This window comes from Tardiphaga sp. (genome assembly GCF_041424195.1).
Classification (GTDB): domain Bacteria; phylum Pseudomonadota; class Alphaproteobacteria; order Rhizobiales; family Xanthobacteraceae; genus Tardiphaga.
The window spans coordinates 1-112,634 of sequence record NZ_JBGMOE010000228.1; the positions used below are offsets into that span (position 1 = coordinate 1).

The window sequence follows — 112,634 nt, forward strand, 5'->3', positions numbered from 1 at the left end:
GGTGCATCGGGCACCCGGCGTTCCGCACGCCCTCTCGCCAGGGGGCGGGAATGCAAGCGACGACGGCGCCCCCGCGCCGCCAACAACAGGGGCGATGACGCATGTCTGAAGGGCAAGCGTCTGAAGCGCAGTGGCTGTTTGACAGTTGAATCCGATGAGGCCGTAGCGTCAGGCCGTAGGATGGGGTGAGCGTCTTCGCGAAACCCATCAATCAAACAAGCTCAGAAAGCGATGGGTTTCGCTTCGCTCTACCCATCGTACATTCTGCATTTCGGCGGTCGACTAATTCAGCACGCGCTTCCCGTCCGGCCCGTCCAGCGAGAACAGCGGCACGTCGATCTCGAACGGCTCGCCGGTATCGGTCACCATCTGATAGGTGCCTTCCATGAAGCCGGACGCCGTCGGCAGCGGTACGCCCGACGTGTATTCGAAGCGCTCGCCGGGGCCGAGCACGGGCTGTTCGCCGACCACGCCTTCGCCGCGCACTTCCTGCATGCGGCCGGACGCATCGGTGATGATCCAGTGGCGGGTCTTCAGCTGCACGGTCTCTTGACCGGCATTGGTGATGACGACCGTATAGGACCAGAAGAACTGTCGTTTTTCCTGCGACGAGCGTTCCGGCATGAAATTCGGTTCGACGGTGACTTCAATCTGTCGTGTGATGGCGCGGTACATGGCGGTGTCATCGTCCAAAATGTGTTGCAAGCATAGCGAAAAACACATCGCCGGCCAAATCCGGGGAATTTAGGCGGGGAGTTGGGCGCCAAACGGCGGCGGCCCATCGCGGTTTCAACATAGTTCCCGCATAATCGATCCGTGATTTGGTTATGACGTGACGGATCGCCCCATGCAAATTGCCTGCAGACTATGGGACGGTCGATTTTTCCATGATGCGATGCCTTCCGTTGAACGGTGCTGAATGACCTCTGTTGCCGATCCGATCGCTGGCCAGCCGCACGCAGATGCGCCTTCGCACGTGTCCGCGGCGCGCGCCTCCACGCGTACGGACGCCGCGTCGTTTCCCGTTGCCGGCACCGAGCGCGAATTGCGTCTCGACCTGTTTCGCGGACTGGCCCTGTGGCTGATCTTCATCGATCACCTGCCGCCGAATATCCTGACCTGGCTCACGATCCGTAATTATGGCTTCAGCGACGCCACCGAGATCTTCATCTTCATCTCCGGGTACACTGCTGCCTTCGTCTATGGCCGCGCGATGCTGGAGCAGGGCACGCTGGTGGCCAGCGCGCGCATCTTCAAGCGGGTCTGGCAGATCTATGTCGCCCACGTCTTCCTGTTCACGATCTTCCTCGCGGAAATCTCCTATGTGGCAACGCGCTTCGAGAACCCGCTTTATTCCGAGGAAATGGGAATCCTCGATTTTCTCAAACAGCCCGATGTGACCATCGTCCAGGCGCTGCTGCTGAAATTTCGCCCGGTGAACATGGACGTGTTGCCGCTCTATATCGTTCTCATGCTGTTCCTGCCGCTGATCCTCTGGCTGATGCAGCGCCGCGCCGATCTCACGCTGGCGCTGTCGGTCGGTCTCTATGTGCTGACCTGGGAATTCGACCTGCATCTGACGGCCTATCCGAATGGCGTCTGGGCCTTCAACCCGTTCGCGTGGCAATTGCTGTTCGTGTTCGGCGCCTGGTGCGCGCTGGGCGGCGCCAGACGGATGTCGCGCATTCTGTCCTCGAACATCACGCTGTGGCTCTGCGTGGCCTATCTGCTGGCGGCGTTCTGGGTGACGCTGACCTGGTACATTCCGCAGATTCACCATCTGCTGCCGAAGATCATCGAGCAGTGGATGTATCCGATCAACAAGACCGATCTCGATGTGCTGCGCTTCGCCCACTTCCTGGCGCTGGCGGCGCTCACCGTCCGGTTCCTGCCGAAAGACTGGCCGGGGCTGAAATCGATCTGGCTGCGGCCGATGGTGCTGTGCGGCCAGCACTCCCTCGAAATCTTCTGTATCGGGGTATTCCTGGCCTTTGCCGGTCATTTCGTGCTGGCTGAGGTCGCCGGCGGAGCCGGCATGCACGCCCTGATCAGCTTTCTCGGCATTGTTGTCATGTCAACTGCCGCATGGGTATTTTCGTGGTACAAGGGTGTCGCTGTCAAAAGCGGGTCCCGCGCCAAACGATCTGACGCGGATCTCGCAGGAGGGGAAGCATGAAGGCCGTTCTTCGGCTCACGATGCTGGCTTGCCTGCTGGTGGCGGTTCCTGTCCGGGCCGAACCGCCTGCGCAGACCTGTGAGGTTCCGGCTTATCTCCTGACATCCGAAAGCCCGCTGCCCAAGGTCGAGGCTGCGGCCATACCGGGCGGAAAGCTCGATATTCTGGTCATTGGCAGCCGATCCTCGGTAATCGGGGTCTCCGACCAGTCCGCGGCCTATCCGAGCCGGCTACAGACCTATCTCAAGGAGAAGTTGCCGGGCGTCGAGGTGAACGTGGCGCTGGAGCTGCAGGTCAAGAAGACCGCTGAAGAAATGGTCCCGACCCTGGACCAGCTGGTGGCGGACAAGAAGCCGAGCCTGGTGATCTGGCAGACCGGAACCGTGGATGCCATGAGACAGGCCGACGCCGAGGACTTCCGGAACGCCCTGGATGAGGGCGTTGCAGCTATGCAAAAGGCGGGAACTGACGTCATTTTAATGAATCTGCAGTACAGTCCGCGGACGGAGACGATGATTTCGGGCTCCGCCTACCTAGATAATATGCGTGTGGTGGCGCAGCAGCACGACGTCCCGCTGTTCGACCGTTTCGCCATTATGCGGCACTGGAATGAGAGCGGTGATTTCGACCTGTTCAGTCCCTCGCCCGGCATGGATCTGGCCAAGCGGGTGCATGATTGTCTTGGCCGGGCGCTTTCGACCTTTGTCGTCGATGCGGCCAAGATCAAAGCCGCGGATTTGAGGATTCAGCGTTAATGAGTTTCGTTGGTTATTTGTCTCGCCTTGCCGTCGTCGCTGCCTGTGTTGCCTCTACGACCTTCGCACTCCCCCTCTCGTCGTCCGTCGCTCGCGCGGATACGGCGCAGGCAGCGCCATTTGATGGCAAGACCGCCGAACAGACCGCCGTTGCGACCGATCCCGCAGATGCCGCAAAGAAGGGCGTCGCTGCGAAGGCTATCGACAAGGTCAAGGAAGTCGCGAAGTCCGCCACTGATATTCTGAGCCGCGTGCCGTGCCGCGCGCCGAAGGGCGGTATGAAGGCGATGGGCGCATTGCCGCATGTCGCCAGCAAGCTCGCCGCCGGCAAGCCGGTCGTCATCGTTGCCTTCGGCTCATCCTCCACTCAGGGCTGGGGATCGACCGCGCCCGAGTTCACCTATCCGAACCGTCTCGCTGCGCAGCTCCATCGTGCCTATCCCGGTGCCGACATTGCTGTGCTCAATCGTGGCAAGGGCGGTGAGGATGCGCCGGAAATGATGGCGCGGCTGCAGAACGAAGTGATCAATGCCAAGCCGGATCTCGTGATCTGGCAGGTCGGTACCAATGCCGTGCTGCGCAATCTCGATCCGGCCGAGACCGGCAAGATGATCGAGGACGGCGTCGGCCGGATTCAGGCCGCGGGCTCCGACGTGGTGCTGGTCGATCCGCAATATTCGCCAGCGACGACATCCAAGCCGGAAGGCACCGGCAAGATGTTATCGCTGATGCACAAGGTCGCCGAGTTGCGCAAAGTTGGAATCTTTCCGCGCTTTGAAGTGATGAAGGAATGGCACGAGAGCCAGCAGATGGCGTTCGACAGTTTCGTTATTTCCGACGGCCTGCACATGAACGACTGGGGCTATGCGTGCTTCGCGCAACTGCTGGGCGATAACATCATCAAGTCGGTCGGTCAGGTGAAGCTCGGCATCAACGAGCCGCAGATACAGCAGGCGCAGAAGCCGCTGTAATACTGCGGCCGACATTTCGCCGGCCGCAGCTTTCAATACTGGTCGATCAAGCCTTGGCCAGCGCCGCTTCGAGATCCTCGATCAGATCGTCGCGATGCTCGAGCCCGGCCGAAAAGCGTACGAAGCCTTCGGTGATCCCCAGTTCGAGACGCGCCTCCAGCGGCAGACGCTGATGCGTCGTCGTCGCCGGATGCGTCACCAGGCTCTTGGCATCGCCGAGATTGTTGGAGATGCGCGCGACCTTGAGTTCGTTGAGGAAGCGGAACGCGCCGGCCTTGCCGCCCTTCACTTCGAAGCCGATCAGCGTTGAGCCCGCACGCATCTGCTTCTTCACCGTCGCCGCTTGCGGATGATCCTCGCGGCCCGGATAGATCAGCCGCGAAATCTTCGGATGCTGCGCCAGCACGTCGGCAATCGCCGCCGCAGTCTGCGTCTGCCGCTCGACGCGGATCGCCAGCGTCTCCAGTCCCTTCACCAGTGTCCACGCATTGAACGGCGAGATCGAGGGGCCGGTCTGGCGCAGATAGTTGTGAATGTGCTCGTCGATAAAGTCCTTCGACGACAGGATGATGCCGCCGAGGCAGCGTCCCTGACCATCGATATGCTTGGTCGCCGAATACACCACGACATCTGCACCGAGCGCCAGCGGGCTCTGCCAGAGCGGGGTCGCGAACACGTTGTCGACGATCAGTCGCGCGCCGCCCGTATGGGCGATCTTGGCGATGGCCGATATGTCGAGCACGTCGAGCGTCGGATTGGTCGGGCTCTCCAGGAAGAGCGACTTGGTGTTCGGCCGCATCGCCTTCTGCCACTGGTCGAGGTCGAGGCCGTCGACCAGGGTGAATTCGATGCCATAACGCGGCAACAGTTCCTCGATGACGTAGCGACACGATCCGAACAGCGCCTTGGCGGCGACGACGTGATCACCCTTGCGCAGCGGCGCCAGGATGGCGGTGGTCACGGCGGCCATGCCGGTGGCGGTGGCGCGCGCGGCCTCCGCACCTTCGAGATCGATCATGCGGTTCTCGAACATCGATGTGTTCGGGTTCGAGAAGCGCGAATAGATGAAGCCGGGGTCTTCGCCCTTGAACCGCGCCTCGCAGGCCTCAGCGGTCTCGTAGATGAAGCCCTGCGTCAGGAAGAGGGCTTCGGAGGTTTCGTTATATTGCGAGCGCAGTGCACTGGAATGAACGAGGCGGGTTTCGGGGCGATAGGACTTCTCAGACATGTGACCTCCAACGTACCCGCGTGACACGGGCACAAAAAAACCGGCCTGGACGGACGTCCTCAGGCCGGGATCGCATGCTGGAAGGACATGTGTCCCCGGCCTGTTTAGCGACTTATTTTACGTGGCTGCAAGCCGGCCGGCTCAAATCACCACGGGATAACGATGTGCATATTCCCGCTTGCCCTTTTCGTCAAGGCGGGGCTGAGATAACCGGTAAAGTCGCGATTTTTCAGTGTATTCTCGCTGAAAGACGACCGAAGGACGAGACCAGTGCCGTTTACGCTTGCCCCCGATGCCGATGGAATTCTGCCCGACCGCATGATTGCGGCGATGGCCGATGCCGGCCTGATCCTGCCGGAATATCCCTTCGTCGAGAGCCAGATTCAGCCCGCCAGCCTCGATCTGCGGCTCGGCTCCGTCGCCTATCGCGTGCGCGCAAGCTTCCTGCCGGGACCGAATTCGACGGTCGCCGAGCGCATTGATGAGCTGAAGCTGCACGAGATCGACCTGTCGGATGGCGCGGTGCTGGAAACCAACTGCGTCTACATCGTCCCGTTGATCGAAAGCCTGGCGCTGCCGGCGAATATCTTCGCCGCCGCCAATCCGAAGAGCTCCACGGGGCGCCTCGACGTGTTCACCCGCGTCATCGCCGATGGCACGCGCCGCTTCGACGTCATCGGCGCCGGTTATCACGGCCCGCTCTATGCCGAGATCAGCCCAAAGACATTTCCGGTCCTGCTGCGCGAAGGCTCGCGTCTGTCGCAGGTTCGCTTCCGCGTCGGCGATGCGGTGCTCGATACCGAAGCGCTGGAAGAACTCCACGCGCAGGAGCCGCTGGTCGACAGCGAGACGGCCGACCTCAACAACGGCCTCGCGCTCTCGGTTGATCTCTCAGGCGAAAACGCCTCCGGCTTCGTCGGCTACCGCGCCAAGCGTCATACCGGTGTGGTCGATATCGATCGCCGCGGTGGCTACAGCGTCGATGAATTCTGGGAGCCGATCTCGGCGCGCAAGGATGGCACGCTGATCCTCGATCCCGGCGAGTTCTACATTCTCGCCTCCAAGGAAGCGGTGCAGGTACCACCGGATTACGCCGCGGAAATGGTGCCGTTCGATCCGCTGGTCGGCGAATTCCGCGTGCATTATGCCGGCTTTTTCGATCCGGGCTTCGGCCATGACGGCGCCGGCGGCAAGGGCTCGCGCGCCGTGCTCGAAGTGCGCTCGCGCGAAGTGCCGTTCATTCTCGAACACGGCCAGATCGTCGGCCGTCTCGTCTATGAGCGCATGCTGGACCGGCCGGACTCGCTCTACGGCCAGCGCATCGGCTCGAACTATCAGGGCCAGAGCCTGAAGCTCTCGAAGCACTTCAAGGTCTGATCGCTCGCCGCCTGAGCAGGCAAGAAAAAGGCCCGCATCGCTGCGGGCCTAAGTTTTTTCTGGAGACTAAGTAGACGATAGATCGTCAGGCTTACTGAACGAAGCCTGCGCCGAAGTTGCCCAGGTTGAAGCGGTAGTTCAGACCAGCCTTGATCGTGTGCTCGTCGTTCTTGAAGCCGCCGACAGCGAGAGCTGGCGTGAGGAAGGTGACGTTGCCGAAGTCGTAATACTGATATTCGACCTTGCCCGACCAATTCTGGGTGAACAGGTATTCGAGACCGCCACCGACAGTGTAGCCATCGCGACCGCCGTTGCCGCCGAAGCCATTGGTGAAGCGCGAGTCAGCCCAGGCGTAACCGCCCTTGGCGTACAGCAGGGCCGGACCCCAGGTGTAGCCGAGACGGCCGGTGACCGAACCGAGGCCACGATTGTCGAAGTTGCTGTTGGTGTCCTTGAAGCTGTAATTGGCTTCCAGACCGAATACCCAGTTCGGCGCGAACTGGTAGTCGTAACCACCCTGCACACCGCCCATGAACGTGCCGTCGCGGTTGCCGATCAGCGCGTTGTCTTCACCCGGGAACGCGCCGCCGACGTGACCACCGATGTAGAAACCGGTCCAGTTGTAGATCGGAGCAACCGGAGCATAGGCCGGGGCCTTGGTGTAGGGACGCGCAGCCAGGTCAGCAGCGGATGCCGGAGCAGCCAATGCGACGAGAGCGAGAGCTGCGGTGGAGAGTAGAATCTTCTTCATTACGTGTTCCTTCTCAATCCCAACGGGGATGACGAAGGTAACCTAGACTATTGCGCGGTGATTGCTGTCACACGCATGCAACAGCGCCTCAAACGAAAAAGGCAAATTCGGAGGCGATGTCGTGCTTATGACACAGCATTGCCTTTTTTGTTTTTGGAACCTTTCTGCATCGACATTTTCGTGTGCACAAAGATAATGAACGCAATTTTCATAAATTGATGTCAGCCGCGAAAACGCAACGCCGCAACCAGCGCTGTGAGGCCTTCGCGATAGGTCGGGAACGCGAGCTTCACGCCGAGCTCGCGTTTCAGCCGTGCATTCGAGATGCGGTTATTGCTGGCATAGAAGCTGCGGGCCATCGGGCTCATCTCGGCTGTTGCGAAGTCCTGCTCGGGCGGCGGCGCGATACCCATCAGTGCGGCGGCATAGGTGACGACGTCCTGCGGCGGCGCAGGCTCGTCGTCGCAGAGATTGAAGATGCCGGTCTGCGGATGTTTGAATGCTATCGCGATTGCCGTCGCGATGTCGTCCACATGAATGCGGTTGAACACCTGGCCCGGCTTGACGATGCGATGGGCCTTGCCGGCCTTGAGATTTTCCAGCGCATTGCGGCCGGGGCCGTAGATGCCGGCGATGCGCAGGATCGTGGTGCGATGGCCGGCAGCGGCAAGCCAGGCGTCTTCGGCATCGATCCGCGCCTTGCGCCGGCCTTCGCCGGCGACCGGGGCAGTCTCGTCGATCCAGGCACCCTGATGATCGCCGTAAACCCCGACACTGGAGAGATAGATGATGCGCTGGATGCCGCTGGCGGCGATCTGCGAGCCGAACGCTTGCAGCACGGGATCGCCATCCGCGCCGGGCGGGATCGAGACGAGCAGTGCATCGGCATTTGCGAGACGATCGGCAATGGTCGGATCGGTGACCTCCGGGTTAAAGACGAGCGTCTCTACATTGCGGGCTGGCGCCAAGGCAGCCGTCTTTCCGGTTGCGCGGACCGTGCCGGCAAGCGCGGTGAACTGATCGCCATGGCTAGCGATGAACCGGTTTGCGCTGTAGCCGAGCCCGAATACGAAAAGACGCACGTTCATTCCATTTCTGCATGGATCGGGCGCAAAGCCCCTTCGAATGGCATCATTCGGGGCGCAGCGCGCGCCGGTCAAGTGCGCGACTTCGTCATCTTTTGTGCTAGTGCTTTCTGTGAGACCGGGACAATACCGGCAGATTTGGGAAGGACGAAGCGATGGCGACCACGCTGGCAGCAGACACATATGCGCCGCGCTACATCAAATTGAATGCGCGCGACAATGTCGCCATCATCGTCAATGATTTCGGCCTGCCCGCGGGCACCATGATGACCGGTGGTCTGCAACTGCGCCATTTCGTGCCGCAGGGCCACAAGGTGGCACTGGAAGATATCTCCAGGGACGCGCCGATCATCCGTTACGGTGAAATCATTGGTTATGCCGTGGATGCGATTTCCGCCGGCGAGTGGGTCGAGGAGGCGCGCATCCACATGCCGGATGCGCCGGATCTCGACAACCTCGAGATCGCCAATGCGGTTCCGGCACCGCAGCCGCCGCTGAACGATTACACATTCGAAGGTTTTCGCAATCGCGACGGCTCCGTCGGCGTGAAAAACATTCTCGCCATCAGCACGTCGGTGCAATGCGTCGCCGGCACACTCGAATTCGCGCTCAAGAAGATCAAGGCCGAGCTGCTGCCGCGCTATCCCAATGTCGATGACGTTGTGGCTGTCACGCACGGCTACGGGTGTGGTGTCGCCATCAATGCGCCCGATGCCTATATCCCGATCCGCACATTGCAGAATATCGCGCGCAATCCGAATTTCGGCGGCGAGGTGATGGTGGTCGGCCTCGGCTGTGAGAAGCTTGCGCCGGAGCGCTTGCTGCCGAAGGAGGATCCCGCCAGCATGATGCGCCTGCAGGATGAGGGCAATCAGAGCTTTGGCGACATGGTGGATACCATTACCACCATGGCCGAGGCGCGGCTGAAGATTCTCAATCAGCGCAAGCGCGAAACCTGTCCGGCCTCCGATCTCGTGATCGGACTGCAATGCGGCGGCAGCGACGCGTTTTCCGGCGTGACCGCCAATCCGGCGCTCGGCTTCGCCAGCGATCTGCTGGTACGCGCCGGCGCAACGGTAATGTTCTCCGAAGTCACCGAAGTGCGTGATGCCATCGAGCTGTTGACCCGCCGTGCCGTCAACGAGGATGTCGGCCGCGCGCTGATCCGCGAGATGGACTGGTACGATTCATATCTGGCGCGGGGCGGCGCCGATCGCAGCGCCAATACAACGCCCGGCAACAAGAAGGGCGGTCTTGCCAATATCGTCGAGAAGTCATTGGGCTCGATCGTCAAGTCAGGCTCAAGTGCGATCACCGGCGTCATCGGCCCCGGCGAACGCGCAGCGACCAAGGGACTGCTGTTCGCGGCAACACCGGCGAGCGATTTCGTCTGCGGCACGCTGCAGCTCGCCGCCGGCATGCAGATGCAGATCTTCACTACGGGCCGTGGCACGCCCTACGGGCTGGCACAGGCGCCGGTGATCAAGGTCTCGACGCGCACCGAACTCGCAAAACGCTGGTCCGATCTGATCGATTTCGACGCCGGCCGCATTGCGTCAGGCGAGATGACCATCGAGGAAGCCGGCTGGGAGCTGTTCCAGCTGATCCTCGATGTCGCCAGCGGCCGCAAGCAGGTCTGGGCCGATAAATGGGGCCTGCACAACGATCTCGTGCTGTTCAACCCTGCGCCGGTGACGTGAGATTTGGTTCGCGTAGAGTGAACGTCGTTGTAGTTGCAACTCCGTCATGCCCGGCCATGACGGAGTTCTATTTGGCTTGCACCAGAACGATGAGACAGACGGAAAGCAGGAATTTCTGGCGCATGGAATGTCCTTGTGATTGACGGAATTCAATGCGGTCAATGCAGGAACGTTCGACCGCCCTGCACGAATTTCATGTGAAGCCGGAGTGATGCGCGGCTATGGTCCTTCCCAACAATCAGGGAAGAAACGATGACCAGACCAAGCACGGGCGACGAAACCACCTGGACGCGCTGGCGCAGCGTCGCCGATCTCTATCACGCCTATTTCACCGGCTTGATCCTGACAACGGTCACGCGCCGTGGCACCGCAGACGCCGCGGAGTTCATGTTTCGCATCTTCCGCCGGCAGCAGCAGGAGCGCTTTCTCCCCGGCCTCGAGAAACTCGGCCTGTCGGGCCTGCCGCCTGCGGTCGCAGCGGCCCAGTATCACTATCTCTCGAACTGGATCGGCGGCGTGTCGGTCGAGTACATGTATGAGAGTGATCGCAAGGCCTGGATCCGCTATCCGCCGCCGCGCTGGATCTGGCGCGGCACCGCGATCTGCGGCGTGCCCGGCGAGGTCTCCCGCGCGATGCTGCGTGGCTGGCACGCCAATAACGGCGTTTCGCTTGGCAATCCGCGCATGGGCTTCGTCTGCACCAAGCAGAGCGTCGACGGCCAGGACGGGCTCGAAGGCTATTACTGCGAATATGACCACGACCTCGATATCGATCAGCGGCTGGTGTTCGCGCGGCACCTTGAAGCGCCGCTGTTCGATCCCGCCAGGGCGCCCGCGCTGCCGGTGGATAGCTGGCCGAAGGCGCGGCTCGAAAAGGCCTATCGCAATTACGCCATGGAATATGTGCGGACCGCAGCGCCCGTGGCGGTTCAACTGTTCGGTCCGGTCGATGCCGGTTATCTGCTGCATCTCACCGGCAAGCTGATCGGCATGCAGTATTTCGACGAGGTCTCCGCGGGCTTTGGCCCGCAGCGTGGCGACGCCAGGGTCTTCGCAGAATTTCTGAGCGCTTTGTTCGCGGCGCAGGATGATGTCGTGGAGATCGGCGCATCCGAAGGCGGGTTCGAAATCCGGCAGCGGAGCTGGAAGCTGATGGACGGCCTTGCCGACAACAATGCGGCCTGCGCGAAGGCATTGCAGGGGCTGGTTGAGGGCCTGGCGGCGGGCTGCGGCCGCAATATACCCGTCACGATGACGCCGGGGGCTGGCGGTGCGCTGCCGTTCATCTGGTCGATCGGCTAACGTCGACGCTCGCTGATACTGCAGTGCAAATCGAGCATCCCCCATGCGTGCGCCGCGCATGGCATTGTCCGTGATCGGTGCTAGGAACAGGGTTGTCCGGCAGGCAAGACCGGAAGCTCAGGGAGAATGCATGTCCGACGCCGTCGTCGCCGAACCCCGATTGGTCGATGCCGACAAGCAGCCGCTCCCGAGCCTGAAGGCACCCGCCAGGAATCCCCTGCTGGATCATCCCATTCTGCCGACCATCCTGCGGCTGGCTTGGCCCAATGTCGTTGCACTGACAGCCGGCACAGTCGTCGTCATTGCGGAGACCTCCTATATCGGCCGGCTCGGCACCGAAGCTCTCGCGGCGATGGCGCTGGTGTTTCCCTTCGTGATGCTGACCATGACCATGTCCGGCGGCGCCATGGGCGGTGGTGTGTCCTCGGCGATCGCGCGGGCGCTCGGTGCGGGCGACCGCGAGCGGGCCTCGACACTGGCCGGGCATGCACTGCTGATCGGCATCTGCCTCGGACTGGTCTTCACCGTTGGCATGCTGACATTCGGCCCGACATTGCTGGAAACCCTGGGCGGTCGCGGCAGCGTGCTGTCGCAGGCGGTCGGCTACATCACCATATTCTTTGCCGGCGGCGTGATCCCGTGGCTGATGAACACCTTCGCGGCGATCCTGCGCGGTACCGGCAATATGAAGCTGCCGTCGGCGATCACGCTGAACTCGGCCGTGTTGCAGATTATCCTCGGCGGCACTCTCGGTCTCGGACTGGGTCCCTTCCCGCAATTTGGCATGGCCGGCGTTGCGGCCGGCTCGCTGATCGCCTTCAGTGTCGGTGCCGCGATCATGGGCTGGTACGTCTTCTCCGGCCGCGCGCGGGTGCGGCCGACGCTCAACGGTTTCAAGATTCAGCGCGGCATGTTCTTCGACATTCTGAAAGTGGGCGCGATTGCCTGCTTCTCTCCGCTGCAGGGCGTGCTGACGCTGACGATCTTCACCCATATGCTGGCGCGATTCGGCACCGAGGTACTGGCCGGTTACGGTGTCGGCGCGCGTCTCGAATTCATGCTGACGACGCTGGCCTTCGCCGTTGGCGTCGCCTCGGTTCCTATTGTCGGCATGGCGATCGGCGCCGGCCGCGTTGCACGGGCCCGGCGCGTGATGTGGACGGGAAGCCTGATCTCGTTCAGTGTCGTCGGTCTGCTCGGTACGCTGATTGCGTTTTTCCCGGATGCCTGGGTCAACCTGTTCACCAATGACGTGGGCGTCCGGCTGGCCAGCCAGCAATATCTCGCCACCTGTGCGCCGATGTATGCCTTTCTCGGTCTGGCGACGGTCACCTACTTCTCGTCGCAAGGTGCGGCGAAAGTGATCGGCCCGGTGCTGGCGCAAACCGCGCGGCTGGTCTTCGTTAGCGTCGGCGGCTGGTATCTGCTGTCGATCGATGCGTCGGCCATGAGCTTCTTCTGGCTGGCGGCGGCATCCATGGTGTTGCTGGGCTTGTTGTCGGCGCTGAGCGTACTGCTGACGTCATGGGCACCGAAAGCGGGACCCGTGCCGGAGATCCGGCCGGAGCTCGTCTGAGCAGCCACTCGCCGACGCGCTGCGGTGAATTCCACATCGCGCCGCCGCGTCGTGCCGTTGTCACGCCGCCGCTTTCCCGAACTGCTCCTGCATCGCTGCGAAGCCTAGATCCATCTGACTGCTCATATAAGGCGCGATCTCGTCCGGCAGCACGTCGGCCGTCCAGACGAACCGGCAGCGCGCCGGGCCCTCGGCAAACACCTGCGCGGATGCGCTATGCTGGCTGATGCGTTCGCTGACGATGGCATAGACGAGGCGCCGTCGGTCGTGATCGCAGGTCACCAGTCTTTCGCGGGCGACGCTGCCGTTGGCGAAGGTCACGATACGGGCGTCGCCGTCGAGTTTGGTGTCGGTGACGAAGCCCGGTACCAGTCGCGTGGGCAGCGCGCCGAAATCGGCCAGCGCCGACCAGACCTCGTCGGCCGGTGCGTCGAGGAAAATCTCTTTGTGAATTGAAGCCATGATATTCGTCCCGGTTGATCAGGACCGCAGGCTACTCAATGCACGGCCAGCCGTTCTTGGAAAATCTTGCGGTCGCCGCGCGAGGCCTGCCGAAATGCGCGGGGCGAGACGCCCGCGGCGCGGTGGAAGCTGCGGACGAAATTCGAGAGGTCGCCGAAGCCGACATCGAATGCGATGTCGGTGATGGCGCGGTCGTTCTCGGCCAGCAGGTTTGCGGCCCGCCGCAGTCGCGCGCGCACCAGATACTGGTGCGGCGTCACGCCCAGCACGTTCCTGAACAGCCGCAGGAAATGAAACGGGCTCAGTCCGGCCTGACGGGCGGCGGCATCGAGGTCGATCTCGTCGCTCGCATGCGCATCGATCCACAGCGCGGTCTCGACCGCGCGCCGTCGGTCCCGTGCGTTACCGCTCACTTGCTTGCGCGGTTTGCCCGCGACGACATCGACGAAACGTGCGGCAAAGGCATAACCGATCTCATCAAGCCCGAGGTCGCCATGCGCCCCGGCGCTGGCCTGCGCGAGTTCGCCAAGCACCATCAGTTCGGGGCGTGGTGCGATGGCGCCCTGCTGCCAGATGGCCCGGGCATCACCGATGGTCTCGACCAGTTCGGGCGCGAAGGCGAAGGACAGGCATTCGTCGCCGCAGCCATGATGCTCGTGGTGGCAGATATATTCGTCGCCGGGGTGCCCGATCAGCAGCGCGCCGGCGATCAGTTCGTGCGATTGCCCGCGGCAGCGGCAGCCGAAACTGCCCTTGCGGACATAGGAGATCGAATGGCTGGCGTGCTGTTCGGAAAACGGCTGGTCGCCCGGACCCGCCGTACAGCGATAGTCCGTGACGGTGATCCCGTTGCCCTGGAACAGCGTCGTCGCCTGCATCAGCCCAATTTAGCCCTGCGGACGCGGTGGGGCAACGGGCAGCAGGGCGTCGAACAGGGTGGTCGTCCGGCCGGCCAGCGCGCCCTCGATCGAGAGCAACCGCGATTTGGTGACGATGCCGCCATTGCCGGCAAAGCCGCTGGTCTGACCCGCAACGGCCAGTGCACGGTGGCATGGTACGAGGATCGCAAACGGATTGCGCGCGATGGCCTGGCCGACTGAATAGACTGCGCCGCTGGCACCGAGCTCTGCTGCGATCTCGGCAAAGGTGCGGGTTTCGCCGCGCGGGATCGTCCGGATCGCCTCATAGACGCGGCAATTGAATAGCGGCAGGCCGTCCATATCCACGGCGACGTCGAGGAGGTCGATGGCTTGGCCGCGCAGCAGCGCAACGATGCCCTCGATGGCGCAGTCGACATCAGCTGGTGGCCGCAACTCCCGGGCATCGGGAAATTGGTGCAGCAGGCGGCGCCGGGTCTCGATCTCGCGCGCTTCCGGCAACTGCACGCCGACAATACCGGCATCGCCCCATGCGATACCGCATCGGCCCACTGTCGTGTCGAAGGTTGTGTATCCGTGCCCTGCCATCCCGCCGGCGATGTTAACACCGGAGGTCAGGCCGTCATCTGGAATCTGCCGCGCCGTTGCATCTGGGCGGCCGCCTCAGCGCGTGCAGCGCGACGAAACTGTAGCCGGCTGCCATCAAGCCGCTTGGCGGATCGCCCGGTCTCGGCTAGATCAGAGGCACGCGACGATGCGGGCGTAGTTCAATGGTAGAACGGCAGCTTCCCAAGCTGCATACGAGGGTTCGATTCCCTCCGCCCGCTCCAACCTTTTAACGACATAATATCATAGTCTTGCTGGATACTGGCTGGATGGATTGGTCGCTCCGGCGAATTTTCCGTACAACGTCTGTACAAACCTAAAGCCAAATCCTTTGCAGATGCGACGCTATGGCATGGCAAGCGATGCATCGGGCGCTTGCAGAACCGTCTGCCGCAGCAGGTCGGCGCTTTCCGACAGCATCGATCGATGCAAGCCGGTCTCGGCTAGTTGGGCGACGCGCTTGGCAGGCAGGAACCGTTTCATCTCGTCGAGGAAGGCCTTTTCAGTCGCTCCAGTCGCGAGGTCGGCGAGGCGTTGCCCCGCCTTCGCTTCCAGGTCTGATGTGCCATAGTCGGCGAACTTCTTGCTGACGGTCTCGCGGTCGGCAACCGCATCGAGCTTCTTCTGCAGAAACCAGACGTCCCACACATCGCGGAATTTCAGCACATCGCGCGCCGTGAGCGCGACGGCCTTGTCTGCAAGGATTTCGTTCTCGGATTCGACCGAGAGGATGACATCCTGGATCTGAACGAGGCCGGGCGTCGCACGCACGGACATTGGCTTGGTGTCGTAGGCGGGTACGTTCGCGAATTCGATCTTGATGCGCGACTTCGGCGCCCGCGGCGTCGCTTCTATCGGCACGATGATCTGCCAGGCGGCCACGGTCACGGGGACCTGCTTCACCAGATCGGGATGCGGCGGCTTTGCGAGCGAAAGCTGATCCGGCGCGATCCCGAAATCGCGGCTGAGCGTCTTCTTCGCCGTTTCCAGTGCGGTCTCTATGAGCTCCTTGAACTCGACGTCGGTGAAGTAGGATCCGGCCTTGCCACAGACGAAGTCCAGATCCTCGCTGTACCGGTCTCCGCCGTAGCAGAGGCGAAGCGCGGTCCCGCCCTGGAATACGGCGTGCCGAAGGATGCCGGCGTCCGACATCGCTGAAAGAAGATGGAGGTGGATCGCCTCCTTGATCAGGTTCTGGTCCATTTCGGCGTCGATGCCCTGGCGGCGCGCGAATGCCTCGATGGAGCTTTTAAGGCTGGTTGCTTTGGTCATGCATGTCCTCCTCCCTGATGACTTCCGCCAGCGTAGCGGGGTCGATGAGACCCAGGTTCCTCCCCACTCTCCGGAGATCGCGGGCGGCTCTGGTGGTCGTTGCTTCCAACGTTCCATCGTCGGCCACGTATACGTCTCGCTCCGCATCGATCTCCCGCTCGGTATGCGTGAACTCGACGAAGCCCCAGGGCGTCCGGAAGGTGCCCGGAGACCCCGTAGTCATGCAAGTGAGCGCCGTCGCGACCTGCGAGATCACGCCGGCTTCCGACAGCTTCGTTTCCAGGCTGACGTAGCTAACCTCCCTCGGGCGGAAAAAGCGGATGAGGCCGCGGCGTACGTCCCGGGGCATCGATCGGGCTAGTGGATTGACGTAGATACCCTTGGATGCGCGCATCAGAACCCTCTGATCAGCCAATCGCTTCATCATCAACTTAAGATAGTTGGGATCGACTCCGCCCAATAGCATGTCGAAAGACGGGCAAGTGAAAGCCCACAACGATCGCTGATCGGCATCGAGCAAGCGGGATGACACTTCGGCGCGTTTCATAAATGGCATACTAGTTATCAAAAATGATAACTGCAATGCCATTTGGCGCAGATTTGAGCTTTTTGACGTGCATCTAGCTAGTTAGCACAACTGCGAATTGCGCGACGCCCGCTGCAGCGACTAGTGTCGCCGCAATAGGCGGAAACCGCGCTAGTGGGGGATTAACGTGTCTACGGTAGTGTCCAGCGGCATCGCCGGGGGTTTAAAATATGAGTTTCCGTATCTGCAGGGAAGCTGCTTGCGAGATCAGGTTCTGGCCAACGCACCAGTTGAAGGATCCATCTGGCCTAGCAATGGCAGACGTGCTTTTCCGCGGTTCGGCGGGCAGCTCATGAACTTCCGCGTAACTGCGCGGACGATACTCCATCTAGGCTCCGAACTGATCAGCACTGATGGCGTCGCGTTCTACGAACTAATCAAGAATTCGCTGGATGCACGCTCGCCGGAAATTCGAGTGGATGTGATCGTGCGCCTGCCGTTCGAGATCTACGACCAGGTCTTGCGGGAGCTGGGCGAGCGCCGCGATCCCCCGGACCGAAGTGGCGGCGCCCGCCCCCGGTCATGGCGGGACCTCCGGCAGCTTGCCGTCAGTCACATCGACGAGGAGGCGATCGAGGCGGATGAGCTGCGGACCGAGTTGGAAGCGGCGACTTCACGCGACGAATTCGTTGCCGCAATGCGCTCGGCCAACAGGATCGACGTCGATGACGACGGGGACGGAATGTCCGCACGCATGCTGCGCGACGTTTATCTCACCATCGGAACCAGCCACAGAGCGCGCGAACGTGAGGCGGAGGATGAAGATGACACGCGCCTCATACTCGGAGAGAAAGGTCTTGGCCGTCTTTCGGCGATGCGCTTGGGCGATGGCATGGAAGTCATCACGGGCACCCTGGGTACGGGCCATTGGAATGTGCTCGAGATCGACTGGAACGAGTTCGCGAACGCGGCGGATGACGACATCGGCAGCATTGCCGTCGCTCCGACGATCGGTGCGGAGAAGGATCGCAACGTCAAAGGGACTCTGATCCGCATAACGTCGCTCACCGCTCCTTGGTCGCAGACCAAATTGGACGATCTTGCGAGAGAAACGTTCGCACGGCTGGTTGACCCCTTCGCCGAAGCTGCGCTTCCCCTCAAGTTGACCTTCAATGGTGTTTCCGTTTCCGTTCCGTCGTTTGCTTCGTTCTTGATCGGGCAGGCGCACGGAGTTTTTACCGCGGAATATTCCGTGCCGGAGCGCGGCGAGCCGCGCTTATCCGGTCGTATGAACTACCGCCTCCGCAACCGCAGACGAACCTTCACCTTTCAGGGAGCGGAGATCGCAGAGATGGCCGGTGGTGTCTCTCGCAACCTGCTGAGGCGTGTTGGGCCGTTTTCGCTTGAGGTGCATTGGTTCAACCGTCGCCTCCTCACAAAGCTGGAGGGTATCGGCACGCTCGCACAGGTCAGAAAAATGCTTGCCGAATGGGCTGGCGGGGTCGCACTGTACCGCGACGGCTACCGGGTTAATCCGTACGCCGGGCCGAAAGACGATTGGCTCGATCTCGACAGGGACGCGTTTTCGACGAGTGGTTTCAAGTTGAATCGCGGGCAGATCGTCGGACGTGCGCGGATCAGCAAGGCGCTCAACCCTTACCTGACCGACCAGACGAACCGAGAAGGCTTAACCGACAGCCCCGAAAAGGCGGCCTTTGTGCGGTTGCTCTCGGCCACTATGGAGTTCTTCCGAGGTTTCTTGGTGGAGGTTGACCAGGAATTGACTCGAGCGAACCGGATCGGAGCCCGGGACGCCATTGACCGCTTCCGAGCCGAAGACGCGCGGATAGAAGACATTTTGCCTGAGCTGCTTGAGGCGTTGTCCGAAACGTCCGGCGGAGTTCAGCTTTCACGGCAGGTGAAGGAATCGCTTGGCTCATTGCGGGAAGCCGCTGCGGAGGTGGAAGCGGCCGCGACTGCACAGGAGCAGGAGCGGGGGCGCGTGATGCATCTGGCGAGCATCGGATTGATGATTGAGATTCTCGCTCATGAGCTCTATCGCGCGACTTCTGGCGGACTCAAGACGATCGCCGCCGCGCGCGTTTCTCGGAACCCGAACTCAGCGGGCACATCCCTTCGCGTGCTCGAAGCACAGCTGAAGACGATTCAGAAACGGCTGAAGGTACTTGACCCGCTTAGCACGAACGCGCGCCAGACAAAGGAGGAGTTCGATCTCGTCGAATGGGTCAAGGAGATCGTCGAGAGCTACTCCTCACATAGCGGACGGAACAGAATCGAGTTCAGAATAACTGTTCTTCCGCGAGGGGCAACCCGTCGAGTTCGCGCGGTCAAGGGCATGTTTGTTCAGATCATCGAGAACTTGCTTTCGAACTCCGTTCACTGGATCTCGCAGCAAGACAAATACGACAACGGACCGCGCGGCGATCGCGCGGAGGGCGATACAATCGGCACTGTCACCGTTCGGATTGAACCGCAAGCCAACAGAGTTTCAGTCATCGACGACGGACCTGGCATTCCCGAGGACCGGCGCGAACAGGTATTCCAACCGTTTTTCACGACGAAACGGCAGAAGGAAGGACGCGGACTGGGACTTTATATCGCTCGAGAAATCGCGGAGTATCACGGTGGCACGCTTACGCTCGGAACTGCGGACGAGGATGGAATGATTAATACCGTTACGCTGGATCTGGGTGAAGGTGATGAGTGATATGACTGATGTCGCGGACTTGCTGCACGTCGCAACGGTCGCAGTGATAGACGATGCCTTTCTGGCCGTTGACTGGGATAACGTAGATCGGGGGCAGCGCGATGCGATCTCAAAGCTTCTGCTCGATGACGATGTCTCCGCCGAGATAGAGGAGAGAGGCTTCTTCCGAAAAGATATAGCGGCGGCGCCAGCGGAGGCCCTTGACGCGCTCACTTCACCCGATGCGGAGCTCGGTATTGGTTTTGCGAAGATAACGGACGTTTCGTCAGATCTCGGTCGCATTCTCGAACGACGGCATACAATGCGGCAGGTAGCGGCGGCGATGCGCAAGACGACAAACTGCGAAGTCGTTGAGATGGACCCAAACGCCGCTCTCGACGACATCTCTCGTTTCGACGTCATCTTTCTCGACTACTATCTGGACGATACCCAGAACAACGGCGAGCGAGCGCAGGCTATTGCCGCGCAGATTCAGAGCCGGAGGGATAAGGAACGCAACCAGCAGATCGTCCTCATGTCGTCCGTGGACAGTGTGAAGGACTTCCGAGCTGTCTTTCGGAAGCAAGCGGGAATCGAGGGAGCGTCTTTTGCCTTCGTTGCGAAGAAAGACCTCGACGAGCCTTGGAAGGTGCGCGCCCACCTCGAGATGCTCTCGCGAGCCATGCCGCATGCCGACGCCTTGGGAAAATATATCGATGGTGTAAAAGCCAACGTTGAATTGGCGCGCAATCGCCTATCTGAAGCGATAGACGATCTCGATATTGGCGACTTCGCCTATATACAGCGCGTTGCCCTCCATGCGGACGGTCATCCACTTGGTGACTATCTTTCTTGGCTCCTATCCACCCATCTAATGGCGCTGGCTTTCGAGGGCGGGCTCCGAGAGCAACAGCGGGCTGTGGATCGGATGGAATTTCAAGACGGCCCGCTTAGCCCGGCAGTGCCATCCATCGGCGTCGCAAATCTCTATCATGACGCATTGTTCGCGCGTAATCTGGGGGCGCTCGAAGCTCACCCGAGGGCAACGCCGGGCTCCAAATACATAGATGTCCCGCTGGTTCAGTTGGGCGACGTCTTTCTCGACGCCGAACGGACAAAAGCGGTCGTGGTGTTGAGCGCAGACTGCGACCTCGCATTTTCGACCGTCGAAGCACGCGCGCCTGATCGGAATCGTGCCGTCATTCTGGTGGACGGCCGACCAACGTCCATTCGATCCGAAGCAGGCCAGAAGGGCAGCGCACATATCGAGGGCATGGTCTCGGGTGCCGATGTGTATCGAATCGACTGGGATTTCGACACCTTCCGGACAGTAAAACTAGGCGAACTCTCGAAATACTTCGCCGATCTGGGTCTCGACACCTTGCAGCGTGACCGACTGCGACCTCTTTATGGCCTAAAGTTGCAGCAGCAATTCGGCGCCAATCTAATGCGGGTTGGCCCGCCAGTCATGCCGCCGTTCGCTCGGCCCATGCGAGCTCACATCCAAAGGGAGCGGCCCGACGGAACCGTGAAGGTGAAGTTGGATGCGAGCGAAGTCGTCGCGGCACGCTTCGGTGACGAACTCGCCTTACGCATGACCCCATCGCTCGTCGGAAAGCTGCAGGCTGAGTGTCGTCAACTACTGTCTGACGAAGAGGACCGTCTGGCCGCGATGCCTTCCGCCGGCGATGGAGCGGTCATGAAGGCCCACAGCGAAATGACCAAAAAGGTCGAAGCGCTTCGTAGTCAGATCGCGAACGATGCTCTTTGGATCTCACTTGTGACCGATCATCTAGTGCCTGCTCAAGGGAAGACGCATAGATTAAAGGGAGGTATCTGGCTCGCCAGAGGAACTGGTTGGTCCTTTCCCTCGAACCCTGCGATCGTGCTTGCGCTCGCAGAGCATGACGATCCCGATGCCGATCAAGCTGTCTTAAGCTCACGCCCAGATTTGCCGACTAAGACCGCTGATGCAGCGAACGGTTCTGAAGCGATGATCCGAGACCCAGCCGATATCAGTGTGATAGAAAGCGGCGCCATTCCAGATGGGCCGCAGCCTAAGACCAAAGGTAACCCGCGTCGTCCTGGTGCGTAGCGCAGACGGCCCCTCCTGAGCTTCAGCCGGATTGGAATAGGGAGTCAGGATGGGGCAATAGGCTTCTTGAGCCTGACGAAGTCCGTTATGCCGGAAGCCTAAGGCGAAGCGGAATATCCAATTCCGGCGTGGGTGGATGGAGCTCCATCGGGGCGCAACGGATCAAATCGATGCGGCCTCGGATGCGATTGATCTCGAGGTCTATGATTTCGTCCAACTGCTTCGGATAGACGTGATGGATGAACCGTTGCGGATCGTTTTCAAGCTTGCCGTCGAACGCCATCTTGATGATCCGGAAGTGACTAGCCGCCCTCCAGAGATGTTCCTGGATGACGCTGCTGGTAAGCCCGGATTTGTCCTGGATGAGTTCCAGCAGTTTTCCGTCGATCGCGAGTATCTCCTCGATGAACGCCTTGTCGCCCGATTTGAAGCTCTGTTTCCATGTAGGATCGAGCAGCAGCAGCAGAATCCGCATATGTTCTGGTGACGAGTGTCGGCTCTTGAGATCGGTGGCGATCAGGCGGTTCGTGCTCGATAGCTGTAGATACGGCCCGTAGAAGTTGTCCAACTTCGATTGAAGCGACTCGAGCTCCTTCTCGTTGGCCTTCTGTATCGTGGTCGCCCTGCTGCTTCGGCCGTTCGACCAGATGGCCAGAGCGGCGACGCAGACGCCGAGTAGGCCGCCGAGTCCAGTCAGGAGGGTTGCCCAATCCTTGCCTGTCCAATGGCCGTCGTCCTTGCTGGAGATGCAGTTGCACGGCAGGACCGGCGGTTGCGACGTCTCAAGCGCGGTTCCGGTCACGGGCCCGGAATTCGCCCGCCCCGCGAAGGGCGGTTGCGTGGACTGGCCGCCGGCCGTGTTCGTCTGCGCGCCAGCTCCGGAGCAAGGCAACGCCACTACCGCGAGAGAGGCCAGAACTATTGCAAACCGACGAAAATCGCTCTGGTTCGTCATGACGACACAGACAACGAAGTCATCCACTCTTCGACGACGCTTTTAGCCCCCGTTGGAAGTCCGCCGTTAAAGCCGGTCGAGATGGGTTTGAAGTCCGCCTGCATGAGTGCGTCCTGAAAAGTGCGTTCGTCGTAAAACGTGAAAAGCCTGCCATCGGCGTCGTAGACGTCCCCCGTACCGGTCTTGACGGACGCGAACAATAGGCCATCGGACCGCAGGATCCTATTGATCTCGCGGAGTGCGACCGCCAGGTCGCCTCTCGGCAGATGGAGCAAGGATGCGGATGCCCAAACACCATCGAAACTCGCATTCGCGAATGGAATAGCTCTCATATCGGCGACGACCACTGGCGCCTGCGAAGTGGCGTGCGCTATCGTCGCGATCTGCGCCGCGTAATCCAGCCCGAACGCCGTGCGGCCCTGCTGGTGGAAGGATGCGAGATCATGTCCGGCGCCGCAGCCCAGGTCCAGGACGACTCCGTCGGATGGAAGGCGGACCATAAATTCGTAGAGCTCACGCTTCAAGGCGCGACCGCGGGTGGCGTCGGCGTATTCCTGCGAACGCGATTGGTAGAAGTGGCGTGTCCGATCCTCGTTCTTGCCTGTACGGATGGCTTTCATAGTGATGTTCCCCGGCGGCGATCCGCAGGACGATGGACGAACCCCGGTGGGTCGTGAGGGCCCGAACGGCAACAAAGCGGTTGAAACACTCGTCGACGGCGTGTGTTCGCGCCGCGATTCACGCTAGATGTAGCGAAGCTGTTCATTCAACGCCAGAGTCGGCAACAACCCATTGATTTATCTCGACCATCAAGCGACCGCACCGACCGACGATCGGGTCATCGACGCCATGCTGCCCTGGTGGCGGGAACGTGCGGCGAACGCCCATTCCCCGCACGCCCTGGGCCGTGCCGCGCGCGACGCCGTCGAGGAGGCGCGCGGCATGGTGGCGGCGCTTATCGGCGCGGATGCGTCGGAGATCGTCTTCACATCGGGCGCCACCGAGGCCTCCAACCTCGCATTGCGTGGCATGTTGCGTCCCGGGCAGCATGCCGTGACGACGACCATCGAGCACAGTTGCGTGCGGGAAACGCTCGGCTCCCTCTCGGACGCCGGTTTGATCGTCACGGAAGTGAAGGTCAGCGCGGAGGGTCTGGTCGATGCCGATGCGATCGAAGAGGCGATCCGGCGGGAGACCCGGCTCGTTTCCGTGATGGCCGTCAATAACGAGGTCGGGACCATCCAGCCAATCGCCGACATCGGAGCGGTCTGCCGGAGCAGCGGAGTCGTCTTCCATACCGACGCGGCGCAGGCTGTCGGCAAGATCCCCGTCGACGTAGCCGGCATTAACATCGACCTGCTGAGCATATCGGCCCACAAGCTCTACGGACCCCAGGGAATAGGCGCGCTTTATTGCCGGAAGGCCCTGCACTCCCAGCTTTCTCCCATCCTGACAGGAGGCGGCCAGGAGCGCGGCCTTCGTTCCGGAACGCTGCCGACGGCGCTTTGCGTCGGTTTCGGCGAAGCATGCCGGATCGCCGCTGCGGAGATGAGTGCCGAGGCTGGCCGGCTCGCCGCGCTGCGGTCGGTGTTTCTCGACCGCCTGCTGGCCATGCTCGACGGAGTCCGGGTCAACGGCTCGCTGGACGAGCGCATTCCAGGCAACCTGAACCTGACGTTCGCCGGCATCGACGCCGAGTCGCTGCTGTATCGGCTGGAGGATGTGGCGCTTTCCACCGGATCTGCCTGTTCCTCCGCCGCGATCACGCCCTCTCACGTGTTGCTCGCGATGGGATTGGAGCAGGAGGCGGCGGAGGCGTCGGTCCGGATCGGGTTCGGGCGTAGGACGACGCGGACCGAGGTCGAGACCGCGGCGGGGCGGATTTCGGACGAAGTGAAGTCCTTGCGTCTTTCATCCGGCTCGCCCAGGGTCGCCGCGTCGGGCGGAACCCGCAAGCGTAGCGGCCTTTAGCCTATCGGTGTATGCATGTCTGATCGCGAATACGAAGTCTTTTCCGGGCACGAATCCTTTGCCTGCCGCTACGGCTGGCTGCCGAAGCTTCATGAGGCCCTGCTGGCGAATCCCGAGCTGTTCGCGGACGACGACGCGGCCATCGTGTCGCTCGGCATCGGCAAGAACATGGTCAAGTCGATCCGGTTCTGGGGAGACGCGTTCGGCCTGACCCGGACGGTGGGCCGTCAGGTCGTGCCGACGGCTTTCGGTATCGCGCTTCTAGACCAGAAGAACGGGCGCGATCCCTATCTCGAGGACAACGCGTCGCTGTGGCGGCTGCATTGGACGATTACCACCAACGCCAATCTGGGAGCCTGGAGCGCGGCCTTCATGGATCTTCCGGATACCGAGGTGCTGAAGGACACGTTCGTGAAGTCGGTCCAGGGCAAAGCCGTGTCGGCCCGCGGCGCCATCACCTCCGGCACCGTGGCCCAGCACGTCGACATTTTCCTGCGGACCTACGACGGCGGACGGACGACCGCGGCCGGCGTCGTCGAGGAGGGGCTGGGATGCCCGCTGCAGGAACTGGGGTTGCTGGACGTGGTCGACGCCGGCGCAAGTCCCGTCCTGAGATTCAGGCGAGGGCCGAAGCCGGACATCGACGTCGCGACGATGGCCTTCGCGGTCTGCGGCTTCTGGCAGTCCGTCGCTCCCAACAGCCGTTCCATCTCCCTTCGGTCCCTCATGGTCGACCGCCGGTCTCCCGGAGCGGTGTTCAGGCTGGACGAATCCTCGATGCATGGCGCGTTGCAGAAAATGACCGATGTGTCGGGCGGCTTCTCGCTCAGGGACGATGGGGCCGGCGGGGTGGACCTCGTCAGATCTGCCAACGCGCCGCTCAGCAAGCTGGAGGATGTCGCGTGGCATTGAAGAACACGAAGATTTCTGACCGCATCTCGATCGGACGCAGATATGTCCGTTCGGTAGACATGGGGCGGGATCTGGCCGATCCGAACGCTCTCGCCGGCTACGTGATCACGCCGTCGGTCCGCGACGCGCTGCATCGGATCCTCAGCGGCCTGCGCGGCGACTCGACCCAGCGGGCCTTCCGGGTGACCGGTCCCTACGGCGTCGGCAAGTCGGCGTTCGGACTGCTGCTCGCAAAGTTGTTCCTCGACCGCAAGGTCGGCAAGACCGGCGCCGCTCGGAAACTCCTGAGGGCGGAGGAGGTCGCGCTTCCGGAAACGCCACAGTACCTGCCGCTGGTCGTGATGGGGCGCCGGGCGAACTTCGCCGATTGCCTGCTCGCGGAGATAAGAAAGGCGCTCACCGGAGTGCGTGGCGCGAAGGCGTCCGCCCTCTCCAAGGACTGCGCGTCGCTCGAGGGGCAGCGCGCCAAGGGCGTCCGCAACGATACTGATGTGCTCGACATGCTCGGGCGTCTGTCGAGCGACATCAATCCCGGCGGCGTCCTGCTGCTCGTCGACGAAATGGGGCGCTTCCTCGAATACGCGGCGCTCCACCGACGCGAGTCCGACCCGTCCTTCTTCCAGCAGCTCGCCGAGCGCGCCGGAGGCCTGCAGGACAATCCCCTCGCCGTCGTCGCGTTTCTGCACCATCGGTTTGCCGACTATGCCGCGGGTCTGGGAGAATGGGCGGAGGCGGAGTGGGTTCGCTCCGCCGAAAGGTACGAAGACGTCGTGCTGCACGATTCCACGGAGCAGACGGCCTTTTTGTTGGCGGAGGCGATCGTTCATCGCCCCGCCGAGACGGGTGACGTGGCGGCGAAGGCGCAGAAGCTCTACGGCGAAGCCTCGGTCCGCGGCGTCTTCACGACCCGAAAGAGCGAGCTCGCCAAGATAGGGCCTCAACTCTATCCGCTCCATCCGGCGAGCGTCGCATGCATCGCGAACATCGCGGGGCGCTTCGGACAGAACGAGCGGTCCGTGTTCAGCTTCCTGCAGTCCCTGGAGCCCCACGGCTTCCAACGCTTCATCCACGACGCGAGACACGGTGCGGACGTCTGGTACACGCTTGCGGAGCTCTACGACTACGTCGCGGCCCTGGGCGACGTGCGTTTCAGGTCCGCCGACCGCGATCGCCGCTGGGATTTGCTGCGGAACGCCGTCGCGGAAGGCGGCGACCTGCCTGAACTCTCTCTCCGCGCCCTAAAATGCGTCGGTCTGCTCGCCGTCCTCGAACCCACGCCGGGACTTCGGGCCGATCCGGCGACCGTGGCCTGGTGCCTCGGCGCCTCCGTCAAGGAAGCCGAACGAGCTCTCGGCGAGCTCGTCGAGCGAAAGCTGCTGTATGTCCGCTCCCACCGCGAAGACTACAGCCTCTGGGCCAGCACCAGCGTCGATCTCGACGGCTGGCTGCAGCAGGCCCGCATCAAGACGCCGCAGATCCGGCGTCTCGACACCGTCCTGTCGGCGCTGCCCCCTTCCCGGCCGCTCGTCGCGCACAAGCACTATCATCGGACAGGCACGCTGCGGGCATTCACGGTCGTGCACTGGAACGGCGACGGAAAGCCGGGCGTCAAGCTCGCCCCCGACACTGACGGCGCCATCGTCGTCGTTCCAGTCTATCCCGATCAGGACATGCAAGAGGTGAGTGACGCGGTCGCCGCCTCGACCGACGCGGCAGACGGTCTCACCGTCTATTGTCTTCGCCAGCTCACGGCGGCGACCTTGGTCGTCGCATGGGACTTGGCACTCTGGCGATGGATCGAACAGAATTGCGGCGACCTGCGCGTCGACGATCTGGCCCGACGCGAGGTCCGAGGCCGAATCTCGAGCGCGTCGGAAACGCTCCACGCCGCGCTCGAACCCTTCGGCCGGCCGTCGTCCGACGGTGCGGAGGAGGTCTGGGTGCACCGCGGCGCGCCGCTCGACGTTCCCAGCCGCAGCCATTTGAACCGCAAGCTGAGCGACATATGCGACGAGGTGTTCGCCGAGGGTCCCGTGCTGCGGAACGAGCTGATCAACCGGGCACGGCTATCGTCAGCGGCCGCGAGCGCCAGGATGCGTCTGCTGGAGGCCATGGTGTCCAATGCGGATCAGCCCTTTCTCGGGTTCTCCGGCGCTCCTCCGGAGCGGACGGTCTACCTATCACTCTTCCTCTCCTCGAACATCCACCGGATCGAAGACGGGCACTGGATGTTCTCGCCCCCCGATCCGGACGACAAGAACTGGAGCCCGGTCTGGGCGCGGATCGAGACGTTCCTGAGCGGGCGCGGATCCTGTTCGTTCGAGGAGATCGCGGCCGATCTCGCCAGGCCGCCGATCGGGCTGCGGGCCGGACCGGCGCTTCCGATGATCGTCGCTTTCATGCTTCACCATCGCCGCGAGGTGGCTTTCTTCGAGCGCAACACCTTCCAACCCGAAGTGACCGGCGCACACTTCATGCGGCTGGCCAAGAGCCCAGCGAACTTCGCGTTGAAGCATCTCGGACGGTCGTCGTCCACGGCGGCGGTTCTGGAGAAGCTGTCCGCCGGCCTCGACATCTGGCGGGATGTGCCGCGGCCGGAGGCATCGCTGAAGCCGGTCGTCGAAGCCGTGTACCGGTGGTGGCAGGCGGTACCCGCCTACGGCAAGGAGACCACCACCATCTCCAAGCCTGCACAGGCCGTCCGGTTGGCGTTGAAGAAGGCGCATGAGCCGATCGATTTCGTCTACGGGCAGTTGCCGCGGGCCTGCGGTCTGGCACCCGTGGATCCGGAATTGCACGATGCGGCGCAGTCGGACGCCCTCATCGAGCATCTGAACGCGTCCTTCCAGGAGATATCGGACGCCGGGCCTCGCGTCCGCAGCGAGGCGCAGGCCGCCCTGCTGGAGGCGTTCGGCGCCCGGACGCTCGAAAAGCTGAGGACCCAGATCGGCAGCGACTACGGCCGTCACGTCTTGAGGCTGACCGACTATCGTCTGCGGGCGTTCATCGACCGGGCCTCGGACGCCGGGATGGAGGACGAGACCTGGCTGGACGGCGTCACCAGCCTTCTGACCGGGAAGCGGATCGACGCGTGGAAGGACGACACGATCGGCACGTTTGTGTTCGAGGTCCAGACCATCGCAGCGCGCCTGGCCAGATGGCTCGCCCATATGAAACTGCAGGACGCCGATGCCGCGCCTATGGTCAGCGTCCATGTCGTCGACACGGCGGGGCAGGAGAACATGGTCGTGATCCGGAAGGGGACGCTCACCAAGGAGTCCTCCGACAAGGTCGCGCAGATCAAGAAGCTGCTCGCGAGCGCCAAGGACCCGTCGTCGGTGCTCGCGCACGTGATGGCGGACGAACTCAAGCACCACGTCGCGAAAGAACCCACCGATGGCTGATACTCAGCGCCCACGCCACATTCTGAGCCTTTCGGGCGGCAAGGACAGCGCCGCCCTGGCGATCTACATGCGCGACCGCGTCCCTGACATGGAGTACATCTTCAGCGACACCCGCAAGGAGTTGCCCGAGACCTACCAATACTTGGAGCGGATCGAGGACTATCTCGGCAAGCGGGTCCACCGCCTCAACGCGGAGCTGGGGTTCGACCACTGGTACGAAGTCTACGGCGGCATGATCCCTTCGAACCATCGCCGCTGGTGCACCAAGATGCTGAAGCTGAAGCCGTTCGAGCAGTTCGTCGGCGACGAACCCGTGCTGAACTACGTCGGCCTGAGGGCCGACGAGGACCGCAGCGGCTACATCAGCCACAAGGCGAACATCACGCCAGTCTATCCGTTCAAGGACGACGGACTAAAGCTCTTGGACATCCAGGACATCCTGATGTCCAGCGGCGTCGGGATGCCGCCGTACACGGACTGGGGCAGGACGCGATCGGGTTGCTACTTCTGCTTCTACCAGCAGAAGATCGAATGGGTCCGTCTCAAGGATGCCCATCCCGCTCTGTTCGAAGAGGCCAAGAAGTACGAACGGCCCTATGAAGCCAGCGGCAACGTCTTCACCTGGACCTCCGGAGAGAGCCTCGCCGAGCTGGAAAAGCCCGAGCGCGTGCAGCGCATCCGCGACGAGCATGAAAAACGCAAGCAGCAGGCCATCGTGCGCGGCGCCAATCTGACGCTCGAGCAGGTCTTTGCAGGAACGGCCGAAGAAGACGATGTCGAGGGTGGCGACGCCTGCGCGATCTGCACCATTTAATATCCCCATTAACTTGGGGCAATTTGTCCATTCGCCCGTCGTTGCACGCTTATCGAGCCGAAGAACGTCTCCGGGCGCCGCGTCACGTCCGGAGCCAGCAGGACTTGCCATTCGGCTGCACGTTCCTGATGCAGCCCGGAAGTATGTGCTCCTGGAATTTGTGCACCGAGATTGGAGCTAAACGGGCGTCGGCTCTCGTCAGGGTTTGAAAGGCGGCGCGGTGTCGCGATCGTGCACTTCATCGTTTGAGCTGAAGCCCGGCTCATCGTCCACGCCGGAGTCCATTGCCTCCTCCGGATTATGGGCGTCCGATTGAGCCGAGTGCCTCAACCCGACGATTTGAACGCTCCCGTTTCGCTCGCGAAGTATCAGGACATATGGTGCAACGATCCACCGGCGAGTTCCGGGAATAAGGCCGGGCTGCGCCATCCGGGGATTGGCGGCCAGTAATTGGCGGGCCTCCCTCATCCGCGCAGAAAGTTTCTTAGCTGCCGCGGGGCTTTTTAGAACGAGATTCTGGATTTCCGTCAGAAACCATTCGCGAGCTGCCGCCGACATCCCTGCGAGTCGCTGCGAGGTCATCTTTCGCTGGTCCCAAGCCGTCTCGATTCTGCCCGGGCAATGATCTCATCGGCTTCATCCATTACGGCATCGAAGTCGAAAATTTCACCTCGGTCGAGGGCAGCCATGCTTTCGGCATCCCGAAGAATGTCCGCGCCTTCCTCGTCCAGATATCGTTTCAAGGCGCGCAGCATCACCCAAGTCCTGTCGCGTTCGAGCGTCTTGGCGATCTTTTCGTAGGCATCGATTGTTGCAGCGGGGACGCGAAGGGAGATCTGTAGTTTTTCCGAATGGGCTGACATCGGCGCTCCTGTGATGCAATGAACCCCACCGTATCCCATTGAGATGCAGATAGCGAGAATGGCTTTCCGAGCTCGAAAACGAGGTTAAGGAGCTGACTAAAAAGTACTGATATTTCAACGGAATACCCATCACCCAACGATCTCGCCGTCTCGGAGACACGACGAAGCCGAGCCCCGGTCAACGAAACGAAAGATGCGAAGACATTTCTTGCTCGAGACACAAGGTGAATTACGCAGGCGACAGTCAGCCTTCTAACTGCATGCAGTCGCTACCCACGATGGCCGTGACCACCCGCACTCGGGGCTGCTCGACGTCATTTGAGGTACGTCCGCAGGACCTCGATCAGTTCGCTCGCGCCTTGAGCACCGCCAGATTTCGGATCCTTGGCCGGATCGACGATGTGGTTGCGGATATGATCTTCCATCACCTCGGCCGTCAGGCCGTTGATGGCGCCGCGCATTGAGGCGACGAGCATGAGGATGTCGGCGCAGCCGAGCTCGGCTTCCAGCGCCCGCTCAACGGCTTCCGCCTGGCCTTTGATGCGCCGGACCCGGGCCATCAGTTTGGTCTTGTTCTTGATCGTGTGCATCGGCTTCGTCTCGACTTCGCCAAGGTCTTCGTACCGGAAGATAGCACACATGTTTCGAACGGTGTCCAACGACCCTGTATAGGGTAGGGGGTTATATTACACACCAAACCTGTAGCGGCCCGACACCGGAGAACGACATGGCGACGATCCATCATTCGCAGTCCACCTTGGCGGATGCCGCCGAAGCACGCACGACCGTGCCGGCGGCGGCGCCCGGGGCCGGTAACCGTGAAAATGGACATGACCATGAAGGTCCGGGTCACGACCATGACGACCATGGTCATGAGGATCACGACCACGCCTTCGAATGGCCCGAGATCGTCCGGATCGCCGTCGTGGCGGTCGCGGCAGTCGCGGTGTGGTTTCGCATCTGGGAGCCTGTCCCGGCCGTCAGCGTGATCGGAGTCGCCGGTCTGCTCCTCGGCGGATGGCCGATCCTGAAGGAGGCGTTCGAGAACCTGCTCGAGCGCCGCATGACCATGGAGCTGTCCATGACCATCGCGATCGCCGCCGCCGCGGCGATCGGCGAGTTCTTCACGGCGTTGGTGATCACGCTGTTCGTGCTCGTCGCCGAGGTGCTGGAAGGGCTGACGGTCGGACGCGGGCGCAAGGCGATCCGCGACCTGCTAGAATTCCTGCCGCGGGACGTGTCGGTGCGGCGCGCCGGCGCGATACGGACGGTCGCCTCCGAGACCCTCGCCGTCGGCGATGCCGTCCTCGTCGATCCAGGCGGCCGGATTCCGGTGGACGGCACGGTCGTCTCCGGAAACTCGTTCGTCGACGAGTCCGGGATCACCGGGGAGTCGATGCCGGCCGAAAAGGTCGCGGGTGCCCGCGTCTTCGCCGGTACCGTCAATCAGTCCGGAGCCCTGGAAATGGTGGCGGAACGCATCGGCCGCGACACCAGCTACGGAAAGATCATCGAAGCCGTCGAGCGTGCCGAAAAATCCCGCGCGCCCGTGCAGCGGCTTGCGGACCGGCTTGCCGGCTATCTCGTCTATTTCGCTCTCGGCTCAGCCGTTCTGACCTATTTGCTGACGCGAGACACCTACGCGACCATCTCGGTGGTCATCGTCGCCGGCGCCTGCGGCATCGCCGCGGGCACGCCGCTTGCGATCCTGGGCGGCATCGGCCGGTCGGCCAGGCTCGGCGCCATCGTGAAGGGAGGCGTCCATCTGGAGACGCTCGGCAAGGTGGACACGGTCGTTTTCGACAAGACGGGCACGCTCACCCTCGGGCGTCCGGAGGTGCAACGGCTCGATGCGGCGAGCGGCATCACCGAAACCGAACTGCTGGATGCCGCCGCATCCGCCGAGGCGCGTTCGGAGCATCCGCTGGGCAAGGCCATCGTCGAGTACGCCGTGAAGACGGGACGGACCGTCGTCGAGCCGCTGGACTTCGCCTACACGCCGGGGCGCGGCATCCGGACCGGCGTCAAAGGGCTCCTGACGTTCGTGGGAAACCGCACGTGGCTGGAAGAGAACGGCATCGTTCTGCCTGTGGCGTCCGCCCGCCATGGCCCGACCTCGGAGATCTACGTTTCACAGGACGGCCGCTTCCTGGGGCGGATCGAGGTGGCGGACACTGTGCGCCCGGAGGCCAAGCGGGCTATCGATGCCCTTCGCGCCATGGGAATCCGGACGGTCCTACTGTCGGGAGACGCGGCGGCGGTGGCGAACGGCGTCGGCCAGACGCTCTGTATCGCCGAAGTGAAGGCCGAAATGCTTCCAGAGCAGAAGCTGGCCTTCGTTCGCACTCTCGTCTCGTCGGGAAGAACGGTCGCCATGGTGGGGGACGGGGTCAATGACGCTCCGGCACTCGCGGAAGCCAGCGTGGGCGTCGCCATGGGGTCCGGTACCGACGTGGCGCAGGAAAGCGCGGACGTCGTGCTGTTGGGCAACGATCTCGTCCGGTTCGTCGAAACCGTCGCGGTCGCCCGCCGCACCCGCGGCATCATCTGGCAGAATTTCGTCGGCACCATCGGCGTGGACGCATTCGGCATCCTGCTGGCCGCCCTCGGCTTCCTCAACCCGCTCCTCGCGACGGGCATTCACGTGACCTCCGAACTTGCTTTCATCCTGAATTCGGCGCGGCTGCTCCCGGCACCTCGCAAATCCGAGGAGCGAGCCGCGGCACGCAGGATCGACCCGTGAGCGCCCCGTCGCCGTGCGTCGACATCTGCCAGTTCGACCGTAGGAGGGACATGTGCACCGGCTGCTTCCGCACCACGGACGAAATCCGTCGCTGGCGGAAGATGACCGACCATCGCCGGCGCGAGATCCTGTCGGACCGTCGGCGGCGCGAGGCGAAGCTGTCGGAACGCGCGGCAAAGCGCGTGGAGCGGCTATGACGGCGCGCTGAGGCACTTAACGGAAGACACATCCCGGTCCACGCGTCGCCGAAGCAAGTGATGTCTCGGGTTCGTGGTGCTTGCACCCGTCCGGAACGCATATACCGCTTTGGCCCGGTTAGCCCGGTCGAGGCCATTCGGGGTGATGGCTGTCGATCACGAAGGCATGGGCATGCTGGTAGCCGGCGTCGGAGCGTCCCGCGCCGGCTAGGTGGGGGTGGTCGGGTGGAAGCTGGTCGTGGACGTGGGCGAGCTTCTCCGGATCGGTGGCCGGCCAGAGAGCGAGGGCGGCGATGACGGCAGCCGCGGCGATCGTCGCGAGGAGCAGGAAGGCGACCGGCATGCCGGCCTTGGCGCCGACCCATCCCGCGACGGGATAGGTGACGAGCCAGCATGCATGGGAAAGGGCGAACTGAGCCGCGAACAGCGCCGGCCGGTCCTCCGCCTGGCTCGACCGGCGCAGCAGGCGTCCGGACGGCGTCTGGGTGAGCGAGTATCCGAGACCCAGGACGAACCATAGGGGGAGCAACAGCGCGTAGCTGGGAAGAATGCTGCCGGCAAAGAGGCAAAGGACGAGCGTTACGGCGCCGGTCGTCATCGCCCGGCGATCAGAGATGCTGTCCAGCAGCCGGGGCAGCAGGAAGGCAGCGACCATCGAGCCACCTCCGAAGGCTGCGAGGGCGAAAGCCGTCTCCCGCTGCCCGAGGCCGAATCCGGCCTGGACGAGTACGACCGTGTTGACGATGACCATCGCGCTCGCGGAGGCCGCGGCGAGGTTGAGCGCCAGCAGCCCGCGCAGGCGCGGCGTGGCGAGGTAGATGCGCATGCCGCGCGTGGTGCGGTCGTAGATGCCGCGCCGCTCGGTCGGCTTCGGACTGGGCAGTACGACGGATACGACAAGGGCGGCGGATGCCAGGAAGCCGACGACGGTGCCAGCGAACAGCGTATGGAAGCCGATCACGGTCAGCAGCGCCGCTGCGAGCATCGGACTGACGACGCTCTCCAGATCGTAGGCGAGACGCGAAAGGGAGAGCGCTCGCGTGTAGTCTCCCTCTTCCGGGAGCACGTCCGGAATCGTGGCCTGGAACGTCGGCGTGAAGGAAGCCGAGGCGGACTGCAGAACAAAGATGAGGACATAGACCTGCCAGATCTGGTCGACGAACGGCAGCGCGAGCGCCACGACGGCCCGGACTAGGTCGAGTGCGACGAGCATGCCGCGGCGGGGAAACCGTTCGGCGAAGGCGGCGGCGATCGGCGACACGCCGACATAGGCCACCATCTTGATGGCCAGCGCGGTCCCGAGCACGGCGCCGGCTTCGGCGCCGGCGAGATCGTAGGCCAGCAGTCCCAGCGCGACCGTGGCGAGCCCGGTGCCGATGAGAGCGACGACTTGCGCGGCAAACAGATGACGGTACGTCCGGTTAGCGAACACGCGCAGCATTGGCGTCATCCATCCTGATTTGGACTCCGGCCTCCGCAGCTATGCCGGCCGGGCCGCGTCGTGTTGTCGCTATACGCGATAGAGCACGCACTTGCTTTGACTCGGCCGTTCCCGCGTGCGAATGAAAGCTATATAGGGTATCCCCCTATAGAGGTCAAACCGACGAGCGCCCGGACCGAGTGGGCGTCGTGCGCAGAGGAGCCTCCCGCGGAGGTCTGTCATCATGGGCGAAAAGCATCTGCACGACAGCCACCCGGACATCGTCAAGCGGCTGAAGCGCGCCGAAGGGCATCTGCGGCGCGTCATCGAGATGTTCGATGAGGGACGGTCCTGCGTCGATCTTGCGCAGCAGCTTCATGCCGTCGAGAAGGCGGTAGAAGAGGCCAAGCGCACCCTGATCCACGACCACATCGATCACTGTCTGGACGCGGCGACGAACGGGAAGGGGCGGCCGACCGACGTTTCCCTCGCCGAATTCAAGTCGATCTCGCGATACCTCTGACGCCGGATCCAGGAACAGCCAATGGCGCTCAACATCTACAGGCTCGGCTTCACCGTCGTCGTATTCGCGGCGGGCGTCGCGTTCGCGACGCTGGTGCTGCGTGTTCCGGTAAGCACGGGAAAGACCGACGCCCCCGTCGCATCGAAGGCCGAAACCAGGACATCGGCGTCCGACAAGGGCGAAATCCCTGTGGATGACGAGCGTATCCAAGCCGCGGAGATCGTGCTGAGCGACGCCGGTCCGGGGACCGTCGCGAAGAGATTGGTGGTGCCGGGGGCCATCATTCCCGATACCGATCGCATCGCGCGCGTGACCGTCAAGCTGGCCGGCACGGTCTCGGAGCTCCGCAAGAACATCGGCGACGAGGTGGCGCGCGGCGAAATCCTCGGCATGGTCGAAAGCCGGGAGGTGGCCGAGGCGAGGAGCGAATATCTGGCTGCGAAACTTTCCGACGACCTCCAGCAGGAGCTGACGGGCCGCGACAAGGGACTTGCCGAGGGACGCGCCATTCCGGAGCAGCAATATCTCAAATCGCGCAGCGCGGCCGCTCAGAGCCGCATGCGTTTCGACATCGCGCGTCAGAAACTCCTCGCCCTCGGTCTCAACGAAGCCGAGGTCGCCGCCACCCCCACGGCGCCGGAGGGAACATTGCGGCTGCAGGCCGTGCGTTCGCCGATCGCGGGACGCGTCATCGAGCGCAAGGTCGAGATCGGCACGGCCGTCGGGCGGGACAGCCAGTCGCCTGAATTGTTCGTCATCGTGGATCTGGGAAAGGTCTGGATCGAAATGACCGTCGCTGCGAACGATCTTGCCAGCGTCCATGAAGGCCAGACCGTCCGCATTTCCGTCGCCGGCGATTCCGTCGTGGGGACGGCGAAGGTCAGGTTCGTGAATCCGGTGCTGGACAAGGAAACCCGGTCTGCGCGGGTCGTGGCGGAAATCGACAACCCGGACCGGATCTGGCGGCCCGGCGCGTTCGTGACGGCGGCGATCGCCGTCGAGGAGCGAGCGGTGCCGGTGGTGGTGCCGATGACTGCCGTCCAGAGCGTGGCGGGCCGCAACGCCGTCTTCGTTCGGACCGCTGACGGCTTCCGGAAGCGGGACGTCGTACTCGGCCAGCGCGATGGCGCGTCGGTCGAGGTGGCGTCCGGCCTGAAGTCCGGCGAGCGGGTCGCTACCTCCAACTCGTTTTCGCTCAAGGCGGAGCTTTCCAAGCCGACGGACGAAGACTGATGATCGAACGCATCGTCGAATTCTCAGTCCGCCGACGTTGGCTGGTCCTGTTTTTGGTGCTCGCAGCCACGCTGTCGGGAATCTGGTCCCTGTCGCGCCTGCCTATCGATGCCGTGCCGGACGTCACCAACGTCCAGGTCCAGGTGAACGCGGTGGCGCCCGCACTGACGCCGCTCGAGATCGAAAAGCAAGTGACGGTCGCGCTGGAGACGGCGCTCGCCGGAATCCCCGGCATGGAAGCAACGCGATCGTTCTCGCGCAACGGCTTCGCCCAGATCACCGTGGTCTTCGCGGACCGCACCAACATCTATTTCGCCCGCCAGATGGTGACCGAGCGCATCAACGATGCGAGGTCGCTTCTGCCGCCCAACGTGGACGTCCGCCTCGGGCCCATCTCGACGGGCCTCGGCGAGATCTACTGGTGGGCGGTGGAGTACGAAAAGCCGGGGGCGAGTTCGCCGGTGCGCGACGGCCAGCCGGGATGGCAGAGCGACGGCAGCTATCTCACGCCGGAGGGTGAGCGTCTGGCCAACGACTTCAATCGGACGGTCTACCTGCGCACCGTGCAGGACTGGATCATCCGACCGCAGATGAGGAGCGTGCGCGGCGTCGCCGGCGCGGACGCCATAGGCGGCTTCGTCAAGCAGTTCCAAGTCCAGCCGGATCCGCAGAAGCTGATAGGGCTGGGCATCACGCTGGACCAGATCATCACCGCCATCGAGAAGAACAACGCGAGCCGCGGCGCGAACTACATCGAGCAGAACGGCGAAGGCCTTGTAGTGCGCGCTGCGGGGCGGGTCGAGAATGCCGACGACATCGCGCGGATCGTCGTCAGCACGCGCGGCGGAGTGCCGGTGCGCGTCCGGGACGTCGCCGAAGTGGTCATCGGTCGCGAATTGCGCACGGGCAGCGCGAGTGCGAACGGGCGCGAAATCGTCCTGGGAACGGCCCTGATGCTCGTCGGTGAGAACAGCAGGACAGTCGCGGCGGCCGCCGCCGCGAAGATAGACGAGATCAACAAGACGCTGCCATCCGGCATCCGGGCGCGGACCGTGTTGAACCGCACCGAACTGGTCGATGCGACGATCCGGACCGTGGCGACCAATCTGGCGGAAGGCGCCTTGCTGGTCGTGGCCGTGCTGTTTCTGATGCTGGGCAACTTCCGGGCCGCACTGGTGACGGCGTGCGTCATCCCGATCACCATGATGATCACGGCCACCGGCATGCTGGGCGGGCGCATCAGCGCGAACCTCATGAGCCTGGGCGCCCTCGATTTCGGCCTCATCGTCGACGGCGCGGTGATCATCGCGGAGAACAGCCTGCGGCACTTCGCGGAGCGTCAGACCGCGCTTCGGCGGACGCTGACCCGGGAGGAAAGACTGGAGACCGTCTCGGCCTCCACGATCGAGATGATCCGCCCCACGGTCTACGGACAGGCCATCATCATCCTCGTCTACGCACCGCTTCTCGCCTTCACGGGCGTCGAAGGCAAGACCTTCGAGCCCATGGCGCTCACCGTCATGATCGCGCTGGCCGTGGCGTTCGTCGTGTCCCTGACCTTCGTTCCGGCCGCCATCGCGATTACCATCACGAAGCCGGTGCGCGAGGAGGAGAACTTCATCGTCCATGGCCTGAAATCGGCCTACGTCCCGCTGCTTTCGCGGGTCATGGCCCGCCCCGCGCCGGTCGGGGTCGCGGCGGTGCTCCTGTTCGCCGGTGCGCTGATGCTGTTCACGACTCTCGGCCAGGAATTCACCCCGACGCTGGACGAGAAGAACATCGTGATGGAGGTGAAGCGCATTCCCAGCACCTCGATCACGCAATCGCAGGCGATGCAGCTCCAGATCGAGAAGCTCGTCAGCAGGATTCCCGAAGTGGCGTTCACGTTCTCGCGGACGGGCACTCCCGATCTCGCCGCCGATCCCATGCCGCCCAATGCGTCGGACACCTACATCATCGTGAAACCGCAGAAGGAGTGGTCGGATCCCTCCATGACGAAACAGGACCTGATCGCGAAGATCGAGGCCGAGGCGGGCAAGCTGCCCGGCAACAAGCTCGGCTTCTCCCAGCCGATCCAGATGCGCTTCAACGAACTGATCGCCGGCGTCCGCGAGGATCTCGGGGTCAAGGTGTTCGGCGACGACTTCGGCGCGATGCAGACGGCCGCGGCCCGCATTTCCGACGTGCTCCGGACGGTGGACGGCGCGGAGAGCGTGAAGGTCGAAGAGACCGCCGGCCTGCCGTTCCTCGAGATCCGGATCGACAAGGCGGAGATCGCCCGGCGCGGGCTGAATCTAGCGGACGTCCAGGACGTCATCGAGACCGCGGTCGGCGGCCGACCCGCCGGCCTCGTCTTCGAGGGAGACCGGCGGTTTCAGATCCTCGTCCGTCTGAACGACGTGCTCCGCAACGACGTCGATGCGATCCGAAATCTGCCGGTACCGTTGCCTCGCACCCGCGACGGCGCCACGACGGCATCGGTCCCGCTCAGCGCCATCGCGACGTTGGAGCAGACGGACGGCGTCAACCAGATCAGCCGCGAGAACGGCAAGCGGCGCGTGGTGGCGACGGCCGAGGTGCGGGGCCGCGACATCGGATCGCTGGTTGGCGAGGTGCAGGCCAAGGTGGCGGAGCAGGTGAAGCTGCCGCCGGGAAGCTATCTGGCATGGGGCGGCCAGTTCGAGAATTTCGCCGTCGCGCGGCAGCGGCTGATGCTGGTCGTGCCGGGCTGCTTCGCGCTGATCTATCTGCTTCTGTTCGGTGCGCTCGGGTCGTTAAGGGATGCCCTCCTTGTCTTCAGCGCGGTGCCGCTGGCGCTCACGGGAGGCATCGCCGCGCTGTGGCTTCGGGGAATGCCATTCTCCATCTCGGCCGCCGTCGGATTCATCGCTCTATCGGGCGTCGCGGTGCTCAACGGTCTCGTCATGCTGACCCGCATCAGGCAGCTGATCGGCGACGGAATGCAGGTCGACCAGGCCGTGCGTGACGGCGCCCTGACACGCTTCCGGCCCGTCGTCATGACCGCGCTCGTCGCGTCGCTCGGCTTCGTGCCGATGGCGCTGGCGACCGGCACGGGTGCGGAGGTCCAGCGGCCCCTCGCGACCGTCGTCATCGGCGGACTGATCACGGCGACGCTGCTGACGCTCGTCGTCCTGCCGGCGCTCTATGGCCGGTTCGGTGGCGCGAAGCACTGACCGGTAGGATTAAAGGGCATCGCATCATTCGTCGGTCTCGCCGCCCGGCGGTGCGATCCCCATGAGAGCCTCGAGCACGTCGTCCGGCAGGTCCTCGACCGCCATCGCGAATACCACGTCGGGCGAACCGCAAAGCGGGCAGGCGTGACCGAGGTGGTCGTATTCGTGCTCGCCTGAGTCGGCGCAGGCGGTGCATCTGAAGCGCGCCATGCTCACTCTCCCTTGCGGGGCTGACTATCCGCTTCGACGAACCGGTCGCCGGCGCGGTCGTATTGAAGGAACAGCGTGTGCCAACGCCCGTCGACGAGCCTCCGCTCGACGTGAAGGTCCGGGACTTCTCCCTCGGCCGGAGGCCGTTGCTCCGCATGCGCGTCGCATCGCGTCGCGACCCAATCGCCGGCGCGGAGCACGCCGGCATCGCCGCACACCTCGCAGGTCGTCGCGCTGCGGGCCTCGGCCAGGTCCACGGCCTCTTCTACGCGCGCGGCAGCCTCCGGCGACAACGATCCCTCCCAGCGGATGCGCACGGTGCCGTACTTCTCGCTGATCTGCATCACCCGAAACGAGCCGCCGTGCAGGCGGACGGCCGCGCGGATGCGGGCGCACGCGCGCTCCAGCAGGTCGCGCCAGCCGTCGTCGACGGCGGGCAAGCCCGGCGCCGCCAGCGAAGCGCCGACGGGATGGAAGATGTCGGCGTAGGATTCGACGAGCTCGAGACGCCAATCGGGATGCGACCGGGTTGCCAATTCAGGTTCCCCCACGCTCGAGCTGTTGCCACTCGTCAAGAAGGTTTCGAAGTTCCGCAGCACCGTCAATCATGCCGATAAAACCTTGTAGTCGGCCGTGCGATCCGGAAGCGGTCCGGCCGTTGGCTCGACCCTCGTCTCGACCCGGCCGTCGGGGACGACCCGCAGGACGCCGATCGAGTTCGCGCCGAAGAGGGCGAGCAAGTCGACCGCGCGAGCGACCGACGGATCGGGCGTCGAGGGGGAGAACAGGAAGTAGAACCTCGGATAGAAGGTCGCGAGCGTGAGATAGGCCGGAAATACGCCCTCCAGATATCTCAGTTCGGACTCTTCGTGCCCGTCCAGGATGAACATCTCCAGGCCAGCACGACGCTCGGCGTCGGGCGTCAGGATTTCGAATCCTTGATCCGAGGTGAAGAAGCGCGAGGTTGGCCGGCGCTTCACCGTCGTCCCGGAGCCCCATATCGGAGCGGCGTGCTCGTTGAGCGCGTGAAGCATGAAACCCCTCTTCAGCTCCCGAGCCCGCAGGACCGCCATTCCCCGGGCCGAGCTTTCGGGACTGGGCCGCACGGGCTTGGACTGCCGCGCTTCCGCGGCGGCGGAAAGCACGCCGAGCCGTTCCCGAAGCTGGACGAGAGTGATCTCGCCAGCCTTGAGCTCCGTCAAAGATTTCACTCCCAAGGCGCGATCCAGATCGTAGATTCTCGCCGCGACCTCGGCTGCGTTGAATACCCGCGATACCAGAGCGTCCCGCGGCATGCCTTCCGCTTCTGCGATCGCCCTCAACCGGTCCAGCAGAACGACGTAGCGGCGAAGGACGCCCGCCGAAAGCTTCGTCGCCTCGCTCGCCGCCTTGCGCAGGCCTGCCAAGTCCGCGTCCGCACCCGCGGCCAGAGCCTTCGCAAACGTCTCGCCGAGGACGAACCACGGCTGCCCTCCATCCCTAGCCGCAGACAAGCCGCGGCGTAAGTCCACGAAATCGTTAACGGAAATTAACGACGATTCCTGTGCCACCGCATCCTCCATTGACAAATTAGCATATAACATGATTTCTCTTCTAAATCAGCAGATCAAAATTTCAATTTGCTAAATCAGTAGGAGACTCTAGTGAAGCATCCAAGCCAGCATAAATCAAACCTCATCACGGCGCCGTCCGAAGGCGAGAGGGGCGCGATCGCGTCGGAGTCTTCCTTCTTGCAGCTCAGCGAGATGTTGAAACTGTACGGGGCCGCCATCGCTTTTTCCCAAGAGTTCGGCCCCATCAGTTTCCCGAAAATCCGTCCAATTGAGCGGTTGCGCGGAGACACTTCGAGGCTTGGCCGGCGCGTCCGCAGCCACGCCCCTTCGCATGAAACCGACTCCGAACGCCGCAGGCACCGCCGGTGCGCGGATCGCGCGACGCCTCACGGTTTCCGCCGGTCGGCGGCAACTCTGTTCCATCACGGAGCGCATGCCGGCGACAGCGTCGGCCGCAAGGACTCCGGATCCGAGGACCAGAAGTCATGATGGGCAAAGCGAGCATGTCCGCGATCGATGAACGCACGGCGACCTACCGGTCCCCTGCCTTCCACCGCGCCGTCGCCGACGCGCTCGCGCGCAGCGCGGCCGATGTCGCCATCGTCTCCAATGCCTTGGTCGATGCGGGACGCATGTCTGCCACCGCCGCGGCGACGCACGCCGTGGCCCGCGATGCGGCATACCTGATCGCCGGAATGGCCGGTCGGCAGCGCTACCCCGCATCGGTGATCCGGGTCACGGCACGCATCATGGCGATGGAGCTGCAGTCCGAGGTCGGGCAGCGTCCCGGGGGCCGCAAGCATGGGCGCCAGCCCTGTCCGGCGGCGACGTTCGGCGACGAACTGGCGAACGTCTTCACCCATTCGCGATCTGCGGCAGACGACGGTCGCGATCGCACCTTCCCGTTCATGACGGTGACCTGGACCGAGAACGGAAGCGTGCTGTTCGGTACAACCGAATACGGCGGACCGAATGCACCGAAGCGCTTGTACTGCAGCACGCCGCTACCGGCCCCTCCCGGTGAGGGCAACTGGGACTTCGTGCAGGTCCCCAAGGTCGGCGGTTCCCTGATCTCGCCGCCGTCGATGGCCGCCTTGGCCCGGATCATGGGTGCCGTCGCGGATGGCGCCGACGATACCGCGGACAAGCCATAAGATGAACCTCCGCCGCCACAACGCACCGACGATCTCGGCCGATGCTCCCGATGCGCGCCAGCGCGGTCGGAGGGCGTGCCGATGACGCGTAGGCGCGCGGATCCCAAGACGGCCCATCTGCCATTGATCGGTTTCCGGGAAATCGAAGCGGGCAAGATCGAGCTCGCGCGCGCCATCCTGGCGGTCGGTGAAGACGAAGCGTTGCCCGCTTTGCAGGTGCTGACGGCGATGAACCGCGCCAAGGTGATTGCGGAGCCGCTGCCCTATCTCGCGGTGCGCGAAGATCCCACGGAGGACGGCGCGATCAGGCGCGTCATCGTGATCAGGCACAACCTGCCCCGCCGCGTCGAGAAAAGCACGGAATTGGATGCAGGCAAGCTGACCACCGAAATGCTGGAGGACCAAGAGAACTGGCCGCCGGCAGCGTCGAAGAAGATCGACGAGTACGCTGAAGACCGCCGCTTCCGCCGACAAGCCGCCACGGCGCCTCAGGACATCCGGATCGCGACCGTGCTCAAGATGTACGTCAAATTGCGGGACCCGAAAAATATCAGTCCCGAAGCGCAGGAGCTGCGCGAATTCGAGGCCCGGCTGGGAGGCGAGACCAGCCCGTGGACCGGCTTCGTCAACGCGACCAACTTCAGCGCGCAGTTGATCGAATATTTCCAGGACGGGACACTCGGGCAGATCAACAAGAACACCGGCAAAAACTACAAGACCCATGTCCAGGCCAGACCGAAGAAGCGCGGCGGCGTCGACGACGAAGGCAAGACAATCGCCGTGCCGCAGGACAGCAGCGTCGATGCCCATCTATCGCTGTTCAACGTCTCGCTGACCTGGTTCATCCGGGAATACCAGCCGCCGATCCGGATCGAGTTCGACAAGCCGGTCGTCGAAGTGGGCGACCCGATCTGCGTGTCATGGGAGGAGATCCGGCGGGCCATCATGTTCTGCCTAGGGTACATCTGGAGCGGCACCGGATACGTCACAGAGAGCAACTTCCGCGACGGAAAATGGCAGGAGGTGCTCGCCCGACGGCCGTTGGAGGAATACGCGAAGTACCTGCCTCTGATCCGCTTCCTGATCATCTACTTCCTAACCGGAACGCGGTTCAAGACGATCCTCAAGCTCGGCTTCCACCCGATGAACTTTCGCGGCTGGATCGACCTCGATCGCGGCTGGATCAATCGCAACGGGCGAAAGAGCAAGCGGCATCGCGCGAAACCCCGGGAAGCCTCCCAGCTCATTCCGCTGCTTCTGAGCATCTTCAGCGCCTGGCATACGCACGACGAACAGCAGCGCCTCGACGGCAAATGGAAGATCCGGCCCCGCCGCCGCCGTAAGAACGCTCGTCCGGAGGAGATCCCCGAGGACGGCTTCTTCGTAGTCCACGACGGGATGGGCAACCCGATGCCCCTCAAAACGGTCCAGACGCTGGTCACCGAGGTGTTCGAGAAGGTCGGCATCGAGACGACCGGACACAAGCTGAAGGCGGGAGGCGTCACGGCATTCCACGACGCCGGTTTCAGCCTCGCCCAGATCTCGTTCTGGTTCGGGACCACCGAGCGGGTCCTGGAGAAGCGCTACCGTAAGCTCAAGCAGGCGGAGGCGACGTTCGGCATCAGGCCGCCGCCGCCGGAGCCCGCCACGATCACCTTGTCCCAGCTTCTGGACCCGCACAACAGACTCGGAAGCTGCCCCATCCCCGATGCCCGCCTGCTGGAGGATACCGCGCCATGCCGAGAAACCGTCACCGTCCCCGCCGCGACAACTCGCAGCCCCGCCCGGCACCGCTCCTCCGTGATCCCCGCGTGACGACGGGCGACGTGGTCTTCTTCCTCCAGCGGGAAACCTGGGCCGGGATCGTCGGGAGACACTTCGGGGCGATGGGTGCCTCGATCGTCGTTCTGGCGGCGACCGCCCGGATAGGTCCGGTCGCCGCCAGGAACATCCTGCTCGACGACTGGGAGACCGGGCAGATCTCCGTGCCCACTCGGACCGGACAGCGGACGCCCATCCTCCTCCCCATCGCACGGGAGATCGTGAGGCGGTACCTCCCCCTCCGCCCCGAAAACGCCGGTCCGTGGTTGTTCGTCAACGGCGAGGGCAACCAACTCTTCCATACGGACGTCGATCGGGTCTTCGAGGCGCTGGGACGGCAATGCGGCATCCCCGGCACGGTGTTGCCGCGCAGATGCCTCCAGTATTTCGACCGTTGCTTCGACAACGAGGACGACGACCGCGCAGCCGTGGTCGCGCTGTCGGGATGGCGCAACCGCGCCGTCGATTCGGAGGTCACGAAACAGGAGGTGGTCGACGCCGCCGCCGACGAAGACCGTCTTCGCGGCGTGCTGGACGACAATCACCCGTTCGCCGGCGCCGCCGCACAGTTTCTCGGCGCCGAAGGAACGGCGCTGGCGGCCGAGACTCAGGCCATCTTCAGGTCGCAGGACCGGGTGCCGAAGGTCTTCTCGCCGGTGGTGCTGACCGACCCGGTCTGCATCGCCCTGCACCGGACCGCATGGCCGCGCCTGGGCAAGAAGACCCTCCGCCTCGAACTGAAGGCCGCCTACTTCGACCACATCGCCGAGTTGCGGAAGGCCGGCCTGATCAGGATCCAGGACATCGCCTACCTTTTCAGTTGTGCTGCCCGCACCGTCGAAAGCTGGATCCAAAAGAGCAAGGCGAGGATGGAGGCCGACCTCGAGGAGGAGCGCCGCTGGATCGCCGAGGCGCCGCAGATGTATCTCGAACGCCGCCGCGGCGAGAAGCCGGCTCAGTTCCACAAACGCCTGACGGCCGACCACGACTGCAACCTCAGCTTCATCCGCCTCATGAACATCCTTACGATCGCCGACGTGCTGAAGCCGAGGAAGCGGTCGAAGCCGGCCGCCGCCGCCCCCGCTCCCCACCCGTAACGACCGGCGCCGCCACCGACCGATGGCGGTGATCACGCGCCCGGCAAAGGTCGTTCTCTTCCCAGTCCAGAAAACGTGCGGTCGCCCCATGCGGGCGGCCGCGGGCCGCGGGACGTACGGATGGCGGGCGGCGCCAGCGCATTGCGTCATTTTCCTTTGCCACAAAGCGGCCACATTTAAAAATTTTTACATAGACGAGTGGCGAAACCGTCGATCCGAGTGAAGAAATCGGACGCGAAATAAAGACGTCGGACAGGATCGGACGACATCGGACCGGTCGAAAGCGGTATCATGATGGCGAAAAAAGGCTTAAAAGGGTCAAACCAGTTCCTGAGTCCGAAACTTCTTTTTTCTAGTAAGTTATTGATATTAAAGTATTTTATTGTTATTCATCCGCCGAAAGTGAAGGCCCGAATCGAGCGGTCTTCCTTATCGGACGGGATCGACTGCGGTCCGGTCCGATCGGTCGATCATGGTCGTCAGGCGAAGACCGGAACAACGGCCGGTCGTCGAACGGCACCGGTCGAGACCCTTCCCGAAAAGCGCCTCCGTCACCGCAACAGCCGTCGACGCTTTTCCGAAAACCCAAGATATCTTCACAGATGGCTGCCGAAGAGTACGACGACCGGCCACCACGGTCGTCCGGGTGGCCGGCGCGCGATGCACGACAAGACACAGGCCTTCCGGACCCGCGGCGTGGCCGCATCTGAACGGCCACCGACGCCAGCGACGGACACGCCTGCGCGCCGACCCGAGGCCGGCGGTGCCAGCCTCACGGTCGGCAGGATGGCGCTTTCCGGAGAACGGGTCGGAAATGATGCGTGGAGCTCAACGGCTCCCGTCGATGCCCGCTCGGCGTCGCATGGCGGCGATGTCGGCGAGGTCCGCCAGATACTTTTTCCCCGCCGGCGGCGCGGGCGCCATCGATGTCGGCACCGCGCCATGCAGCGGCTCGCAGACGGTCAGGCTGCGGAGAGCCAATCTAGTAACAAAAAATTTACCAGCGATTTGGGAAATAGGGAGGCGCCCATCGCGCGCCGCCGTCCGCAATGACGTCTCGGTTAAAAATCCATCAGGCCAGTAGAGCGCGGCAGCCTCGGCCAGCGACATAAGTTCATCTTCCTGCCACATTTGGGGAGATGGCCTAGCCTTCACCCTGTCGAGCCTAGGAGGCGTGCCCATGTCATTAGGTCCTATGCCGGAAGGTCGGAACCGAGGAGAGTCCTGCTAGGAGACAGGTAAGCCGCGGGCCCGGCACGGATGGCACGACAAAAGCCGCCGCCGGCAACGGAAGGGCAACAACACGTGTCGACGTCAACGATTCCGTCGCCGCCCCTTCTCCACCTTCCGGCGGTGACGGCAAGTCGATGCGGAACATGCGGTCGAGCCGGCCCGACCCGACGATCGCGGGTCCGCATGAGGCGACAACGCCGGTTGCTCCGACGACGATCGCGCTCTTCCGCGCGTGAGAGCCATGGTCTCTGTCGGGCCGCAGTTGCAGGTCGGATCCTTGTCCCACACCCTCCGTCACGGCACGTTCTCCCCATGCGGCGGAAGCCGGCCTTCTCCGGACACGGGTGTCGTGCCGCTCTTCGGGGATGCGCCGGGCGCGGACGAGGTCCGGCGATCCGCCAGCGGCTTTCTTGGAATACCACCCGGTCGGTTGGACTCCGCCATGAGCATCGCGACTGCATGGCCGTCGATCCGTCCCTCTGCCAGAAGGACCTCCGTCACCGCCTCCAGCGCGCCCCGGTGCCGCTGCAGGAGCGCTCTGCAGGAGTCGGCCGCCTTGGTCAGCTCCTCGTTGGCCGCCAGGCGGACCTCGGGATAGGAGAGCAGCTCCGGAGTGTTCTCGCGGGCGGCGAGGAACAGCAGCGGTCGCGTCCCGGCGAGACCGACCGAGCCCGCCATTGCGGCCGCCATGCTGCCTGCGATTTCCATGTCGGAGCCGGCGACGCCGCCGGATCCGTGGCCGCAATTTCCGCACATGAGGATCTCCGCCGTCCGTCCCGCCAGCAGGACCTGGATGCGGCGCGAATAGTCGTCGTAGGTGCCGGCGGTCTCCTTCGATTCGGTTCGGACCACCCGCCCGCCGACACCGCGCGAGGGCGAGATGGTGGCGTGGATCCCGGCGGCGCCGTTGAACAGGACGTCGATGATAATGTGCCCGGATTCATGGATAGCCGTGCGCCGGCGCAGCGCCTCCGGCCGGTTGTCTTCGCCCTTCACGATCGTCAGGAGATCCTGCATGGCCAGCGGCCGGGCGCCGTCGTGCCTGGCGAGCCGCCGGCCGTCGTTGACGATGCGCTCCACTTCGGCACCGGAGCCGCCGAGCGCGCGCTCGCAGACTTCGCGGAGGTCGGCGTCGACCAGGTCCGGACCCAGGCGAACCCTGAACATCTTTTCCAGGTCCGCGAGGCCCGGCAAACCGATCTCGATCACGGGGTTGAAGCGGCCGGGGCGGACCAGCGCCGGATCGCAGCGGCGGACGTCGTTGCAGGCCGCGACGAAGAAGATCTTCTCGTTTCCTGCAAGACCGTCGATTAGTTCCAACAGACCCGACACCACCTCGATGACGTAGTCGGCGTGATCGTGTCGGATTTTATTCCTATCAGGAAACGTATCGACCTCGTCAATGAACAGCACGCAGCCGGAACCGGAGCCGCCACCTTGAGATGTGTTCGCCAAATCCCTCGCTTTCTGGAAGTCTTGCCGCATCGCCTTTAGTAGGTCTCCGAGATGCCCTTGGGATTGCCAGCCGGCTAGAGAGGCGGTGACGATCGGAAGGCCGGCGGCGCGGGCGAATACCAACGCGAAGGTCGTCTTTCCGGTGCCCGGCGGTCCGTTCAACAACACCTTCGACGAGACCGCGGACCAAATTCCTACGTCTCCGCGCCTCCAAGAATTCAGATCCGCGATGGCCGAACGCGCCCAACTTACCGCGGAGTCCATGCCGTGGAGCTCGTCGAGGGACAGATCGCGCGAGTCCCGTTTGACCGATTTGTCCGCGGCGAGCCGGCGCAGGCGTGCGACGCAGTCCGAAGGCGACCGGTCGAACCGGACGGCGAGCGAAAGAGAGGCCGGGTCCGTCGCGGAAACGGTGGCGTCGTCGAGCGCCGTCCGGCACGTCCGGCCCGTCACGGCCTCGATGGTGCGCACGATGGTGGCCGCGTCGAGGGGCGGAATCACGACCTTCTCCGCGAAAGCCAGTCCAAGGCCAGAGGGCAGATAGGAGGCGGCGCGCGGGGAGAACACGAACACCGGCACCGCCAGCGACATCGCCTCGAGCACGATGCGCCGGTGGCCGTCGGCATCCTTCGCCTTGACGGGCTCCTTGGCGACCAGATAGATGGCGTCGCATTCGCCGTGGCGCAGCCCGCCGGCGCCAGAGATCTTCACGCAACGCGCCGACCCCGGCAGGACGACGTCGCTCCACTTGCGCCCGATCCGGTCGAGGATGTCGCTATCGGCGACGTCGACCGTCACGACGGGAGAACCGTTCCGGATGGATTCCGCGAGCCCCGGGTGCGCGTCGATCTGCCGGGCGAACATGAGACGCGCGGCGACGTCGACGGCTGCCACTGCCTCGATCTTCTGCCCGCGCGGTGAATCCGGAAAGTCGTCGTCTTCGGCGGGGGGTCTTCGCAGCGCCGCGAGGGGATCCCGCGCGCCGGCCTTCTTGCCCATCGATTTGCTCTTGGTCGGCCGGGCATCGAGCTCCTCGATGTCGGTCGTGCCGAGACGGCGCGCCGCGGCGGCGGCCATCTTCTTGCGGTAGACGGCACAGGCCGCGGCGTCGCGGCGATGGACCGCTTCCTCGAGCGGGCCCATCGCCGGCATCGGGTCGGCGGTGGTCACGGCCGTGCCCGGGGTCGCCTTCGTGCGGCGGCCTGCCGCCGCATCCTTGGTCTTCTTCCGTCTTCCGATGTTTTTCAGCCTGGTCATCTCGGTCTGTCCTGCGTGATGGTGTGGAAGGCCCGCTAGGGCGGATGCACCTGCGGGTAGGAGGCTATGGCGGAGGGCTTCGTGGGTCGGGGCATCGGTCTCTCCATGGTGGCGGTGGTGGTGGCGTTCACGTCGTCGGTGCTGGCCCGCTAGGGCGGATGCACCTGGAACGAGAGGAGTATGGCGAGGCGGTTCGTGAAGTCAGTCATCGGCGATCTCCATGACGAATGCGGGGTCGAACGAGCTGCACTCGCCCGGGTATCCGCGCGGATTGCTGACCAACCTGGTCGCGTTGCGCCGCAGCCGCATCGGGTGATGGGTGTGTCCCGAAACCCAGGCTGCCGGACGGTGACGGTCGACAAGCGGCAACAGCTCCGAGGCATATGCGGCGCTCAGAAGGGACCGCTGATTCACCGGCGAAACGGCTTCGAGCGTCATGCCGTGATGGGATGCCACGATGACCGGCCCCGGATGGACCTTCGCAAGTTCGGCCTCCAGGAAATTGCGGGACCGCAGATGCAGCGCCGCCGCTTCCTGCGGCCGGAAACGCTGCCATGGATCTTTGCGCCAGCGGATACGCCTGTGGTCCATCATGCCGTCGCGCGCGCTGCGCATCGCAGCCTCACGTAGAGCGGGACCGAATAGGCAGTAGTCTGTCCAGAGCGTGGCGCCCACGACGCGCGCCTTGCCGATGGTGACGGCGTCGTCGGAAAGCAGGTGCACTCCCAACTGGCGGGCGCGCTCGCGTCCTGCCTCCAGTTCGACCGGCAGCTCGGTCCCGTAATATTCGTGGTTGCCAGCCACGGTGACCACTTCGGTGCGGGGAAAGGCGTCGCGCAGCGTCTCGACGGCGCGGGAAAGGCCTTGGCAGGTGTCGCCGGCGACGATCACGAAGTCGGCGCCGTCAACCGCGCGCGGCATCGCCGCGGAGCCGTAGAACTCGATGTGGAGGTCCGACATCATCTGCACCCTCACGTCAGGTCCTCCCCGGCGTCGCCGTGACGGTGCGCGGTGCTGGCCTTCATGAGGCGGACGCGTTCGTCGAGCTCCGGCCAGGCCTCGCGGAAATTGTGCGCCAGCCAGGACGTGGCGAAGCGGCGACGGTCGACCCTGTCGATGGGCATCCGCCGGATGAGGTTGGACATCACCAGCGCGGCGCCGGCGCTTCCGCGCAGCACGTTGTGCAGGAGCACCGTCATCGTAAGGTCGGTGCGGATCGTGACCTGCTCGGGGATGGTCATGCTAAGCGCCAAGCCGATCGCGCTGGCGGCATCGCCGGCGATCGCCAGGCGCCAGACGTCCATGGTCGACGACGTTCGGCGCATGCACTCGCTCACGGCCGCGCGGTGGTCGCGGTGGAAGCGGTGCGCCGGCACGGAGCGCCACAGCAGGTGCGCGTGCTCCCAGTCGGCCGCGGTCTCGCCGAACAGGTGGGCGGCGATCGATTTCGGCCTCGAGAATTCGAGGGCGCGACCGGCATCGCGGCGAGGCTTCTTCTTGTCTTCCGTACGCATGACATGGCTCTCCCGTTCGCACCGAAGGGCGCGTTGCAGCCCCATCGGGCCGAGGTTCAGTTCAGAGTTTTGGGTGGAAGGGAGCGCCTCCTCAGAGGCGCTCCCCGTGCCTCGCCAAGCCGGGCCATGCCCTGCCTCGCCGGGCCACGCCCCGCCGAGCTGCGAATTTCATTCCTTGCGCTCCTCGGCGAGATAGGTGCCGAAGGTCGGCCTCCAGTCGCCGAGCCCGCGCGTGAACCCGGCCGTCATGAAGGTGTCGATCACCTCCGCCCTGTTCAGGAGGGTGGGGAGGAACATGACGTCGAATTCGACGGCCCAGCTATCGAAGCGGGCACGCGTCCGGATGGTCCGGGCGCGTCCGACGCGCACGGTGGTGCGGAACACGAAGCGCTCGTCGGCGCCGAGTTGGTCCAGATCGCGCGGTCCGTCGAATTCCAGCAGCGCGGGCCGGTCGATCTGGATGCCGGCCGTCGCTTCCTGACCGCGGGAACGCGCCTTCGCGGCGGTCTTGAAGGAACTCATGAGCGCCTCCTGCGGGATGCAGAGAAGGCCTTCGTGGGTCCAGAGCCCCCCGTGCCACTCGATGCGCGAGATCTCGAGGTGGTCCGCGGTCGTCTTGCTGCGTTTGGACGTGATCTTCGTCAGGCGCGCGCGGATGGGATCCAGCGGATCTGCCAATCGCGAACTGTGCATCAGGAGCGGCCGCGTGCCGGTCAGACGCATGGTGATCTTCTCGGCGGCCATCACACCATCTCCGCGCGGGTCGGATCGATCAGCGGGGAGTCGACGCGAACGGACTTCACGTCGGCGCGCAGCGGCGTCGTCAGGGCGTAGCGACGGGCGCGGAGGAAGGACGTCACCTCGCGGTGGCAGGCCGAGCAGAGCGACGTCAGGTCGCCATCGATTTCGCATCCGAAGCGGTCGTAGACGCGATGGTGAGACTCCAGCGTAGCACCGTCGGCTGCGGTCGCCGGGCACAGGCGGCATTCGAAGCGAGCCGCTTCGAATTCGCGAAGCCTGGCCGGATTGGTGCGCCATGCGTTGGATTGAATGTAGTCGGTGTAGGTCATCGGCCCGCTCCCTTTTCGTTGGGAACACCATGCCTCGCCAAGCCGCCGTCGTCAACTTATTCTTCTCAAAATGGGAATGATAAAGCTTGCTAACCTTAACGATCCCTCCTAGAACAGTCGCATGACAGACACCACGCCACCTCCCGAACCACTTATATCCGCGGCCATGATCCGCGCCGCGCGGGGACTTTTGAATATTTCGCAGACAGGGCTAGGGGAAAGTCTGACGCCGAAGGTTTCGCGGCGCACCATGTCCAAGATCGAGACAGATGCACCCGGGAGACCGGATCAGCGACGCCGCGATGTCTTGCAGGCGATCCGCCAATATCTGGAGAGCGAACGGATCGAATTCCTGTTCGGAAACGATGAGATCGAAGAGGGCGTGCTCAGGAGAAAGCTACCAATCGCGTAGGGCGGGCAAACTGAGAATGCCGGAACGCCTACTCGTCACCGTCTCGTCGAGCCCGGCATCTTTGATCGGTGACGACCCCGACGCCTCACCGTCTCAATTGCCGCGCAAGCCTGTCCGCGGTTAATGTCGGTGCAGCGGATCGATCAGCCATGGACCGGCCGAGCAACATCATTCCCTTTCCCCGAAAGCCGGCGCCGGTGCCGGCGAGCGACGACGACCACGCGCGCAGGATGATGTTGAACGCCGCCGCGTTCGCCTGGATCCTCATCGTCGTCGGCGGCGCGGCCTGGACCTTCGAGCTGCTCGCGACCATCCCGAAGCGCGAATGCAATTTTTCGGTGCGGCGGCCCTGCTCGTCGACGGCCCAGCGTGGGGTCGCCGCTTCCTTGGACGCATCCGGTGGGTTCGCCGACTGAGTTCGACCGCCGAGCCTCTGCGTTGGTTCACGCGAGAAGACGCGTGCCCCGGCGCGCTTTCCGGATCGCCGGCTTCTCGCAGCAGGATGCCGCGGGTGGGAGGGAAGCCGGAAGACAGCAACCGGCCTGTCGCGAACGCTCCGTCGAACACTCAGGCGGGATGCCGCCCCGCGCGCTTGGGGAGCAGCGCGATGCACGCGACCATGAACGCGGCCAACACCGCGGTCGCCGCATATCGGCTGAGGGCGAGGCCGCCGTCGGCGAGGGGCTTGTCCAGGAAGTCGCCGACCGTCGCGCCGAGCGGACGCGTCAGGATGAACGCTGCCCAGAACAGCATCGTGCGCGAGACGTTCGTCCTGTAGTAGGCCGCCACGACCGCGACCAGCGCCGCTCCGAAGACCAATGCTCCGCCGCCGTATCCCAGTCCCGTGGAGTCGGCCATCCAGTCGCCTAGCGCGGTGCCGAGGGTCTGCGAGAACATGATGGTCGTCCAATAGAACGCCTCGGCCTTCGGCGTGACGACGCTTTCCACCGACACCGTGCCGAGGGTCCTGTACCAGACCGCGAGCGATAGGAGCAGGAGTGCAAGGAGCAGCGAGCTGCCGCCGAGATAGCCGATGCCCAGCGAGCGGTCGACGTAGTCGGCCAGCGTCGTGCCCGCCGTCGTGGTGGCCACGATAACCGCCCAATAGAGGAACGGGTGGTACCTCTTGACGCCGATCTGGGCCGCCACGGCGGCGATGAACAAGCTCGCAAAGATAGCGGTGCCGACGAGGTAGCCGAGGTTCATCGACATCGTGACCGCGTCGCCGCCGGTCTCCCCGAGCGTCGTCGCCGCGATCTTGATGATCCAGAAGCCCAGCGTGACGGCCGGAAGCTTGCTGGAGGCGTCGTCGTATCGGTCTTGCATGATGTGCTTCTTCCTTCAATGAGGTCTCGAGGCCGGGTCGCTCAGGTTTTGCCGGCCAAGCGATCGATCGTCGCGACCACTTCGTCGACGGCGGACCTGCATGCGCCGGAGTCCGGCGACTCGGCCCTGACCGCGGTGAGGGCTCGGTCGATCGCCTTGTCGAGCACGTGCCAGTCCGCGGCGGCGCGGGGCTTCAACCCCGCTTCGGCCTCGTCCCAAGCCGTTTCGAGATCCTTGAGGCGCGCCTTCGCGCCGGCGAGATCGGCCTTGTCCAGCAGAGCCCTGCCGTCGGCCGCGATGATCCGGAACGGTGCCAGGTTTCCGAGCTTCGAGGGCTGCTCCGGCGTCTGCGCCCGAGCGGGACCGGCAACGAACGGCGCGACGAGCGCGCCGGCCGGCGCGCTCGTCGCGAGTAGAAGTACTGCTACAGAGCGATGGAAAGACTTTCTGATCGACATGTCGGGTCTCCGTCTGGAAGGATCGTGTGAAGGGCTCATGCCCGGAGGTTCGTCTTCGTGCGGTCGCGCACGGTGAGCAGCGCGACGAGTGCGATGATCACGGTCAGGAATCCGAGGCTGGTGTAGATCGAACCGAAGCCCAGGCCGCCGTATTCGCGCGATTGGGAAAGCAGGTCGCCGAGCGAAGCTCCGAGAGGTCTCGTCAGGACGTAGCCGATCCAGAAGCACGCCACCGCGTTCGCGCCGAGGTAGTATGTCGCCGTGACGACGGCGATCAACGCGCCGAAGACCACCACGCCTAGGTTGAAACCGAGCCCCACGGCCTCCGTCGCGAGATCGCCCGCCGCCGTGCCCAGGGCGAACGTGAAAAGAATGGCGGTCCAGTAGAAGACCTCGCGCCGCGACGTGACGATCGAATGGATCGAGAGCGTCCGTTCCGAGGCGAACCACGCCGCGAACGTCGCGGCCAACGCCGCCGCGAACACCGACGTGCTGACGTAGAGACTAACGCCCAGCCCGTCCGTGAGTGCGTCGGTGATCTGAGTGCCCACGACGCTGATCAGCACGACCGTCAGCCAGTATATCCATGGGACGTAGCGCGGGACCCGCATCTGAAGCGTCAAGGCAGCGGCCAGGAACGCGAGCGTGACGCCGTCGGTCAGGGCGGTGCCGAGGCCGGCATGGACCGCCAGATAGTCGGCACCGGTCTCGCCGACCGTCGTCGACATGATCTTGATCACCCAGAAGGCGAGCGTGACCTCCGGGACCTTGCTGCGGCAAAGTACGGTGTGTTCTCCGAGGAAATCCATGTCGTGCCCTTTTGCGGCGCCGTCGGTGTCCGTGCGCTCTGCCTTGCTTTTGGGGCCGCCGACTTAGCTACGACTTAGAGGAAGATCCGAATGTGCAGGGCCGTGCGCCCTCTGCGGGCCCAAGGCTAAGGTGTCGCTAAGTCGAGTGGGTCAGATGGAGCGCGGGGCTTTTTGGAGAAGACAGATGAACAAGCTGAAGATGATCGTTTGCGTCGCCGCCGTCATGACTTCCGCGGCCGCTCTCGCCGAAGACGCCCGAAAGGCGTCCAACGACGCTTCCAATGCGCCTCAAGCCAGGACATCGATGGGAGCGGCGGTAGCGGCCGCCGAAAAACATGCGGGCGGAAAGGCGATCCGCGCGGAATTCGAAAAGGGCAAGGACGGCCGGTGGACCTACGACGTCGAGGTCGCCGCCGACCGTGGCGTCTTCGACGTGAAGATCGATGCGGACGCCGGTACCGTGGTCGCATCGACGAAGGATGTCGCGGATTCCGACGACGAAGGTGACAAGGCCGATTGAGGCCCGATAGGTTGCAACCCAGACCGGCGGCGGATCGCCGTCGGTCGCCTCGAAGGCTCGACATGCGCATTCTATTGATCGAAGACGACCGGATGATCGGTGCGGCCGTCGCGCAGGCGCTCAGAGACGCCTCATACGCCGTGGATTGGGTCACGGACGGCGAGAGCGGTCTCGAAGCGGCGGACGCCGAGACCTACGATCTCGCGCTGCTCGATCTGGGACTTCCACCTCCCGAAGGCACCGAGGTCCTGCGGCGTTTCCGAAAGACGGGACGTCGTCTGCCGGTGATCATCGTGACGGCGCGGGACGCGATCGACGACCGCATCATGGGGCTCGACCTCGGGGCGGACGACTACATCGTGAAGCCGTTCGAGATGAGGGAGCTGCTCGCCCGCATGCGGGCGATACTTCGACGGCAGGGGAGCGGAGCAACCGCAGTTCTGAGCAACGGCGCGATCAGCCTCGATCCCTCCACTCACGAAGTGGTGCACGCGGGCGAGACGTCCCGACTGACGGCGAGGGAGTTCGCGCTGTTGCAGGCGCTGCTGCTGCGGCCCGGAACGATCCTGTCGCGCGTCGACCTGGAACGCCACATCTACGGTTGGAACGAGGAGGTCGAAAGCAACGCCGTCGAATTCCTGATCCACGCGATCCGCAAGAAATTGGGTGCCGCCGCGATCCGCAACGTCAGGGGCGTCGGCTGGATGGTGGACCGGGCATGTTGATCTCATCGCTGCGGGGGCGACTTTTCGCGGGACTGACCGTCTTCATCGTCGGTACCGGCCTTGCGGCGGGCTACCTCGCCTTCCGATGGGCCTTCGACGAAGCGATCGAACTGCAAGACTCCGTGCTGCTGCAGGTCGCTTCGCTGGCGGCTAAGAACCGTCTGACCGACCACCCCGGCGATACGGGCGTCGACGAAGAGGCGAGGCTCGTCGTCGACGAACTAACGCCGCGTCCGGACGAAGCAGCGCCCGGTGCAAGGCATCCCCGCCTGCCGTCCGATCTCCCCGAAGGTCTACAGACCGTCGCACGGGCGGGCGAACAGTGGCGCATCTTCGTCCGGACGCGGAGCGACGGCACCCGCGTGGCCGTCGGCCAACCGACGGCCAACCGCGACGAAGTCGCCCAAGACAGCGCGCTCCGGACGATCGTGCCCCTGGGGATTCTGATCCCCGCACTGATGCTGCTGATCGGCATCGTGGTCGACCGGAGCCTGCGCCCACTTTCGCGCCTGGCGGAGACGCTCGATGCCAAGCAGACCGACCATCTCGAACGGCTGCCGACCGCGGGAATTCCGAAGGAGCTGCTTCCGTTCGTCGAATCCATCAACCGCCTGCTCGACCGCATCGCGACCATGTTCGACCGGCAAGGACGGTTCATAGCGGACGCGGCCCACGAACTGCGCAGTCCGATCACCGCTTTGTCGGTGCAGGCCGACAACCTCGACCGGTCCATGCTGTCCGACGACGGCCGGCAAAGGATGGACACGCTGCGGTCGGGGATCCGCCGGACGGCTCATCTGCTCGAACAGCTCCTAGCGTTCGCCAGATACGACCAGGCGCGGTCCGCCGCGCTGCCGGAGCAGTCGTTGGATCGCATCGTCAAGGAGGTGGTCGCCGATCTCCTTCCGGAGGCTAGGCGGTCAGGCATCGACCTGGGTTTCACGCACGTCGATGCAGCCACGCTACGGGCCGAACCGCTCGCGCTGGCCATGCTGGCGCGCAATCTGCTCGACAACGCCATCAGGTACACGCCCGAGGGCGGCACCATCGACGTGAGCCTGCAGAGCGGAAACGGCGTCGCGGTGCTGCGGATCGTGGATAGCGGGCCAGGCATTTCGAGACAGGACATGGAACGCATATTCGAGCCGTTCTTCCGCGGGGGCCGGCCCAGCGGCGACGGCACCGGACTTGGTCTGTCGATCGTCCGCCGTATCGTGGAAAGTCACGGCGGCACAATCGAACTCGACAATGCGGTCGATCGAACGGGAAGCGGCCTCACGGTCCGCGTGACATTGCCGCTCGCCGACCGGCGCCCCGGACCTGCCGGTCCAGGCAGGGCTTGAAGGGCGTGCGACCGTCGCTTCAGGACCGTCCGTCGCCGTCGTCGAACTTCACGCCAATGCGCAGCTGATTTCGCCACACGATGCGGCTCGCCCGTTTGATGCCGTCCGAATCGACGAGGAGGGAGAACCTCGGCGGTATGCCGACCGGTGTTTCGACGGCCAGCGCGGCGCCGGTCTCCGAAAGGTTCCGCACGACGCAATCGATCGCTGCACCATCGGAAAGTAGGCTATCCTGCGGAGCCAGCTGGCCGCGGCGAGAAGGCGCGTCGACGACCCGCGCATCTGTTTCGGGACGAGAAAGCGCTTCAACGCCCAACATCACCTCGAAGCCAACGGCTTCGACGACCACAAGGACTGGCTAAGAGAGTGGCGGGCGGTCCGGAGCGCGCAATTCTTCATCGAGGGTGATGCTCGGGCGTTGGCGGGTAACCAGTTCGCGCGCATCACCACGCGCGACGACGGCAGGTTCGATCTCGAGCTTCGCCTGCCCGAGACGCTCGGAATCTGGCCGAAGATGAAGTTAGCAAAAGCGGTCATATTATTCGCTCGGCATTTTTCAGCGGCCTCTGGTTCGAACACGGCGGAGCAGAGATCCGCGAGGCGCTGCGCAGGAAGAAACCGCTGTCGTACCGCTTCCTCCGGCATGCGGACGGGGCGTGGTTTGTATCTGTGATGCTGCGACAGGAGTTCGCCGATCCTTCCGGGACGGACTTCTCAGGCGGATGCCTGGGCGTCGATCTCAATGCCGACCACGTCGCGCTGTCGCTGACCGACGCCACCGGCAATCCGCTGACGACGCTGAAGGACGCGCCGGGCAGGCCGGTCTTGAAGCGGCGCATCGATCTCGTCACCTACGGCAAGACCAAGGCCCAGCGGCTGGATATGATCCGCAAGGCAGCCTCCGATATCGCGGCGCTCGCGCTCCAATTGGGCGTCCCGGTGGCCGCAGAGAAGCTCGACTTCAAGCGCAAGCGCGCCGAACTGGAGACTGCGACGGGCAAGAAGGGCGCACGCATGCTGTCCTCGTTCGCCTATACAAGTTTCCTGCAGGCGCTGTCGCGCGTCTGCGTCCGCAGGTCGGTCAAGCTCGTCCTGGTCGATCCCGCCTATACCTCTCTCATCGGTCTTGTGAAGTTCGCTCCCCGCTACGGGTCGAGCGTCCACGCGGCCGCGGCCTTGGCGATCGCCCGTCGGGCGATGGTCCTTTCCGAACGACTGCCGGCTTCCGGTGAGCGCATCTCGGTGCTTCTCGCCTCCGGCGACCGCGTCACCCTCCCGCGACCTGCAAGGATCGCGCGGAGGCATGTGTGGTCGTCGTGGAGCCAGTTGTCGCGAGGACTGTCAGCGGTCCATGCAGGACATCGGGGGGCGCGCCGCTGGGCGCGATCGGACGGAACCGGAGGTTTCGCGACCTCACGCGCCGCCGCGACGGGACGGGCTCACGCCACCCCTTCTCCGATCAGGGGTGAGATTCCCCTGCGTAGCGAGGTCCCTGGTTTCGGCTTGGCCTCGCCGCTTTCGGACCGGTCTTCAAGGACTGGCGCGGAGGTGCGGATTCCACACGGAAATTCGGATAGCCGAAAAGGATCTTGCCGGTCTTGAGAACCCGTCGCCGTCGCGCGCGCCTTAAGTCGCCCATCCGCCCGACCTTCGGATCGATGTCAGATCCGGACGTCATGACGGCTCGCGATTGCTCGCGATCGACCAGCCGAAGAGATGCTCGCCCCATAGCGTGAGGTGGTCGCAGACGCTTCGCACCGCCGGCACGGCCATCACGCACGACGATGCGGCCGCCACGACGGCGGCTCCCACGATGTCCGAAGGATAATGCGCCGCCAGGAAGATGCGCGACCAGCCCACCGCGACTCCGAGAGCGAGCGCAGAGAGGCCCGCGCGCCGCCCCGCCACCGACGGCAGGATGCAGAGCCCGAAGCCGAGCGCGAACAGCACGGCGCCATGGTCGCTCGGGAAGGAGCTGTCCGGTGCGTGATCGAGGATGTTCGGCATCCCGAACGCCACGAACGGGCGGGCATGCATCCACAGAGTCGAGATCGCTCCGGCGACCGAGACGGCCAGGAGCGCGGACGCTCCCGCCAGCACGGTGGCGCGCCGCTCGATGCGCGATCCGAATATCCAGAGCGCGGCGAGCGCCAACGGTCCGAACGAGATGGCCCACCGAGCCACGAAGATCGCAAAGCCCAAGGCTCGTTGGCTCGTCGCCGACGAAGCCGCGAGCGCGAAAAACAGTCGGTCATCCACGCCTTGAAACATCGTCGCTCCGAATTGGATGTCGCTATCGATGACGGGACCTTCTTAGCCGCGACTTAGCGTCGGCCGCGCGCGCCGGCTCGGATCAGGCGGCGCCGATCAAGATCCCGACGGCGAGGACGATCGCGCCGCCGAGCACGATCTGGAAGACCGCCTGCAGGAACGGCGTGTCCATGTAGCGCGCACGAATGTAGGCGATCGCCCACAGCTCGATGAAGACGACCACGCCGGCGATCGCCGTCGCGATCCAGAAGGCGTTCTGCCAAGAGTCCGGCACGAGATAGGGAATGGTATGCCCCAGGCCGCCCAGCGTGGTCATCAGCCCGCAGATGCCGCCCCGGAGCCATGGCGATCCCCGCCCGGTGAGCGAGCCGTCATCGGAAAGCGCTTCCGCGAATCCCATGCTGATTCCGGCCCCGATAGACGCTGCGAGACCTACCAGGAACGTCTGCCAGTTCTGATGAGTGGCGAACGCGGCGGCGAACAACGGCGCCAACGTCGAGACCGAGCCGTCCATAAGCCCTGCCAAACCCGGCTGGACGTATTGCAGGACGAACATGCGCTGGCGAGTCTTGTCTTCCTCGTCCCGTGCGTCCGTCGTGAGCAGCGTGTCGGAAAGTCTTGTCGCCAGATCGCCGTGCGCCCTTTCGGCCTCCGCCAGATCGCCGAGAAGCTTGCGGACGCCGACGTTCGTCGCCTGCTCCGCGGCTTTCGAATAGAAGCGTTGCGCTTCGAACTCCATGATTTCCGCTTCCTTGCGGATCGTGTCGAGCGTCAGATTCTTCGTCAGCCACACGGGTCGCCGCCGCAGAAATCCTTTGACGTCGCTGCGCCGGATGGGCGGAAGATTTTCGCCGAAATTCCGTTCGTAGGTTTCGAGAAGCAAATGCCGGTGGGTCTTTTCCTCATTCGCCATCTTTTGGAACAGCTTGGCTGAATCCGGATAACGCTCGCCCAGATCCTCGGCAAAGCTCATGTAGATGCGACCGTCCTCCTCCTCGGCTGAGATGGCCACGGCCAGGATTTCGCGCTCCGACAAATCGTTGAAATTTTTCAAAGGGACACCGATTTCAGTTTAGAACTATTCTAAACAGTGTATAAGGTCCGCTCCGCGCCGGATCAACCCGGTCGACGCTACGGAGATGAAAAGATGGCCACCCAGCAATACCATGAGCCCGCCGCCGAACTTTCCCCGAAGACGCACACCTTTGCGCGCATGATCACCGGGCTCGTCGAGGAGGCCGAGGCGATCGGTTGGTATGAGCAGCGGATCTCGCTCGAGCAGGACAAGGAGGCGCGCGCCATCATGGAGAATGCCCAGAAGGAGGAGTTCAAGCACTTCGGAATGGATCTCGAGTTTCTGCTGAGACGAAAGCCGGTGTGGCGGAAGATGCTGATGGGCATCCTTTTTACCGACGGCGACATCGTCGAAGCCGCGGAAGCCGCCGAAAAGAAGGGGACTTGAAATCCGTCGTCGCCACGTCGATCCGTCCATCACAGTCCGGAAACGAGATGCCGAAATCGCCTTTCTTCAAAGCCACTATTTCCGCCTATGGAACCACGGCCAAAGTCTTCCACTGGGCCATCGTGCTCCTGCTCATGGTGCAGTTTCCGATAGGGTGGTTGATGCCCGACATCCGGCAGGGCGAAAGGCCAGGTGCGGCGATGGGCATCCATCTTTCCATCGGACTGTCGATACTGCTGCTGATCGTTCTGCGGTTCGCGTGGCGACTGTCGCACCCGGTCTCGGCGGCAGTCGGGCTTCCCCGGTGGCAACGCGTGGCGTCGGAATGCGTGCACTGGCTGCTCTACGCATCGGTCTTCGTCACGACCATGACGGGGTGGTTCTTCGCGTCGTTTCGCGGATGGCCGATCTCGTTGTTTGCCTCGATGCCATTGCCGGCGCTCACCGCTCCTGGGTCGCCGATCGGCCGGCTGGTCGGCGGGTGGCACTCGGCCGCCGGATGGGCGTTGCTGATCGCCATCGGGGTCCACGTCGGTGCCGCAATGTTCCATGCGATCGTCCGTCGGGACGATGTCTTGCGACGCATGCTACCGGTGTCGTACGTCGACCGTGACTTCCCGAAGTAATCGGCGGGCCGAGCGTTCGAGGCGTTCGACCGCAGTTTTCGGTTCGGGCGCACACCGGCCACTTGCCCCCGACGACATCGATGGTTGCGTCCAGGCTGGGATCGATGGGCCGCCGAGATTCGTCTCACAAGTTGGTAGTTCGAATGAAGTCTACGACGCTATCGATCCTATTATTATTAGTGGGCATCTGTTCCTGCCGTTCGGAGGCGCTGGAAAAGCGGTTCGGGCCCGACCTCGAGCGCGGCTATCGTGACGACCGCGAGTACGGCAAGCGTTCCGGCGGATTCAAGAACCGGGATCGCTCCACTTTTCTCGGCGCCAGGAGGCAAGTCGCGCCGGCTCCCGCATTGCCGAAGCCGGATCTTCAGGGTGCGCCGGCACTGGGCATGCAACGGTGACCATGGGTCCGCATCAGCGCTGCCGGTCCGATCCGGTCGCTGATAGTGCTTCTGGAAATGATGGCTCCGCGGCATCCCATGCACCGGCAGAGAATCGCAGCCGCTGCGGTCGGTCGGCTTCAAGGGGCCATTTTGGACTTGCCGTCCCAGACGGTATGCCTAAGCCAGGAGAGCACGATGGGCAGGTACGACATCTCGCTGAAGGCGGTGCTGAAGCGCGGCAACTCGCGCATTCTCGGCGCGCTGGGCATGCCCGGCGCCTATCGCGAACTCTCGCCCGAATTTCCAAGCATGCGGAAGAGGACGGCGGATTTCCTCGCCGTGGTGAAGCAGCCCCGTAAGCGACCGCTCCTGGCTCATGTCGAGCTTCAGACCAGCCCAGACACGACGATGACGGACCGCATGCTGAGATATTCGGCGGACATCCGCATCTGGGCCAGCTCCCAAAACGACCTCATGGGATTGAGCGTCCACCAAACAATCCTCTACGTCGGAACCAGATCGTGGAAGCCCCGCGGCCCGATCGACGAACAGAACCTCTGGTTCAAACCAGATTTTGTGGACGCCCGCGACATCGATCCCGAACCGCTGCTCGCCAGCGAGAACCTCGGCGACGTAACCTTCGCGGTGTTGTGCCGTGACGGGAACCGACCGCACGTGATAAAGAAGGTCCTGGAAAGGATCGTGGCGGCCCCGGCCGCCGATCGTCCGGACGGCGTCGCCATGTTGAGCGTGTTCTCGGACCTGCGCCACATAGGCGCGTTCGTTCAAGCGGAGATGGATAAAATGGGTATCTCGGTCGATCTCGAAGACAGCACCCTCGTTCGCCCGATCATCGATCGAGCGCGACGGGAGACCGCCGTCGAACTCATCATCCGCTCGCTGCGAGCGAGGTTCGCCGGCCAGGTCCCGGACGATCTGCCGCAGCAGCTCGAACAGCTGTCGATGGAGGCGCTCCAAGAAGCGTTCGACCGAAGCACGATGGCGACTTCCGTAGTCGACATCCTGGCCGCGATCGCGCCGCGGTCAATCGGCCCCAAACTCTAGTCATCCGAACAACCCAGCATCCCGGCAGCTAACCGGTGAAGCAGATGCTGGCCTCTTGCGAGACCACGATTCAGGATGGTGGAGACCTGGAAACCGGAAGGAAGCTGCACTTCTAGCGTATGGCCGATGATGAGATGCTCACGGACCCAGTGACCCAAAGGAGGTCGTGGCTACAAGCCGCCGGCCAGCGGCGCTCGTCGACCTGACCGAATTGCCCTTCAGGATGACCAATTCGCCCTACGATGCGATTGATGTCGGTGTGCTCGGCCATCGAGGCGGGTTTTTGGGGCCGATGATAGAGACGGTCGGTACGGCGCGCAGGGGATACTTTGCGGAGCACGCATGGCTTCAAGACATAACTTTCGGCGCCTGGACTGCGGCCCTATCGGCGTCTGGCAGCGTGCACGACCTGCTCGAGTGCGGTCATGCAGGTGTAGCAAACAGCAGACTAACGTCGTGCTTGCCAGCCGGAACGTCACGAAAATCCGCCGTTTTGTGATAGTGTTCGGTTTTGCGATCTGCTATGCAGCCAAAATGGGACGTTCGATCGATCAAGCATCCAAGGTTAAGCAACCGCGCGGTATACGCCGCTCGTTGCTGGCGATGCTTGCGTTCGTCTACCTTTTCGTAGGGATCGCACACAACATCGCGTGCTTCGATCAGGCGGTCGCTTCGAGCTTCGCGATCGAGAACGTCTCCGACACTACTGACAACGGGGAAAAAAGCAGCATCGCAATGTGCGATCATTGCCCGACTTGCGTTTCCGCCGTGATGCCGGCGCCCTCCGTCGCCGCCGTACCGTCCGCCCTGCCTGCCGAACCAGTCGTTGCGGTCGCATCCGTGTTGATCGCGGGCCGATCGCGACTGGACACCCCGCCACCCAGGATCCTGACCTGAACGCATTCGCCGGGCGCGCGAGCGCCTAGACTCGGCCGTTCTTCAGGTTCCATTTCATGTCCATTAGAAGCGCCGCCACGCTCATCGCGTGCGCGTCGGCATTGCTGATCAGCCCTTGGCTGACGAGCGTGTCGCATTCGCAGACCATCACGCTGAAGACCGCGCTGCAGCGTGCGCTGGCCACCAGCCCACGGCTGACCGCCGCCGAGCGAGACGTGGGCATCGCCTCCGGCCAACGTATCCAGGCCGGCGCGCTCATCAATCCGGAACTGTCCTATGAACAGGACAACTCGTTCGGTTCCGGTCATTTCACCGGGACGCGTTCTGCCGAGACGACGTTGCAGATCAGCCAGCTTTTCGAGCTGTTCGGCAAGCGCGACGCTCGCATCGCAGCCGGGCAGGCGGGCGTCGAGACGGCATCGATCCAGCGCAAGGCCATCCGACTGGAAGTGCTCGCGGAAACCGCCGGCGCGTTCCTCAACGTGCTCGGCGCGCAGCGCCGGATCCAGATCCTCGACGAGCAGATAGCCGAAATCGACCGGATTACGCCCCTTCTGCAGCGGCGTGTGGACGCGGGGGCCTCGTCGGTCGCCGAGATCGGTCGTGCCGAAGTGGCGTCGGCACTGGTCAAAGCTGACCGCGAACGCGTTCGGTCGCTTCTCGCCACTTTGCGACGGGAACTGGCCGTCTTGATGGGTGATGCGGCGCCGAAATTTTCGGCCGTCTCCGGCCGTCTCGATGCCACAGGGCGCCCGCCGTCCTTCGGCGCCGTGATTGCGGCGATCGACGCCAATCCGCAATTGGTGCGCTGGACGGCCGTGTATGCCCAGCGCAACGCCGAACTTCTGATCGCCAGGCTTCGTCCATATCCGGACGTCCGCGTCAACGCAGGGTGGCGGCATTTCAATGACACCGGCGACGATGCCGTCCGGCTGGGCGTCACGGTCGCGATCCCGGTGTTCGATCAGAACCAGGGCAACATCCTTTCGGCGCAGGAAAGTCTCGCGAAGACGCGTGCCGAACGGGAGACCAACCGCAACACGCTGATTGTGCTGGCGGGGCGGGCCTACGACACCCTGCAGGGATCGCTGCGCGAACTGGCCATCCTCAGGGAGTCGGCGATTCCGAAGTCGCGTCAGGCGTCCGACGCCATCTTCGAAGGATACGGCCAGGGCCGTTTCACGCTGCTTGAGGTCCTCGACGCCCAGGCCAGCGTCGCCCAGGCACGCCTGCGCGAGCAGGAGGCCCAGCAGAACTTCCACGTCGCCGTCGCGATCATCGAAGGTCTCGTCGGCAATCCATTCGCACTGGCGCGGGAGAGCGCACGATGAAGAAGCCTGTCGTCATGATCGTCGGCGCACTCGCCGCCTTCGCCGTCGGAGCCGGCGTATATGCCGCCTCGCCGCAAAAACCGTCCGAGCCGGCGGCGAAGGAATCCAAGCAAGAAGAGAAGGGACATGAGGAGGAAGGCGTCGTCGAAATGGCGGACGCGAAGGTCGCGTCTTCAAACATCGAGATACTTTCCGCTTCGCAGGCGACGCTGAACGACTCGATCGTTCTCAACGGCATCATCCAGCCCAATCAGGAAATGCTGGTACACGTCACGCCGCGCTTTCCCGGCGTCGTCCGGGAGATCAAGAAGCGCATCGGCGATCCGGTCGAGAAAGGCGAACTTCTCGCCAAGATCGAGAGCAACCAGAGCCTTACGACGTACGAAATGCGCGCTCCGATCTCCGGAACGGTGATCGACCGCCAGATTTCGCTCGGAGAGTACGCTTCCGAGCAGAAGCCTTCCTTCATCGTCGCGGACATCTCGACCGTCTGGGTCGACTTGTCCGTCTACCGCCGCGACCTGTCGCGCGTGAAGCTGGGCGATCCCGTCGTCATCGACGTCGGCGACGGGGGAAAGCCGATCGAGTCCAAGATCTCCTACGTCTCGCCGGTCGGAAGCAGCGACACCCAGAGCGCGCTGGTGCGTGCAGTCGTGCAGAACGAAGGCCTCCGTCTGCGTACGGGATTGTTCGTGTCGGCCCGACTGATCTTGTCCGCAAAGAAGGTCCCGGTGGCCGTGAAGGCGGCTGCGATCCAGTCGGTGGAGAGTCGGAACGTCGTTTTCGTCCGGAACGGTAACAAGTTCGAAGCTCGGGACGTCGAGATCGGCGCCCGCGATCCTGAAAACGTGGAGATCGTGTTCGGCCTTCTGGAGGGCGACAAGTACGCCGCCAAGAACAGCTTCATCGTGAAGGCGGAACTCGGAAAGGGCAGCGCCGGTCATGAGCACTAAGCCCCGCCTCAGCGCGTCGACGCAGCGCGACCTCGCATTTCAGCCTCTGCTCTCCGCCGGCGGGGACCGGCGGCATTTCGTTTCCGGAGCCCCGCTATGATCGATGCCATCCTAGCCTTTTCGGTCCGTCAGCGGTGGCTGGTGATGATCTGCGTCCTGCTCATGGCCGCGTTCGGCGCCTGGAATTTCAGCAGGCTTCCGATCGACGCCGTCCCCGACATCACGAACGTCCAGGTGCAGATCAACACCAACGCGCCGGGCTATTCGCCGCTCGAAGTCGAGCAGCGCATCACCTTCCCCATCGAGACGGCGATGGGCGGCCTGCCGAATCTGGTCAACACCCGCTCGCTGTCCCGCTACGGCCTCAGTCAGGTGACGATCGTCTTCAAGGACGGAATCGACATCTACTTCGCGCGGCAGCTCGTCAACGAGCGGGTGCAGCGGGTGAAAGACGTTCTTCCGACCGGAATCGAGACGGCGATGGGGCCGGTTTCGACGGGCCTAGGCGAGATCTATCTCTACAGGGTCGAAGCCAAGCCGGGCACGAAGAATGCCGAGGGCCAGCCGTTCAGCCCGACGGATTTGCGGACGGTGCAGGACTGGATCATCAAACCGCAGCTCCGGAACGTCACCGGCGTGAACGAGGTGAACACGATCGGCGGCTTCGAGAAGCAATTCCACGTGCTTCCGGACACCAGCAAGCTGATGGCATACCGCCTCAGCTTCCGCGACGTGATGGCGGCGCTGGCGGCGAACAACGCCAACGTCGGCGCGGGCTACATCGAGAAGAACGGCGAACAATACCTCGTCCGCACCCCGGGTCAGGTCGCGAACCTCGACGATATCAGGCAGATCGTGATCGGCTCCCGCAGCGGCGTGCCCGTCCGGATCGTCGACGTGGCCGAGGTCAAGGAAGGCAAGGATCTGCGTACCGGGGCGGCCACGCTGAACGGCAGCGAAATGGTCATGGGAACCGCGATGCTCCTGATCGGCGAGAACAGCCGGACGGTTGCGCAGCGCGTCGCCGCCAAGCTGGAGCAGATCGCGAAGTCGCTGCCCGAGGGCGTCTCCGTGCGGGCGATCTACGACCGGACGCATCTCGTCGACGCCACCATCGCGACCGTCGAGAAGAACCTCGTCGAAGGCGCCCTGCTGGTCGTCGTCATCCTGTTTCTCATCCTCGGCAACTTCAAGGCGGCGATCGCGACGGCGTTGGTCATTCCCTTGGCCATGCTTTTCACGATCACCGGGATGTTCGAGAACAAGGTCAGCGCCAACCTGATGAGCCTGGGCGCCATCGACTTCGGCATCATCATCGACGGCGCCGTCATCATCGTCGAGAACTGCCTGCGCCTGCTCGCCCACGAACAGGCGAAACGCGGGCGGATTCTCACGCGCGAAGAACGCTTCGAGACGATCATCGCCGGCTCGCGCGAGGTGATCAAACCGAGCCTGTTCGGCACTCTGATCATAGCGGTTGTCTACCTCCCGGTCCTGACGCTGACGGGCGTCGAGGGCAAGATGTTCACGCCGATGGCGCTGACGGTCCTGATCGCGCTTCTGGGCGCGAGCATACTTTCGATGACCTTCGTTCCTGCCGCCGTCGCTCTGATGGTAACGGGCAAGGTGTCGGAGAAAGAGAATTGGTTCATGCGGCTGGCGCATCGGTCCTACGTGCCGATGCTTGACCTCGCCATCCGCTTCCGTGCCGTGGTGGCCGTGGTGGCCGTCGTGCTGATGGTCGCAAGCGGGTATGCGGCGTCGCGCATGGGCGGTGAGTTCATTCCCAGCCTGGACGAGGGCGACGTCGCCATCCAAGCGATCCGCATCCCCGGAACGAGCCTCACCCAGTCGCTGGAGATGCAGCAGGCCCTCGAGAAGCGCCTGCTTCAGATACCGGAGGTGAAGGAGAGCTTCGCTCGCACCGGCACCGCGGAGGTCGCCACCGATCCGATGCCTCCGTCGATCTCGGACGGTTACGTGATGCTGAAGCCGCGTGACCAGTGGCCGGACCCGAAGAAGCCGAAGTCGGACGTCGTGAAGTCGATCGAGGAGGCCTCCGAAGAGGTCGCCGGCAGCAGCTACGAACTATCGCAGCCCATCCAGCTGCGCTTCAACGAACTGATCTCGGGCGTTCGGAGCGACGTCGGCGTGAAGATCTTCGGAGACGATCTGGAGGTGCTGGCGCAAGTGGCTGGCCAGGTGCAGACGGTGCTCCAGGCCGTTCCGGGGGCCGCCGACGTGAAGACCGAACAGGTCGCCGGCCTGCCGGTGCTGACCGTGAAGCTCGACCGCAAGGCTCTGGCCCGCCTTGGCATCAGCGTCACGGACGTGCAGAGCCTCGTCGAGATCGCGGTCGGCGGTAAGAGCGCCGGTCTCGTCTTCGAAGGCGATCGTCGCTTCGATCTCGTCGTCCGTCTTCCGGAGGACAGGCGCTCCGACATCGAGGCTATGAAGTCGCTTCCGATCCCGCTGCCGCCCGTCGATGGTCAAGCGAAGGTCCAGCCAGCCGTTCTCGGTACTTCGCCGCTCAACCAGATGCGCTACGCGCCGTTGTCGGAGCTCGCGGAGATTTCCGTGTCGCCGGGTCCGAACCAGATCAGCCGCGAGGACGGCAAGCGGCGTATCGTCGTGTCCGCCAACGTTCGTGGCAGGGATCTCGGATCGTTCGTGACGGATGCCCAGAGCCAGATCGCTCAGAAGGTGAAGCTGCCTGCGGGTTATTGGATCGGCTGGGGTGGCCAGTTCGAGCAGCTCGTCTCGGCGACGCAGCGGCTCACGATCGTGGTCCCGATCGCGCTGCTTCTGATCCTGCTGCTGTTGTTCATCAGCCTAGGATCGGCCGCAGACGCGTTCCTCGTCTTCAGCGGAGTGCCGCTCGCGCTGACCGGCGGCATTTTCGCGCTGGTCCTGCGGGGAATCCCTCTGTCGATCAGCGCGGGTATCGGCTTCATCGCGCTCTCGGGCGTCGCCGTGCTCAACGGTCTGGTGATCATCACCTTCATCGAGCGGCTGCGCCATGAAGGCAAGACCATCATGGAGGCTGTCCATGAAGGGGCGCTGACCCGGCTGCGGCCGGTCCTGATGACGGCGCTCGTCGCCTCGCTCGGCTTCGTTCCGATGGCCATCGCCACCGGTGCCGGCGCGGAGGTGCAACGTCCGTTGGCGACCGTCGTTATCGGCGGGATCATCTCATCGACCATCCTGACGCTTCTCGTTCTTCCGGCGCTCTACATCCTGTTCCGCCGGGAATCTTCGCCTGCCGAAGTCGAGGCGGTGCCTGTCACGCCACAGAAGGAGACCACTACATGAAGAGGATACTGCTCGTCGCGACCGCGCTGCTGTTCGCCGCCCCTGCAATCGCGCAGCACGCACATGAAAAGGGCCCGAACGGCGGACCGATGGAGGACGTCGCCGGCGTCGAAGTCGAAATGGTCGCCAAGGGCAGGACGGTCACGTTCAACGTGTTCGACGAAGCCAAGAAGCCGGTATCGACGGCGGGGTTCTCGGGAACGGCGCTGCTGACCGCCGGCAGCGACCGCGAGACCCTTCCGCTCGTCGCCGAAGGCAACGCGCTTAAAGGCGACGCTAAGAAGGACATCGCGACCGGGTCCGCCGTCACCGTCACCCTGAAGACCGCCGACGGCAAGTCCGGCCAGGCGAAGTTCAAGAACTGAGACGGAAACTCGACAACCGAGGGAGCGGCGGCATCGACGGCGCTCCGGATGGACATCATGAACGACGCAACGAAATCAGGCGGCACGGGACGGGATCTGCGTCTCGATCTGTTCCGCGGCATGGCCAATTGGGCGATCTTCCTGGATCACGTGCCAAACAACGTGGTCGCGTGGCTCACCATGCGGAACTACGGGTTCAGCGACGCGGCGGAGTTGTTCGTCTTCGTATCGGGGTTCACGGTCGCGTTCGTGTATTCGAAGACGTTGCGAGCAAAGGGGCCGCTTGCAGCAGCGGCAGGTATCCTCGGCCGGGTCTGGCAGATCTACGTCGCGTACGTGCTTCTCTTCGTCTTCTACGTGGTGGCGGTCGGCTACGTCGCGCAACGCTACGGCCACGCCCATCTGCTCGACGAATACAACATCCGCAGCCTGATCGCCGATCCGGTCGAATTTCTGAAGCACGGTCTGCTGCTCGAATACCGCCCCCTCAACCTGGACGTCCTGCCGCTGTACATCGCTCTGATGGCCCCTTTTCCCCTTGTGCTCTGGCTGCTGACCAAGGCACCGGGCGTCACCTTGGCGGGCTCGGTCGTCCTCTACGCGGTGGCCCGGTCATTCGGCTGGAATCTTCCGGGGTACCCGTCCGGATACTGGTATTTCAATCCGTTCGCCTGGCAACTTCTGTTCGTGATCGGAGCATGGTGTGCGGTGGTCGATCGCGGCACATTGGATCGGACGCTGCGCTCGGGCATCGTGCTGCCACTAGCTCTTGTCGTCGTCGTTCTCTCGGCGATCGTGATGCTTGCGCCACTCACCGGAAATGGTTGGCTGCTGCCGGAGAAGCTGCACCTCCTTTTCCCGACGAACGACAAGACCAACCTCGCACCTTACCGCATCGCCCATTTCCTGGCCTTGGCGATCATCGTCGCGCGCATCGTTCCAGAAAACGCGCCGGCGCTGGCCTGGCCTGTCTGGCGGCCGTTGATCGTCAGCGGCCAGCATTCCCTTGAAGTCTTCTGCGCGGGAACGTTCTTCGCGGCCGTCGCGTATTTCGCGCTCGACCTCGTCGATGGATCCGTCAGATCCCAATTCGTCGTGAGCGCGGCGGGCATCTGCGCGATGGTCGCCGTGGCCTACCTTCGGAAGTGGTCGAAAGAAAACAAGGCGCGTCCCGCGATCGCGAGATGACGGATATGGCGATCTCAACCGCGGATCGATGCTCCGCTCAAGCAGCGGCGACTGCTGCGAGCCGGCGAGCGGCGGAACGGCAAGAGGTTCCAGATCACGCGTACGAAATGAGAAATTATGGGAGAGACCGATGACTGAAGCCGCACACGACGACCAGATCAAGATGCGCGTCGAAGGAATGGACTGCGCATCGTGCGCGGTGAAGATCGAGAACGCGCTGCGCCGCGTGCCGAGAGTCACCGATGTAGCCGTCTCCGTGGCGGCCGGAAACGTGACCGTCAGACACGATGGCGTCGATGTCGGGACATTGGCCGCTCGGATAACCGCTCTGGGCTACAACGTCGCGCCTGCCGACGAGAAGGGCGTCCATGCGCCCCACGGGAACGGCGGTGCATCTCACGACCATGACGATGCGGGCTTGCACGGTCACGATCACGGCCCTACCGACGGGTCTTGGTGGCGGACCTCCAAAGGCATCTTGACGATCGCCTCCGGAGCGGCGCTGGGAGCGGCTTTCCTGATCGGGAAGCTGGCTCCGGCTACGGAAAAATGGGCGTTTCTCGTCGCCATGATGGTCGGATTGATCCCGATTGGTCGGCGCGCTTTCGCCGCGGCAATATCAGGGACGCCGTTCTCGATCGAGATGCTCATGACGATCGCGGCCGTTGGCGCGGTCTTCATTGGAGCGACCGAGGAGGCCGCGACCGTGGTCTTTCTGTTTTTAATCGGCGAACTCCTGGAAGGTGTCGCGGCCAGCCGCGCGCGCGCGAGCATCCAGGACCTCACGAAGCTGGTCCCCAAGACGGCGATGCTCGAGGAGAACGGATCCGTCCGGGAAGTCCAGGCGGACACGCTCATAGTCGGTTCGATGATTCAGGTCCGGCCGGGCGACCGCATCCCTGCGGACGGCCTCATCGTCTCCGGAGAGAGCTTCGTCGACGAGGCGCCCGTGACTGGCGAAAGCACGCCTACTAGGAAGGGTCCCGAGGAGAGCCTATTCGCGGGCACCATCAACGGCGATGGGTTGCTGACCGTGCGCGTGACTGCCGCGGCGGCGGACAACACCATCGCGCGCGTCGTCCGGTTGGTCGAGGAGGCGCAGGAATCCAAGGCTCCCACGGAGCGCTTCATCGACCGTTTTTCCCGGTACTACACGCCCGGCGTCGTGGTGGTAGCCTTCCTGGTCGCCGTCATCCCGCCGCTGCTGTTCGGCGGCGTCTGGAGCGAGTGGGTCTACAAGGGCTTGGCGATCCTCCTGATCGGGTGCCCGTGCGCCCTGGTGATCTCGACGCCTGCGGCGATCGCCGCCAGCCTGTCGGCCGGTGCGCGCCGTGGACTGCTGCTCAAGGGCGGCGTCGTCCTCGAGCAGATGGGCAAGATCACCCTCGCATGCTTCGACAAGACCGGGACGCTGACGGCCGGAAAACCGGTCGTGACCGACGTGCTGTCGTTCGGCACTCCGGAGGACGAGGTGCTGCGGCTCGCGGCGGCGTTGGAGACAGGGTCCAGCCACCCGCTGGCGACGGCGATCCTCGCCGAAGCCTCAAAACGGGGGATCATTTCGCCGTCCGCCTCGGGATCTCAGGCGCTCGGAGGCAAGGGCGTCAGCGCGACCATCGACAGCCGGCAGATCTTCCTCGGGTCGCCCAAGGCCGCCGGCGAAATCGGTATCCTGGATATCGAGCATCAAGGCCGTGTCGCGGCGCTCAACGACGAGGGCAAGACGGTTTCGATCGTGGTGATCGGAACTTCGATAGCGGGGGCGATCGCAATGCGCGACGAGCCCCGCCCCGACGCCGCGAAGGGATTGAAACTCCTGACCGACGCCGGCATCCGGACGGTCATGCTGACCGGAGATAATCGCCGAACCGCCACGGCGATCGGCAAGTCGCTCGGGATCGAGGTGCAAGCGGGGTTGCTCCCGCAGGACAAGCAGCGGATCGTCGCGGAATTCCAGGCGCAGGGCTTCGTCGTCGCGAAAATCGGCGACGGCATCAACGACGCGCCGGCGCTCGCGGCGGCCGATGTCGGGGTCGCGATGGGCGGCGGCACCGACGTCGCCCTGGAGACCGCCGATGCCGCCGTGCTTCACGGTAGGGTCTCCGACGTCGCCGCGATGATCGATCTCTCGAAACGCACGATGCTCAACATCAAGCAGAACATCACGGTCGCGCTCGGGTTGAAGGCGGTTTTCCTCGTCACGACGGTCATCGGCCTTACCGGCCTCTGGCCGGCGATCCTCGCCGACACCGGCGCCACGGTCCTGGTTACGATAAACGCGCTCCGGCTGCTGAAGCCGCCGAGGACGCAGCCATGAGCCTGGAGGACATTTCGAGAGGGAAAAGTGCCCCGGTCTTCTTTGCCGCAGCGCTTCATATCTGTGCCGCAAACTTCGGCCTGCTGATTCCCGCCCGGGCCGCCGCGAGCTTCGCGACGGAAAACCCATGGGCGGCCGAGCACCTAGAGAAACTCCCGCCGGACATTCGTCGTCAAGTTTCGCGCCGCGAGCGCGCCTGCGGAAGCGGCGCTCTCGCGGGTCACTATTTCGCGGTCTCGATCGAGGGCGGCGGGCAGCGCTTCGTATCGTTGCATTTCGAGGACATCTCCTGCGCCAACCGAGAATCCTTGTGCCGCGGCAATGCCTGTCTCCATGAGGTGTTCGCGGAGTCGGGGGGGCGGCATCGGGTCGTGTTCAGCGGTTATGCGGAAGACGTCAGGATGAACAACGATCGAGGCACGGTCGTCCTAGAGGTCTCGCTCGGAGGGAGGCGGCAAGCTCTGGTGTGGGACGGGCGAAGGTTCGTTCCGGCAAGAAGAAGCAACGGATACTGAAATGCATACTTTGATCCTGAAGCATCTCCATCTCGGGGGCGCGAACCTGAGCTACCGCAAGAAATTCGGCCTGTTCTTCACCGTCGCGTGCGTCGTCACGGTGCTCGGCGGCGTCAAGACCGCCGTGCATTACTTCGGGCTGGAGTTTCTCGAACTGAACCGGCTCCTGACGAGCGGCATCGGCGGCGCGATTTTCATCATCGGCTTCCTGCTGTCGAGCATCCTGGCCGACTACAAGGAGGCGGAGCGCATCCCTGCGGACGTCCGCAATTCGGTCGAAGCGATCGATGGCGACCTCGAATGCTTCGCCTCGGACAATTCGGAGTTCGATCTCGCGACCTGTCGCGGCATACTGCTCTCGATCCTGGATCGGCTCCGTTCCGGCCTCGAACATTCCAACGGGCACAAGAACATTCCTCCGGTGCTGGAAGAGATAGCCAAGCTGACTCCGATCTTCGGGCGGCTCGAAGGCATGGGATTGGCGGCCAACTTCGTCGTCCGGCTGCGCACGTCGCAGGATGTGCTGCGCAGGTCCATGCTGCGCATCTATCAGATCCAGCGCGTGGAGTTCGTTCCGTCGGTCCACGTCCTCGTTCAGACGCTGGTGTTCGCGATCGTCATCATGATGCTCTTCCTCAAGACTGAGGGCGATCCGGCGTCGGCGATGATGTTCGGCTTCATAAGCTACATGTTCGTCTACGCGCTGTACCTGGTCCGGCTTCTCGAACAGCCGTTCGCGCAGGGGCACGGATCGCTGGACGACGTCAGCCTCTTCCTCTTGGACGAGCTCCGCGAAAGTCTGCGTAAGTCCCTTGCCGAGGTCACGTCGGCGGCGCCCCACTCACTTCAGGAGATTTGACATGCACGGCGGTGGAACCACTGGAACGGCGGCCGCAAAGCACGCCACGCGGCTCGCTTGGGCTTTGGGCCTCACGGCGACCTACATGTTGGCCGAGGTGGTCGGAGGGCTTATTACCGGTAGCCTCGCTCTTCTGGCGGACGCCGCCCACATGTTGACCGACGTGGGCGGACTGGCCCTTGCGCTTGTCGCCATCCGCTTCGCGGCGAAGGAAGCGACCCCGCAACGAACCTACGGGTATCTTCGGATGGAGGTGCTATCGGCGCTGGCCAACGCCGTCGTGCTGCTTCTGCTGACGGTCTACATTCTTTACGAAGCCTATCGGAGGTTTTTGGCGCCGCCCGAAGTCCTCGGCGGACCTATGCTGATCGTGGCGACGGGCGGACTAATCGTGAATCTGATCAGCATGAGACTTCTGATGGGCGGATCGTCGGAAAGCCTCAACGTGCGAGGCGCCTATCTCGAAGTGCTCGGTGATATGCTTGGCTCCATCGGGGTCATCGTGGCCGCCCTCCTCATGATTTGGAAAGGATGGGTTCTGGCCGATCCGATCATCGGAGCGGGGATCGGACTGTTCATCGTGCCCCGGACGCTCGGGTTGCTCAGACAGGTGACGCACATCCTCATGGAGGGCACTCCGGCGAATGTCGACGTAGGTACGCTCGAAGCGAAGCTGAAGCTTATCGCCGGCGTCGTCGCCGTGCATGACCTCCACGTATGGACCGTCACGTCCGGCTTCGATGCGATGAGCTGTCACCTGGTGGTGGAGGATCTGTCGAAAGGAAGGGAAGCTTTGCAGGAGGCGCGCCGTCTGATGAAGGACGACTTCAAGATCGATCACGTCACGATCCAGGTCGACGACGAGGCGATCAGAAACGAGGAGCCGGTTTTGCACGTTTGATGGATCAAAGACTCCCAAAGGGTTCACACCGCCTTTCGTCAGATCGACGACAGACGGTGCATTTTGCCAAGGCCACGTCGCTCGCGTTCCGGTGTGGCGGTCTGGGAAGACCGACCTCCGGCGCTTCGTAGGAATCCTCTTCTCCCGTACCGATGTGCGTGGCTGTCGCCTAGAGGCGGGTCGCCCGTAGACGCAGCGCGTTCCCCACCACCGTCACGGAGGACAACGCCATCGCTGCCGCCGCGATGATCGGAGAGAGCAGCAGCCCGAAAGTCGGATACAGGACCCCCGCGGCGATCGGAATGCCCGCCGCGTTGTAGATGAACGCGAAGAAAAGGTTCTGCCGGATGTTGCTCATCGTCGCCTCCGAGAGGCGGCGGGCCCGGATGATGCCGCCGAGATCGCCCTTGAGCAGCGTCACGCCGGCGCTCTCCATGGCCACGTCGGTGCCGGTGCCCATGGCGATGCCGACGTCGGCTGCGGCCAGGGCCGGCGCGTCGTTGACGCCGTCCCCCGCCATCGCGACGATCCGCCCGGCCTTCTGCAGCTTCTTCACTACCGCGCTCTTCTGGTCCGGCAGGACTTCCGCCTCGACCTCTGCGATGCCAAGGCGCTTCGCGACCGCCATGGCCGTGGTGCGGTTGTCGCCCGTCAGCATGATGACCCTGATGCCTTCGGCCGCCAGCGCCTTCAGCGCGTCCGGCGTGGTGGCCTTCACTGGATCTGCGATGGCGAGGATGCCGGCGAGTGCTCCGTCGATCGCAATATTCACGACCGTCGCGCCATCGCCGCGAAGCGTTTCGGCACGGCCTTCCAGCGACGAGGTGTCTACCCCGGACGCGTTCATGAATTTGGCGTTGCCCAACGTCACGACCTTGCCGTCGATCCTGCCTGTCACGCCCTTTCCGGTCGGAGAATCGAAGTCCGTGACGGCCGCGAGATTGAGGTTGCGCTCCTTCGCCTCGCGGACGATGGCGTCGGCCAGCGGATGCTCGCTCGACCGCTCGACGCTGGCTGCGAGCCTGAGCACCTCGCTTTGGTCGAAGCCCGGTGCGGGAATGATGGAAACGACCTTCGGCTTCCCCTCTGTGAGCGTTCCGGTCTTGTCGACGACCAGCGTGTCGACCCTCTCCATGCGCTCCAGGGCTTCTGCGTTCTTGATCAGCACGCCGGCCTGCGCGCCGCGACCGACCCCGACCATGATCGACATCGGGGTCGCGAGGCCGAGCGCGCACGGGCAGGCGATGATCAGCACGCTCACCGCCGCGACGAGGCCATAGGCAAGGCGCGGCTCTGGGCCGAACCAGACCCAGGCGGTGAAGGCCGCAACGGCCACGACGATGACCGCGGGCACGAACCACCCGGCGACCTGGTCAGCCAATCGCTGGATCGGCGCGCGGGACCGCTGCGCCTGAGCGACCATCTGCACGATCTGGGAAAGCAGGGTGTCGCGGCCGACCTTTTCGGCCTGCATGACGAAGCCGCCGGATTGGTTGAGCGTCCCGGCGATGATCTTCGCGCCGACCTCCTTGGTGACCGGCATGGATTCGCCCGTTACCAGCGATTCGTCGAGCGAAGAGCGACCTTCGGTCATGACGCCGTCCACCGGCACCTTTTCGCCGGGGCGAACGCGAAGCCTGTCACCGACGTTCAGGCTGTCCAGCGCCACTTCGTGGTCCTCGCCCGTATCGTCCACCAGCCGCGCGGTCTTGGGAGCGAGATCGAGCAGCGCCTTGATGGCGCCCGACGTCGCCTCACGCGCCCGCAGTTCGAGCACCTGCCCGAGCAGGACGAGGACGGTGATGACGGCGGCGGCCTCAAAGTAGACCGCCACGGCGCCGCCATGGCCGCGGAACGCGGGCGGGAAGACCCCCGGCGCCGCCGTCGCGACCACGCTATAGGCATAGGCCACGCCCGTGCCCATCGCGACGAGCGTGAACATGTTCAGGTTGCGGGTGACGAGCGATTGCCAGCCGCGGACGAAAAACGGCCAGCCTGCCCACAGCACGACCGGCGTGGCGAAGAAGAACTGGATCCAGTTCGATAGCGACGGCTCGACGAGACCATGTCCGCCGACGAGGTGGCCACCCATCTCCAGAACGACGGCCGGCGCTGCCAATGCTATGCCGATCCAGAACCGGCGCGACATGTCCGCGAGTTCCGGGTTGGGCTGGTCGTCTAGGCCGACCAGTTCGGGCTCGAGCGCCATACCGCAGATCGGACAGCTTCCCGGGCCGACCTGTCGGATCTCCGGATGCATCGGACAGGTGTAGATGGTGCCCTCAGCCACCGGAACCGCAAGCGCGTCCGGCTTCGACTTCTGCAGGTATCGCTGCGGGTCGGCGGCGAACTTGCTGCGGCAGTCGGCCGAGCAGAAATGATGGGTCTCGCCGGCGAGTGCGAACTTGTGCGGGGTCGTGTCCGGATCGACGGTCATTCCGCAGACGGGATCGATCGTGCCGGCGGCTGCCTCGTCATGAGCGTGGACATGTCCTTCATGGGAGCGACCGCCGTGATCGGCTCCGCCGCAGCAGCCGCCGGTTCCCTGCACGGTGTCCGCCTTGGCCGAATAAGCGTCGGGTGAGGCTGCGAACTTTGCGCGGCAGCCAGCGGAGCAGAAGTGGTAGCGCTGTCCGCCATGGTCGAAGCTGTGCTTGGCCGTGTCCGGATCGACGGTCATTCCGCAGACCGCATCGGTCGCCTTGCCCGTATCGGCGTGGTCCTTGCGTTGGCTTCCGTGCGACGCGTGCCCGGGCGCGTCATGCGCCGCACCGCCGCAGCAGGCGGAAGCAGCGGACTTCGTCGCTACGCTCTGCGGTCTGGAGCCACAGCCGCAACCACCCGAACCATCTTTTTTCGCCTCCGACATCTTCTTTCTCCAGGTCAAGAACTAATACCCTGTAGGGGTATATGCGCCCAATGCGCTAGGATATCAAGATGCTTCGTCGAAATGCGTGCGCGGCCGACGTCCAAGGCGAGGATGAAACAAGGGATGCCGTAATGAGTCCGTCGCGGACCTCGGAGACGCAGCGCGAACAACCCCTCTCCATCCGGAAACCCGATTGAGCGCCGCGGAGTCAGGCGCGCGAACCTGTCGCTCACCGGAGCCAAGCGGGGCAGCCGCGGACGGACCTGCCGCACGGCAACAACCTTGCCCGGCAACACCTGCGCGTTCCGAATCCGGACCGATGACCGGAGATCGCTCATACCTGTCCGGTACCGTTGCTTCGCCCCCTTGCAACCTGTACCCAGTAGGGGTACATCTCCCGCATGCGCGACGACATCAAGACATCGGTGAAGAAACGCCTCGGAAGGATCGAGGGGCAGGTCCGTGGCCTGTCGAAGATGGTCGAAGAGGACCGATACTGCATCGACGTTGTGACGCAGATCTCCGCGGTCCGTGCCGCGCTGCGCCGCGTGGAGGAAGAAGTGCTCAAAGACCACGTTTCTCATTGCGTGGAGCACGCCATCGCGAGCGGCGACAAGGCCGACCAGCGCCAGAAGATCGCCGAACTGATGGCCGTCGTCGGAAGGGCCGAACGATGACACGTTTGCAATTCGCCTTGGCGTTCTGGAATTTCGCGGATAGGCTCCGCCGATCGACGCGAACACCCGAAGGCATCTGAACCGTATGCTCGTCAGGCTCACCAGGAAACGTAGGCTGAAGGCAGGGTGGATCGTCGCCCTCGTCTATATGCTTTGCATCCTGGCGCCGACCCTGTCCTACGCCCTGCCGGGCGAACACGCCTCTGCCCACTGCCTGACCATGGAGGGCATGTCCGGCTCGATGCACATGCACGACGAAGCCGTCCAGCCGATGCACGCCCATCTCGACGGGCAGCAGCACGACCATGCTTCCGCGCAGCCGGCGTCGATGTCCGACGCGGCAGACATGATGACGATGTCCGACGATATGGACGGCGATGGCATGCCGGCGAAGAAGGCTCCTCACACCACCAGCGGCCAATGCTGCGCCCTGATGTGCGTCACGGCGATGCCTGCTTCGCTGGTCGATTTCGCGATGCCTCCGATGCCGACCTTGGTCCGCATCGCGACCAGCTATCGCGCCACCGCCGACAATGCGCCGGCCGTGCAGTACCGTCCCCCCATCGGCTGATCTGAACGTCTAGACTCGGTGCGTGCCCTGCAGAGGGATGACGCGCCTGTTGTCCACCGTCATTTCAGGAAACGAACATGTTCACGCAGTTTGGGGCGAAGCTCGCCGCCGTTCGCTCGGTGGCCGCTGGTGTATTCCGTTCACGACCGGCGATGCTCGCCGCCGTATCCCTCGGCACCCTCACTCTAGGAGGCTGTCTGCCGACGACAGTGCCCTTGGTGGGCGCCGACCCGGCCGATCCTTCGGCCAGGGTAGCGGGGGTAGGCTACCGCTCGACCGTCGCTCCCTACAGCAGCCTCCGGCCGGCGGCGCCGGCGCCTTGGCGCGAACAGAACGACCGCGCCGCTCCGGCGCCGAAATCCGACCGGTAGGAGCGAGACATGTCCAGCACGCGTCACGCCCACCGTCCGTTCGTCGCCCGCCGCGGTTCCAAGCCCGCAGCGGTGGCGGTCCTGTTCTCCTCGCTCCTCCTCTCCGGATGCGCCACCTTTTCGCCGGACGCCGGTATGGGCGTGGTCGCCGGGGTCGCCGGCGAGACCATCAAGAAGGACGTCATCTCGATCAGGACGCAGGACGACGCGGTACGCGCCGACGGCGCCGTCAAGGGCCTGCTACGACGAACGCTCACCGTGGATAGCGCCGTCCAGATAGCACTGCTCAGCAACCGCGGCCTTCAGGCGGCATACAACGAACTGGCGCTTGCCGAAACGGATCTGGTGGCGGAAAGCCTGCCGCCGAATCCCACCTTCTCCGTTTCACGCATCGCGGGCTCCGGGGTTGTCGAATTGGAACGCAGGATCGTGGCGGACATTCTTGCGTTGGCAACGCTTCCGGTACGTTCCGAGATCGCGCGACAGCGTTTCCGTCAGGCGCAGCTCCGGGCAGCGGAGGAAACGCTCCGACTGGCTGCCGATGTGCGGCTCGCGTACTTCCGCGCGGTCGCCGCCAACGAGCTTGTTCTACTCCTCACAGATGCCAAGTCCACGGCCGAATCCACGGCCCAGCTCGCATCGAAGCTCGGTCGGACCGGAGCGTTGAACAAGCTCGACCAGGCGCGAGAACAGGTCTTTTACGCCGAGATAACGGCGGAGCTCGCACTGGTACGGCAGGAGGCGGCGAGTTCGCGCGAGCGTCTGATCCGGCTTGCTGGACTGTGGGACGGAGACCTGGGATTCCGCATCCCGATGAAGCTTCCGGCGCTGCCACGTCGGCCACAACCGCTTCCCGGCATCGAGGTCGATGCCGTCGAGCGTCGCGTCGACCTGCAGATCGCACGTCTCGAACTGGTCGCTCTCGCCAATAGTCTGAAGCTCAGTGAGGCAAGCCGGTTCGTGACACTGCTGGATATTGCCGGGATCAACAAGAAGACGTCCGATGCCGGCGGCGCCGCCACGGAGCGCGGAGTCGATCTCCAGTTCCAGATCCCTCTCTTCGATGGTGGAGAAGTCCGAGTCCGGCAAGCCGTCGAGACCTACAATCAGGCCTTCAACCTCTTGACGGAAAGAGCGGTGAACGTCCGTTCGGAGGCGCGCGACGCCTACAAGACCTATCGGTCGGCGTACGACATCGCGGGCCACTATCAACGCGAGGTCCTTCCGCTGCGAGAGATCATCTCCAACGAGATGCAGCTTCGCTTCAGCAGCATGCAGGACGACGTGTTCGCATTGTTGACGGAGGCCAGGCAGCGCATAGCCGCCCTGCGCGCCGCAATCGAGGCGAAGCGCGATTTCTGGACGGCGCAATCAGAGCTGCAGACCGTCGTCAACGGCGGCGGTCGATCGGACGCACCGCAGCAGACCCGGACCGCGAAGACCGCCAGAGCCGGCGGCTGAATAGAAGGACTTGAACATGCTTTCCCGTAGAGGCTTTCTAAACACTGCCGCCCTGGCCGGTACCGTCGTCGTCGGCGGCCGGGTGCACGCCGCTAACATTCCCGAGGCGCCCACCATGGAGAAGGCGACGATGCAGCCGCCGCTGCACCCGTCGAGCGGTCCCGACTATAATCCAGTCGTCACCTTGAACGGCTGGACATTGCCGTGGCGGATGAACGGCGACTGGAAGGAATTTCATCTGGTCGCCGAACCGGTCGAACGCGAATTCGCCGAAGGCATGAAGGCGCATCTGTGGGGCTACAACGGTCAGTCACCGGGGCCGACGATCGAGTGCGTAGAAGGCGACAAGATCCGCATCTTCGTCACGAACAGGCTTCCCGAACCGACCACGGTGCATTGGCATGGCGTTATCCTGCCGAGCGGAATGGATGGCGTCGGTGGCTTGAGTCAGCCTCACATTCCGGTCGGAAAGACCTTCGTCTACGAATTCGAGATGAAATATAGCGGAACGTTCATGTACCACCCTCATTCGGACGAAATGGTCCAGATGGCGATGGGAATGATGGGCATGATCGTCGTGCATCCGCGCGACCGCTCCTTCCGGCCCGTCGATCGTGATTTTGTCTTCATCATGAGCACCTACGACATCGATCCCGGCACCTATCTCCCCAAGGTGTCGGAGATGACGAACTTCAACATGTGGACGTTCAACAGCAGGGTCTTTCCCGGCATCGATCCGATGATTGTCCGACTGGGCGATCGGGTGCGCGTCCGCATCGGCAATCTTACGATGACCAATCATCCCATCCATCTGCACGGCCACAAATTCGCCGTCACGTGCACTGACGGCGGCTGGGTGCCCGAAAGCGCCCAGTATCCGGAGACCACCACCGACGTGCCTGTCGGTGCGGTTCGGGTTTTCGACTTCATCGCCGACAATCCAGGGGACTGGGCGTTCCATTGCCACAAGTCGCATCACACCATGAACGCGATGGGTCACAATGTTCGGAACATGATCGGCGTTTCGAAGAAGGATCTTGCGAAGGCCGTTGGAAAGCTGGCGCCGGACGCGATGGCGATGGGAACGACGGGAATGGCGATGGGCGAGATGGAGATGCCGATGCCGGACAACACGCTGCCGATGATGACGGGCTCAGGGCAGTTCGGACCGATCGAGATGGGTGGCATGTTCACCGTCATGAAGATCCGCGAGGGCCTCGCCCGCGACGATTACCGGGACCCCGGCCCGTACAAGCACCCGCAGGGCACCGTCGCCTACGAAGTCGAGGCGCCGCAGAAGGATGCGCCGCGCCAGACCAACGAGAAGGCAAAGGCGAAGTCCGCCGCCCCGCAGCAGACGAAGGGCATGGACATGAAGGGGATGAAAGGAATGAAGGGGATGTGACTTCCCGCCCGACACCAGCAAACCGGAACACGGAAGCAACCGATGAAATCTATGTCATTCGCAGGAGCCGCAACGCTGGCGCTCCTGCTGCACACGGCGCCCGTCCTCGCCGAGAGCGATCATGCCGGACACGCGAAGCACGACGAGGTCTTCACGACCGGCGAGCCCGGCGACGCGAAGAAGCCGGCCAAGATCGTGCAGATCACGATGACGGAGGCGAACGGAAAAATGCTGTTCACGCCCGCGAAGATCGAGGTCCGCAAGGGCGATCAGGTCAAGTTCGTGCTGCGCAACGGCGGAGAGCTCGAACACGAATTCGTCCTCGGGACGACCGAGGAGAATCTGAAGCATGCCGTTTCCATGTCGAAGAATCCCGACATGGAGCACGACGATCCGAACGCCGCGAAGCTGGCTCCGAAGATGACGGGTGAAATCGTCTGGAAGTTCAGCAAGGCGGGCGAGTTCGAATACGCGTGCCTGATACCCGGCTACCGCGAAGCGGGCATGGTCGGCAACGTCGTCGTCAAGTAGCAACCCACGAAAGGAAAACAAAATGACCACCAACAGACTCGCAGCCGCCACCCTCGCGTTCTCGCTTCTGTTTTCGTCGGCAATCTTCGCGCAGGACGCGATGGTCAACGGCGAAGTGAAGAAGGTCGACGAGACCGCCAAGAAGATCACGCTCAAGCACGGCGCGATCAAGAACCTCGGCATGGAAGAGGACGGCATGACGATGGTTTTCAAGGTCCAGGATCCGGCGATGCTCAAGCAGGTGAAGGTCGGAGACAAGGTCCAGTTCACGGCCGAGCGCGGCAGCGACGGCATCGCCATTACCAAGATCCAGAAAAGCAAGTAGGGCACGAACGGTTTGCGCGCGCCGGCGAGCCCGCCGGCGCCGCAGCTCCGGGTCGAAGCGCTGAAGGACACGGCATGGATGCATCTCCGCGCAACGAAGGACCGGCCTCCGCAGGACGGACGCTTGCGTACGATCGCGAAACCGGACGGCTGAGCGGCGCGCGCCTCGTCGAGCGACTGGCGGTGGCCGCGCTGCAGGCGGGATCGGCGGCAACGGCGCGGTTCGGGCACCGCGGGTATCGGCTCGGCTGCAACGTCGTGTCCTCGGCCGTCGCACCCGGCGACATCGCAATCCGGCTTAATTCCGACGCCGTCTTCTCCATGCCCTTCGCGGACGGCTACTGGAGCCGCCTGCTCAACAGACGGTACGTCTACGAAGCTGAGATCGAGACCTTTCTGCGCGGCGTGTCAGACGTCGACTACGTATTCGTCGATGGCGGCGCCAACTTCGGATACTGGTCCGTGCTCGCGTCCAGCAGACCTTTCGGCGCGCACGATGCTCTGGCGATCGAGGCCTCCGCGCCGAACGTGTCGCGTCTCGAATTCAACTCCAGGCTCAACGGCTGCCGCTTCCGCTGCATCCACGCCGCGATCGGCGGCGCGCCCGGCGGCTTCGTCCGCATCACCGGCGACCGTCACGAAGCCTTTGGCACGGCGCGCGCCGGCGCCGGCGATCCCGACGCCGTCCGGACCGTCTCGCTCGACGGCCTCATGACGGAAGGTGCGATCGAACCCGCCCGACCGGTGGTCGTGAAGCTCGACGTGGAGGGCGTCGAGATTGAAGCGCTCCGGGGCGCCGAGCTGCTCTCGGCGGGAGATGCTGTGTTCATCTGCGAGGAGCACGGCGCGGACCGCCGGCATCTCGTTTCGCGGCATCTGATGAGCAAAACGTCGCTTCGCCTGTACGTCTTCGATGCCGCGACGGCAAGTTTCGTCCGGCTGCGGGACCTGTTCGTTCTCGACCGCATCAAGCGCCACGCATGGGTGGGATACAACGTTTTCGCGACCGCGAGCCCGTTTTGGAAAGAGAAACTCGAACGCATCGGATGGCGGTCATGAACGCGCCAAAGCGAATCCTTGCTGCGCCGCGCGTCTGGATGGACCTGCGTGCCGCGATCCGCGAGGTGCGCCCGCCTCGTTCCGTCGCCGAACCCGAATTCGATTGCTTGAGATATTGAGCGCTGGCCCTGTTTTTCCGACGATCCGAGAGCACGCGCGCCGCGCCGCGCGACGTATTTCTGCGTTCTGAAGCGGCGAAATCGACGGTGGAGTTTGCTGGTCGCGGCGCGGAACAAACCATTTGCTGCTGCCGTTTCGGCAGGCGTCGTTTCAACAATGGAGAAATGTCATGACGAGTACCGCACGAACTATACTTCGCAACTACGTTTCCGCCGCAGCCCTTCTGTTCGTTCTGGCCGCCCCCGGCCTGGCCCGGGCCCAGGGTGCCGAGAAGGAATACAAGGCGTCCATGGAGAAGATGGACGCGGCGATGATGAAGGGGATGGACCCCGACCCGACCAAGGCCTGGGCCAAGATGATGGTGGCGCATCACCAGGGCGCGATCGACATGTCCAAGACGGTCCTGAAGGAGACCAAGGATCCGATGATCCGCCAGATGGCCGAGAAGGGCATCAAGGAACAGAGCGAGGAGCAGAAGATGCTCGAGGAGTGGATCAGCAAGCACTGACCCGTAGCCGACCCTAACCGCAATCCGCGAGGACGCCATGATCGCACTGCCCTACGACTACTATCTGATCGCATGGTTCGTCCTCGCGGCCGGGTCGACGGCGTACGTCGCCTACGACCAGTTCAACGGCAACCCCGAGCCGACCGTCATGAAATGGGGATTCATTTTGGTCACGCTCTACATGGGGCCGTTCGGGCTGCTACTCTACGTCCTCGCGGACAAGGAGCCGACGCCGGGTGAGCACGAAGAATTCACGTCGCCGCTGTGGAAGCAGGGCGTCGGCAGCACGATCCACTGCGTCGCCGGCGACGCGACCGGCATCATTCTCGCGGCCGTCGTCACGGCCTCGCTCGGGTTGCCGATGTGGATCGACCTGATCGTCGAATACGTCGCCGGCTTCTCGTTCGGACTGTTCGTCTTCCAGTCCCTGTTCATGAAGAAGATGATGGGCGGGACCTACTGGGAGAACGTCCGCAAGAGCTTCGTCCCCGAGTTTATCAGCATGAACGCGATGATGGCCGGCATGGCGCCGGCCATGAGCTTCCTGATGATGGGTCGCGACATGCGCGCGATGGATCCGCTCGAGCTGGTGTTCTGGGGCGTGATGTCCCTCGGCGTGATGGTCGGCTTCACTACCGCGTACCCCTTCAACGTCTGGATGGTGAAGAAGAAGATCAAGCATGGCCTGATGACGGTACGCGCCGGCAAGGCATCGAAAGCCCACGCAAGTCATGCAGCGATGCCCGCTATGGAGGGAATGGACCACGGCAAGATGAAAGAAGGCGGCGGCCATGCGATGGGCGGCGATGCCACGCGCCCTCAGCTGGCCGCGCTCGCGGGCGTCACGGGATTTCTGCTCATATCCGGGATGATCGTTCCGGGGTTTTCGGTGAATCTGGGCCTGAGCGCCCGCGATGTCGATGGCGCGATCATGCCGCCCGGAATGATCAACACGTTCGACCTGCCCGGCGAGGCCATGAAGGACATGGCCGCGGTGAAGCCCAGGCAGGTAACGTACACGGCTCCGCCCGACGCGAAGGGCGACCAGGTCCTCCAGCCCCGCGTCGAGAACGGCATCAAGGTCTTCGACATCGAGGCTTCGATCATCCGTTGGAACATCCTGCCGAACGTCGCGGTCGACGCATACGCGTACAACCGCCAGGTGCCCGGGCCGCGGCTCCAGCTCACCGAGGGCGAGCACGTCCGGATCAATTTCCACAATGCTCTTCCGGAAAGCACGACGGTGCATTGGCACGGTCTGATCGTTCCCAACGAAATGGACGGACCGGCGAAGGTCACGCAGGATCCCGTCCCCCCGGGCGGTTCCTACACCTACGAATTCGACGTCGCCCAGAGCGGGACCTACTTCTACCACAGCCACGACCATCCGGACCGACAGCAGGCGCTCGGGCTCTACGGCGCGCTGCTGATCTCGCCAAAGGATCCGTCGGCGGAGGCCAAGGCCGACATCGACTACACGGTCCAGCTTCAGGAATGGCTGAAGCGGGAGTGGCGGACGTTTCCCGCCATGCTGATGGAAGGTGCGCTGCCCAACTACTTCACAATCAACGGCAAGGCGTATCCCTCGACCGATACCGTTCCGATGAAGGTCGGCCAGACCATCAAGATCCGCTTCATCGGCACCAACAACAACTTCGTGCATCCGATGCACGTCCACGGCGGCCCGTTCCAAGTCGTGGCCGTGGACGGAGTGACGCTGAACGAGAGCGCGAAATACCAGGCGGACACCGTCAACGTCGGGCCGGGCCAGCGCTACGACGTCGTCTGGACCGCGCGAAGGCCAGGCAAGTGGCTGGTGCACTGCCATATCCCCCACCACACCGCCAACAACAACGTCGAAGAGAAGGGCGGCGGAGGCCTCATGCTCGTTCTGGACGTCCACTGAAATCCGCACACCAACTCTGCATCACCGAAGGAATACCAATGTTCAAGAAGACCTCGTTAGCCGCCGTCACGCTGATCGTCACAACCTTCGGCACCGGCGTCGCGTACGCCCACCCCGAATTCCAATCGGCGGAACCCGCCGCAGGGAAGTCGTCTCCTTCGCCGAAGCAGATCCGAATCCTGTTCAACGAGAGCGTCATCCCGCAATTCTCCGGGATCGAACTGAAGGACCAGGCCGGAAAGGCGGTCGCGACCGGAAAGGCGACGACCGATCCCACCAACAAGAAGCTGATGATCGTGCCCCTGAAGGATGAGCTGGCGCCCGGCGACTACAAGGTCGAATGGCACGCGGTGTCCGACGACACACACAAGGTGAAGGGCAGCTACTCCTTCGGCGTGACGCGCTGATGATCGATCTCGGGCTCGTCGTCGCACGTTTCCTGCACTATGCGGCATCGACCACGCTGGCCGGGGCGGCGTTTTTTCCGCTCTACGCCTATGCCTACGCGGGCGCCGAGCCTGAGATGCTCGGCCGCTGGAGGGGCAAGGTCCTGTCGTGGTCGGCGCTCCTCGCTCTGATCAGCGGTCTCGCATGGTTCTGCTTCTCCGTGGCCAACATGAGCGGCGCTCTCGCGGACGTCGCGGATCCGGAGGTTCTCTCGTCCGTGCTGCATGATACCGGCTTCGGCGTCGTTTGGACGGCGCGGATGGTTCTCGCGGTCGTCATCGTCGCAGCCGCGCTTCTGCTGCCGTCGCGGTCGACGGTGTGGCGTGATCTCCTGATGTCCTCCCTCGCGGCGGGGCTGCTTGCCTCGCTCGCCGGTGCGGGCCATGCCCAGATCGAAGAGGGATGGCAGAGCGTGCTGCACATCGCAGCCGACGCGGCGCATCTCCTCGCCGCGGGCGCGTGGCTCGGGGGACTGGCGCCGCTGGGGTTCATACTGCTCGGCTATGCGGGGATTAAACCCGCTCCATGTGCCGTTGACGTCGACGGGGTGCTGATGCGTTTCTCCGGCATGGGCTACGCCGCCGTGGCGACGCTCGTCGGCACCGGCTTGGTGAACAGCTGGCTCCTCGTCGGATCGGTGTCGAGCCTGATGAACAGCGCCTACGGGCAGATACTCATGGCCAAGCTGGCCTTCTTCGCGGGAATGCTCGCGCTTGCGGCGGCCAACCGGTTCTGGCTGGTGCCGGCGCTGGAGGCCGCCGGACGCGGCGGCACGGGCGGCATCGATGTCTGGCGTGGTAAATTGCGGACGCACGTCCTCAGCGAACAGGGGCTCGGCCTCCTGGTCCTGCTGTGCGTGAGCGTACTGGGAACGATCCGGCCGGCGATCGGACAATGACCGGCGAGAGCGGTCGCCATCCCGGCGACCGGCAAGACTGGAGAACTGCCATGAAGATGGACGCACACATGCAGAAATGCATCGACGATTGCCTGCGCTGCTACCAAACCTGCTTTGGCATGGCGATGAATCATTGTCTGGAGAGCGGAGGAAAGCACCTTGAGCCCGCGCATTTCAGGCTCATGACGGCGTGCTCCGAGATCTGCCGCACGTCCGCGCATTTCATGCTCATGAGTTCTCCGCATCACAAGCATCTATGCCGCGAATGCGCGGAGATCTGCACCGAATGCGCCACTGATTGCGAACGCGTCGGCGGCATGGAGGACTGCGTGAAGGCCTGCCGGGCATGCGCCGAAAGCTGCCGCGCGATGGCGGCCTGAGCCGAGGGGAGGCCCCCGGGCCTCCCCTCCCAATGACCCATGGATGATGGAGAAACCGGATGAAGATGAGCTACGCCCGCTTCGGCGCTATGATCGCTACCTCGACGGTCGTAATGTTCGGCCTGATGTACCTCAACACCTACGCCTTGGACCACGTATTCTACAGCCAGACCCGCACTTGGATGGCGCTGCTGATGGGAGCGGTCATGGCCATCATCATGCTCGCCTTCATGCTCGCGATGTATCCCAGCCGAAAAGCCAATGCGGGAATCGTAATCGCGGGCGTCATCGTCTTCGCTGCTTCGCTCTGGCTCGTCCGGAGCCAGCAGACCGTGGACGACGTTTCCTACATGAAGGCGATGATTCCTCATCATTCGATCGCCATCATGACCAGCGAGCGCGCCCACATCCGGGATCCCCGCGTGCGTAAGCTCGCCGACGGCATCATCGAAGCGCAGGTCCGCGAGATCGCCGAGATGAAGCGGCTCATCCAAGACCTCGACGCCAATCCTCCCGCCGCCGGCGCGCCCGACCTGCCAGCCCGCCCACCACAATAGGCGGATGGTCCCTTGCACGAACCACTCAAATCCATGACCTCGATGCGCAACGGCGAGACGAATCGGCCAGGCCGTGATCTCCGTCTAGACCTGTTCCGGGGACTCGCGAACTGGGCGATCTTCCTCGACCACATTCCGAACAACGCCGTCGCATGGCTTACGACCCGGAACTACGGCTTCAGCGATGCCGCCGACATCTTCGTTTTCATCTCCGGCTACACGGCGGCCTTCGTGTACGAACGGCGGATGGCGATTCAGGGCATCTTGGCCGGCACGGCGCTTCTGCTTCGTCGGGTCTGGCAGCTGTACGTGGCGCACATCCTTCTGTTCGTTTTCTATGCGGTGGCTATCGGCTACGTCGCGCAGCGCGGCCACTCCCATCTTCTGGACGAATTCAACGTGGCCGGACTGATCGAGCAGCCGGTCGCCACGCTTTCTCAGGGGCTATTGCTGAAGTTCAAACCGCTGAATCTGGACGTACTGCCGCTGTATATCGTGATCATGGCCGGCTTTCCGCCGCTGCTGATCCTCATGCGGCGCGCGCCGGACTTGGCATTGGGGGCTTCCTTCATCGTCTACTTGTCGGCGCGTTTCTTCGGTTGGAACTTTTCGGCATACCCGTCCGGCGGCTGGTACTTCAATCCTTTCGCATGGCAGCTTCTTTTCGCAATGGGTGCATGGGCGGCGCTGGGCGGTCGGACGCGGGTGCAGGCCCTTGCACGGTCGCGGGCGGTCCTTGTCGCGAGCATCGCCTTCGTGGCCTTCGCTTTCGTGGTCACGTTCGCCGTCCGTTTCGGCATCACCGGATTTCTGCCCGCTGGATTAATCGACGTGTTCGATCCGAACGACAAGACCAATTTGGCGCCGTACCGCGTCGTCCATCTGCTGGCTCTTGCGGTCATCGTGGTGCGGCTTCTCCCCAAAGACTCGTCCATCCTGCACTCTGCGTTGCTGAAGCCGGCGATCGTCTGCGGTAAACGGTCGCTCGAGGTCTTTTGCGTCGGGATATTCCTTTCGTTCATCGGCCACTTCATCCTCGACATGTACTCGAACGGCCTCGTCACGCAGATCGCCCTGAGTGCGGTCGGCATCTCCCTGATGACCGCCGTGGCGTTCTACCGGACCTGGTCGCGGACGCTGGATGCGCCCTCGGCGAACGCAACACGGCCAGCCGGTCACCAGGCGGAGCAGGAGGCGGTCACATGACTAGACGCTGGGTCGCAGGCATCTTCGCAATATCGATCGGTCTAGGTGCCGTGGCGCTGTACTTCGGCGCCGGTGCCTATGACATGGGAGCCGACGCGCCGCATTGGGAAGTCACCCGGCGGGCCATCGAACTGGTCCGCGACCGCTCGATCGCCGCACATGCGAAGAACATCGATCTTCCCGAACTTCAGGACGAGAAGCTTGTGTCGAAAGGAGCCGGCCAATATGCGGCGATGTGCGTGAACTGTCATCTCGCGCCCGGCATGGCGGATTCCGAGATTCGGCCGGGCCTCTACCCGCAACCTCCGAACCTGTCCGAACAGCGCATCGATCCGAAACGGGCGTTCTGGGTAGTGAAACACGGACTGAAGATGAGCGGCATGCCGGCCTGGGGCATCGGTCATGACGACGACACCATCTGGTCCATCGTCGCGTTCGTGACGCGGCTGCCGGGTCTGTCTGCCGACCACTACAAAGAAATGGTGACCAACGCCCCTCCGGACGAGGAGATGGGCAATATGAAGATGGACGGTGACAAGAGTTCGCCGGGCAAAGCCAAGGACCGCGCCGACGAGGGCGGGTCCAAGCCCGTCCATCCGCATTGACGATCGACGGCTGGATGCAAGCATCCGCTTGTGGGAGAACGGAGCCGCACAGCGGAGGGGCGATGCCTTCCCGGCAAGAAGAAAGATTGGGCGGGATGGCGTACGACGGGGCCTCCGGGCGGCTGAGATACTCGATCGAGGCCTGGCGGACCGATCCGGGCGCCACGTACCGGACTTGGTTTCTGTGGGAGGAGCGGCTGAAGAATTTCCGGTCCATCCGCCGCGGCATCGAGCAGGTCGTGCGTCAAATCGAGGACGGCACCTTTGGCAACGTCTACAAGGGATCTTCCCTTGAAGTCGCCGTGAAGTCCGTCGCAGAGCAGCGACAGATATTCAAGGGCGCCGACCATGCGTTTCTCTGGAAACCGAAGCTGCGGATCCCCGACATCTACGAAGATGCCGACAACCAGCGCGCCTTTGGGCGCTTTCTCGACACGTGCGCCTGCTGCTCGACCGAAGAACAGGTGCTGGACGCCGTGTTGGCGCTCGACGGCCGCAAGATCAAAGGTCTGGGTCCCGCGGCGGCGAACCTGCTCTATTTTCTGCACCCCACGATCGCGTCGCCATTCAATACGGCGATCGTGAAGGGTTACAATGCCGTCACCGGTTCGAAGGTGAAGCTCGGCAGCTGGCCCGACTACCTGGCAATGCGGGCCGGCGTGCTGCGGCTCAACGCCCAGCATCGCGATCTTCTTTCCAACGATCTGGGCGCGATTGCGGGCTTCCTGTTCGACGTCGGGACGGGGCGCTACCCGGCGCCGCCGCTCGAGGGGGCCGACGGCGTCGCAGCTTGGGAACGCGACTTAGCAAAGGTCCGCGAACGAGCGGCTGCCCAGGCACCGGGCCGCGAGATGGAGACCGACCGGACCCACACAGAGATGCAGGGCCTGCTGCGCGACATCGGCTTTGGCCTCGGATACGACGTCTGGATCGCCGCCAACGACCGCAACCGCGCCTACGGCGGCGGACGGCTGTCGGACGGTTGCGCCGGCGACCTCAGCCCCTTCGACGGTTCGGCCGGAATAGATGCCGTCAGGCTCATCGATGTGCTCTGGTTGGACAAGCGGGACGGAGCCATCCATGCCGCCTTCGAGGTCGAGCATACGACGTCGATCTATTCAGGCATCGTCAGGATGCTCGATCTCGCGCTTGGGCCTTGCGGCCCGCTCTTGAAGGGGATCTTCCTCGTCGCGCCGGACAGCCGCGAAGCCGATGTCCGGGCGCAAATGGCGAGGCCGGCGTTCGCGGCCGTTGTGGACCTGGACGTCCGGTATCTCGCCTACGGCGAGCTGGAACGACATCGGGAGTCGATCATCCGTTTCGGAGAAGGCCTGAAGGCGGTCAGGTCGATTTCCAAGAGTTTGCCATGAGGCCGTCGCGTCAACGCCACCTTGAACGGCGCACCATCGCCATACCGACCATTTTAACGAGAGGATTGTTCCATGCATGAGATCGCTCTTCCGACACGCCGAAACGTGCTGGCGCTGCTGGCCGCTGGCCTTGTCATGCCGATGTCGGCACGCGCTGAGGCGCCGGCCATGCTTGTCCACAAGGATCCCAACTGTGGCTGCTGCGGGGGATGGGTGGAACATCTCCAGGCCGAAGGATTCGTCGTGACGGTCGAGGAAGCCGTCGATCTGCGGCCGATCCGCGCGCGCCTCCGCGTCCCGCAGTCGCTGTCATCCTGCCACACGGCGGAGGTCTCCGGCTACGTCGTCGAGGGACACGTGCCTGCGGCGGCCATCCGACGGTTGCTCGAGGCGCGTCCCACTGCGCTGGGACTGGCCGTCCCCGGTATGCCGGCTGGGTCGCCGGGAATGGAGAGCGGAACGCCCAAACCGTACGACGTCGTCCTCTTCACCTCGGACGGTCAGCGGCCTTTCATGCGCTTCGTCGGCTCGAAAAGCGTCATTTGACGTCATCCGTTGAAAGAAGCGACAAATACGACGGCCCTGGTGTGCAGCGCGGTCGACTCCGGCATTGAAGCGTCGTTGCACCGGATGTGCCGTCGTCAGGTGGTTGAGACCCTGAGTCGAAGATTCCATTAAGCCCGTTGTGACAGATTGCGCGCCCGGAGATGATCATGTCCAATGCGCGCGGCCACCCCAATAGACGGCTATCCGTAGCGACGGGCTTCTTCGTCGCGATGGTCTGCCTCACGATCGTCGGAGTGAGCGCCTGGCGAGAATTGGGTTCGCGGGCAGCCGACCTGAAGAACGCCGAGGTCGAAACTAGCAACCTCGCGCGTTCGCTGACGCAATACGCGGACGACACGTTCGAATTGGCCGACAATTTCCTGATGTCGACGGTAAGCCGCCTGGAGATGGACGGCGGATCGCCTTCCGCGGTCGCACGGCTTCGAAAGGTGCTGGAATCGCGCAGACCCGGGCTTGGACGCATCCGGGGCCTTTTCGTATACGACAGCGCCGGCCGATGGCTTGCCACGTCGGAGGATATCGATATCGGAGGACTCAACAACAGCGACCGGGAGTACTTCGAATTCCACCGGAGATCCTCCGACCGCGGAACACATCTCGGGAACCCGGTGAAAAGCCGGTCGGGCGGCCAATGGGTCGTCACCGCGTCCCGGCGCTTCGACAACGCCGACGGATCCTTCGCTGGAGTCGTCCTTGCGACCGTGGACGTCGCCCATTTCTCACAGTTCTTCGGTAGTTTCGACATCGGACCGAACGGCTCGGTCTCCATGCTGAGCACGTCCGGCATCATGTTGGCCAGAATGCCGCAAGACGAGTCCTACATCGGCCGCGACATGTCGGCGACGGAACTCATCAAGGGCCTTCGTGCGCGTTCGCGAGAAGGTGTCTACTACTTCCGGTCGCCGTTGGACGGGCGTGAGCGACTGAGTTCATACATGGTGAGCTCCCGCTATCCGTTGGTTCTTTTGGCGACCAAGGCAAAGGACGACGTTCTCGCCGGCTGGCGGCAGGAAGCGACGAGCAGGATGATCTTCATGGTCTGTCTGACGTCGGTGATCGCGATTATCGGCCTGTTTCTTGTGCGCCAATTGGCTCAACGCCAACGCATGGTAGCCGCCCTTCGCGCCCGGGAAGCTGACTTCCGCCTGTTGGCGGAGGAATCCAGCGACATGGTGATGCGGGTCGCGTTAGACGAGCGGGTTGTGTACGTTTCTCCATCATGCTCGCGCGTACTTGGTTGGGATGCGACGTCGCTTCTAGGCACGCCCGCGTTGGGCGGGGTAAATGCGGAGGATCTGCCCCGGGTCGAGCAAGCTGTCGCCGACCTTAAGCGGGGCGTCATCGAAGAGACCAAGATCGTCTACCGCACCCGGCATCGCGAAAAAAAGGAAATCTGGCTGGAAACGGCGCTGCGAGCGACAAGGAGCCCTGAAACTGGCGAGATCGACGGTGTCGTCGCGATATCGCGCGACATGACGGAGCATAAGGACCTGGAACGGAAACTTGCCGCCCTCGCGACGACCGATAGCCTGACGGGGCTCGCCAATCGGCGGCAATTCGACGAAAGGCTTCAGGAGGAGTGGGCGCGCGCGACAAGGGACGGCACGCCTTTGTCGTTGCTCATGATCGATGTGGACCATTTCAAACGCTTCAACGATCACTACGGACATCAATCCGGCGATGGGGCACTGAGGGCGCTGGCGGCCATTCTTGTTTCAGAAGCCCTCCGGCCGGCCGATCTTCCGGCAAGATACGGCGGCGAGGAGTTCGTGATGCTGCTGCCCAACACGGATCTGCAAGGCTGCGAACGTGTCGGTGACCGCGTCCGCAGCGGCTTGCACGAACTTTCGCTACCCCATGTGCAGAACGCGCCGTCCGGAATAGTGACCGCGAGCGTCGGCGCCGCGACGGCTTGGCCGGGCCTGGCCGGAGCAGGCCAAGCGATGCTCGTTGCAGCCGCGGACGAGGCCATGTATTCGGCCAAGGAGGCGGGGCGGGACCGGCTGGTCAGCGCCCGGCAACCGAGGAAGTCGTCGAGAGTCGCAGAAGAAGCGGGCGCGCCCGTGAATTGAGGGCAATGCAATGGTAGAGGTCGAGAATGCGGAGCATGTGATCGCAAACGCGATCTATGGTGCCTTCAGAAATCATCCCGCGAAAGACGAAAGACAAGCCAGGCTGGACGTTCTCAGTCCGGACACCTGCGTGAAGCTTGCAAAGGCAGTTCTGCTCGACCTGAAGGCTAAAAGGTTGAAGATCTTACCCGACAACGACTGAGCCTAACAATCGACCAAATCCATTCGGATTAATTCGTATAGACGGATCGCCGCCGTCGGCTGGCGAACTTGTGAATTGTCGCCTCTTCACATGCGACCCCTTCCATGTGATCGTTCCCTCATGAATCTGCGCCGTATCATCGGACGTATGCTCGCGGTCTTCGTGATCGCAGGGCTGGCGTTTGCGCCCTTGGCCAGCCCAGCGGCGGCAAAACGCGTGGCTGCGGCGGGGATGACCGATATGTCGGCCACGTCGGCAGACATGCCGTGCTGCCCGGACGAACAGAAGTCCGACGGCTGCAAGGACTGCCCCTTGCTCGCGATGTGCATGCTCACGATCGCACAGGCCGAGCCTGCGACGGTGAACGGCATCGGAATCTTCTTCGGGATCCGGCGGCTGGCTTTCGCGTTTGTGGACGTCGCGGCCGATCAGCTTGTCGGCGATCCTCCGGACCATCCTCCCCGAACCTTGTCCTGATCGGCGTTTAGACGCCGTCTGCCACCGCTGCGGCCCGAAGCCGCGCGGATAGAAGCATGCCGCCTTGGCGGTAAATCGGGACAACGAGGATTTCACAATGAAGAACTACAACGCTACGCGCGCCCTACGGGCCGCGGCTATCGGCATTGCCGTGGTCGCTGCCGGCACGTCCGCCCGCGCCGACGTCAAGGACTACGAATTCCAGCTGGTAGACAAGACCGTCAAGAAAGGCGAGGCGGTCATCTCGGTGCGCCTCGTCCACAAGCCGGACGGCAAACCGGTGCCGGACGCCGTGATCTTCGCCAAGCGGCTGGACATGGCTCCGGATGGCATGGAGTCGATGAAGACCACCATCGATGCGATGCCGAGCACGGAGCCGGGGGTCTACAAGTTCAAGGCCGCCGTGACGATGGAGGGCGGCTGGCAGTTGTCGCTGGGGGCCAAGGTCCAGGGAGAGACCGGGACGGTCGAGAGCAAGCTCGTCCTCAAGGCGACGCCGTGACACGGACGGTCTTCGTCGCGCGACTTGCAGCAGTCGGAGCGGCCACGGCATTGCTGTGGTCGTCTCCTGCCGCGGCTGCCGACAGGAACGAACTCGGAGCGACGGTGGAGAGCGTCGTCGCGTTCGCGCGGCGTCTCAATCCGACCGTCGCCGCCGCGTCGCTCGATTTCGACGCGGCGACGCACCGCATCGGGACGGCGGGTGTCATGGCCGACCCGACACTGATCCTGGAGGCATGGGACGTCGGTCGTCAGGGCGTCGGACAGCGCCGCATCGGCTTCGACCAGGAGATCAAGCTCTGGGGCAAATACGGCCTGGAGCGTGAGATCGCGCGCTCGGACGCCGACGCGGCGAAATTCCAGGGACGCGCGACCGTCGTCGAACTGGTCGCGCAGGTCGTGGCCGCGCACGGCGACTACAATGCCGCCTATGAGGCGATCGGAATCGCGACCGACATCAAGCGCCGCTACGACGAGATCCTCGGCCTGCTGCGCTCGCGGTACGGCACCACGTCGGTCGATCAGCAGGATGTCATCAAGGCCGACATCGAGGCGGCCACCGCCGAGGGAGATCTCGTTCGGCGGCAGGGCGAACTGAAGTCGGCCGCCGCACGCCTCAACGCCCTGATCGGCCGCCCGTCGATGGCGCCCTTGGCGGCGCCGACCGGCTTCCGGACCTTGAAGGCGATCGGCCTCCCGCAGGCGCAGGCGCTCGGGCGGTCGGCTAACCCGATGCTGGCGCTCGCCGGCGCCCAGAGCAGTTCGGCGGCCCAGACGAAATCTTTGACCGATCTGAACTACTACCCGGACGTCAACGTCGGCGCGAAGTACGTGCAGCGTCCAGGCACGGAGGACACCGGCGAGTTCACGCTCGGGGTCAAGCTGCCGCTGCACTACGACGTCAAGGATGCCGAGCAGCGCGCGGCTGGCGCGCGTCTCGGCGCCGCACAGGCCCGCAGCGAGGCGCTGCGGCTCCGGATCGACGGGCAGATCGCAGATGTCTGGTTCGGCGTCGACGCGCTGCGCAAGGTCGTCCAGATCTACGCGTCCCGCCAACTGCCGCCGGCGCGTTCCTCGGTAGACAACTCCAGGAACGGCTTCCAGGCCGGCTCGTCCGATCTCTCATCGGTCTTCGAGTCCGAGCGGAGGTACCGCGCGGTCCAACTCGACCTGCTCAAGCTCAAGGTCGATCTGCAATCGAAATACGCCGAACTCGAGCGCCTGGCGGGAGGTTCGCTATGAGGCGTTCATCGAGCATATTTCTGGTCGCTGCAGCGGCATTGGTCGCCGGCGCTGCAGGGCTTGCCGTCGGGCGGTCGAACCATCCGCTGCCGGCGTGGCTGTCCGCCGTGCTCCCCGCGGCGGCCGACCCGGGCCCCGTGCGACCGGCGCCGACCGGACCGATCATCTACTACCGCGCTCCGGACGGTGCGCCGAAGTATTCGCCGGCGCCCGCGAAGACCACTTCGGGCAAGGAATATCTGGCCGTCAAAAGCAGCGAGGACGTGAGCTTCGAGGAGGCGCCGCAGGAGGCGCCGCCGGAGGCGATGGAGGCAAAAGGCGGTCAGCCGGGCCGCATTCGTTTCTACCGAAATCCGATGGGTCTGCCCGATACGTCGCCCACGCCGAAGAAGGATTCGATGGGGATGGACTACCTTCCGGTCTACGAAGGCGAGCAGGACGACGACGCGTCGATCAAGGTCAGCGCGGGAAAGCTGCAGAAAGCGGGCGTCCAGACCGAAACCGCCGAGCTCCGCACCCTCAACACGATGGTCAGGGCACCCGGAACGGTCCAGCAGGACGAGCGGCGCGTGTCGGTCGTGTCGCTCCGGTTCGAAGGCTTCATCGACACTGTCGGAGACGTTACCACCGGCTCGCACGTGCGGAAGGGCCAGCCACTGATGCGCGTCTACGGGCCCAATCTGTCCAGCGCCGCCGCCGAATATCTATCGGCGCTGAACGCCCGCTCCGATGTGGGCATCAACGGCCAGGCATTGAAGGGCGCGCGCCGGCGCCTGGAAAATCTTGGCGCGCCCGATGGCTTCATCGCGGACATCGAGCGCACTCGCGAGATTCCCGTCTATCTGAACTGGCCCGCGCCGCAGGACGGCGAGATCGTTGAGCGGACCGCCGTCAACGGGATGCGGGCCGCCCCGGGCGACATCCTGTTCCGGATCGTCGACCGAGGCGTGGTCTGGGTGATGGTCGACGTCGCGGAGCGCGATCTGGCGCTGCTGGAGGTCGGTCAGAAAGTCGTCGTTCGGCCCCGGGCGTATCCGGACCGCCCGTTCACGGGAAAGATCGCGGTGATCTATCCAAACCTCAGAGCCGAGACCCGTACCGCGCGGATCAGGGTCGAACTTCCCAATCCGGACGACGTTTTGCGGCCGGACATGTACGCGGACGTCGAGATCGCCACGGGGACCGAAGCTCCCGTCGTGACGGTTTCGAGCAGCGCCGTGATCGACAGCGGCGAGCGACAGCTGGTGCTTCTGGACAAAGGCGACGGCCGGTTCGAACCGCGCGCGGTCAAGCTCGGACGTCGCGGAGACGGCCGGGTCGAGATCAAGGAGGGGCTCGCCGGGAACGACAAGGTCGTCGTCTCCGCGAACTTCCTGATCGACGCCGAAAGCAACCTGAAGGCCGCGCTCAAGGGCCTCGATACCGGGGAGAAACCCCAATGATCGCGCGCCTCATCGACTGGTCGGCCCGCAACCTGATGCTGATCCTGATCGGAACGGTCTTCGTCGTCGCCGGCGGTCTCTATGCCGTGCAGCACTCCGCGCTGGACGCCATCCCCGACCTCTCCGACACCCAGGTGATCGTCTATACCGAGTACAAGGGCCAGGCGCCGCAGGTGATCGAGGACCAGGTGACCTATCCTTTGACGACGGCCATGCTGACGGTGCCGAAATCGAAGGTCGTTCGCGGCTTCTCGTTCTTCGGCGTCTCGTTCGTCTACATCATCTTCGAAGACGGCACCGACATCTATTGGGCGCGCTCGCGTGTCTTGGAATACCTAAATGCCGCGGCACGCAAGCTTCCCGCCGGCGTCACGCCGACATTGGGCCCCGACGCCACCGGGGTCGGCTGGGTCTATCAATACGCGCTGCAGTCCAAGGACAAGTCGCTGGCGGACCTGCGGTCCATCCAGGACTGGACCATCCGCTACGGCATCTCCAAGGCGGAGGGCGTGGCCGAGGTCGCCAGCGTCGGCGGCTTCGTCAAGCAGTACAACATCGTGGTCGATCCGAACCGGCTGAGGTCGCTCGACATCCCGCTGGCCAAGGTGCGGGACGCGGTGCGCGGCAGCAACATGGACGTCGGTGGGCGCACCGTGGAGCTCTCGGAATTCGAGTTCATCGTGCGGGGCAGAGGCTACGTCAAAAGCCTGTCCGATCTGTCGAACATCGTGCTCAAGGTCGACAAGGGCGCCCCTGTGCTGTTGAAGGACGTCGCGCGGATCGAGCTTGGTCCTGACGAGCGGCGGGGAATCACCGAACTCAACGGGGAAGGCGAGGTCGCCAGCGGTATTGCCTTGCAGAGGTTCGGGCAGAACGCGCTCGACGTCATCGACAACGTGAAGTCGCGGCTGGCCGAGATGGCGTCGGCGCTGCCCAAGGGCGTCGAGATCATACCAGTCTACGACCGCTCCGACCTGATCCATAGCGCCATCGAGACGTTGAAGCGCACGTTGACCGAGGAGAGCATCGTCGTCGCCCTGGTTTGCATCGTCTTCCTGCTGCATGTGCGCAGCGCGCTCGTCGCCATCGTCATGCTGCCGGTCGGGATCCTGATGGCGTTCGGCGCCATGAAGCTGCTCGGGATCGGCTCCAACATCATGAGCCTGGGCGGCATCGCGATCGCGATCGGCGCGATGATCGACGGCGCAATCGTCATGATCGAGAACGCCCATAAGCATCTCGAGAGGGCTCCGCCGGACAAGCCGCGTCTCGAGGTCCTGATCGAGGCCGCGAGCGAGGTCGGCCCGGCGTTGTTCTTCAGCCTGCTGATCATCACGGTGTCGTTCCTGCCGATCTTCACGATGGAGTCTCAGGAAGGGCGTCTGTTCAGCCCGCTGGCGTTCACCAAGACATTCTCCATGGCGGCGGCGGCGATCCTGTCGATCACCTTGGTGCCGGCGCTGATGGTGCTGTTCGTGCGCGGCCGGATCGTTCCGGAGCACAGGAATCCTATCAACCGCTTCCTGATCTGGGTCTACCGTCCCCTCATTCGCGGCGTACTGAAGGCCAAGACCTTGACGATCCTGCTGGCGATCGCCGCCTTGGCCGTCAGCCTTTGGCCGGCGCGCCAGCTAGGGACGGAGTTCATGCCGAGCCTGAATGAAGGCACGCTGATGTACATGCCGACGACGTTGCCGGGCCTGTCCGTGACCAAGGCGGCCGAGATCCTGCAGACGCAGAACAGGATCATCAAGACGTTTCCCGAAGTGGCGTCGGTGTACGGCAAAGCCGGCCGCGCCGAGACCGCGACCGATCCGGCGCCGACCGAGATGTTCGAGACGATCGTCAATCTCAAGCCCAAGGAGCAGTGGCGGGCAAGGATGACCGTCGACGGCCTGATCGCCGATCTCGACAAGGCGTTGCAGTTTCCAGGCGTCTCGAACGCCTGGACCATGCCGATCAAGGCCCGTACCGACATGCTCGCGACCGGCATCCGCACGCCGATCGGCATCAAGGTGCTGGGGACCGACCTGGTGGAAATGGAGAAGCTGGCCCGTCAGATCGAGACCGTGGTCAAGGCCGTCCCCGGCACGTCGAGCGCCTACGCGGAGCGCGTCATCGGCGGCTACTACCTGGACGTCGTACCCGACCGGGAAGCTCTCGCACGCTACGGCCTGATGGTCAGCGACGTGCAGGACACGGTGTCGTCGGCCCTGGGCGGTGAGACGATCACCACGACCGTCGAAGGTCGGGAGCGCTACGGCGTCAATCTGCGCTACCCGCGCGATCTGCGCAGCGACCCGCAGTCGATCGCCCGGGATGTGTTGGTCGGGCTACCGGGCGGGGGCACCGTCCCCCTGGGCGAGGTCGCCGCGATCAAGCTGACGCGGGGACCCACGTCGATCCGGACCGAAAACGGCCAACTCGCTGTCTATATCTTCGTCGACATCCGGGACCGCGATCTCGGCGGCTATGTCGCCGACGCCAAGGCTGCCGTGGCCGCCAGCGTGCAGTTTCCGCCAGGAAACTACGTCGTCTGGAGCGGCCAGTTCGAATATCTGGAACGTGCGACCGCGCGGCTGAAGATCGTCGTGCCCGTCACGCTGCTGATCATCTTCCTGCTGCTGTATTTGAACTTCCGACGCCTGACCGAGACGTTGATCGTGATGCTATCGCTGCCGTTTGCCCTCGTCGGCGGACTGTGGCTGATGTGGTTGCTCGGCTTCAATTTCTCCGTCGCCGTGGCCGTCGGCTTCATCGCGCTGGCCGGCGTGGCCGCGGAGACCGGCGTCATCATGCTGATCTATCTCGATCACGCAATGAAGGAGATCCAGGCTGCCCGTGCGGCGGAAGATAGGCCGTTCACGCGTTCCGACCTGAACGCGGCCATCATGCTGGGCGCGGTCGAACGGGTCCGTCCGAAGATGATGACCGTCGTGGCCATCATGGCCGGCCTGATCCCGATCCTGTGGAGCACCGGCACGGGGTCGGAAGTCATGCAGCGCATCGCGGTGCCGATGATCGGTGGCATGATCTCATCGACGATCCTGACGCTGATCGTCATTCCGGCCGTCTACGCGCTGATCAAAGGATTCAGGCTGCCCCGAGGCCCGGGAGCCGAGGTCCCGGAGGCGCTGCCCAACGGCGCGGCCAGCGAAGATAATCGGTCCGACCGGCCACAGGCGGCCGAATGATGCTTCGCCGGCCCACCGTCCGCTTTCTCCGGATTCAGTATTTTGGCGGCCGCCTGTAACCGGTTTACCAGCGGCCTAGCGTTGCTGGGGCGCATATTCGGAGACCAGGCTCGCCGACCGGTCACCGGCATAACTCTTCTTGTAGGATTCGCCAGCACGATCGGGTGTCCTCTGATCACCGTGGCGTCGCTACGATCGGTTGGCGTGGCTAATGCCTCGCATGGGCCGCCGCGCACATCGTGATCGGCCTGTCCCTCAACCTGGCACGAAAGGTTAGGTGCCGTATCCAGGAATCTCGATACTTTTGTTCGCGAAGATAATTACGGCTATTCGGATTTCCGTGTGGAATCCTGGTTCGGGCCGACGCGGCTAGGCCGCTTCGGACACCGCGGTTCCGGGACGACGCACGGGCCACTGCCCCACGTTGACGTCCCCAGGCGGCCTGCCCCGCCTGTGGGCCGACATGGCCCGATCCAGTATCTTCTTCGCCGCGTTGACGTCGCGATCAATCGTCGCGCCGCACGCGCAGCGGTGCATCCGCTCCGCCAACGTCTTCACGACCTTCGATCCGCAGGACGAACAGTCCTGCGACGTGTTGCGGGGATCCACCTTCACCACCATCCCACCGGCTCGTTCGGCCTTGTACGATAGCAATTGGATCAACCGTCCCGGTGCAGCATCCTGCATCGAAATGCGTTGTTGGCGTCATTATCGATCTTCATTCCACGCCGCGCGACCGGTTTCATCGCGGAGCGCTTAAGACGCCTTGAGTTCTTTGATCATTTCGGGATGACGATTGAGAAGCGTGATCAGTTGGACGGTCGGCCCGCTCGGCTCGATCAATCCGCGTTCGTACTTGTCGAACGCCTTCGGCCCGACGCGGAAGACCGCGCCGGCCCGGCGCTGCGAGAGTCCCAACTTGGTCCGGAATTTGCGGATCGTCTCGGGCGTCGGGATGCCATCGACCTGCTCCTTGAGAACCCGGAGGGCGAGATCAACGACGCTCATGTCGTCGCCGACGTGCACGCCGTCGCCGCCGTTCTTCGGATAGTAGCCGGGCAGCTTCACGACGACGCTCTTGCCTTTGTATGCCACCTTGAACGGACGCGTGCCTCGGCTCAGCGCCTCGCCGGTCTCCGGAGAGGGCATCGTCCTGGGAAGAGTTGCCGCTTTCGGCGCCATGATTACTTCTCCTTGAAGGATACGACGGTGAACGCCGTCACCACGTTCGACTGAAACTTGACGTACAGGACCAGTCCGTCGTCGGCAGGAACGTGGTAGACGTCCTGCCAGACTTTATGGTCCGCCTTCGTCGTCATCGATTTTAGAAACATCTTCCGCTCGATGCTTGCCACGATCAAAGAGACCGCTTGACGGTCGAAGCCGAGGGCGGCCGCGTCCTGCAACGCGCTCGTCGTCATCGCCAGCGTTCTCGCCGACCCCATGACCGCCTTGATCTCAGCCAGATCGTAGGTCGGCTTCCGCTTGTCCATGGACTAATACTTGCCACCATAAAGGTGGCACGTCAAGATCGTCGAGCATCGGCCGTTGGGTGGGGTGGCCGCCATTGCGGCGGTCCGGAACGCCGCATCGGCCCGAGCCGCACTGCTTGGGCGAGCAGGCCTCCCGAAAGCATGGTCGCGGCGGACACCAGCGACGTCGGGCCGCCTGTCCGCCCAGCCGAGCCTACCCGACCCGAACTGGATACGCGTAGGACGCCACCGAAATAGCGAAGACCGTCCGCCATTCAGGTTTAACCTTCGTCGCTCTCGCGGATGCGCATTGAGGCGGACTTTTCGGGCGCCCGTTGCTAGACCGTGCATCGGCGGGATCACCGCCTCAACCGGGCGGGGAAATCGTGGACAAGGATCTGTCGGCGTCCGAACAAGAACTTAGGGACCGCGAAAACGAACTCCGGGAAGTGCAGCGGATCGCGATGGTCGGCGGCGTTGTCGTCGACCTGCGCGACGGGTTCAAGAACCGCCGTTCTCCGGAGTATCTAGCCATTCACGGATTGCCGCCGGAGGCCGCCAACGAGACCCATGAAGATTGGGTCGCGAGGTTGCATCCGGACGATCGCGAGCGGGCGGAACGACAGTTCCTCGAGCTTTTGAAAAGCGGCGCAGACCGCTATTCGTCCGAGTACCGCATCGTTCGCCCGAGCGACGGCGAGGTCCGCTGGATCGTGGCCGCCGCCCGGATCGAGCGGGACGCCGACGGCCAGCCGCTGCGGATGATTGGCGCGCACATCGACATCACGGAGCGCGCCCTTGCCAGAGAGGCGCTGCGGGAGAGCGAGGAGCGTTTCCGCCTGATCGCGGACAGCGCTCCGGTTCCCATGTGGGTCACCCGCCTCGACCGCACCCGATCGTTCGCCAACAAGGCCTACCTGGAATTTCTAGGTCTGGGCTACGAAGAAGCCCTGGCCTTCGACTGGCGGACCATCCTTCACCCCGACGACGCGGCCCGCGTGGTCCGGGAGAGCGTAGCAGGCGAAGCGTCGTTGAAGCCGTTCGTCCTCGAAAGCCGTTACCGACGATCGGACGGGCTCTGGCGTTGGGTCCGGTCTGAGTCTCAGCCCCGCTGGGATCCGGCGGGCAGGCTCATCGGCTTCATCGGGGTCGCCCACGACATCACGATCGCTAAGGAGGCGGAGCTCGAGCTGCGCGTGCTCAACGAGACTCTCGAACGCCGGATCGAGGAGCGGACCGCGCAACTGCATGCGAACGAGGCCCACCTGCGTGCGATCCTGGAGACCACGAACCAGTATCAGGCCCTGATCGGTCTCGATGGCAGGCTGGTCTTCGCCAACGCGGTCGCTCTGTCCGGCGTGGATGCGGAGGCGAAGGATGTGCTGGGTCTGCCCTTCTGGGAGACGGCGTGGTTCGCCGCGACGCCGGGAATGCCTGAAAGGATCAGGGTCCACACTCGCTTTTAAATGACCCGTTCCGAATTATTGGAACGCGTCGGCCACCAACAACGTCGCTGTGGTCAGCAACCCCATGACCGGCGCCCAGCGTGGGCAGCGGAAGCTGCCGGCCGGCGCCGGATCGCCGCGCCAGTGCATCTTAATCAGCGCGGCATTGACCACCGCGAAGATCAGCAGCGTCAGGCGCGAGGTCAGATCGGCGAGGCCGACCAGCGGCACCGCCAGCGCCAGCAGCAGAATGACGGCGACGCCGACCAGTGTGGCCGCGACCGGCGTGTGGGTCACGGGATGGATGCAGGCGAGGACGCGCGGCAAGCTGCCCTGTTCGGCAAGGCCGAACAGCACGCGGCCGATCATGATGACGTGGACGATAATGCCGTTAAGCGTCGCCACCACGGCGATCGCGCTCATGGTGATCAGTGGCAGGCCGGTGAGGCGCGCGAACACCAGCGCCAGCGGTGCCGGCGATTGCGCCAGCGTTGCGGGCGGCACCGCGATCACGGCGATCCACACTACCAGCGCATAGATCAGCGCAGTGAGGCCGAGGGTGATGAACAGAGCGCGCGGCAGCGTGCGGTTGGGCTGCTGCATCTCCTCGGACACGTTGACGAGATGCTCGAAGCCGATGAAGGCGAAAACCGCGATCAGCGAGGTACCGGCAACACCGCTCCAGGCACCGACTTCGCGCAAGGTCGGCAACATTTCCGGCAGCCGCAGGATCACCTCATCGCCGAGCGTCAGCCCGGCGCCGATGATCAGCACCAGCCCGCCGATCTCGACCACCGTCATCACACCGGCGAGCGATACCGATTGCACGGTGGCGAGGCAGCCGACCGCCCCCATATTGAGCACCACGACAGCGATGATCCAGCCCGGCGGCAGCGGCACGAACACGCCGATATAGCCTGCGCTGCCGGCGCTGATGGTGGCGGCCGACACCACTGCGGCCGCGACTACCAGGAGACCGACGGCGAGACTGAACCAATCGCGTCTGAAGGCCGCCTGCACATAGGCCGCCTCGCTGGCACTGACCGGCATGCGGGTGCCGAGTTCGGCGAAGGACGCGGCGGTGAAGGACATCACCAGCGCGGCACCGATGAAGGCCAGCGGCGCATGCATGCCGCTGCGGCCAGCGGCGACACCGACCAGCACATAGATGCCCGCACCAATGGTGACGCCGAGACCGTAAAGCACCGCATGGGTCAGTGTCAGTGCCTTCAACAGCCGTGGCGAGCCCGGCGCGGTGACCGTCGCGTCGGCGGGGTGAACGCTCACAACCCGTCTGCCGCGCGCGACGTGTCCGTTGTGGCGGCGGGCGCCGGCAGCATGCGCCGCAGGGTTCTATCATGCAAAACACAGTGATGCAGCAGCGCGGCCGCCGCATACAGCGCGGCCGCGGCTATCAGCGCATGCGCCATCAGTTCGTGAACCTCTTTCAGCGTGTGCGCCAGCGGTCGGTCTGCCGCCCAGGGCGAGGCGATCTGAGCCAGGTCGAGCAGCGGCAGACTGCCGCCGCGCGCGAACTGCACGGCGATGCCGACCAGCGGCACCGTGATCAGGAGGCCATACAACGCGACCTGCGTCAGCGCGGCCGCCCGCAGACGGCGCGAGGTGGCCGTAGTGACGATTGACGACGTCGGCGGCGCGTCGACGCGCCAGCCGAGCCGCTCCACGGTCAGAAGCAGCACCAGCATTCCGGCGGTGATGTGCAGCGACAGGCCCAAAGCTTGCGACGACTTGCCGGGCAGATCATCGCCGAACACACCGAGCAGCCAGGCGAAGGAGACCAGCAGCACCGTGATCCAGAGCGGCGACTGCACGATGAAACCGTAACGCAGCGACGAATTGAGCAAAACCATGGGGCGTCTCCGGTCGTGACGGTAAGCGTTGCAGATCTACCAGCGCCATCCCCTGCGGGCCGGGCCGAGCGCTTCCAGCTGCGCCTTCTGGCGCTCATTGAGCGCCGCATAGAACTGATCGTAGCTCGGCTGCATTAGCGCCACGGCTTCCGCGAGGCCTTCGAGCCGGCGCTCCATGCGATCGAGTTGGGTGGCGGTGGTCAACTGGCCGGAGTCGGCACAGCCGGCGGCGATGGCCTGTTTGGCTTGCAGCGAGACATCGGCCAATTGCCGCAGCAATAGAGCCTGGCCGTCATTGGGCTGCAGGAGCCGGCTGATCCAGGCGATCCGCCATTCGACCAGGCCGATGGCGAGCGGCGAGCACAGCCGTCGCACTCCGCCGGGCCCCATTGCGCCGGGCCCGTTTAGTGCGCCGGGAATCAGCACGCTTTGGGCTGGAGCCGCCGAGCTGAACGCCATCGACAGGACGAGGATTGCAATCAGGCGTATAAAAAACGGGCATGGGTGACCTCCGTCGGACCCCCGCCTAGCACCGCTCCCCACATACCAAGTTGACGCACATCAATTGGGATGGGGCGCAACGTGACCACGCTGCGCCGCCGTCATCGCGCGGCGACCACCGAGGAGATTCCATGCGCAGTGTTCACGTCGAACGTCACCTGACGGCCCGGATCGGCTGGCTGCGCGCCGCCGTGCTCGGCGCCAATGACGGCATCATCTCCACCGCAAGCCTGATCGTCGGCGTGGCCTCAGCGCACGCCACCACCAGCAACGTGCTGCTCACCGGCATCGCCGGGCTGGTGGCCGGCGCGATGTCGATGGCCGCAGGCGAATATGTGTCGGTGAGTTCGCAGTCGGACACCGAACACGCCGATCTCGCCCGCGAGCGAAAGGAGCTGGCCAGCGACCCGGTGTTCGAGCGAGAGGAACTGGCGCAACTCTATCTCGCGCGCGGCGTCGAGACCGGTCTGGCCCGCGAGGTCGCCGCGCAATTGATGGCGAAGGATGCGCTCGGCGCCCATGCGCGCGATGAACTCGGCATTTCGGAAATCACCACGGCGCGTCCGGTGCAAGCTGCGATGGCCTCGGCGGCAACGTTCACCGTCGGCGCAGCGGCGCCGCTGTTGCTGGTGCTGGTGGCGCCCGCGACTCATCTGGTCGCGATCGTGTCCGCCGGAGCCTTGCTGTTCTTGTGCGTGCTTGGCGCCATCGGTGCCAAAGCGGGCGGCGCCGGTCTGCTGCGCCCGACCTTGCGGGTGGCATTCTGGGGCAGCTTCGCCATGGCTATTACGGCCGCCATCGGCGCGGCATTCGGCACCGTGGTGTGAGCCACAAACTGCGGCGCATAGAGTGGTGGGGCGCGAGCGATTGAAGCGCGGGCGACCTCCAGAGTTCCTCATAGCTTTCTTCTCGGAAGAGGGAAGGCAGAGAATTCTCTAGCAAATTGAGGGTCTTCGAACGCTTCGTCTCGGCCTAACTGCCTTTTCCCTAGGCCTTGCAGTCGTAGACGTTTCGGCCTAAACATTTTTAGAATTATTCTAAGAACGATTCTAAAGAGGTTTCTATGTTGCTCAGCCTACCCTCCCGGCGCCGCTTTTCCGATTTGTCTGAACCCGAGGTGCTGGCCCTTGCAATCTCGTCCGAGGAAGACGACGCCCGGATCTACGCGACCTATGCCGAGCAATTGCGCGACGCCTATCCCGCTACGGCAACGATGTTCGACGAGATGTCGAGCGAAGAGGACGGTCACCGGCAGTTGCTGATCGACAGTTTTCGTCGCCGCTTTGGCAAGGTGATTCCCTTGATCCGACGCGAGCACGTGGCCGGGTACTATTCGCGGCGCCCGATCTGGCTGGTGCAAAATCTCGGTCTCGCACGCATCCGGTCGGAAGCGGCGCGCATGGAGGACGATGCGGCGGAGTTCTATGTTCGGGCGGCTCAGGCAAGCAGCGATCCGAGTACCCGCAAACTGCTCGGCGACCTGGCCGCTGCGGAGCGCAAGCACGAACACCGGGCCGCAAGCCTCAAAGACGAAGCGCTAAGTGATGGCGCGGGTGATGAAGAGGACGACAAGGCCAAGCGACAATTCATCCTGACCTGGGTGCAGCCTGGACTTGCCGGGCTGATGGATGGATCGGTATCGACACTGGCGCCCATCTTCGCCACGGCTTTCGCGACACAATCAACCTCCACGACGTTCACAGTCGCGCTTGCTGCCTCTGTCGGGGCTGGCATCTCCATGGGATTCACCGAAGCCGCCCACGACGATGGCGTGATCTCGGGGCGAGGGTCGCCACTCAAGCGTGGCCTTGCATCCGGAATGATGACCGCGATCGGTGGTCTCGGTCATGCGTTGCCGTATCTCATTCCGGAATTCTGGACGGCGACGGCGCTCGCCGGCGTTGTGGTGTTCGTCGAGCTTTGGGCGATCGCCTGGATCCAGAACCGTTACATGGAAACGCCGTTCGTGCGCGCTGCGCTCCAGATCGTGGTCGGGGGAGCCTTGGTGCTGGCCGCCGGCATCCTCATCGGTGGCAGTTAGTTTTTAGCCCCTTTCGACGACAGACCCCGTTTTTGACCAGCGAAGGACATCACGATGCTCAAGCTTCAAAATGACAAGACCAACACCGCGACCCATGAGATGACAGGCAAGTGCCCGTTCGGTGGCGATCGCATCGGCGGCTCCCTTGGGTCACCCCCGACGCTGTCGGACTGGTATCCAAACCGCCTGAAAGTTGAAATTCTCCATCAGAACGGGCCACAGGCCAATCCGCTCCGTGATCTCGACTATTCAGAAGCCTTCAACGCGATCGATTACGATGCGCTGAAGCGCGATATAAAACAGTTCCTCACGACGTCAGTTAAGTGGTGGCCGTCGGACTATGGAAATTACGGCCCGCAAATGATCCGCATGGCTTGGCATGCGGCCGGCACATACCGCATTGCGGACGGGAGGGGCGGGGCCGGCGAGGCACTGCAGCGTTTTGCGCCGGTGAGCAGCTGGTGGGACAACGGCAACACGGACAAATCGCGGCGCCTCATCTGGCCAATCAAGAAGAAGTACGGCAGCGCGCTATCTTGGGGAGACCTGATGGTGCTCACCGGAACCTGCGCGCTAGAGATAATGGGTTTCCCAACTTATGGCTTTGCAGGTGGTCGACGCGACGCATGGGAAGCCGACAATGCCACCTACTGGGGTCCGGAGGTCTGGGATCCGAAGGAATTCAAGTCTTCGGACAGCATGGTGACGCGGGACAAGCGTTGGCGCGGCAAGAATGGCGATGCCGATTACGACCTCGAAAATCCGCTCGCCGCCACTCATCAAGCGCTCATCTACGTGAATCCGGAAGGACCCTACGCCAACGGCGATCCGATGGGCTCGGCGCGCGACATCCGAATAGCCTTCACCCGCATGGCGATGAACGACGAAGAAACAGTCGCCCTTATCGCTGGTGGACACGCCTTCGGTAAAAGCCATGGCATGGTCGCTGCCGACAAGGTCGGGCCGCCGCCCGAAATGGCGCCGATCGAGGCCATGGGCCTTGGCTGGCAGAATCCGGATGGCACTGGCTTCGCCGAATACACGATGACCAACGGCATCGAAGGTAGCTGGACGCCGGATCCGACGCAGTGGGACAACAGCTACCTGGAAAATCTCTTCAAATTCAAATGGGTGCAGACCAAGAGCCCAGCGGGCGCACTGCAATGGACGCCCAGCGACCCGAATGCTCCCAAGACTCCTGACGCCCACATCCCCGGCAAGATGAATCCGCTGATGATGATGACCAGCGACATCGCGCTGATCACTGATCTTGACTACCGCCGAATCTGCGAGAAATTCCTCAGCGATTTTGATGCCTTCACCCAGGCGTTTTCGAAAGCTTGGTACAAGCTCACGCATCGCGACATGGGGCCGCGGGAACGCTATCTGGGTCCAGAAAAGCGCATCGAGAACGAACTGCTATGGCAAGACCCGATCCCGCCGCGCCAGCACGACGTGATCGGTGAGGCGGACATCAATATCCTGAAAGGGCTGATCATCGCGACAGGGCTGTCTGGATCGGATCTGGTGTTCACCGCGTTCTCGGCCGCTGCCACCTACCGCAACAGCGACAAGCGCGGCGGCGCCAACGGCGCGCGGTTGGCGCTGGCTCCGCAGAAGGACTGGGCAGTCAATCGGCGCACTGTGCCGGTGGTCGCAGCGCTACGCGGCGTCGTCGACGATTATAACGGCAGGCAGCGTGGTGATGTTCGGGTATCGCTTGCCGATCTGATCGTCCTAGGTGGCTGCGTTGCGCTGGAGCGTGCGGCCTCGGATGCCGGAGTACCCGTAGTCGTGCCTTTCACGCCAGGGCGCCGAGACACCACGCAGGAACTGACGGACATCGAGATGTCCGAATGGCTGAAGCCCGTGGTCGACGGATTTCGAAATTACGCTGATGAACGGTTTTCAGAAATAGCGCCGGATCTCGCCCCGGAGGACATGTTCCTCGACAAGGCGCATCTGCTTTCTCTGACAGCGCCAGAATGGGTCGCAATGGTCGGTGGCTTGCGGGCGATGGGGGCCAATTATGACGGTTCGGCCAACGGCATTTTCACGGACCGGGTAGGTGTTCTGAAGAACGACTTCTTCACCGTGCTCACCAGCATGGACTACGAATGGAAAAAACGCGACGAGCGGGACTTGGAGTTTTCGCTCGACGACCGCGCCACGGGAGAATTGCGGTTCTTCGCAACGCGCAACGATCTCATTATTGGCTCGAACAGTCAGCTCCGGGCGATTGCCGAA

107 protein-coding genes, 1 tRNA gene, 2 pseudogenes and 1 riboswitch (1 of these 111 running past the window's edge) are annotated in these 112,634 nt (G+C 63.7%); of the genes and pseudogenes, 73 read left to right on the forward strand and 37 right to left on the reverse strand.

Going from position 1 to position 112,634, the window contains the following annotated elements:
• Positions 1-282: 282 nt before the first annotated feature.
• A complete protein-coding gene (gene apaG, locus ACEK02_RS31610) occupies positions 283-675 on the reverse strand; it encodes a Co2+/Mg2+ efflux protein ApaG (RefSeq protein WP_371425593.1) in 393 nt (130 codons plus the stop codon).
• A gap of 244 nt (positions 676-919) precedes the next feature.
• Between apaG and ACEK02_RS31615 the strand changes: the two genes are divergently transcribed.
• From ACEK02_RS31615 to ACEK02_RS31625, 3 genes are read left to right on the forward strand one after another with little or no spacing between them, the layout of a single operon-like run.
• Complete coding sequence (locus ACEK02_RS31615) at positions 920-2,176, forward strand: OpgC domain-containing protein (RefSeq protein WP_371425595.1); 1,257 nt, start codon at positions 920-922, stop codon at positions 2,174-2,176.
• On the forward strand, positions 2,173-2,931 hold the full coding sequence (locus tag ACEK02_RS31620) for an SGNH/GDSL hydrolase family protein (RefSeq protein WP_371425597.1): 759 nt from the start codon (positions 2,173-2,175) through the stop codon (positions 2,929-2,931). Before ACEK02_RS31615 ends, ACEK02_RS31620 begins: the two co-directional genes overlap by 4 nt.
• The gene (locus ACEK02_RS31625) at positions 2,931-3,902 is read left to right on the forward strand and encodes an SGNH/GDSL hydrolase family protein (RefSeq protein WP_371425599.1); all 972 of its coding nucleotides are present in this window, start codon (positions 2,931-2,933) and stop codon (positions 3,900-3,902) included. The genes ACEK02_RS31620 and ACEK02_RS31625 overlap by 1 nt, the downstream gene beginning before the upstream one ends.
• A gap of 46 nt (positions 3,903-3,948) precedes the next feature.
• Here the strand turns inward: ACEK02_RS31625 and ACEK02_RS31630 are convergent, their stop codons facing one another.
• Entirely contained in the window at positions 3,949-5,130 is a 1,182-nt protein-coding gene (locus ACEK02_RS31630; protein ID WP_371425601.1) for an O-succinylhomoserine sulfhydrylase, read from the reverse strand.
• 83 nt (positions 5,131-5,213) lie between these two features.
• Positions 5,214-5,293, reverse strand: a riboswitch (SAM riboswitch).
• Positions 5,294-5,400: 107 nt separating this feature from the next.
• Between ACEK02_RS31630 and ACEK02_RS31635 the strand changes: the two genes are divergently transcribed.
• The gene (locus tag ACEK02_RS31635) at positions 5,401-6,507 is read left to right on the forward strand and encodes a 2'-deoxycytidine 5'-triphosphate deaminase (protein ID WP_371425603.1); all 1,107 of its coding nucleotides are present in this window, start codon (positions 5,401-5,403) and stop codon (positions 6,505-6,507) included.
• 91 nt (positions 6,508-6,598) lie between these two features.
• On the opposite strand, the gene ACEK02_RS31640 is transcribed toward ACEK02_RS31635, so the two are convergent.
• Both ACEK02_RS31640 and ACEK02_RS31645 read right to left on the reverse strand, forming a co-directional pair.
• Positions 6,599-7,258: an outer membrane protein gene (locus ACEK02_RS31640; protein WP_371425605.1), complete on the reverse strand. Its 660-nt coding sequence runs from the start codon at positions 7,256-7,258 to the stop codon at positions 6,599-6,601.
• 221 nt (positions 7,259-7,479) lie between these two features.
• A complete protein-coding gene (locus ACEK02_RS31645) occupies positions 7,480-8,340 on the reverse strand; it encodes an SDR family oxidoreductase (RefSeq protein WP_371425905.1) in 861 nt (286 codons plus the stop codon).
• A gap of 158 nt (positions 8,341-8,498) precedes the next feature.
• On the opposite strand from ACEK02_RS31645, the gene garD reads away from it, so the two are divergent.
• From garD to ACEK02_RS31660, 3 genes are all read left to right on the forward strand, one after another.
• Positions 8,499-10,043 (forward strand): galactarate dehydratase, encoded by a 1,545-nt coding sequence (gene garD / locus ACEK02_RS31650; protein ID WP_371425607.1) that lies wholly within the window; start codon positions 8,499-8,501, stop codon positions 10,041-10,043.
• 252 nt (positions 10,044-10,295) lie between these two features.
• Positions 10,296-11,345, forward strand: a complete 1,050-nt coding sequence (locus tag ACEK02_RS31655; protein ID WP_371425609.1) for a hypothetical protein — start codon at positions 10,296-10,298, stop codon at positions 11,343-11,345.
• A gap of 130 nt (positions 11,346-11,475) precedes the next feature.
• Positions 11,476-12,921 (forward strand): MATE family efflux transporter, encoded by a 1,446-nt coding sequence (locus ACEK02_RS31660; protein WP_371425611.1) that lies wholly within the window; start codon positions 11,476-11,478, stop codon positions 12,919-12,921.
• A gap of 60 nt (positions 12,922-12,981) precedes the next feature.
• On the opposite strand, the gene ACEK02_RS31665 is transcribed toward ACEK02_RS31660, so the two are convergent.
• Genes ACEK02_RS31665 through ACEK02_RS31675 form a run of 3 tightly spaced genes read right to left on the reverse strand, consistent with a single transcriptional unit; the run spans position 12,982 to position 14,849 of the window.
• Positions 12,982-13,383 (reverse strand): SRPBCC family protein, encoded by a 402-nt coding sequence (locus ACEK02_RS31665; protein ID WP_371425613.1) that lies wholly within the window; start codon positions 13,381-13,383, stop codon positions 12,982-12,984.
• 35 nt (positions 13,384-13,418) lie between these two features.
• Positions 13,419-14,261 (reverse strand): helix-turn-helix domain-containing protein, encoded by an 843-nt coding sequence (locus ACEK02_RS31670; protein ID WP_371425615.1) that lies wholly within the window; start codon positions 14,259-14,261, stop codon positions 13,419-13,421.
• A gap of 9 nt (positions 14,262-14,270) precedes the next feature.
• The gene (locus ACEK02_RS31675) at positions 14,271-14,849 is read right to left on the reverse strand and encodes a methylated-DNA--[protein]-cysteine S-methyltransferase (RefSeq protein ID WP_371425617.1); all 579 of its coding nucleotides are present in this window, start codon (positions 14,847-14,849) and stop codon (positions 14,271-14,273) included.
• A gap of 168 nt (positions 14,850-15,017) precedes the next feature.
• On the opposite strand from ACEK02_RS31675, the gene ACEK02_RS31680 reads away from it, so the two are divergent.
• Positions 15,018-15,091, forward strand: a tRNA-Gly gene (locus tag ACEK02_RS31680).
• Between the two features lie 121 nt (positions 15,092-15,212).
• Here ACEK02_RS31680 and ACEK02_RS31685 read toward each other — a convergent pair.
• Together ACEK02_RS31685 and abiEi are read right to left on the reverse strand one after the other, a co-directional pair.
• A complete protein-coding gene (locus ACEK02_RS31685) occupies positions 15,213-16,139 on the reverse strand; it encodes a nucleotidyl transferase AbiEii/AbiGii toxin family protein (protein WP_371425619.1) in 927 nt (308 codons plus the stop codon).
• Positions 16,117-16,695 carry a type IV toxin-antitoxin system AbiEi family antitoxin gene (gene abiEi, locus ACEK02_RS31690; RefSeq protein WP_371425621.1) on the reverse strand — a complete coding sequence of 193 codons (579 nt, stop codon included), beginning with the start codon at positions 16,693-16,695 and terminating at the stop codon, positions 16,117-16,119. The genes ACEK02_RS31685 and abiEi overlap by 23 nt, the downstream gene beginning before the upstream one ends.
• Before the next feature lie 157 nt (positions 16,696-16,852).
• Here abiEi and ACEK02_RS31695 point away from each other — a divergent pair, with 157 nt between their 5' ends.
• A complete protein-coding gene (locus ACEK02_RS31695; RefSeq protein ID WP_371425623.1) occupies positions 16,853-19,393 on the forward strand; it encodes an ATP-binding protein in 2,541 nt (846 codons plus the stop codon).
• Complete coding sequence (locus ACEK02_RS31700) at positions 19,386-21,467, forward strand: hypothetical protein (protein WP_371425625.1); 2,082 nt, start codon at positions 19,386-19,388, stop codon at positions 21,465-21,467. The genes ACEK02_RS31695 and ACEK02_RS31700 overlap by 8 nt, the downstream gene beginning before the upstream one ends.
• Positions 21,468-21,552: 85 nt before the next feature.
• Here the strand turns inward: ACEK02_RS31700 and ACEK02_RS31705 are convergent, their stop codons facing one another.
• Together ACEK02_RS31705 and ACEK02_RS31710 are read right to left on the reverse strand one after the other, a co-directional pair.
• Positions 21,553-22,422, reverse strand: a complete 870-nt coding sequence (locus tag ACEK02_RS31705; protein ID WP_371425627.1) for a hypothetical protein — start codon at positions 22,420-22,422, stop codon at positions 21,553-21,555.
• Positions 22,419-23,042 carry a class I SAM-dependent methyltransferase gene (locus tag ACEK02_RS31710; protein WP_371425629.1) on the reverse strand — a complete coding sequence of 208 codons (624 nt, stop codon included), beginning with the start codon at positions 23,040-23,042 and terminating at the stop codon, positions 22,419-22,421. Before ACEK02_RS31710 ends, ACEK02_RS31705 begins: the two co-directional genes overlap by 4 nt.
• Before the next feature lie 172 nt (positions 23,043-23,214).
• Between ACEK02_RS31710 and ACEK02_RS31715 the strand changes: the two genes are divergently transcribed.
• From ACEK02_RS31715 to ACEK02_RS31730, 4 genes are read left to right on the forward strand one after another with little or no spacing between them, the layout of a single operon-like run.
• Positions 23,215-24,393, forward strand: coding sequence for a cysteine desulfurase family protein (locus tag ACEK02_RS31715; protein WP_371425631.1), 1,179 nt, complete (start codon positions 23,215-23,217; stop codon positions 24,391-24,393).
• Between the two features lie 15 nt (positions 24,394-24,408).
• Positions 24,409-25,305, forward strand: a complete 897-nt coding sequence (locus ACEK02_RS31720) for a DUF4007 family protein (RefSeq protein ID WP_371425633.1) — start codon at positions 24,409-24,411, stop codon at positions 25,303-25,305.
• A complete protein-coding gene (locus ACEK02_RS31725; protein ID WP_371425635.1) occupies positions 25,296-28,709 on the forward strand; it encodes a hypothetical protein in 3,414 nt (1,137 codons plus the stop codon). The genes ACEK02_RS31720 and ACEK02_RS31725 overlap by 10 nt, the downstream gene beginning before the upstream one ends.
• Complete coding sequence (locus ACEK02_RS31730; RefSeq protein WP_371425637.1) at positions 28,702-29,523, forward strand: phosphoadenosine phosphosulfate reductase family protein; 822 nt, start codon at positions 28,702-28,704, stop codon at positions 29,521-29,523. Before ACEK02_RS31725 ends, ACEK02_RS31730 begins: the two co-directional genes overlap by 8 nt.
• Positions 29,524-29,721: 198 nt before the next feature.
• Here the strand turns inward: ACEK02_RS31730 and ACEK02_RS31735 are convergent, their stop codons facing one another.
• The 3 genes from ACEK02_RS31735 to ACEK02_RS31745 form a co-directional block, all read right to left on the reverse strand.
• On the reverse strand, positions 29,722-30,105 hold the full coding sequence (locus ACEK02_RS31735) for a type II toxin-antitoxin system RelE/ParE family toxin (RefSeq protein ID WP_371425639.1): 384 nt from the start codon (positions 30,103-30,105) through the stop codon (positions 29,722-29,724).
• Positions 30,102-30,386 carry a CopG family ribbon-helix-helix protein gene (locus ACEK02_RS31740; protein WP_371425641.1) on the reverse strand — a complete coding sequence of 95 codons (285 nt, stop codon included), beginning with the start codon at positions 30,384-30,386 and terminating at the stop codon, positions 30,102-30,104. The genes ACEK02_RS31735 and ACEK02_RS31740 overlap by 4 nt, the downstream gene beginning before the upstream one ends.
• Positions 30,387-30,700: 314 nt before the next feature.
• Entirely contained in the window at positions 30,701-30,976 is a 276-nt protein-coding gene (locus ACEK02_RS31745; protein ID WP_371425643.1) for a metal/formaldehyde-sensitive transcriptional repressor, read from the reverse strand.
• Positions 30,977-31,113: 137 nt separating this feature from the next.
• Here ACEK02_RS31745 and ACEK02_RS31750 point away from each other — a divergent pair, with 137 nt between their 5' ends.
• Positions 31,114-33,129: a heavy metal translocating P-type ATPase gene (locus ACEK02_RS31750; RefSeq protein WP_371425645.1), complete on the forward strand. Its 2,016-nt coding sequence runs from the start codon at positions 31,114-31,116 to the stop codon at positions 33,127-33,129.
• Positions 33,126-33,326: a DUF1289 domain-containing protein gene (locus ACEK02_RS31755; RefSeq protein WP_371425647.1), complete on the forward strand. Its 201-nt coding sequence runs from the start codon at positions 33,126-33,128 to the stop codon at positions 33,324-33,326. The genes ACEK02_RS31750 and ACEK02_RS31755 overlap by 4 nt, the downstream gene beginning before the upstream one ends.
• A gap of 118 nt (positions 33,327-33,444) precedes the next feature.
• Here ACEK02_RS31755 and ACEK02_RS31760 read toward each other — a convergent pair whose 3' ends face one another.
• Positions 33,445-34,767, reverse strand: coding sequence for an MFS transporter (locus tag ACEK02_RS31760; protein WP_371425649.1), 1,323 nt, complete (start codon positions 34,765-34,767; stop codon positions 33,445-33,447).
• Positions 34,768-34,990: 223 nt separating this feature from the next.
• Here ACEK02_RS31760 and ACEK02_RS31765 point away from each other — a divergent pair, with 223 nt between their 5' ends.
• Genes ACEK02_RS31765 through ACEK02_RS31775 form a run of 3 tightly spaced genes read left to right on the forward strand, consistent with a single transcriptional unit; the run spans position 34,991 to position 39,696 of the window.
• Positions 34,991-35,269 carry a metal-sensing transcriptional repressor gene (locus ACEK02_RS31765; RefSeq protein WP_371425651.1) on the forward strand — a complete coding sequence of 93 codons (279 nt, stop codon included), beginning with the start codon at positions 34,991-34,993 and terminating at the stop codon, positions 35,267-35,269.
• 21 nt (positions 35,270-35,290) lie between these two features.
• A complete protein-coding gene (locus ACEK02_RS31770) occupies positions 35,291-36,502 on the forward strand; it encodes an efflux RND transporter periplasmic adaptor subunit (RefSeq protein WP_371425653.1) in 1,212 nt (403 codons plus the stop codon).
• Positions 36,502-39,696, forward strand: coding sequence for an efflux RND transporter permease subunit (locus tag ACEK02_RS31775; protein WP_371425655.1), 3,195 nt, complete (start codon positions 36,502-36,504; stop codon positions 39,694-39,696). Before ACEK02_RS31770 ends, ACEK02_RS31775 begins: the two co-directional genes overlap by 1 nt.
• Before the next feature lie 24 nt (positions 39,697-39,720).
• On the opposite strand, the gene ACEK02_RS31780 is transcribed toward ACEK02_RS31775, so the two are convergent.
• From ACEK02_RS31780 to ACEK02_RS31790, 3 genes are read right to left on the reverse strand one after another with little or no spacing between them, the layout of a single operon-like run.
• Positions 39,721-39,906, reverse strand: coding sequence for a hypothetical protein (locus ACEK02_RS31780; RefSeq protein WP_371425657.1), 186 nt, complete (start codon positions 39,904-39,906; stop codon positions 39,721-39,723).
• Between the two features lie 2 nt (positions 39,907-39,908).
• Positions 39,909-40,505 carry a hypothetical protein gene (locus tag ACEK02_RS31785; protein WP_371425659.1) on the reverse strand — a complete coding sequence of 199 codons (597 nt, stop codon included), beginning with the start codon at positions 40,503-40,505 and terminating at the stop codon, positions 39,909-39,911.
• A 6-nt stretch (positions 40,506-40,511) separates the two neighbouring features.
• Positions 40,512-41,456, reverse strand: a complete 945-nt coding sequence (locus ACEK02_RS31790; RefSeq protein WP_371425661.1) for a hypothetical protein — start codon at positions 41,454-41,456, stop codon at positions 40,512-40,514.
• 93 nt (positions 41,457-41,549) lie between these two features.
• Between ACEK02_RS31790 and ACEK02_RS31795 the strand changes: the two genes are divergently transcribed.
• The 4 genes from ACEK02_RS31795 (at position 41,550) to ACEK02_RS31810 (ending at position 45,531) form a co-directional block, all read left to right on the forward strand.
• Positions 41,550-41,948 (forward strand): hypothetical protein, encoded by a 399-nt coding sequence (locus ACEK02_RS31795; RefSeq protein ID WP_371425663.1) that lies wholly within the window; start codon positions 41,550-41,552, stop codon positions 41,946-41,948.
• Positions 41,945-42,613: a hypothetical protein gene (locus ACEK02_RS31800; protein ID WP_371425665.1), complete on the forward strand. Its 669-nt coding sequence runs from the start codon at positions 41,945-41,947 to the stop codon at positions 42,611-42,613. Before ACEK02_RS31795 ends, ACEK02_RS31800 begins: the two co-directional genes overlap by 4 nt.
• Before the next feature lie 81 nt (positions 42,614-42,694).
• Positions 42,695-44,428, forward strand: a complete 1,734-nt coding sequence (locus ACEK02_RS31805) for a hypothetical protein (RefSeq protein WP_371425667.1) — start codon at positions 42,695-42,697, stop codon at positions 44,426-44,428.
• Complete coding sequence (locus ACEK02_RS31810; RefSeq protein ID WP_371425669.1) at positions 44,425-45,531, forward strand: hypothetical protein; 1,107 nt, start codon at positions 44,425-44,427, stop codon at positions 45,529-45,531. The genes ACEK02_RS31805 and ACEK02_RS31810 overlap by 4 nt, the downstream gene beginning before the upstream one ends.
• A gap of 828 nt (positions 45,532-46,359) precedes the next feature.
• On the opposite strand, the gene ACEK02_RS31815 is transcribed toward ACEK02_RS31810, so the two are convergent.
• From ACEK02_RS31815 to ACEK02_RS31840, 6 genes are all read right to left on the reverse strand, one after another.
• The gene (locus ACEK02_RS31815; RefSeq protein ID WP_371425670.1) at positions 46,360-46,641 is read right to left on the reverse strand and encodes a hypothetical protein; all 282 of its coding nucleotides are present in this window, start codon (positions 46,639-46,641) and stop codon (positions 46,360-46,362) included.
• Between the two features lie 417 nt (positions 46,642-47,058).
• A complete protein-coding gene (locus ACEK02_RS31820) occupies positions 47,059-49,476 on the reverse strand; it encodes an AAA family ATPase (RefSeq protein ID WP_371425672.1) in 2,418 nt (805 codons plus the stop codon).
• Positions 49,477-49,677: 201 nt separating this feature from the next.
• Entirely contained in the window at positions 49,678-50,439 is a 762-nt protein-coding gene (locus tag ACEK02_RS31825; protein WP_371425674.1) for a metallophosphoesterase, read from the reverse strand.
• A gap of 8 nt (positions 50,440-50,447) precedes the next feature.
• Positions 50,448-50,990, reverse strand: a complete 543-nt coding sequence (locus tag ACEK02_RS31830; RefSeq protein ID WP_371425676.1) for a hypothetical protein — start codon at positions 50,988-50,990, stop codon at positions 50,448-50,450.
• Between the two features lie 168 nt (positions 50,991-51,158).
• Positions 51,159-51,734, reverse strand: a complete 576-nt coding sequence (locus tag ACEK02_RS31835; RefSeq protein WP_371425678.1) for a hypothetical protein — start codon at positions 51,732-51,734, stop codon at positions 51,159-51,161.
• A complete protein-coding gene (locus tag ACEK02_RS31840) occupies positions 51,734-52,060 on the reverse strand; it encodes a hypothetical protein (protein ID WP_371425680.1) in 327 nt (108 codons plus the stop codon). Before ACEK02_RS31840 ends, ACEK02_RS31835 begins: the two co-directional genes overlap by 1 nt.
• 121 nt (positions 52,061-52,181) lie before the next feature.
• Between ACEK02_RS31840 and ACEK02_RS31845 the strand changes: the two genes are divergently transcribed.
• Both ACEK02_RS31845 and ACEK02_RS31850 read left to right on the forward strand, forming a co-directional pair.
• Entirely contained in the window at positions 52,182-52,472 is a 291-nt protein-coding gene (locus tag ACEK02_RS31845) for a hypothetical protein (protein WP_371425682.1), read from the forward strand.
• Between the two features lie 149 nt (positions 52,473-52,621).
• The gene (locus tag ACEK02_RS31850; protein WP_371425684.1) at positions 52,622-52,888 is read left to right on the forward strand and encodes a hypothetical protein; all 267 of its coding nucleotides are present in this window, start codon (positions 52,622-52,624) and stop codon (positions 52,886-52,888) included.
• Positions 52,889-53,039: 151 nt separating this feature from the next.
• Here the strand turns inward: ACEK02_RS31850 and ACEK02_RS31855 are convergent, their stop codons facing one another.
• The 3 genes from ACEK02_RS31855 to ACEK02_RS31865 are packed head-to-tail and all read right to left on the reverse strand — an operon-like array spanning position 53,040 to position 55,065.
• Positions 53,040-53,798 carry a hypothetical protein gene (locus ACEK02_RS31855; protein ID WP_371425686.1) on the reverse strand — a complete coding sequence of 253 codons (759 nt, stop codon included), beginning with the start codon at positions 53,796-53,798 and terminating at the stop codon, positions 53,040-53,042.
• A 41-nt stretch (positions 53,799-53,839) separates the two neighbouring features.
• Entirely contained in the window at positions 53,840-54,256 is a 417-nt protein-coding gene (locus ACEK02_RS31860; protein ID WP_371425688.1) for a histidine kinase, read from the reverse strand.
• A 35-nt stretch (positions 54,257-54,291) separates the two neighbouring features.
• Positions 54,292-55,065: a hypothetical protein gene (locus ACEK02_RS31865; protein ID WP_371425690.1), complete on the reverse strand. Its 774-nt coding sequence runs from the start codon at positions 55,063-55,065 to the stop codon at positions 54,292-54,294.
• Between the two features lie 184 nt (positions 55,066-55,249).
• Between ACEK02_RS31865 and ACEK02_RS31870 the strand changes: the two genes are divergently transcribed.
• The 3 genes from ACEK02_RS31870 to ACEK02_RS31880 all read left to right on the forward strand — a co-directional run bounded on the left by ACEK02_RS31870 (position 55,250) and on the right by ACEK02_RS31880 (position 57,653).
• Positions 55,250-55,585 (forward strand): PepSY domain-containing protein, encoded by a 336-nt coding sequence (locus tag ACEK02_RS31870; protein ID WP_371425692.1) that lies wholly within the window; start codon positions 55,250-55,252, stop codon positions 55,583-55,585.
• Positions 55,586-55,647: 62 nt separating this feature from the next.
• Positions 55,648-56,310, forward strand: coding sequence for a response regulator transcription factor (locus tag ACEK02_RS31875; protein WP_371425694.1), 663 nt, complete (start codon positions 55,648-55,650; stop codon positions 56,308-56,310).
• Positions 56,304-57,653 carry an ATP-binding protein gene (locus tag ACEK02_RS31880; protein WP_371425696.1) on the forward strand — a complete coding sequence of 450 codons (1,350 nt, stop codon included), beginning with the start codon at positions 56,304-56,306 and terminating at the stop codon, positions 57,651-57,653. Before ACEK02_RS31875 ends, ACEK02_RS31880 begins: the two co-directional genes overlap by 7 nt.
• Positions 57,654-57,672: 19 nt before the next feature.
• Here ACEK02_RS31880 and ACEK02_RS31885 read toward each other — a convergent pair whose 3' ends face one another.
• Positions 57,673-58,002, reverse strand: coding sequence for a PilZ domain-containing protein (locus ACEK02_RS31885; protein ID WP_371425698.1), 330 nt, complete (start codon positions 58,000-58,002; stop codon positions 57,673-57,675).
• 320 nt (positions 58,003-58,322) lie between these two features.
• On the opposite strand from ACEK02_RS31885, the gene ACEK02_RS31890 reads away from it, so the two are divergent.
• A complete protein-coding gene (locus ACEK02_RS31890) occupies positions 58,323-59,255 on the forward strand; it encodes a hypothetical protein (RefSeq protein ID WP_371425700.1) in 933 nt (310 codons plus the stop codon).
• A gap of 72 nt (positions 59,256-59,327) precedes the next feature.
• Here the strand turns inward: ACEK02_RS31890 and ACEK02_RS31895 are convergent, their stop codons facing one another.
• Positions 59,328-59,924: a phosphatase PAP2 family protein gene (locus ACEK02_RS31895; protein ID WP_371425702.1), complete on the reverse strand. Its 597-nt coding sequence runs from the start codon at positions 59,922-59,924 to the stop codon at positions 59,328-59,330.
• An 82-nt stretch (positions 59,925-60,006) separates the two neighbouring features.
• On the reverse strand, positions 60,007-60,978 hold the full coding sequence (gene mbfA, locus ACEK02_RS31900; RefSeq protein ID WP_371425704.1) for an iron exporter MbfA: 972 nt from the start codon (positions 60,976-60,978) through the stop codon (positions 60,007-60,009).
• 93 nt (positions 60,979-61,071) lie between these two features.
• Between mbfA (ACEK02_RS31900) and ACEK02_RS31905 the strand changes: the two genes are divergently transcribed.
• The 14 genes from ACEK02_RS31905 to ACEK02_RS31970 all read left to right on the forward strand — a co-directional run bounded on the left by ACEK02_RS31905 (position 61,072) and on the right by ACEK02_RS31970 (position 76,095).
• Complete coding sequence (locus tag ACEK02_RS31905; protein ID WP_371425706.1) at positions 61,072-61,386, forward strand: hypothetical protein; 315 nt, start codon at positions 61,072-61,074, stop codon at positions 61,384-61,386.
• Between the two features lie 47 nt (positions 61,387-61,433).
• Positions 61,434-62,012, forward strand: a complete 579-nt coding sequence (locus ACEK02_RS31910; protein ID WP_371425708.1) for a cytochrome b — start codon at positions 61,434-61,436, stop codon at positions 62,010-62,012.
• A gap of 143 nt (positions 62,013-62,155) precedes the next feature.
• Positions 62,156-62,410 (forward strand): hypothetical protein, encoded by a 255-nt coding sequence (locus ACEK02_RS31915; protein ID WP_371425710.1) that lies wholly within the window; start codon positions 62,156-62,158, stop codon positions 62,408-62,410.
• A gap of 177 nt (positions 62,411-62,587) precedes the next feature.
• Positions 62,588-63,457, forward strand: a complete 870-nt coding sequence (locus ACEK02_RS31920) for a hypothetical protein (protein ID WP_371425712.1) — start codon at positions 62,588-62,590, stop codon at positions 63,455-63,457.
• A 456-nt stretch (positions 63,458-63,913) separates the two neighbouring features.
• Positions 63,914-64,354 carry a hypothetical protein gene (locus ACEK02_RS31925; RefSeq protein WP_371425714.1) on the forward strand — a complete coding sequence of 147 codons (441 nt, stop codon included), beginning with the start codon at positions 63,914-63,916 and terminating at the stop codon, positions 64,352-64,354.
• A gap of 56 nt (positions 64,355-64,410) precedes the next feature.
• The gene (gene ihpA / locus ACEK02_RS31930) at positions 64,411-65,685 is read left to right on the forward strand and encodes a divalent metal ion exporter subunit IhpA (RefSeq protein WP_371425715.1); all 1,275 of its coding nucleotides are present in this window, start codon (positions 64,411-64,413) and stop codon (positions 65,683-65,685) included.
• Positions 65,682-66,638: a divalent metal ion exporter adaptor subunit IhpB gene (gene ihpB / locus ACEK02_RS31935; protein ID WP_371425717.1), complete on the forward strand. Its 957-nt coding sequence runs from the start codon at positions 65,682-65,684 to the stop codon at positions 66,636-66,638. The genes ihpA and ihpB overlap by 4 nt, the downstream gene beginning before the upstream one ends.
• Positions 66,639-66,734: 96 nt before the next feature.
• Positions 66,735-69,950: an efflux RND transporter permease subunit gene (locus ACEK02_RS31940; protein WP_371425719.1), complete on the forward strand. Its 3,216-nt coding sequence runs from the start codon at positions 66,735-66,737 to the stop codon at positions 69,948-69,950.
• Positions 69,947-70,315: a hypothetical protein gene (locus ACEK02_RS31945; protein ID WP_371425721.1), complete on the forward strand. Its 369-nt coding sequence runs from the start codon at positions 69,947-69,949 to the stop codon at positions 70,313-70,315. Before ACEK02_RS31940 ends, ACEK02_RS31945 begins: the two co-directional genes overlap by 4 nt.
• 48 nt (positions 70,316-70,363) lie before the next feature.
• A complete protein-coding gene (locus ACEK02_RS31950; protein WP_371425723.1) occupies positions 70,364-71,503 on the forward strand; it encodes an OpgC family protein in 1,140 nt (379 codons plus the stop codon).
• Positions 71,504-71,633: 130 nt separating this feature from the next.
• Positions 71,634-73,820, forward strand: a complete 2,187-nt coding sequence (locus tag ACEK02_RS31955) for a heavy metal translocating P-type ATPase (RefSeq protein ID WP_371425725.1) — start codon at positions 71,634-71,636, stop codon at positions 73,818-73,820.
• Positions 73,817-74,335 carry a hypothetical protein gene (locus ACEK02_RS31960; RefSeq protein WP_371425727.1) on the forward strand — a complete coding sequence of 173 codons (519 nt, stop codon included), beginning with the start codon at positions 73,817-73,819 and terminating at the stop codon, positions 74,333-74,335. The genes ACEK02_RS31955 and ACEK02_RS31960 overlap by 4 nt, the downstream gene beginning before the upstream one ends.
• A 1-nt stretch (position 74,336) precedes the next feature.
• The gene (locus ACEK02_RS31965) at positions 74,337-75,194 is read left to right on the forward strand and encodes a hypothetical protein (protein WP_371425729.1); all 858 of its coding nucleotides are present in this window, start codon (positions 74,337-74,339) and stop codon (positions 75,192-75,194) included.
• A 1-nt stretch (position 75,195) separates the two neighbouring features.
• On the forward strand, positions 75,196-76,095 hold the full coding sequence (locus ACEK02_RS31970) for a cation diffusion facilitator family transporter (protein WP_371425731.1): 900 nt from the start codon (positions 75,196-75,198) through the stop codon (positions 76,093-76,095).
• Positions 76,096-76,264: 169 nt separating this feature from the next.
• Here ACEK02_RS31970 and ACEK02_RS31975 read toward each other — a convergent pair whose 3' ends face one another.
• On the reverse strand, positions 76,265-78,964 hold the full coding sequence (locus ACEK02_RS31975) for a heavy metal translocating P-type ATPase (protein ID WP_371425733.1): 2,700 nt from the start codon (positions 78,962-78,964) through the stop codon (positions 76,265-76,267).
• Positions 78,965-79,365: 401 nt separating this feature from the next.
• Between ACEK02_RS31975 and ACEK02_RS31980 the strand changes: the two genes are divergently transcribed.
• The 26 genes and pseudogenes from ACEK02_RS31980 to ACEK02_RS32105 form a co-directional block, all read left to right on the forward strand.
• On the forward strand, positions 79,366-79,641 hold the full coding sequence (locus tag ACEK02_RS31980) for a metal-sensitive transcriptional regulator (protein ID WP_371425735.1): 276 nt from the start codon (positions 79,366-79,368) through the stop codon (positions 79,639-79,641).
• Positions 79,642-79,726: 85 nt separating this feature from the next.
• Positions 79,727-80,212, forward strand: coding sequence for a hypothetical protein (locus ACEK02_RS31985; protein ID WP_371425737.1), 486 nt, complete (start codon positions 79,727-79,729; stop codon positions 80,210-80,212).
• 77 nt (positions 80,213-80,289) lie between these two features.
• Entirely contained in the window at positions 80,290-80,583 is a 294-nt protein-coding gene (locus ACEK02_RS31990; RefSeq protein ID WP_371425739.1) for a hypothetical protein, read from the forward strand.
• Positions 80,584-80,592: 9 nt separating this feature from the next.
• Positions 80,593-82,044, forward strand: coding sequence for a TolC family protein (locus tag ACEK02_RS31995; protein ID WP_371425741.1), 1,452 nt, complete (start codon positions 80,593-80,595; stop codon positions 82,042-82,044).
• A gap of 16 nt (positions 82,045-82,060) precedes the next feature.
• On the forward strand, positions 82,061-83,449 hold the full coding sequence (locus ACEK02_RS32000) for a multicopper oxidase domain-containing protein (RefSeq protein WP_371425743.1): 1,389 nt from the start codon (positions 82,061-82,063) through the stop codon (positions 83,447-83,449).
• Between the two features lie 42 nt (positions 83,450-83,491).
• Positions 83,492-83,980: a plastocyanin/azurin family copper-binding protein gene (locus ACEK02_RS32005; RefSeq protein ID WP_371425745.1), complete on the forward strand. Its 489-nt coding sequence runs from the start codon at positions 83,492-83,494 to the stop codon at positions 83,978-83,980.
• Positions 83,981-84,002: 22 nt separating this feature from the next.
• The gene (locus ACEK02_RS32010) at positions 84,003-84,305 is read left to right on the forward strand and encodes a copper-binding protein (RefSeq protein ID WP_371425747.1); all 303 of its coding nucleotides are present in this window, start codon (positions 84,003-84,005) and stop codon (positions 84,303-84,305) included.
• Between the two features lie 74 nt (positions 84,306-84,379).
• Complete coding sequence (locus ACEK02_RS32015; RefSeq protein WP_371425749.1) at positions 84,380-85,363, forward strand: FkbM family methyltransferase; 984 nt, start codon at positions 84,380-84,382, stop codon at positions 85,361-85,363.
• A 289-nt stretch (positions 85,364-85,652) separates the two neighbouring features.
• Positions 85,653-85,991: a DUF305 domain-containing protein gene (locus ACEK02_RS32020; RefSeq protein WP_371425751.1), complete on the forward strand. Its 339-nt coding sequence runs from the start codon at positions 85,653-85,655 to the stop codon at positions 85,989-85,991.
• A gap of 37 nt (positions 85,992-86,028) precedes the next feature.
• Complete coding sequence (locus tag ACEK02_RS32025) at positions 86,029-87,897, forward strand: DUF4396 domain-containing protein (RefSeq protein ID WP_371425753.1); 1,869 nt, start codon at positions 86,029-86,031, stop codon at positions 87,895-87,897.
• A 38-nt stretch (positions 87,898-87,935) separates the two neighbouring features.
• Positions 87,936-88,304, forward strand: a complete 369-nt coding sequence (gene copC, locus ACEK02_RS32030; protein WP_371425755.1) for a copper homeostasis periplasmic binding protein CopC — start codon at positions 87,936-87,938, stop codon at positions 88,302-88,304.
• Complete coding sequence (gene copD, locus ACEK02_RS32035) at positions 88,304-89,242, forward strand: copper homeostasis membrane protein CopD (RefSeq protein ID WP_371425757.1); 939 nt, start codon at positions 88,304-88,306, stop codon at positions 89,240-89,242. The genes copC and copD overlap by 1 nt, the downstream gene beginning before the upstream one ends.
• 50 nt (positions 89,243-89,292) lie before the next feature.
• Positions 89,293-89,622, forward strand: coding sequence for a four-helix bundle copper-binding protein (locus tag ACEK02_RS32040; RefSeq protein ID WP_371425759.1), 330 nt, complete (start codon positions 89,293-89,295; stop codon positions 89,620-89,622).
• A 65-nt stretch (positions 89,623-89,687) separates the two neighbouring features.
• Positions 89,688-90,179, forward strand: a complete 492-nt coding sequence (locus ACEK02_RS32045; protein WP_371425907.1) for a DUF305 domain-containing protein — start codon at positions 89,688-89,690, stop codon at positions 90,177-90,179.
• Positions 90,180-90,212: 33 nt separating this feature from the next.
• Positions 90,213-91,385, forward strand: coding sequence for an OpgC domain-containing protein (locus tag ACEK02_RS32050; protein ID WP_371425761.1), 1,173 nt, complete (start codon positions 90,213-90,215; stop codon positions 91,383-91,385).
• Positions 91,382-91,990, forward strand: coding sequence for a cytochrome c (locus ACEK02_RS32055; RefSeq protein WP_371425763.1), 609 nt, complete (start codon positions 91,382-91,384; stop codon positions 91,988-91,990). Before ACEK02_RS32050 ends, ACEK02_RS32055 begins: the two co-directional genes overlap by 4 nt.
• A gap of 95 nt (positions 91,991-92,085) precedes the next feature.
• Complete coding sequence (locus ACEK02_RS32060; protein WP_371425765.1) at positions 92,086-93,360, forward strand: type II restriction endonuclease; 1,275 nt, start codon at positions 92,086-92,088, stop codon at positions 93,358-93,360.
• Between the two features lie 72 nt (positions 93,361-93,432).
• A complete protein-coding gene (locus ACEK02_RS32065) occupies positions 93,433-93,906 on the forward strand; it encodes a DUF411 domain-containing protein (RefSeq protein ID WP_371425767.1) in 474 nt (157 codons plus the stop codon).
• Positions 93,907-94,073: 167 nt separating this feature from the next.
• A complete protein-coding gene (locus ACEK02_RS32070) occupies positions 94,074-95,999 on the forward strand; it encodes a diguanylate cyclase domain-containing protein (protein WP_371425769.1) in 1,926 nt (641 codons plus the stop codon).
• Positions 96,000-96,009: 10 nt separating this feature from the next.
• Positions 96,010-96,201: a hypothetical protein gene (locus ACEK02_RS32075; protein WP_371425771.1), complete on the forward strand. Its 192-nt coding sequence runs from the start codon at positions 96,010-96,012 to the stop codon at positions 96,199-96,201.
• Between the two features lie 147 nt (positions 96,202-96,348).
• Positions 96,349-96,678 (forward strand): hypothetical protein, encoded by a 330-nt coding sequence (locus ACEK02_RS32080; protein ID WP_371425773.1) that lies wholly within the window; start codon positions 96,349-96,351, stop codon positions 96,676-96,678.
• Positions 96,679-96,775: 97 nt separating this feature from the next.
• Positions 96,776-97,180 (forward strand): FixH family protein, encoded by a 405-nt coding sequence (locus ACEK02_RS32085; RefSeq protein ID WP_371425775.1) that lies wholly within the window; start codon positions 96,776-96,778, stop codon positions 97,178-97,180.
• The gene (locus ACEK02_RS32090; RefSeq protein WP_371425777.1) at positions 97,177-98,421 is read left to right on the forward strand and encodes a TolC family protein; all 1,245 of its coding nucleotides are present in this window, start codon (positions 97,177-97,179) and stop codon (positions 98,419-98,421) included. Before ACEK02_RS32085 ends, ACEK02_RS32090 begins: the two co-directional genes overlap by 4 nt.
• Positions 98,418-99,863 carry an efflux RND transporter periplasmic adaptor subunit gene (locus ACEK02_RS32095; protein ID WP_371425779.1) on the forward strand — a complete coding sequence of 482 codons (1,446 nt, stop codon included), beginning with the start codon at positions 98,418-98,420 and terminating at the stop codon, positions 99,861-99,863. The genes ACEK02_RS32090 and ACEK02_RS32095 overlap by 4 nt, the downstream gene beginning before the upstream one ends.
• Positions 99,860-103,057 (forward strand): efflux RND transporter permease subunit, encoded by a 3,198-nt coding sequence (locus tag ACEK02_RS32100; RefSeq protein WP_371425781.1) that lies wholly within the window; start codon positions 99,860-99,862, stop codon positions 103,055-103,057. Before ACEK02_RS32095 ends, ACEK02_RS32100 begins: the two co-directional genes overlap by 4 nt.
• Positions 103,058-103,135: 78 nt before the next feature.
• Positions 103,136-103,266, forward strand: a pseudogene (locus tag ACEK02_RS32105) (MFS transporter); the annotation flags it as partial.
• Between the two features lie 160 nt (positions 103,267-103,426).
• Here the strand turns inward: ACEK02_RS32105 and ACEK02_RS32110 are convergent.
• From ACEK02_RS32110 to ACEK02_RS32120, 3 genes are all read right to left on the reverse strand, one after another.
• A complete protein-coding gene (locus tag ACEK02_RS32110; protein ID WP_371425783.1) occupies positions 103,427-103,744 on the reverse strand; it encodes a zinc ribbon domain-containing protein in 318 nt (105 codons plus the stop codon).
• Positions 103,745-103,813: 69 nt separating this feature from the next.
• Positions 103,814-104,239, reverse strand: coding sequence for a type II toxin-antitoxin system MqsA family antitoxin (locus ACEK02_RS32115; protein WP_371425785.1), 426 nt, complete (start codon positions 104,237-104,239; stop codon positions 103,814-103,816).
• Between the two features lie 2 nt (positions 104,240-104,241).
• Entirely contained in the window at positions 104,242-104,550 is a 309-nt protein-coding gene (locus ACEK02_RS32120) for a type II toxin-antitoxin system MqsR family toxin (protein ID WP_371425787.1), read from the reverse strand.
• 365 nt (positions 104,551-104,915) lie between these two features.
• Between ACEK02_RS32120 and ACEK02_RS32125 the strand changes: the two are divergent.
• A pseudogene (locus tag ACEK02_RS32125) lies at positions 104,916-105,977 on the forward strand (PAS domain-containing protein); the annotation flags it as partial.
• Between the two features lie 33 nt (positions 105,978-106,010).
• Here the strand turns inward: ACEK02_RS32125 and ACEK02_RS32130 are convergent.
• From ACEK02_RS32130 to ACEK02_RS32140, 3 genes are read right to left on the reverse strand one after another with little or no spacing between them, the layout of a single operon-like run.
• Positions 106,011-107,261 carry an APC family permease gene (locus tag ACEK02_RS32130; protein ID WP_371425789.1) on the reverse strand — a complete coding sequence of 417 codons (1,251 nt, stop codon included), beginning with the start codon at positions 107,259-107,261 and terminating at the stop codon, positions 106,011-106,013.
• Positions 107,258-107,845 carry a cytochrome b gene (locus tag ACEK02_RS32135; RefSeq protein WP_371425791.1) on the reverse strand — a complete coding sequence of 196 codons (588 nt, stop codon included), beginning with the start codon at positions 107,843-107,845 and terminating at the stop codon, positions 107,258-107,260. Before ACEK02_RS32135 ends, ACEK02_RS32130 begins: the two co-directional genes overlap by 4 nt.
• Positions 107,846-107,881: 36 nt before the next feature.
• The gene (locus ACEK02_RS32140; RefSeq protein ID WP_371425792.1) at positions 107,882-108,235 is read right to left on the reverse strand and encodes a Spy/CpxP family protein refolding chaperone; all 354 of its coding nucleotides are present in this window, start codon (positions 108,233-108,235) and stop codon (positions 107,882-107,884) included.
• 242 nt (positions 108,236-108,477) lie between these two features.
• On the opposite strand from ACEK02_RS32140, the gene ACEK02_RS32145 reads away from it, so the two are divergent.
• From ACEK02_RS32145 to katG, 3 genes are all read left to right on the forward strand, one after another.
• Entirely contained in the window at positions 108,478-109,173 is a 696-nt protein-coding gene (locus ACEK02_RS32145) for a VIT family protein (protein WP_371425794.1), read from the forward strand.
• Positions 109,174-109,409: 236 nt separating this feature from the next.
• Positions 109,410-110,387, forward strand: a complete 978-nt coding sequence (mbfA, locus tag ACEK02_RS32150; RefSeq protein ID WP_371425796.1) for an iron exporter MbfA — start codon at positions 109,410-109,412, stop codon at positions 110,385-110,387.
• A gap of 54 nt (positions 110,388-110,441) precedes the next feature.
• Positions 110,442-112,634: the 5' portion of a catalase/peroxidase HPI gene (katG, locus tag ACEK02_RS32155; RefSeq protein ID WP_371425798.1), read on the forward strand. It continues 102 nt past the right edge of the window; only the first 2,193 of its 2,295 coding nucleotides appear in the window; the start codon lies at positions 110,442-110,444; the stop codon falls past the right edge of the window.

Excerpts from the sequence above, each read along its gene's own strand:
- ACEK02_RS31865 (WP_371425690.1), bottom strand. The coding sequence starts at position 55,065 with ATGGATTTCCTCGGAGAACACACCGTACTTTGCCGCAGCAAGGTCCCG.
- ACEK02_RS31860 (WP_371425688.1), bottom strand. The coding sequence starts at position 54,256 with ATGTCGATCAGAAAGTCTTTCCATCGCTCTGTAGCAGTACTTCTACTC.
- ACEK02_RS32020 (WP_371425751.1), top strand. The coding sequence starts at position 85,653 with ATGACGAGTACCGCACGAACTATACTTCGCAACTACGTTTCCGCCGCA.
- ACEK02_RS31700 (WP_371425625.1), top strand. The coding sequence starts at position 19,386 with ATGAGTGATATGACTGATGTCGCGGACTTGCTGCACGTCGCAACGGTC.
- copD (WP_371425757.1), top strand. The coding sequence starts at position 88,304 with ATGATCGATCTCGGGCTCGTCGTCGCACGTTTCCTGCACTATGCGGCA.
- ACEK02_RS31990 (WP_371425739.1), top strand. The coding sequence starts at position 80,290 with ATGTTCACGCAGTTTGGGGCGAAGCTCGCCGCCGTTCGCTCGGTGGCC.
- ACEK02_RS31625 (WP_371425599.1), top strand. The coding sequence starts at position 2,931 with ATGAGTTTCGTTGGTTATTTGTCTCGCCTTGCCGTCGTCGCTGCCTGT.
- ACEK02_RS32115 (WP_371425785.1), bottom strand. The coding sequence starts at position 104,239 with ATGGCGCCGAAAGCGGCAACTCTTCCCAGGACGATGCCCTCTCCGGAG.
- ACEK02_RS31915 (WP_371425710.1), top strand. The coding sequence starts at position 62,156 with ATGAAGTCTACGACGCTATCGATCCTATTATTATTAGTGGGCATCTGT.
- ACEK02_RS31675 (WP_371425617.1), bottom strand. The coding sequence starts at position 14,849 with ATGGCAGGGCACGGATACACAACCTTCGACACGACAGTGGGCCGATGC.
- ihpB (WP_371425717.1), top strand. The coding sequence starts at position 65,682 with ATGAAGAAGCCTGTCGTCATGATCGTCGGCGCACTCGCCGCCTTCGCC.
- ACEK02_RS31775 (WP_371425655.1), top strand. The coding sequence starts at position 36,502 with ATGATCGAACGCATCGTCGAATTCTCAGTCCGCCGACGTTGGCTGGTC.
- mbfA (WP_371425796.1), top strand. The coding sequence starts at position 109,410 with ATGTTGCTCAGCCTACCCTCCCGGCGCCGCTTTTCCGATTTGTCTGAA.
- ACEK02_RS32075 (WP_371425771.1), top strand. The coding sequence starts at position 96,010 with ATGGTAGAGGTCGAGAATGCGGAGCATGTGATCGCAAACGCGATCTAT.
- ACEK02_RS31880 (WP_371425696.1), top strand. The coding sequence starts at position 56,304 with ATGTTGATCTCATCGCTGCGGGGGCGACTTTTCGCGGGACTGACCGTC.
- ACEK02_RS31815 (WP_371425670.1), bottom strand. The coding sequence starts at position 46,641 with ATGTCGCTGGCCGAGGCTGCCGCGCTCTACTGGCCTGATGGATTTTTA.
- ACEK02_RS32100 (WP_371425781.1), top strand. The coding sequence starts at position 99,860 with ATGATCGCGCGCCTCATCGACTGGTCGGCCCGCAACCTGATGCTGATC.
- ACEK02_RS31620 (WP_371425597.1), top strand. The coding sequence starts at position 2,173 with ATGAAGGCCGTTCTTCGGCTCACGATGCTGGCTTGCCTGCTGGTGGCG.
- copC (WP_371425755.1), top strand. The coding sequence starts at position 87,936 with ATGTTCAAGAAGACCTCGTTAGCCGCCGTCACGCTGATCGTCACAACC.
- ACEK02_RS31825 (WP_371425674.1), bottom strand. The coding sequence starts at position 50,439 with ATGATGTCGGACCTCCACATCGAGTTCTACGGCTCCGCGGCGATGCCG.
- ACEK02_RS32015 (WP_371425749.1), top strand. The coding sequence starts at position 84,380 with ATGGATGCATCTCCGCGCAACGAAGGACCGGCCTCCGCAGGACGGACG.
- ACEK02_RS32045 (WP_371425907.1), top strand. The coding sequence starts at position 89,688 with ATGAGCTACGCCCGCTTCGGCGCTATGATCGCTACCTCGACGGTCGTA.
- ACEK02_RS32005 (WP_371425745.1), top strand. The coding sequence starts at position 83,492 with ATGAAATCTATGTCATTCGCAGGAGCCGCAACGCTGGCGCTCCTGCTG.
- abiEi (WP_371425621.1), bottom strand. The coding sequence starts at position 16,695 with ATGCCATTTATGAAACGCGCCGAAGTGTCATCCCGCTTGCTCGATGCC.
- ACEK02_RS31955 (WP_371425725.1), top strand. The coding sequence starts at position 71,634 with ATGACTGAAGCCGCACACGACGACCAGATCAAGATGCGCGTCGAAGGA.
- ACEK02_RS31985 (WP_371425737.1), top strand. The coding sequence starts at position 79,727 with ATGCTCGTCAGGCTCACCAGGAAACGTAGGCTGAAGGCAGGGTGGATC.
- apaG (WP_371425593.1), bottom strand. The coding sequence starts at position 675 with ATGTACCGCGCCATCACACGACAGATTGAAGTCACCGTCGAACCGAAT.
- ACEK02_RS31665 (WP_371425613.1), bottom strand. The coding sequence starts at position 13,383 with ATGGCTTCAATTCACAAAGAGATTTTCCTCGACGCACCGGCCGACGAG.
- ACEK02_RS32080 (WP_371425773.1), top strand. The coding sequence starts at position 96,349 with ATGCTCGCGGTCTTCGTGATCGCAGGGCTGGCGTTTGCGCCCTTGGCC.
- ACEK02_RS31710 (WP_371425629.1), bottom strand. The coding sequence starts at position 23,042 with ATGAAAGCCATCCGTACAGGCAAGAACGAGGATCGGACACGCCACTTC.
- ACEK02_RS32110 (WP_371425783.1), bottom strand. The coding sequence starts at position 103,744 with ATGCAGGATGCTGCACCGGGACGGTTGATCCAATTGCTATCGTACAAG.
- ACEK02_RS31875 (WP_371425694.1), top strand. The coding sequence starts at position 55,648 with ATGCGCATTCTATTGATCGAAGACGACCGGATGATCGGTGCGGCCGTC.
- ACEK02_RS31905 (WP_371425706.1), top strand. The coding sequence starts at position 61,072 with ATGGCCACCCAGCAATACCATGAGCCCGCCGCCGAACTTTCCCCGAAG.
- ACEK02_RS31945 (WP_371425721.1), top strand. The coding sequence starts at position 69,947 with ATGAAGAGGATACTGCTCGTCGCGACCGCGCTGCTGTTCGCCGCCCCT.
- ACEK02_RS31805 (WP_371425667.1), top strand. The coding sequence starts at position 42,695 with ATGACGCGTAGGCGCGCGGATCCCAAGACGGCCCATCTGCCATTGATC.
- ACEK02_RS31655 (WP_371425609.1), top strand. The coding sequence starts at position 10,296 with ATGACCAGACCAAGCACGGGCGACGAAACCACCTGGACGCGCTGGCGC.
- ACEK02_RS31845 (WP_371425682.1), top strand. The coding sequence starts at position 52,182 with ATGACAGACACCACGCCACCTCCCGAACCACTTATATCCGCGGCCATG.
- ACEK02_RS31720 (WP_371425633.1), top strand. The coding sequence starts at position 24,409 with ATGTCTGATCGCGAATACGAAGTCTTTTCCGGGCACGAATCCTTTGCC.
- ACEK02_RS31670 (WP_371425615.1), bottom strand. The coding sequence starts at position 14,261 with ATGCAGGCGACGACGCTGTTCCAGGGCAACGGGATCACCGTCACGGAC.
- ACEK02_RS31615 (WP_371425595.1), top strand. The coding sequence starts at position 920 with ATGACCTCTGTTGCCGATCCGATCGCTGGCCAGCCGCACGCAGATGCG.
- ACEK02_RS32145 (WP_371425794.1), top strand. The coding sequence starts at position 108,478 with ATGCGCAGTGTTCACGTCGAACGTCACCTGACGGCCCGGATCGGCTGG.
- ACEK02_RS31965 (WP_371425729.1), top strand. The coding sequence starts at position 74,337 with ATGCATACTTTGATCCTGAAGCATCTCCATCTCGGGGGCGCGAACCTG.
- ACEK02_RS31685 (WP_371425619.1), bottom strand. The coding sequence starts at position 16,139 with ATGACCAAAGCAACCAGCCTTAAAAGCTCCATCGAGGCATTCGCGCGC.
- ACEK02_RS31835 (WP_371425678.1), bottom strand. The coding sequence starts at position 51,734 with ATGGCCGCCGAGAAGATCACCATGCGTCTGACCGGCACGCGGCCGCTC.
- ACEK02_RS32085 (WP_371425775.1), top strand. The coding sequence starts at position 96,776 with ATGAAGAACTACAACGCTACGCGCGCCCTACGGGCCGCGGCTATCGGC.
- ACEK02_RS31895 (WP_371425702.1), bottom strand. The coding sequence starts at position 59,924 with ATGTTTCAAGGCGTGGATGACCGACTGTTTTTCGCGCTCGCGGCTTCG.
- ACEK02_RS31940 (WP_371425719.1), top strand. The coding sequence starts at position 66,735 with ATGATCGATGCCATCCTAGCCTTTTCGGTCCGTCAGCGGTGGCTGGTG.
- ACEK02_RS32000 (WP_371425743.1), top strand. The coding sequence starts at position 82,061 with ATGCTTTCCCGTAGAGGCTTTCTAAACACTGCCGCCCTGGCCGGTACC.
- ACEK02_RS31960 (WP_371425727.1), top strand. The coding sequence starts at position 73,817 with ATGAGCCTGGAGGACATTTCGAGAGGGAAAAGTGCCCCGGTCTTCTTT.
- ACEK02_RS31745 (WP_371425643.1), bottom strand. The coding sequence starts at position 30,976 with ATGCACACGATCAAGAACAAGACCAAACTGATGGCCCGGGTCCGGCGC.
- ACEK02_RS31630 (WP_371425601.1), bottom strand. The coding sequence starts at position 5,130 with ATGTCTGAGAAGTCCTATCGCCCCGAAACCCGCCTCGTTCATTCCAGT.
- ACEK02_RS31920 (WP_371425712.1), top strand. The coding sequence starts at position 62,588 with ATGGGCAGGTACGACATCTCGCTGAAGGCGGTGCTGAAGCGCGGCAAC.
- ACEK02_RS31765 (WP_371425651.1), top strand. The coding sequence starts at position 34,991 with ATGGGCGAAAAGCATCTGCACGACAGCCACCCGGACATCGTCAAGCGG.
- ACEK02_RS32050 (WP_371425761.1), top strand. The coding sequence starts at position 90,213 with ATGACCTCGATGCGCAACGGCGAGACGAATCGGCCAGGCCGTGATCTC.
- ACEK02_RS32135 (WP_371425791.1), bottom strand. The coding sequence starts at position 107,845 with ATGGTTTTGCTCAATTCGTCGCTGCGTTACGGTTTCATCGTGCAGTCG.
- ACEK02_RS32065 (WP_371425767.1), top strand. The coding sequence starts at position 93,433 with ATGCATGAGATCGCTCTTCCGACACGCCGAAACGTGCTGGCGCTGCTG.
- ACEK02_RS31970 (WP_371425731.1), top strand. The coding sequence starts at position 75,196 with ATGCACGGCGGTGGAACCACTGGAACGGCGGCCGCAAAGCACGCCACG.
- ihpA (WP_371425715.1), top strand. The coding sequence starts at position 64,411 with ATGTCCATTAGAAGCGCCGCCACGCTCATCGCGTGCGCGTCGGCATTG.
- ACEK02_RS31750 (WP_371425645.1), top strand. The coding sequence starts at position 31,114 with ATGGCGACGATCCATCATTCGCAGTCCACCTTGGCGGATGCCGCCGAA.
- ACEK02_RS31870 (WP_371425692.1), top strand. The coding sequence starts at position 55,250 with ATGAACAAGCTGAAGATGATCGTTTGCGTCGCCGCCGTCATGACTTCC.
- ACEK02_RS32055 (WP_371425763.1), top strand. The coding sequence starts at position 91,382 with ATGACTAGACGCTGGGTCGCAGGCATCTTCGCAATATCGATCGGTCTA.
- ACEK02_RS31830 (WP_371425676.1), bottom strand. The coding sequence starts at position 50,990 with ATGCGTACGGAAGACAAGAAGAAGCCTCGCCGCGATGCCGGTCGCGCC.
- ACEK02_RS31820 (WP_371425672.1), bottom strand. The coding sequence starts at position 49,476 with ATGACCAGGCTGAAAAACATCGGAAGACGGAAGAAGACCAAGGATGCG.
- ACEK02_RS31640 (WP_371425605.1), bottom strand. The coding sequence starts at position 7,258 with ATGAAGAAGATTCTACTCTCCACCGCAGCTCTCGCTCTCGTCGCATTG.
- garD (WP_371425607.1), top strand. The coding sequence starts at position 8,499 with ATGGCGACCACGCTGGCAGCAGACACATATGCGCCGCGCTACATCAAA.
- ACEK02_RS32140 (WP_371425792.1), bottom strand. The coding sequence starts at position 108,235 with ATGGGGCCCGGCGGAGTGCGACGGCTGTGCTCGCCGCTCGCCATCGGC.
- ACEK02_RS31735 (WP_371425639.1), bottom strand. The coding sequence starts at position 30,105 with ATGACCTCGCAGCGACTCGCAGGGATGTCGGCGGCAGCTCGCGAATGG.
- ACEK02_RS31910 (WP_371425708.1), top strand. The coding sequence starts at position 61,434 with ATGCCGAAATCGCCTTTCTTCAAAGCCACTATTTCCGCCTATGGAACC.
- ACEK02_RS31780 (WP_371425657.1), bottom strand. The coding sequence starts at position 39,906 with ATGGCGCGCTTCAGATGCACCGCCTGCGCCGACTCAGGCGAGCACGAA.
- ACEK02_RS31855 (WP_371425686.1), bottom strand. The coding sequence starts at position 53,798 with ATGCAAGACCGATACGACGACGCCTCCAGCAAGCTTCCGGCCGTCACG.
- ACEK02_RS32040 (WP_371425759.1), top strand. The coding sequence starts at position 89,293 with ATGAAGATGGACGCACACATGCAGAAATGCATCGACGATTGCCTGCGC.
- ACEK02_RS31770 (WP_371425653.1), top strand. The coding sequence starts at position 35,291 with ATGGCGCTCAACATCTACAGGCTCGGCTTCACCGTCGTCGTATTCGCG.
- ACEK02_RS31995 (WP_371425741.1), top strand. The coding sequence starts at position 80,593 with ATGTCCAGCACGCGTCACGCCCACCGTCCGTTCGTCGCCCGCCGCGGT.
- ACEK02_RS31760 (WP_371425649.1), bottom strand. The coding sequence starts at position 34,767 with ATGCTGCGCGTGTTCGCTAACCGGACGTACCGTCATCTGTTTGCCGCG.
- ACEK02_RS31800 (WP_371425665.1), top strand. The coding sequence starts at position 41,945 with ATGATGGGCAAAGCGAGCATGTCCGCGATCGATGAACGCACGGCGACC.
- ACEK02_RS32120 (WP_371425787.1), bottom strand. The coding sequence starts at position 104,550 with ATGGACAAGCGGAAGCCGACCTACGATCTGGCTGAGATCAAGGCGGTC.
- ACEK02_RS32070 (WP_371425769.1), top strand. The coding sequence starts at position 94,074 with ATGTCCAATGCGCGCGGCCACCCCAATAGACGGCTATCCGTAGCGACG.
- ACEK02_RS32095 (WP_371425779.1), top strand. The coding sequence starts at position 98,418 with ATGAGGCGTTCATCGAGCATATTTCTGGTCGCTGCAGCGGCATTGGTC.
- ACEK02_RS31980 (WP_371425735.1), top strand. The coding sequence starts at position 79,366 with ATGCGCGACGACATCAAGACATCGGTGAAGAAACGCCTCGGAAGGATC.
- ACEK02_RS31730 (WP_371425637.1), top strand. The coding sequence starts at position 28,702 with ATGGCTGATACTCAGCGCCCACGCCACATTCTGAGCCTTTCGGGCGGC.
- ACEK02_RS32010 (WP_371425747.1), top strand. The coding sequence starts at position 84,003 with ATGACCACCAACAGACTCGCAGCCGCCACCCTCGCGTTCTCGCTTCTG.
- ACEK02_RS31740 (WP_371425641.1), bottom strand. The coding sequence starts at position 30,386 with ATGTCAGCCCATTCGGAAAAACTACAGATCTCCCTTCGCGTCCCCGCT.
- ACEK02_RS31950 (WP_371425723.1), top strand. The coding sequence starts at position 70,364 with ATGGACATCATGAACGACGCAACGAAATCAGGCGGCACGGGACGGGAT.
- ACEK02_RS31975 (WP_371425733.1), bottom strand. The coding sequence starts at position 78,964 with ATGTCGGAGGCGAAAAAAGATGGTTCGGGTGGTTGCGGCTGTGGCTCC.
- ACEK02_RS31850 (WP_371425684.1), top strand. The coding sequence starts at position 52,622 with ATGGACCGGCCGAGCAACATCATTCCCTTTCCCCGAAAGCCGGCGCCG.
- ACEK02_RS31705 (WP_371425627.1), bottom strand. The coding sequence starts at position 22,422 with ATGACGAACCAGAGCGATTTTCGTCGGTTTGCAATAGTTCTGGCCTCT.
- ACEK02_RS32060 (WP_371425765.1), top strand. The coding sequence starts at position 92,086 with ATGGCGTACGACGGGGCCTCCGGGCGGCTGAGATACTCGATCGAGGCC.
- ACEK02_RS31840 (WP_371425680.1), bottom strand. The coding sequence starts at position 52,060 with ATGACCTACACCGACTACATTCAATCCAACGCATGGCGCACCAATCCG.
- ACEK02_RS31660 (WP_371425611.1), top strand. The coding sequence starts at position 11,476 with ATGTCCGACGCCGTCGTCGCCGAACCCCGATTGGTCGATGCCGACAAG.
- ACEK02_RS32025 (WP_371425753.1), top strand. The coding sequence starts at position 86,029 with ATGATCGCACTGCCCTACGACTACTATCTGATCGCATGGTTCGTCCTC.